General features: G+C 64.0%; 99 protein-coding genes, 1 other RNA gene and 1 pseudogene (1 of these 101 running past the window's edge). 67 read left to right on the top strand and 34 right to left on the bottom strand.

All coding sequences use genetic code 11. The features are described 5' to 3' along the window. Positions 1-306, bottom strand: the beginning of a protein-coding gene (locus tag QQK18_RS04060) for a glycoside hydrolase family 16 protein (protein ID WP_284339006.1). 531 nt of this gene lie to the left of the window's left edge; 306 of the gene's 837 nt are visible here — the first part of the coding sequence; the start codon lies at positions 304-306; its stop codon lies beyond the left edge, outside the window. After that, positions 299-1,357, bottom strand: coding sequence for a GNAT family N-acetyltransferase (locus QQK18_RS04055; protein ID WP_284339005.1), 1,059 nt, complete (start codon positions 1,355-1,357; stop codon positions 299-301). The genes QQK18_RS04060 and QQK18_RS04055 overlap by 8 nt, the downstream gene beginning before the upstream one ends. A gap of 259 nt (positions 1,358-1,616) precedes the next feature. Here QQK18_RS04055 and QQK18_RS04050 point away from each other — a divergent pair, with 259 nt between their 5' ends. Further along, entirely contained in the window at positions 1,617-2,663 is a 1,047-nt protein-coding gene (locus QQK18_RS04050) for a BamA/TamA family outer membrane protein (RefSeq protein WP_284339004.1), read from the top strand. Positions 2,664-2,730: 67 nt separating this feature from the next. Here QQK18_RS04050 and QQK18_RS04045 read toward each other — a convergent pair whose 3' ends face one another. Further along, positions 2,731-3,066, bottom strand: a complete 336-nt coding sequence (locus QQK18_RS04045) for a hypothetical protein (protein ID WP_284339003.1) — start codon at positions 3,064-3,066, stop codon at positions 2,731-2,733. Positions 3,067-3,565: 499 nt separating this feature from the next. Here QQK18_RS04045 and QQK18_RS04040 point away from each other — a divergent pair, with 499 nt between their 5' ends. From QQK18_RS04040 to QQK18_RS04015, 6 genes are all read left to right on the top strand, one after another. Beyond that, positions 3,566-4,390 carry a glycosyltransferase family 2 protein gene (locus QQK18_RS04040; RefSeq protein WP_284339002.1) on the top strand — a complete coding sequence of 275 codons (825 nt, stop codon included), beginning with the start codon at positions 3,566-3,568 and terminating at the stop codon, positions 4,388-4,390. A 4-nt stretch (positions 4,391-4,394) separates the two neighbouring features. Further along, a complete protein-coding gene (locus QQK18_RS04035) occupies positions 4,395-6,614 on the top strand; it encodes a glycosyltransferase (protein WP_284339001.1) in 2,220 nt (739 codons plus the stop codon). A gap of 71 nt (positions 6,615-6,685) precedes the next feature. Further along, positions 6,686-7,411: a polysaccharide deacetylase family protein gene (locus QQK18_RS04030; protein WP_284339000.1), complete on the top strand. Its 726-nt coding sequence runs from the start codon at positions 6,686-6,688 to the stop codon at positions 7,409-7,411. 87 nt (positions 7,412-7,498) lie between these two features. Continuing rightward, a complete protein-coding gene (locus QQK18_RS04025; protein WP_284338999.1) occupies positions 7,499-9,169 on the top strand; it encodes a tetratricopeptide repeat protein in 1,671 nt (556 codons plus the stop codon). Positions 9,170-9,198: 29 nt separating this feature from the next. Continuing rightward, on the top strand, positions 9,199-10,284 hold the full coding sequence (locus QQK18_RS04020) for a GNAT family N-acetyltransferase (RefSeq protein WP_284338998.1): 1,086 nt from the start codon (positions 9,199-9,201) through the stop codon (positions 10,282-10,284). Continuing rightward, positions 10,281-11,468, top strand: coding sequence for an FAD-dependent monooxygenase (locus QQK18_RS04015; protein WP_284338997.1), 1,188 nt, complete (start codon positions 10,281-10,283; stop codon positions 11,466-11,468). The genes QQK18_RS04020 and QQK18_RS04015 overlap by 4 nt, the downstream gene beginning before the upstream one ends. A gap of 279 nt (positions 11,469-11,747) precedes the next feature. On the opposite strand, the gene QQK18_RS04010 is transcribed toward QQK18_RS04015, so the two are convergent. Further along, positions 11,748-12,689 (bottom strand): nucleoside hydrolase, encoded by a 942-nt coding sequence (locus QQK18_RS04010; RefSeq protein WP_284338996.1) that lies wholly within the window; start codon positions 12,687-12,689, stop codon positions 11,748-11,750. Positions 12,690-12,938: 249 nt separating this feature from the next. Here QQK18_RS04010 and QQK18_RS04005 point away from each other — a divergent pair, with 249 nt between their 5' ends. The 9 genes from QQK18_RS04005 to QQK18_RS03965 all read left to right on the top strand — a co-directional run bounded on the left by QQK18_RS04005 (position 12,939) and on the right by QQK18_RS03965 (position 28,133). Continuing rightward, the gene (locus QQK18_RS04005; protein WP_284338995.1) at positions 12,939-14,195 is read left to right on the top strand and encodes an AI-2E family transporter; all 1,257 of its coding nucleotides are present in this window, start codon (positions 12,939-12,941) and stop codon (positions 14,193-14,195) included. 83 nt (positions 14,196-14,278) lie between these two features. Continuing rightward, positions 14,279-16,147 (top strand): monovalent cation:proton antiporter-2 (CPA2) family protein, encoded by a 1,869-nt coding sequence (locus tag QQK18_RS04000; RefSeq protein ID WP_488798412.1) that lies wholly within the window; start codon positions 14,279-14,281, stop codon positions 16,145-16,147. Positions 16,148-16,243: 96 nt separating this feature from the next. Then, complete coding sequence (locus tag QQK18_RS03995; protein ID WP_284338994.1) at positions 16,244-18,721, top strand: glycogen/starch/alpha-glucan phosphorylase; 2,478 nt, start codon at positions 16,244-16,246, stop codon at positions 18,719-18,721. 97 nt (positions 18,722-18,818) lie between these two features. Further along, positions 18,819-21,014: a 1,4-alpha-glucan branching protein GlgB gene (gene glgB / locus QQK18_RS03990; protein WP_284338993.1), complete on the top strand. Its 2,196-nt coding sequence runs from the start codon at positions 18,819-18,821 to the stop codon at positions 21,012-21,014. 45 nt (positions 21,015-21,059) lie between these two features. Beyond that, a complete protein-coding gene (glgC, locus tag QQK18_RS03985; RefSeq protein WP_284338992.1) occupies positions 21,060-22,331 on the top strand; it encodes a glucose-1-phosphate adenylyltransferase in 1,272 nt (423 codons plus the stop codon). Next, positions 22,331-23,791 (top strand): glycogen synthase GlgA, encoded by a 1,461-nt coding sequence (gene glgA / locus QQK18_RS03980; RefSeq protein WP_284339119.1) that lies wholly within the window; start codon positions 22,331-22,333, stop codon positions 23,789-23,791. Before glgC ends, glgA begins: the two co-directional genes overlap by 1 nt. Continuing rightward, positions 23,772-25,403 carry an alpha-D-glucose phosphate-specific phosphoglucomutase gene (locus QQK18_RS03975; RefSeq protein WP_284338991.1) on the top strand — a complete coding sequence of 544 codons (1,632 nt, stop codon included), beginning with the start codon at positions 23,772-23,774 and terminating at the stop codon, positions 25,401-25,403. The genes glgA and QQK18_RS03975 overlap by 20 nt, the downstream gene beginning before the upstream one ends. 52 nt (positions 25,404-25,455) lie before the next feature. After that, a complete protein-coding gene (glgX, locus tag QQK18_RS03970; RefSeq protein WP_284338990.1) occupies positions 25,456-27,414 on the top strand; it encodes a glycogen debranching protein GlgX in 1,959 nt (652 codons plus the stop codon). Between the two features lie 2 nt (positions 27,415-27,416). Next, positions 27,417-28,133: a metallophosphoesterase gene (locus QQK18_RS03965; RefSeq protein WP_284338989.1), complete on the top strand. Its 717-nt coding sequence runs from the start codon at positions 27,417-27,419 to the stop codon at positions 28,131-28,133. 10 nt (positions 28,134-28,143) lie between these two features. On the opposite strand, the gene ureG is transcribed toward QQK18_RS03965, so the two are convergent. The 10 genes from ureG to ureC all read right to left on the bottom strand — a co-directional run bounded on the left by ureG (position 28,144) and on the right by ureC (position 34,639). Further along, a complete protein-coding gene (ureG, locus tag QQK18_RS03960; protein WP_284338988.1) occupies positions 28,144-28,776 on the bottom strand; it encodes an urease accessory protein UreG in 633 nt (210 codons plus the stop codon). A 10-nt stretch (positions 28,777-28,786) separates the two neighbouring features. Further along, complete coding sequence (locus QQK18_RS03955; protein WP_284338987.1) at positions 28,787-29,218, bottom strand: DUF3995 domain-containing protein; 432 nt, start codon at positions 29,216-29,218, stop codon at positions 28,787-28,789. Then, entirely contained in the window at positions 29,215-29,877 is a 663-nt protein-coding gene (locus QQK18_RS03950) for an urease accessory protein UreF (RefSeq protein ID WP_284338986.1), read from the bottom strand. The genes QQK18_RS03955 and QQK18_RS03950 overlap by 4 nt, the downstream gene beginning before the upstream one ends. After that, positions 29,874-30,347, bottom strand: coding sequence for an urease accessory protein UreE (locus QQK18_RS03945; protein WP_284338985.1), 474 nt, complete (start codon positions 30,345-30,347; stop codon positions 29,874-29,876). Before QQK18_RS03945 ends, QQK18_RS03950 begins: the two co-directional genes overlap by 4 nt. Before the next feature lie 61 nt (positions 30,348-30,408). Further along, positions 30,409-30,999, bottom strand: coding sequence for a hypothetical protein (locus tag QQK18_RS03940; protein WP_284338984.1), 591 nt, complete (start codon positions 30,997-30,999; stop codon positions 30,409-30,411). 62 nt (positions 31,000-31,061) lie between these two features. Beyond that, a complete protein-coding gene (locus tag QQK18_RS03935) occupies positions 31,062-31,466 on the bottom strand; it encodes an MliC family protein (RefSeq protein WP_284338983.1) in 405 nt (134 codons plus the stop codon). Between the two features lie 126 nt (positions 31,467-31,592). Beyond that, positions 31,593-32,057, bottom strand: coding sequence for a GNAT family N-acetyltransferase (locus QQK18_RS03930; RefSeq protein WP_284338982.1), 465 nt, complete (start codon positions 32,055-32,057; stop codon positions 31,593-31,595). A 3-nt stretch (positions 32,058-32,060) separates the two neighbouring features. Next, entirely contained in the window at positions 32,061-32,357 is a 297-nt protein-coding gene (locus QQK18_RS03925; protein ID WP_284338981.1) for a putative quinol monooxygenase, read from the bottom strand. Positions 32,358-32,421: 64 nt separating this feature from the next. Further along, on the bottom strand, positions 32,422-32,883 hold the full coding sequence (locus tag QQK18_RS03920; RefSeq protein WP_284338980.1) for a DUF4126 domain-containing protein: 462 nt from the start codon (positions 32,881-32,883) through the stop codon (positions 32,422-32,424). A 46-nt stretch (positions 32,884-32,929) separates the two neighbouring features. Then, the gene (gene ureC / locus QQK18_RS03915) at positions 32,930-34,639 is read right to left on the bottom strand and encodes an urease subunit alpha (protein ID WP_284338979.1); all 1,710 of its coding nucleotides are present in this window, start codon (positions 34,637-34,639) and stop codon (positions 32,930-32,932) included. 197 nt (positions 34,640-34,836) lie between these two features. On the opposite strand from ureC, the gene QQK18_RS03910 reads away from it, so the two are divergent. Then, positions 34,837-35,523 (top strand): hypothetical protein, encoded by a 687-nt coding sequence (locus QQK18_RS03910; protein ID WP_284338978.1) that lies wholly within the window; start codon positions 34,837-34,839, stop codon positions 35,521-35,523. Between the two features lie 115 nt (positions 35,524-35,638). On the opposite strand, the gene QQK18_RS03905 is transcribed toward QQK18_RS03910, so the two are convergent. Genes QQK18_RS03905 through QQK18_RS03885 form a run of 5 tightly spaced genes read right to left on the bottom strand, consistent with a single transcriptional unit; the run spans position 35,639 to position 38,200 of the window. Then, positions 35,639-36,031, bottom strand: a complete 393-nt coding sequence (locus tag QQK18_RS03905; protein ID WP_284338977.1) for a hypothetical protein — start codon at positions 36,029-36,031, stop codon at positions 35,639-35,641. 39 nt (positions 36,032-36,070) lie between these two features. Then, positions 36,071-36,376 carry an urease subunit beta gene (locus tag QQK18_RS03900; RefSeq protein ID WP_284338976.1) on the bottom strand — a complete coding sequence of 102 codons (306 nt, stop codon included), beginning with the start codon at positions 36,374-36,376 and terminating at the stop codon, positions 36,071-36,073. 22 nt (positions 36,377-36,398) lie between these two features. Continuing rightward, positions 36,399-36,989 carry a HupE/UreJ family protein gene (locus tag QQK18_RS03895; protein WP_284338975.1) on the bottom strand — a complete coding sequence of 197 codons (591 nt, stop codon included), beginning with the start codon at positions 36,987-36,989 and terminating at the stop codon, positions 36,399-36,401. Positions 36,990-37,026: 37 nt separating this feature from the next. Further along, the gene (locus QQK18_RS03890) at positions 37,027-37,329 is read right to left on the bottom strand and encodes an urease subunit gamma (protein WP_284338974.1); all 303 of its coding nucleotides are present in this window, start codon (positions 37,327-37,329) and stop codon (positions 37,027-37,029) included. Positions 37,330-37,360: 31 nt separating this feature from the next. Beyond that, complete coding sequence (locus QQK18_RS03885) at positions 37,361-38,200, bottom strand: urease accessory protein UreD (protein ID WP_284338973.1); 840 nt, start codon at positions 38,198-38,200, stop codon at positions 37,361-37,363. 136 nt (positions 38,201-38,336) lie between these two features. Here QQK18_RS03885 and QQK18_RS03880 point away from each other — a divergent pair, with 136 nt between their 5' ends. Further along, the gene (locus QQK18_RS03880) at positions 38,337-38,672 is read left to right on the top strand and encodes a hypothetical protein (RefSeq protein ID WP_284338972.1); all 336 of its coding nucleotides are present in this window, start codon (positions 38,337-38,339) and stop codon (positions 38,670-38,672) included. Between the two features lie 136 nt (positions 38,673-38,808). Here the strand turns inward: QQK18_RS03880 and urtE are convergent, their stop codons facing one another. The 5 genes from urtE to urtA all read right to left on the bottom strand — a co-directional run bounded on the left by urtE (position 38,809) and on the right by urtA (position 44,845). Further along, a complete protein-coding gene (gene urtE / locus QQK18_RS03875) occupies positions 38,809-39,513 on the bottom strand; it encodes an urea ABC transporter ATP-binding subunit UrtE (protein ID WP_284338971.1) in 705 nt (234 codons plus the stop codon). A 226-nt stretch (positions 39,514-39,739) separates the two neighbouring features. After that, positions 39,740-40,489, bottom strand: coding sequence for an urea ABC transporter ATP-binding protein UrtD (urtD, locus tag QQK18_RS03870; protein ID WP_284338970.1), 750 nt, complete (start codon positions 40,487-40,489; stop codon positions 39,740-39,742). Between the two features lie 3 nt (positions 40,490-40,492). Then, positions 40,493-41,698 (bottom strand): urea ABC transporter permease subunit UrtC, encoded by a 1,206-nt coding sequence (gene urtC, locus QQK18_RS03865; RefSeq protein WP_284338969.1) that lies wholly within the window; start codon positions 41,696-41,698, stop codon positions 40,493-40,495. A gap of 169 nt (positions 41,699-41,867) precedes the next feature. Beyond that, complete coding sequence (gene urtB / locus QQK18_RS03860) at positions 41,868-43,478, bottom strand: urea ABC transporter permease subunit UrtB (RefSeq protein WP_284338968.1); 1,611 nt, start codon at positions 43,476-43,478, stop codon at positions 41,868-41,870. A 68-nt stretch (positions 43,479-43,546) separates the two neighbouring features. Continuing rightward, a complete protein-coding gene (gene urtA, locus QQK18_RS03855) occupies positions 43,547-44,845 on the bottom strand; it encodes an urea ABC transporter substrate-binding protein (protein WP_284338967.1) in 1,299 nt (432 codons plus the stop codon). Between the two features lie 244 nt (positions 44,846-45,089). Between urtA and QQK18_RS03850 the strand changes: the two genes are divergently transcribed. Both QQK18_RS03850 and QQK18_RS03845 read left to right on the top strand, forming a co-directional pair. Then, positions 45,090-48,476 carry a hybrid sensor histidine kinase/response regulator gene (locus tag QQK18_RS03850; protein ID WP_284338966.1) on the top strand — a complete coding sequence of 1,129 codons (3,387 nt, stop codon included), beginning with the start codon at positions 45,090-45,092 and terminating at the stop codon, positions 48,474-48,476. Further along, a complete protein-coding gene (locus QQK18_RS03845; RefSeq protein ID WP_284339118.1) occupies positions 48,469-49,398 on the top strand; it encodes a response regulator transcription factor in 930 nt (309 codons plus the stop codon). The genes QQK18_RS03850 and QQK18_RS03845 overlap by 8 nt, the downstream gene beginning before the upstream one ends. Positions 49,399-50,075: 677 nt before the next feature. Here QQK18_RS03845 and ald read toward each other — a convergent pair. Further along, entirely contained in the window at positions 50,076-51,194 is a 1,119-nt protein-coding gene (gene ald / locus QQK18_RS03840; protein WP_284338965.1) for an alanine dehydrogenase, read from the bottom strand. Positions 51,195-51,314: 120 nt separating this feature from the next. Between ald and QQK18_RS03835 the strand changes: the two genes are divergently transcribed. After that, the gene (locus QQK18_RS03835) at positions 51,315-51,779 is read left to right on the top strand and encodes an Lrp/AsnC family transcriptional regulator (protein ID WP_284338964.1); all 465 of its coding nucleotides are present in this window, start codon (positions 51,315-51,317) and stop codon (positions 51,777-51,779) included. 59 nt (positions 51,780-51,838) lie between these two features. Here QQK18_RS03835 and QQK18_RS03830 read toward each other — a convergent pair whose 3' ends face one another. Then, complete coding sequence (locus QQK18_RS03830; protein ID WP_284338963.1) at positions 51,839-52,303, bottom strand: SRPBCC family protein; 465 nt, start codon at positions 52,301-52,303, stop codon at positions 51,839-51,841. Then, on the bottom strand, positions 52,300-52,626 hold the full coding sequence (locus QQK18_RS03825) for an ArsR/SmtB family transcription factor (protein ID WP_284338962.1): 327 nt from the start codon (positions 52,624-52,626) through the stop codon (positions 52,300-52,302). The genes QQK18_RS03830 and QQK18_RS03825 overlap by 4 nt, the downstream gene beginning before the upstream one ends. 109 nt (positions 52,627-52,735) lie before the next feature. Here QQK18_RS03825 and QQK18_RS03820 point away from each other — a divergent pair, with 109 nt between their 5' ends. The 5 genes from QQK18_RS03820 to QQK18_RS03800 all read left to right on the top strand — a co-directional run bounded on the left by QQK18_RS03820 (position 52,736) and on the right by QQK18_RS03800 (position 58,081). Next, on the top strand, positions 52,736-53,305 hold the full coding sequence (locus QQK18_RS03820; protein WP_284338961.1) for a pyridoxamine 5'-phosphate oxidase family protein: 570 nt from the start codon (positions 52,736-52,738) through the stop codon (positions 53,303-53,305). Positions 53,306-53,385: 80 nt separating this feature from the next. Continuing rightward, entirely contained in the window at positions 53,386-55,548 is a 2,163-nt protein-coding gene (locus QQK18_RS03815; RefSeq protein ID WP_284338960.1) for an FdhF/YdeP family oxidoreductase, read from the top strand. Positions 55,549-55,556: 8 nt separating this feature from the next. After that, entirely contained in the window at positions 55,557-56,240 is a 684-nt protein-coding gene (locus QQK18_RS03810; protein ID WP_284338959.1) for a DUF2461 domain-containing protein, read from the top strand. A 128-nt stretch (positions 56,241-56,368) separates the two neighbouring features. After that, positions 56,369-56,755, top strand: coding sequence for an ester cyclase (locus QQK18_RS03805; protein WP_284338958.1), 387 nt, complete (start codon positions 56,369-56,371; stop codon positions 56,753-56,755). 231 nt (positions 56,756-56,986) lie between these two features. After that, positions 56,987-58,081, top strand: coding sequence for a methyl-accepting chemotaxis protein (locus QQK18_RS03800; RefSeq protein ID WP_284338957.1), 1,095 nt, complete (start codon positions 56,987-56,989; stop codon positions 58,079-58,081). 9 nt (positions 58,082-58,090) lie between these two features. Here QQK18_RS03800 and QQK18_RS03795 read toward each other — a convergent pair whose 3' ends face one another. Beyond that, positions 58,091-59,722, bottom strand: a complete 1,632-nt coding sequence (locus QQK18_RS03795) for an alpha-amylase family protein (protein ID WP_284338956.1) — start codon at positions 59,720-59,722, stop codon at positions 58,091-58,093. 158 nt (positions 59,723-59,880) lie between these two features. Here QQK18_RS03795 and ettA point away from each other — a divergent pair, with 158 nt between their 5' ends. Both ettA and QQK18_RS03785 read left to right on the top strand, forming a co-directional pair. Next, positions 59,881-61,536, top strand: a complete 1,656-nt coding sequence (gene ettA / locus QQK18_RS03790; RefSeq protein WP_284338955.1) for an energy-dependent translational throttle protein EttA — start codon at positions 59,881-59,883, stop codon at positions 61,534-61,536. 131 nt (positions 61,537-61,667) lie between these two features. After that, on the top strand, positions 61,668-62,495 hold the full coding sequence (locus QQK18_RS03785) for an alpha/beta fold hydrolase (RefSeq protein WP_284338954.1): 828 nt from the start codon (positions 61,668-61,670) through the stop codon (positions 62,493-62,495). A 264-nt stretch (positions 62,496-62,759) separates the two neighbouring features. Here QQK18_RS03785 and QQK18_RS03780 read toward each other — a convergent pair whose 3' ends face one another. Further along, on the bottom strand, positions 62,760-63,209 hold the full coding sequence (locus QQK18_RS03780; RefSeq protein ID WP_284338953.1) for a host attachment protein: 450 nt from the start codon (positions 63,207-63,209) through the stop codon (positions 62,760-62,762). A gap of 279 nt (positions 63,210-63,488) precedes the next feature. Here QQK18_RS03780 and rarD point away from each other — a divergent pair, with 279 nt between their 5' ends. The 24 genes from rarD to ftsA all read left to right on the top strand — a co-directional run bounded on the left by rarD (position 63,489) and on the right by ftsA (position 89,739). Continuing rightward, positions 63,489-64,445, top strand: coding sequence for an EamA family transporter RarD (gene rarD, locus QQK18_RS03775; protein ID WP_284338952.1), 957 nt, complete (start codon positions 63,489-63,491; stop codon positions 64,443-64,445). Between the two features lie 190 nt (positions 64,446-64,635). Then, positions 64,636-65,766 (top strand): DUF2336 domain-containing protein, encoded by a 1,131-nt coding sequence (locus QQK18_RS03770; RefSeq protein WP_284338951.1) that lies wholly within the window; start codon positions 64,636-64,638, stop codon positions 65,764-65,766. Positions 65,767-65,972: 206 nt separating this feature from the next. After that, a complete protein-coding gene (locus QQK18_RS03765) occupies positions 65,973-66,944 on the top strand; it encodes a metalloregulator ArsR/SmtB family transcription factor (RefSeq protein WP_284338950.1) in 972 nt (323 codons plus the stop codon). Positions 66,945-66,949: 5 nt separating this feature from the next. Next, on the top strand, positions 66,950-67,852 hold the full coding sequence (metF, locus tag QQK18_RS03760) for a methylenetetrahydrofolate reductase [NAD(P)H] (RefSeq protein ID WP_284338949.1): 903 nt from the start codon (positions 66,950-66,952) through the stop codon (positions 67,850-67,852). A gap of 4 nt (positions 67,853-67,856) precedes the next feature. Then, positions 67,857-68,051: a GFA family protein gene (locus tag QQK18_RS03755; RefSeq protein WP_284338948.1), complete on the top strand. Its 195-nt coding sequence runs from the start codon at positions 67,857-67,859 to the stop codon at positions 68,049-68,051. A 385-nt stretch (positions 68,052-68,436) separates the two neighbouring features. Continuing rightward, positions 68,437-69,303, top strand: coding sequence for a hypothetical protein (locus QQK18_RS03750; protein ID WP_284338947.1), 867 nt, complete (start codon positions 68,437-68,439; stop codon positions 69,301-69,303). 223 nt (positions 69,304-69,526) lie between these two features. Next, the gene (locus QQK18_RS03745) at positions 69,527-70,276 is read left to right on the top strand and encodes a J domain-containing protein (protein ID WP_284338946.1); all 750 of its coding nucleotides are present in this window, start codon (positions 69,527-69,529) and stop codon (positions 70,274-70,276) included. A gap of 43 nt (positions 70,277-70,319) precedes the next feature. After that, positions 70,320-70,762: RNase P RNA component class A (gene rnpB / locus QQK18_RS03740), an RNA gene on the top strand. Positions 70,763-70,837: 75 nt separating this feature from the next. Beyond that, entirely contained in the window at positions 70,838-72,205 is a 1,368-nt protein-coding gene (locus QQK18_RS03735) for a cytochrome P450 (protein WP_284338945.1), read from the top strand. A gap of 149 nt (positions 72,206-72,354) precedes the next feature. Then, a complete protein-coding gene (locus QQK18_RS03730; protein ID WP_284338944.1) occupies positions 72,355-74,028 on the top strand; it encodes a Na/Pi cotransporter family protein in 1,674 nt (557 codons plus the stop codon). Then, positions 74,025-74,240 (top strand): SlyX family protein, encoded by a 216-nt coding sequence (locus QQK18_RS03725; RefSeq protein ID WP_284338943.1) that lies wholly within the window; start codon positions 74,025-74,027, stop codon positions 74,238-74,240. The genes QQK18_RS03730 and QQK18_RS03725 overlap by 4 nt, the downstream gene beginning before the upstream one ends. A 195-nt stretch (positions 74,241-74,435) precedes the next feature. Further along, entirely contained in the window at positions 74,436-75,437 is a 1,002-nt protein-coding gene (gene rsmH / locus QQK18_RS03720) for a 16S rRNA (cytosine(1402)-N(4))-methyltransferase RsmH (RefSeq protein ID WP_284338942.1), read from the top strand. After that, positions 75,434-75,811, top strand: a complete 378-nt coding sequence (gene ftsL / locus QQK18_RS03715; protein WP_284338941.1) for a cell division protein FtsL — start codon at positions 75,434-75,436, stop codon at positions 75,809-75,811. The genes rsmH and ftsL overlap by 4 nt, the downstream gene beginning before the upstream one ends. Continuing rightward, positions 75,811-77,523, top strand: coding sequence for a peptidoglycan D,D-transpeptidase FtsI family protein (locus QQK18_RS03710; RefSeq protein WP_284338940.1), 1,713 nt, complete (start codon positions 75,811-75,813; stop codon positions 77,521-77,523). The genes ftsL and QQK18_RS03710 overlap by 1 nt, the downstream gene beginning before the upstream one ends. 24 nt (positions 77,524-77,547) lie before the next feature. Continuing rightward, positions 77,548-78,990: a UDP-N-acetylmuramoyl-L-alanyl-D-glutamate--2,6-diaminopimelate ligase gene (locus QQK18_RS03705; protein ID WP_284338939.1), complete on the top strand. Its 1,443-nt coding sequence runs from the start codon at positions 77,548-77,550 to the stop codon at positions 78,988-78,990. A gap of 2 nt (positions 78,991-78,992) precedes the next feature. Beyond that, the gene (locus tag QQK18_RS03700; RefSeq protein WP_284338938.1) at positions 78,993-80,390 is read left to right on the top strand and encodes a UDP-N-acetylmuramoyl-tripeptide--D-alanyl-D-alanine ligase; all 1,398 of its coding nucleotides are present in this window, start codon (positions 78,993-78,995) and stop codon (positions 80,388-80,390) included. Positions 80,391-80,418: 28 nt separating this feature from the next. Next, positions 80,419-81,504, top strand: a complete 1,086-nt coding sequence (mraY, locus tag QQK18_RS03695) for a phospho-N-acetylmuramoyl-pentapeptide-transferase (RefSeq protein ID WP_284338937.1) — start codon at positions 80,419-80,421, stop codon at positions 81,502-81,504. 287 nt (positions 81,505-81,791) lie between these two features. Beyond that, positions 81,792-82,952 carry an FtsW/RodA/SpoVE family cell cycle protein gene (locus tag QQK18_RS03690; protein WP_284338936.1) on the top strand — a complete coding sequence of 387 codons (1,161 nt, stop codon included), beginning with the start codon at positions 81,792-81,794 and terminating at the stop codon, positions 82,950-82,952. After that, positions 82,949-84,043 (top strand): undecaprenyldiphospho-muramoylpentapeptide beta-N-acetylglucosaminyltransferase, encoded by a 1,095-nt coding sequence (gene murG, locus QQK18_RS03685; RefSeq protein ID WP_284338935.1) that lies wholly within the window; start codon positions 82,949-82,951, stop codon positions 84,041-84,043. Before QQK18_RS03690 ends, murG begins: the two co-directional genes overlap by 4 nt. Before the next feature lie 16 nt (positions 84,044-84,059). Further along, positions 84,060-85,478: a UDP-N-acetylmuramate--L-alanine ligase gene (gene murC, locus QQK18_RS03680; RefSeq protein ID WP_284338934.1), complete on the top strand. Its 1,419-nt coding sequence runs from the start codon at positions 84,060-84,062 to the stop codon at positions 85,476-85,478. Then, positions 85,475-86,452 (top strand): UDP-N-acetylmuramate dehydrogenase, encoded by a 978-nt coding sequence (gene murB, locus QQK18_RS03675; RefSeq protein WP_284338933.1) that lies wholly within the window; start codon positions 85,475-85,477, stop codon positions 86,450-86,452. Before murC ends, murB begins: the two co-directional genes overlap by 4 nt. Before the next feature lie 187 nt (positions 86,453-86,639). Beyond that, complete coding sequence (locus tag QQK18_RS03670) at positions 86,640-87,560, top strand: D-alanine--D-alanine ligase (RefSeq protein ID WP_284338932.1); 921 nt, start codon at positions 86,640-86,642, stop codon at positions 87,558-87,560. Continuing rightward, the gene (locus QQK18_RS03665; protein ID WP_284338931.1) at positions 87,548-88,429 is read left to right on the top strand and encodes a cell division protein FtsQ/DivIB; all 882 of its coding nucleotides are present in this window, start codon (positions 87,548-87,550) and stop codon (positions 88,427-88,429) included. The genes QQK18_RS03670 and QQK18_RS03665 overlap by 13 nt, the downstream gene beginning before the upstream one ends. Continuing rightward, complete coding sequence (gene ftsA / locus QQK18_RS03660) at positions 88,426-89,739, top strand: cell division protein FtsA (RefSeq protein WP_284338930.1); 1,314 nt, start codon at positions 88,426-88,428, stop codon at positions 89,737-89,739. Before QQK18_RS03665 ends, ftsA begins: the two co-directional genes overlap by 4 nt. Here ftsA and QQK18_RS03655 read toward each other — a convergent pair whose 3' ends face one another. Continuing rightward, positions 89,740-90,375, bottom strand: coding sequence for a LysE family translocator (locus QQK18_RS03655; RefSeq protein WP_284338929.1), 636 nt, complete (start codon positions 90,373-90,375; stop codon positions 89,740-89,742). It lies immediately after the preceding gene. A gap of 204 nt (positions 90,376-90,579) precedes the next feature. Here QQK18_RS03655 and QQK18_RS03650 point away from each other — a divergent pair, with 204 nt between their 5' ends. Then, positions 90,580-91,377: a phytanoyl-CoA dioxygenase family protein gene (locus QQK18_RS03650; RefSeq protein WP_284338928.1), complete on the top strand. Its 798-nt coding sequence runs from the start codon at positions 90,580-90,582 to the stop codon at positions 91,375-91,377. Positions 91,378-91,432: 55 nt separating this feature from the next. Here QQK18_RS03650 and QQK18_RS03645 read toward each other — a convergent pair whose 3' ends face one another. After that, the gene (locus QQK18_RS03645; protein WP_284338927.1) at positions 91,433-91,906 is read right to left on the bottom strand and encodes a VOC family protein; all 474 of its coding nucleotides are present in this window, start codon (positions 91,904-91,906) and stop codon (positions 91,433-91,435) included. A 252-nt stretch (positions 91,907-92,158) separates the two neighbouring features. On the opposite strand from QQK18_RS03645, the gene ftsZ reads away from it, so the two are divergent. The 8 genes from ftsZ to QQK18_RS03605 all read left to right on the top strand — a co-directional run bounded on the left by ftsZ (position 92,159) and on the right by QQK18_RS03605 (position 102,325). Beyond that, on the top strand, positions 92,159-93,808 hold the full coding sequence (ftsZ, locus tag QQK18_RS03640; RefSeq protein ID WP_284338926.1) for a cell division protein FtsZ: 1,650 nt from the start codon (positions 92,159-92,161) through the stop codon (positions 93,806-93,808). Between the two features lie 107 nt (positions 93,809-93,915). After that, the gene (gene lpxC, locus QQK18_RS03635) at positions 93,916-94,872 is read left to right on the top strand and encodes a UDP-3-O-acyl-N-acetylglucosamine deacetylase (RefSeq protein ID WP_284338925.1); all 957 of its coding nucleotides are present in this window, start codon (positions 93,916-93,918) and stop codon (positions 94,870-94,872) included. Positions 94,873-95,014: 142 nt separating this feature from the next. Further along, positions 95,015-95,863 (top strand): outer membrane protein assembly factor BamD, encoded by an 849-nt coding sequence (locus tag QQK18_RS03630; RefSeq protein ID WP_284338924.1) that lies wholly within the window; start codon positions 95,015-95,017, stop codon positions 95,861-95,863. 120 nt (positions 95,864-95,983) lie between these two features. After that, the gene (gene recN, locus QQK18_RS03625) at positions 95,984-97,654 is read left to right on the top strand and encodes a DNA repair protein RecN (protein WP_284338923.1); all 1,671 of its coding nucleotides are present in this window, start codon (positions 95,984-95,986) and stop codon (positions 97,652-97,654) included. Between the two features lie 130 nt (positions 97,655-97,784). Next, positions 97,785-99,992, top strand: coding sequence for an NAD-dependent DNA ligase LigA (ligA, locus tag QQK18_RS03620; RefSeq protein WP_284338922.1), 2,208 nt, complete (start codon positions 97,785-97,787; stop codon positions 99,990-99,992). A gap of 14 nt (positions 99,993-100,006) precedes the next feature. Beyond that, the gene (locus QQK18_RS03615) at positions 100,007-101,284 is read left to right on the top strand and encodes a hypothetical protein (protein WP_284338921.1); all 1,278 of its coding nucleotides are present in this window, start codon (positions 100,007-100,009) and stop codon (positions 101,282-101,284) included. A gap of 12 nt (positions 101,285-101,296) precedes the next feature. Next, on the top strand, positions 101,297-101,737 hold the full coding sequence (locus QQK18_RS03610) for a hypothetical protein (RefSeq protein WP_284338920.1): 441 nt from the start codon (positions 101,297-101,299) through the stop codon (positions 101,735-101,737). A gap of 96 nt (positions 101,738-101,833) precedes the next feature. Beyond that, positions 101,834-102,325, top strand: a complete 492-nt coding sequence (locus tag QQK18_RS03605; protein WP_284338919.1) for a YqhG/Tai3 family protein — start codon at positions 101,834-101,836, stop codon at positions 102,323-102,325. Between the two features lie 33 nt (positions 102,326-102,358). Here the strand turns inward: QQK18_RS03605 and QQK18_RS03600 are convergent, their stop codons facing one another. Beyond that, complete coding sequence (locus QQK18_RS03600) at positions 102,359-104,179, bottom strand: aminopeptidase P family protein (protein ID WP_284338918.1); 1,821 nt, start codon at positions 104,177-104,179, stop codon at positions 102,359-102,361. Positions 104,180-104,366: 187 nt separating this feature from the next. Between QQK18_RS03600 and QQK18_RS03595 the strand changes: the two genes are divergently transcribed. Further along, a complete protein-coding gene (locus QQK18_RS03595; protein ID WP_284338917.1) occupies positions 104,367-104,504 on the top strand; it encodes a hypothetical protein in 138 nt (45 codons plus the stop codon). A gap of 119 nt (positions 104,505-104,623) precedes the next feature. Beyond that, a complete protein-coding gene (locus tag QQK18_RS03590) occupies positions 104,624-104,755 on the top strand; it encodes a hypothetical protein (protein WP_284338916.1) in 132 nt (43 codons plus the stop codon). An 81-nt stretch (positions 104,756-104,836) separates the two neighbouring features. Here the strand turns inward: QQK18_RS03590 and QQK18_RS03585 are convergent, their stop codons facing one another. Then, positions 104,837-105,706 carry a 50S ribosomal protein L11 methyltransferase gene (locus QQK18_RS03585; protein ID WP_284338915.1) on the bottom strand — a complete coding sequence of 290 codons (870 nt, stop codon included), beginning with the start codon at positions 105,704-105,706 and terminating at the stop codon, positions 104,837-104,839. Positions 105,707-105,822: 116 nt separating this feature from the next. On the opposite strand from QQK18_RS03585, the pseudogene QQK18_RS03580 reads away from it, so the two are divergent. Both QQK18_RS03580 and QQK18_RS03575 read left to right on the top strand, forming a co-directional pair. Continuing rightward, positions 105,823-106,284: pseudogene (locus QQK18_RS03580) on the top strand (DUF5680 domain-containing protein). Positions 106,285-106,304: 20 nt separating this feature from the next. Next, positions 106,305-106,601 carry a putative quinol monooxygenase gene (locus tag QQK18_RS03575; protein ID WP_284338914.1) on the top strand — a complete coding sequence of 99 codons (297 nt, stop codon included), beginning with the start codon at positions 106,305-106,307 and terminating at the stop codon, positions 106,599-106,601. A 67-nt stretch (positions 106,602-106,668) separates the two neighbouring features. Here QQK18_RS03575 and QQK18_RS03570 read toward each other — a convergent pair whose 3' ends face one another. After that, on the bottom strand, positions 106,669-109,005 hold the full coding sequence (locus QQK18_RS03570; protein ID WP_284338913.1) for an ATP-dependent helicase: 2,337 nt from the start codon (positions 109,003-109,005) through the stop codon (positions 106,669-106,671). A 218-nt stretch (positions 109,006-109,223) separates the two neighbouring features. Between QQK18_RS03570 and QQK18_RS03565 the strand changes: the two genes are divergently transcribed. Then, complete coding sequence (locus QQK18_RS03565) at positions 109,224-111,413, top strand: esterase-like activity of phytase family protein (protein ID WP_284338912.1); 2,190 nt, start codon at positions 109,224-109,226, stop codon at positions 111,411-111,413. A 186-nt stretch (positions 111,414-111,599) separates the two neighbouring features. Then, on the top strand, positions 111,600-115,286 hold the full coding sequence (locus QQK18_RS03560) for an AsmA family protein (protein ID WP_284338911.1): 3,687 nt from the start codon (positions 111,600-111,602) through the stop codon (positions 115,284-115,286). Positions 115,287-115,343: the final 57 nt, after the last annotated feature.

Here is a 115,343-nt window from a genome sequence, read left to right as displayed (position 1 = left end):
AAGGCCGTCGTGACCGATCACATCCGCAGGCTTGGCAGTCAGCTGCAATTGCCCGCCTGCTATCGCGACATTTTCCGGTACGTACCACTGCAGTTCGCTGTTCCCGAGATTGGTGCAGCCACTCTCGCCCCACCAATAGCAGGTGACCCATTTCGTCCGATCCAGCGCCTCCGAGTCGAACTCGTCGGTAAAAACTCGGGTCCACCGGCCCCCCTGCCTCAGGGGCCCATCGCTGCTGGCGTACACATCGGAAAGAGCGGTGCCGCCGAGTACAATGGCAATGGCGAGCAAGGGCCTTTCAAGCATCCCGAAACCCGATCATTCGCTTCACAGTCGTCCGCGCGCGATCCTTCAGCCAGTACAGCGGGAGTCTTTCGAACGCATACTCGGCATAAGGCGTCGCCACCGCCCCGAACTGTTCCTTGAATCGGGCCAGCGTCCCCCCTGCCGTAGTTTCTCCCATGTGGTAAGTGGCGCACCCGGCGTTGCAAGCGGCCTCGATCGCCAGCCTATGCAGCAAATAGTTCGCCGAAGTGGGCGCGGCCAGCCTCTCATCCATGGCGCCCCTCGTGTAGTGGGCGTTCCGTTCCTGAAGCACCAGGATGGCCGCCGCCGGTTCGCCGTTATGGTATGCAACCCGGAACTGGCATGCCGGTCCCAGCGCCTTGGCAATGGTGTTGAACTTGTCGATCGGGTCGCGTCCCCTCGCTCGCCACCGCGCCAGGGCGAGCGGCTCGTGCTGTCGCCGAGCCCAACGATCGACCGAACGCATCAGCAGGCCGTGGAACGCCTCGACCAGAGATGGTTCGCAACCGCTCTTCACGTCCAGCCCGGCGCGTTCCGCCTTTCGGATTTGACCCCTTGTGCTCGACCGGAATCCCGCCCAGATCTTATCAAAGCCGGGCCGAAGGTCGAGGACGTGAGCAAGGCGCGGCACCGCAATCCAGCGCCCCCCTGCTGCAGCCTTCCACAGGCCCGCCTCTAGTGGATTGGGGCGGACATGGACCCTGAATGTCGTGTTGTCAATGACGTCGTCGAGGATGGCCGAGAGGTGGGCAACGCCCAACGGGTCCGATGCAATGAGCCCGCCAAAGCCCCACGCACTAGGCGGCGACAAGCGGGATCGAAGTTTCCTTGGCCCCCCCGCGCCTTCGAACAGCGGCAGAATGGCGCGGCGGCCATCTGCGAACGCATAGAGACGGCTTACGTCGTAATAGCCGCCCGACGCGGTAATTGCGCGCGCCCAACGCGGCGACTGGGTAGGCAAGGCGTGTGAATCTAACCGATAGACCAGGTCCCAGACCTCTGCCGGCACCGAAGTGGAGACATCGACAGGCACAGCAGCTGGCGCATTCATCAAGGCCGTTCCCCAAGGAAGGCTATTGTCCATGCGCAGAACTGACAGGGACAACCCTCATTTGTAGTATGGTATTCTCGGTCCCGTATTTTTGTAAGTCATGACAGCACCCGCCAAAGAGATAGTCCAATCACAACGGGTCGAGCCGGCCGACCCCGCAATGGACGGCGGCTCGTGTTCGCTTCACTCAAGTGTTCGTACCCGGTCGAATTGCTTGAAGTTCCTAAGGAGCGTCGGCAGACGAGAATGCGGGGTGGCGTTGGCCGTTGCGGCGCGATCGCTGATCTTGTGTCTCCTGATCGTTCTCGCAGTGCCCGCCAGTGCCGAAGACCTCCTCGTCACCGTTGAGCCCACCGGGCATGAGGAGCTCGATCGGGCACTCCTCGGGGGCCTCAACCTCCCGGCTTTGTATGCTGCCGGGGAAATGGGTGAACCTGGGTCGGATCAATGGAATGCTGCCGTCGAGATCGAGCGGGAGCGCCTGAGCGAATTGGTTCGCACGTTCGGACATTTGGCGGGACGGGTAGAGCTGACGGACGAGGCAGGTGCCGCGCAAGGAACGCCGGCGCGTGCGAGTGTCGTAGGGCTGGTACCCGTGCCTGGCCCTGTTTTCCGGATTGGCGCCATACAGTTTGCAGGACTCAACGGCCCCGGTCTCGATCGGCTGGCGGCGGAAATAAATCAACAGGCCGGGCAAAGCGTCGGCGCCGTAGCCGGAGAGCTGCAAGTCTCCTCGATAACCGGGCGAATTCTGCGCACGGTCCGCAGCGGATCCTACCCGCACGCGCGGCTTGCCGACTGGACCCTCACCCCGGATCCGGAATCGAGGACCGCCTCCCTGCGCCTGACCATCGACACCGGACCAATGCTGCGACTGGGCCCCATCATCATCAGGGGCACGGACCCGACAAGATTGGAGAGCCTGAAGGCGTTAGCGCCGTTTTCCTCCGGCGATCCCTATGATCCGGCAATCATCGAGGCATACAGGAGTGCTCTGGGCGAGGCGCCGGACTTACGCAGGGCGAGGGTGGAAATCGATGATCGGCTCGATGCGGGATTGGCCCGAGTCATCGTGAGCGTGGTGGAACAACCGGATCCCGCTCGCCTCGCCTATTTGAAAGTGCCAGGAACGGCTGCACTGGGACTCGTGTTGGCGGCGCTGGCCTCGCGCCAGATTATCATTGCTGCTGCGCCGCGTCACCAAGCGTCAGTGCTCCAGGGCTTCGACATCACTGTGCTGGTGCTGCTGATCTACGCGATGGCGCTGGTTCTCAAGCGCCTAATCGCACTTGCGTTCTCGGTGTGAGCCCTATGGCGTTGAATTGGCGCGAATTCAAGCCACAACAATGGTCATGACCTTCGCTGCAAACGCCTTATCGCTTCGAGGGCGTCTTTTGCGCCGGCTCGGTTTCATCACCCGGCGCGCCGGTTTCCAGTCTGGCAATAATGAACTCATCGGAATCGACATCGCGTGTCGACTTCTGCTGCTTGATCAGTGAGTCGATGCTGGCCTTTATCTCGATCAGCCGGTCGCGAGCCGCGGCAGTCCGCGCCATCAACGTCATACGTTTCTCTCCGACCAGCTCCGGGGCCAGGGACGCCTGCCGCAGCGCGTCGTAGTCTGCGCTAGCTGCCTCCCATTCAGCCATGAGCCGCTGCCATTCGGCGACGGCGCTCCAGTCCAAGGTTTTTCTCAACGCATCCCCCATGTCGAGACACATCTCGACGAGGCCGCAGCGGGGTCAAACGCACGCTCGTTACATCGAAGCGCTCTAAGCGCTGCCGCCTGCTAGCAGGCGGCGTTCCCGTCGGCACCGACATCATACGAGTAAGGTGATTTGCCCATTGTCGCAAGCAGCGGCAGTAGGAGGTTGAGGCAGTCGGTGGGCGCGTCTGCCGGCATGGAAGGCGGCCGCGGAACGACTGGAACGCTTCACGTTCTGCCGGAATCAGAGCGTGAGTTCTAAGTTATTGAATTGGCGCGGTTTCCAACCGCAAAGTGACGACCGCTTTGCTGAAAACGTTTTAGTGATTGCAATTAAGTCGAAAAAAGGTGTCTTTACTCCCTACTAAAACGTGGTTATCGTTTTGTTAATTAGAGTACGCGCCTCGGTTGGCCCCAACGCGCGCCATAGAAACTATCAAGTATTCAACAAGATGCGGCGGCTGCTAACGGACAGAGATCAACTCTGCCGGGGGAGTTTCGCGATGAGCATTTCACGACTGAATCCCGAGGCAGGCCGAATAGACCGGTCGGCCCGATCCGCCTACGTCGACTTAGCCGCACCCGGGCAGGTTCCCAGCGTTAGCGTGGTCATCCCCGCTATGAATGAGGAACGAAACCTATCTTACGTGCTGGGGCGCATCCCAAAATGGGTTGGCGAAATAGTCCTCGTCGACGGCAATTCCACAGACGCCACCGTCAGTGTCGCGCGGCAGTGCATTCCCGACATCGTCATTGTGTCACAGGACCGCCCCGGAAAGGGTGCCGCGCTACGCTGCGGCTTCGCGGCCTCGACCGGGGAGATCATTGTCGCCCTCGACGCAGATGGCTCGACTGATCCCGCCGAAATCCCTGCCTTCGTAGGAGCTCTGCTGTCCGGCGCTGATTTCGTCAAAGGCTCTCGTTTCCTGCAGGGTGGAGGAACCGATGACATGGAGTGGTATCGGTTCCTTGGGAACTGGGGCTTCGTCCAACTGGTCAAGTGGCGTTTCGGCGGAAAATTCACCGACCTCTGTTATGGCTACAATGCATTCTGGCGCGACGTCCTGCCGCGCATGCGCTTGGACCGGGATGACGGTTTCGAGATCGAGACCAGCATGAATATCCAAGCACTGCGGGCAAAACTCACCATCAAGGAGGTGCCCAGCAAGGAGTATCGCCGCATCCATGGCACGAGCAACTTGCGCACCATCCCTGACGGGTGGAGGGTTCTCTCGACCATCATCAGGATGGGAGTGAGCAAGCAACCCACCACCCTGGGACCACCGCTTCCGAGCAGCGCCACCACCAAGATAGGCGAAGGGCGGTGACCTCATGTCGGGACGAAGCGCGGTCTCCGTCGTCATCTGCGCGCATTCGGCGCAGCGCCGGGAGCAGCTAAAGGCGGCATTGAACTCCCTTGGTGGTCAAAGTATCCAGCCCCGCGAGATCATCGCGGTCATAGATCACAATGTCGAATTGCTGGCGATGGTCGCCGAGCAGTTCCCGACCGTCCGCGCTGCTGCCAGCACGCGGCGTCCCGGTCTGTCAGGCGCTCGCAACGTCGGCATTGAGCAGGCGCGCGGGGAGATCGTCGCATTCATGGATGATGATGCGCTAGCGCCAACCGACTGGTTGGAACGCATGATCGGTCATTATGACGATCCGCGGGTATTGGCGGTCGGGGGAGCGGTCGCCGCCGCCTGGCCGGACGGGCGTCCGTCGTGGTTTCCAGCCGAGTTCGACTGGGTCGTGGGGTGTAGCTACAAAGGGCAGCCCGAAGAGGTGGCGACGGTCAGGAACCTGCTCGGCTGTAACATGTCGTTCAGGCGCGCCGTATTCGAGCGTGCAGGGGGCTTCTCGGAACAGTTGGGCCGTGGCGGTAACGACGCGGCGGGCTGCGAGGAGAGTGAGTTATGCATTCGGGCCACGCGGCATTTTCCCGGAGCGCGCATCGTCTACGACCCAGGGTTGGTCGTTTCCCATCAGATTTCCCCCGAGCGCGTCACCAGGGCCTATTTCCGCACGCGCTGCAAGGCCGAAGGGCGTTCGAAGGCCTTGATGGTCGGTTCCACCGGAACAAGCAGTGGCCTCTCGAGCGAACGCAGTTATGTCCTGCGCACGCTGCCGGCCGGCTTTGCGCGTGGGATTGGCAATGCGTTTCGTGGAGCCGACTGGTCGGGTATTGCCCGCGCCTCTGCTATCGCCGTGGGTCTTGCATACGTATCGGCATCATATCTGGGGGGACGGCTTGCCGGAAACGGACGCCGCGCGCCGAGGCATGTAGTCTCCACGTTCGCTCCGCTTCGCGTAGCAGATGTGGACCTGGCCCGACCGCGGGATCGTGTGGATCCGGTCGACGGCAAGACTGGCCGGCAGTTCGGTGGGGCGTTCTGCCTTGTCCGCGACGGCGGACGACCGATCGGCGTGGTCGAGGTTCCGCTGTTCGGCCGAAAGGTTGAGGCGCGTCAATTGAGGAAGGCGCTCGCAGCAACGCCTGCGTCAGCGCTACCCCGCCGCATCGAGGATGATGAAGCTCAGTTTGCGCGCGTTGTCGTTGCCACCCGCGATCGTCCGGAAGCACTGGCGAGGTGCCTTGATTCCTTGTTGCAACAGGACTACGGACCATTCGAAGTGGTCGTGGTGGACAATGCGCCATCATCATCCGAAACCGCAGATATGATCGCCGGTCGCTACGGCGCCACCGGTCGCATCCGCTATCGGCGCGAAGATACGCCCGGGCTCGGACACGCCCACAACGCAGGGATTGCCGATGCAATAGCGCCGTTCATTGCGTTTACCGACGATGACGTCATCGTTGATCCGCAATGGTTGCGGGTGATGGCCTCGAATTTTACTGCATCGCCCGAGGTGGGATGCGTCACCGGGCTCATCCTCCCGGTCGAGCTGGAAACCAGAGCTCAGTACTGGACCGAGCGGCAGGGGGGCTTCGGTAAGGGGTTCGATCGACGAGTCTTCGACCTCGCGGAAAACCGACCGTCCGATCCACTCTTCCCTTTTGCCGCCGGTTCGTTCGGATCGGGCGCCAACATGGCATTCCGCACCAGCGTGCTGCAGGCGCAGGGCGGCTTTGATTCCGCGCTTGGGGCCGGTACGCTCGCGCGCGGCGGCGATGATCTGGCTGCCTTCGTCAGTGTGATCCGCGCCGGCCATCAGCTTGTCTACGATCCGGGAGCGCTGGTCTGGCACCATCACCGGCGGAGCGAGGAAGGTATCGAACGTCAGGCATACGGCTACGGAGTTGGCCTTGGCGCATATCTTTCGAAAACCCTGGTCGACGACCCGGCGGCGCTACTCCAATTCCTCAGGGCCGCCCCCTGGGCCATCGCTCATTTGTTAAACCCCGGGTCTTCCAAGAATGCCCGGCTGCCGGAAGACTATCCGGCAGCTCTGCAATGGCGCGAGCGTCTGGGGATCGCGGCTGGCTTCCCTGCATACATCAGAAGTCGGTCGGCGCTCCGTCGCCGCTTGCGGGAGACGCGGGAAGGATCCGAATATATGGAAGCCGACGGGGGGGCGCTCGGCAAGCCATGATGGCACGTCCGGTTCCAATCCTTCTCTACCACAGCGTCGATACCGCGTGTGCTGCCGCCTACCGACCCTGGATGGTCTCGCCCAAGCGCTTTGCGCGCCAGATGGCTTACCTCGCCAAGAATGGCTACCGGCCGGTGAGCGCTTCAACCCTGGCTGCCTGCCGTGCAGCCGGAACTCCCCCGAGGCCGGGAACGGTACTCATCACCTTCGATGATGGCCTGCGCGATTTCGTTACTGGCGCGCTTCCTATCCTCAAGCGCTTCGGCTTTCCCGCAACCCTCTTCGTTGTCAGTGGCCATGTGGGGGGAACAAGTCGGTGGTTAAGCAATATCGGCGAAGGTGAGCGTCCGATGCTCAATTGGACGGAACTGCGCGAACTGGGCGAACAGGGCGTCCAATGCGGTGCACACACCAGCAGCCATCCGCAACTGGACCTGCTTTCACCTGCCGCCGCCGCCGATGAGATTGTCCGCAGCAAATCGGCGCTCGAGGACGGGCTCGGCAAACCGATCGATGCGTTCGCCTACCCGCACGGATACGCGACGGCGGCGATCCGGCGGTTTGTGAAGGACATAGGCTTTACCTCCGCGTTCCGCGTAGCCAACGCCCTCAGCTCACCGGAGGAGGATCGTTTCGCTTTATCCAGGATCACGATGCGGGAGGACATGGACGACAACGAGATGGCGCGGCTGCTGTCAGGCCGCACGCTCCGCGTCGCGCCGCCGCCCGATCGTCTGGTTGCCCTCGGCTGGCGCCTTGTACGTCGGCTCCATCACGGTCTTGGTATGCGAGCGTAGCGCCGTCCACGGAGGCTTATCTCGATGCACATCTCCAGGATTTCGCTTTTGGCCGTTCTCCTGCTTGCGACGGTGTCGGGGGGCGCGATGACAGCTGAAGCCCGCGCACCGCAGGGATCCGAGGAACACGCGCGGCCACCGGGAGGTGCCGCAGGCATCGAGGCCGAGGGCCCGTTGACATTGTTCGACGCGGTCGGCGATGCCCTCATCGACCTCGGCGACATGTTCCGGGATGGCCAAGTCGCCCCCGAGGACGGGCGCCGGGCATTCGATTTCTACATAGATCTCGCGGAGTCGGGTGATCCATCGGCCATAACGGTAGTCCTGCCTCCTGGTGCATTCGGGAACACCGCAGCGCCGGTCGCCGTCGACGGCTACAATGCGGCAAAGGCGTACCAAACCGCATTGTCGGTTGGCCAGGTGGAGGGCCTGCTCCGGCTGGGTGATCTCTATCGCGAAGGTGAGGTCGTCCCGCTGAATCTCACGGCGGCCTTTGCGTATTTCAGTCAAGCCGCCGCCGCCGGCAGCCAGACAGGCAAGCTGACCACGGGCGAAATGTTGGCACTCGGGCAAGGCGTTTCACAGGATGTCGAGGCAGGCATAGCCCAGGTGCGCGGGGTTGCGAGCATGGGCAGCGCTTCGGGCCTGGTTCTGTTAGGTGACCTGCTGAGTGGCCGCATCGAAGCCGCTATGGACGTCGAGGAGGCCATCGCCGCCTATGAAAAGGCGGCCTCCATGGGACGTATGGATGCGCTCGTCCGCCTGGGCGATCTATTCAGGAACGGTGCCGCCGTCGACGCCGACCACTCGCGGGCATTCCGTTACTACCGGGAGGCGATGGAGGGTGGAAGTGAGTTGGGGAGGCTGCGTGTGGCGGAACTGCTCGTACGCGGGCAGGGGGTCAAACAGGATGCGGCGGCCGGCCTTGCCTTGATCGAAGCTGCCGCCGAGGCGAGCAATACCGACGCACTCAACCTGCTCGGCGACCTCTTCAGCGAGGGGGTGCGCGGCGCTGTGTCGGTGAATCTGCCGAAGGCTTTGCATTATTTCAATCTGGCTGCGGAGGCGGGAAGTACGACCGGCAAGCTGCGGCTGGGTGAAATGTTGGCTCGTGGAGAAGGTGCTGCGCCGGACCCCGAAAGGGGACTGACTCTCATCCGGGAGATATCAGACACCGGCAGTGCTCGCGCGGCACTTTTGCTGGGTGACCTGCTGACAGATGCGGCAGTGGGCCCGATCGACGCCGTGGCCGCAATTCGTGCTTACGAGCAGGCGGCAGCGCAGGAGGATCCGGTGGCACTGCTGCGCCTCGGCGACCTGCTCAGTGACGGTCGCCTGGTGACGGCGGAAGTGGAGCGCGCCTTCGGCTACTATCGACGCGCCATGACCGCCGGCAGCGAGACCGGCAAACTACGGGTAGGGGAGATGCTGGTCCGTGGCCAGGGCGTCAACAAGGACTATGCTGCGGGTCTGGAACTCGTCGCGGAGGTCGCAGCGTCGGGGCGGAGCAGGGCATACCTGTTGCTGGGCGATCTGTTGGTCGACCCGGACGCGCCAGCGCCGAACGGTGCTGCGGGCGTTGCGGCCTATGAGCGCGCTGCCGCGCTTGGCGAGACATCAGCTTGGCTTCGGCTGGGAGATCTCTTCCGCGATGGGATCGCGGTACCCGCCGACGGCCCGCGCGCCGCCGAATACTATCGCAGGGCTGCGGTGGTCAGGCCCGAGCCTGCCGCCGAAGCGAGCGAACAAAGCCCCTGACTCGGCGAAGGGTTGCATGGGAGAAGACAATGGTGCGCGATGGCTGTTCCGATTGTCAGGCGGTTCTTCCCGTGCCGCGCGAAATCTGGAGGTCGGTGATCGCCGCCGATCCCGACGCCATGCCTTCGCAAAGCCCCGAATGGATCGACGCGGTCTGTGCAGGCGGGCTCTGGCAGGACGTCAGCCGACTTTACGTGAGCGAAACCGGCCGCCGCATCGTGCTGCCGTTGGTGCGCATCGGGCCGGGCCCGTTGGCCAGACTCGCCTCGCCGCGGCGAGGCTGGGGCTATGGCGGGTTGATTGCGGAGGGCGGGGTGTCGGCCGAAGACGTGGTCTTGGTATCGCGCGATCTCGAGATGTGCCGAAAGCTCAGCCTGTGGCTGCGCCCCAACCCGCTGCACGCGCGACTGTGGGATTATTTCTCAAGGACGGCGACGCGAGTTCCTGCGATATCCCATATTGTCGACTTGAACGGCGGGCCGGACGCAGTGCGTTCTCGATTCCATGCGAGCGCCAAAAAGGGCATCAGAACGGCCGAGAAGGCGGGTGTTCGCGTCGAGACGGGCTATGCCGGGGACCTCCTGCCGGTGTTCTACGAGCTCGCGATCAAGGCGCGCGCGCGGTGGGCCAGATGCCAGCATGAACCGGTGTGGCTGGCTCAGCTTCGCGGCCGTGCCCGCGACTCGTTGCACAAGTGGCGGACTATAGCCCGGCATCTCGGCCCAGGGCTGCAGATCACAGTAGCGTCGCACCACGGCAAGCCGGTCGCGGCGGGGATTGTATTGCAGAGCAGCAAGGTGGGACACGGCACCCTCGCGGCGATGGATCCCGAGATGCGTCAGCTCGGCGCCAGCCACCTGCTGAACTGGGTCGTTCTGCAGAACGCCTGCACGGCAGGCGCTCGGTCTTTCCATATGGGCGAGAGCGCGACCCTGGGCGCGGCCGCCTTCAAGGAGAGCTTTGGTGCCCGTCGCTACGTCTTTGAAGAACTTCGCCTCGAGCGCCTTCCGTTCTCTGCGGCGGAGGCCTCACTGCGCAGCGCGGTCAAGGCCATCGTCGGATTTCGTGGCGACGGGCCACCCGAGCGGGCCAATAACGGAGGCGGACCGCCATGAGGATCGCCTGCGTCGGCGGAGGCCCAGCGGGGCTCTACTTTGCCATCCTGATGAAGCGCCGGGACGCGACATCCGAGGTTACGGTCTACGAGCGCAATCCGCCGAAACGGACGCAGGGTTGGGGAGTCGTCTACTGGAACGATCTGGTCGAAAGCCTGCAGGCGGCGGATTCCACCAGCGCTGCGGCGATCTGCGCCAACTCGGTGAAGTGGACAGACCAAGGGTTGCATCTCCGCGGCCGCTGGACCCTGCACAGCGGGCGAGGCGGCTACGGCATTGGTCGCCATAGACTGCTCGAACTGCTCACGGCGCGGGCCATCGAACTCGGCGTGCGGGTGGTCTATGACACAGATATATGCGACGTCAGACAGGTGTGCCACGCGGATCTAGTTGTCGCGGCGGACGGCTCGGGCAGCGCCCTTCGCCGCAACGCCGCCGACCGGTTCAGCACCAGCATTAGCACCGGCCGCAACAAATACATCTGGCTCGGTAGCACCAAGGTGCTCGATACCTTCACCTTTGCGCTGGTCCGGACACCCGCCGGATGGATCTGGTTCCACGGCTATGCCCACGATGGCGAGACCAGCACCTGCGTAGTCGAGTGCCCGCCCGAGACCTGGAGCGGTCTCGGCTTCGACCGCTGCGACGCTCGGCAGGCGGTCGACATGCTCGAGCCGCTGTTCGCTGACGTGCTCGAGGATCACCCGCTGCTGCTGGGCGAATCCTCCTGGCTGAACTTCCGGACCGTGCGGAACGAGCATTGGCATGACGGCAATCTGGTGCTGATGGGAGACGCCGCTCATACCACCCACTTCACTATCGGCTCGGGCACCAAGCTGGCCCTGCAGGACGCAATTGCCCTCTCGGAGAGCCTCGGGGAGCACCACGACCTCGAGACCGCGTTGTCGGCCTACGGTCAGGGTCGTCGCGAAGCACTCCGCCAGCCGCAGAGCGAAGCGCGGTGCAGCGCCGCGTGGTTTGAGAACATCGAACGTTATGTGGGTCTCGGCGACATCCAGCTGTTCCTGCTGCTGCGGGAACGCCGGTCACCGCTCCTGGCCCGCATTCCGCCGCTGCTCTACTACCGCCTGCACATGCTGGCCGAGAAAGTCCCGGCCCTGCGGCGGCTACGGCGTTGGATCGGCCCGCCTGCCCGCGCAGTCTATAGCCGTTGGCGTTACTGACCGGTCCCCAGCGGGGTCCACAGGTTCCCACCCGAGACGAGAACGAAGAGCCAATGCTACGAACCCCTTCTCATTCTCCTATTTTAGTCATGAGCGCGTAGCACGTCGTCGACGTCAAGGGGACCGTTTGCGCCTCAACGGAGGTTTCTGGTGACGACGGAAATGGAGCGCGGCCACCATCGATGCGCATGGCGGCGCCAGGCTGCAGGTCTCTAGCCGAGCCCCCTCGTCTCAATCTCACGAAAGGGCGGGCCGCCGACCCGCCGAGGAGCATGATATCTAGGGCAGCCGCGCCAGCCTTTCGGTGAGGAGGCGATAAAAGCCGTCGGCATCGGCCGCGCGCAGGAAATTGACGTTGCGCGGCCGGTCGGTGATCAGCCAGTAGTCGGCCACGGTCATGCCCATGGTCAGTTCGCTCGCCGTCTCGATGGTCACGTTGCACTGGCGGCCGGAAAAGAGCTCGGGCTCGAGCAGCCAGGCGATAACGGTCGGGTCGTGAAGTGGGGCGCCCTTGGCGTCGTATTTGGCGAGGTCGAAGCGCTCGGAGAACTCGAGCATCTGGGCAACCGAAATTCCAGTATGGTTGCCGAGGCCGGCGATAGCCGCCAGCCGCTCGCTCGTGGTCAGTACCTGGTGGGTGACGTCGAGCGGCAACATGGTGAGCGGCGCGTCGCAACGCATGACGATGTCGGCGGCTTCGGGATCGACGTAGATATTGAATTCGGCCGTCGGCGTGATGTTGCCGACCTCGAAATAGGCGCCACCCATCATGACGATCTCGGCAATGCGCGAGGCGATGTGCGGCTCCTTGACGAGGGCCATGGCGATGTTGGTGAGGGGCCCGAGCGTGCAGAGGGTGATGGTGCCGGGCTCTGCGGCCATCAGCGTGTCGATGATGAAGTCGACGCCATGCTGCGGCTGGAGGGCGATCTGCGGCTCGGGGAGCGTGGGGCCGTCGAGCCCGGTGACGCCATGGACGTGCTCGGCGGTGACCAGCTTGCGGCGCATCGGACGCGAGCAGCCGGCATAGACGGGGATATCGGTGCGCCCGGAGAGTTCGACGACCTTGAGCGCATTGTTGGCATTGCGCTCGAGCCCGACATTGCCGGCGACCGCCACGATACCAAGGATGTCCAGCTCAGCGGGCGAGGCGAGGGCGAGGAGGATGGCGACAGCATCGTCCTGGCCAGGATCGGTGTCGATGATGATCTTGCGGGGCATGGCGGGTCCTGCGATTCGTATCCGGCAGAGACTAGAGTGCGATACGATTTGATGGAATCAAATCGCGCGCCCTAACGTTCTGGTCTCGCGGGATTCTTCGCAATGACAGATCCCTGTCGTGAGTCAACGACGGGACAAGCTCCTTTCGCTCCCGCATCTGGAGGAGTTCTCGAGCCGGGAACGTGGGGGGAACGAACCCCCCAATCGCCGCGTTGATGGGCACTCGATTTCAACTACGGGGCCACCAGCATGGCGCGACGCGTTGGGGGCGTTGCCACACCAATGTCGGAAAATCAGTTCGAGCGCTTGCTGGCCAACACGGCTCGCCTTGCGATCGTTGCGACAGGTCTCGTGGTCGTTCTCGTTGCCCTGCAGGCGGGGCAGATGTTCCTGGCGCCAGTGACGGTCGCGGTGGTCACGGGCCTGATGTTCGGGCCACTCGCCGACTGGCTGGAGGCGCGGGGGGTACCCTCGGCGCTCTCGGCGGGCATCGTCGTCCTCACCCTCATCGCACTGATTCTGACCGGTGCAGCACTCTTTTCGGTGCCACTGGCTGAATGGGTGGAGCGAGCCCCCGCCATCTGGGAGAAGCTGCAACGCGAGCTTGCCAACTGGCAGGGGGCATTCGAATCCCTGGGCTCCGTTCAGGAGGAGCTGAGTGGCGTTTTCGGGCAAAGCACGCGAATGGAGGTAAGGGTCGAAGACGAAAACGCGGTAACGACGGTAGCGCTTCTGGCGCCCGCGATCCTCGCGCAGTTCGCCATCTTCCTCGCGAGCCTTTATTTCTTCGTCGCCACGCGCGATCATATCCGCATCTCGGTGCTGGCGCTGTGCGTCAGCCGCCGGATGCGCTGGCGCACCGCGCATATGTTCCGTGACGTCGAGGCCAAGGTGTCGCGGTATCTCATCTCGATCACCATCATCAATGTCAGTGTCGGCGTTGTCGTCTCCATCCTCATGTGGGCCATCGGCATGCCCTCGCCGCTGCTCTGGGGCGCGTTAGCGGCGGTGCTCAACTACATTCCCTATGTGGGCATGGCGGTGATGTGGGTCATTCTGCTGGCGGTCGGGCTTGGTACGCGCACAGGGGTCGAGCAGATCCTCCTGCCGGTCGGCTGCTACATGGTGATCAACTTCCTCGAAGGTCAGCTGATCACGCCGCATTTCATCGGACGGGCGATGACCCTCAACCCGTTCGTCATCTTCCTTTCCATCACCTTCTGGCTCTGGGCCTGGGGACCGGTCGGCGGCGTGATCGCGGTTCCGGCCCTGCTCATCGGGCAGTCGGTGCTGGCACATGTGCTCCCGAGCCGGCCGGTCAAGCCCTTGCGCCCTGTGCGGCGCACGCGCGACATGAGTCGCCGCGAGGAAGTGCTCGCCAACGCCGCGCAGGCCATCCGCGAGCGGAAGGCCGAGAAGGCCGAAAAGGACGAGGAGCGTCTTCCCGAGCGATTGGTGCCATCAGGCGGCACTGCGCCCAGCGGCGTCGAGCCGGGGCACAGTTGACGACTTGACTGTGCCGGGGGCTGGCCCCAACACTTCGGCAAAGACCGCCATCGGGCGGTCGACAGCCTCCGGAGCCCTCCTCAGTGGACCCAGAAACCCTTTCGCACGCGGTCGAAGCCGCTACCCATGCCGCCGATGCCTCGCATGGCGAGGTCGACCTCGTCCCCATCGTCGTGCTGCTGGCCGCAGCCGTGTTTGCCGTGCCGGTGTTCAAGCGGCTCGGCCTCGGCACGGTCCTTGGCTATCTCGCCGCCGGACTCCTGCTCGGGCCGTCGGGCGTCGGCCTCATCAGTGATCCGCAGAGCGTCCTTCATGCCGCCGAGCTCGGCGTTGTCATGTTCCTCTTTATCATCGGGCTCGAGATGGAGCCGAACCGGCTCTGGTCGCTGCGCAGACAGATCTTCGGGCTCGGGGTCATTCAGGTCGCGGTTTGCGGAGCGCTGTTGACGGGCATCGGCATCCTGATCGGCTTTGCGCCGGCTGTCGCCTTCGTCTTCGGCATGGGATTCGTTCTGACCTCAACGGCGATCGTCATGCAGATCCTGGGCGAAGCCAACCAGCTTTCCACCGACAGCGGGCAGAAGATCGTCTCGGTGCTGCTGTTTGAGGACCTCGCCATCGTGCCCCTGCTGGCGGTTATCGCCATCCTTGCGCCTTCGACAGGCGAAGTCAGCATGGTTACGCGCCTGACCGGCATCGGCCTGGCGCTGGGTGCCGTCGCGGTCATCATTTTCCTCGGACAGCGGATCATGAACCCGCTGTTTTCGCTGCTCGCCAACGCCAAGATCCGTGAGGTGATGACGGCGGCAGCCCTGCTCGTGGTGCTGGGCGCAGCGCTGCTGATGCAGGTGGTGGGCCTGTCGATGGCAATGGGCGCCTTCCTCGCCGGTGTGCTGCTTTCGACCTCGACGTTCCGCAATCAGCTCGAGGCGGATGTCGAACCCTTTCGCGGCATCCTCTTAGGTCTCTTCTTTCTCGCCGTCGGCATGTCGCTCGACCTCTCGGTCGTTGCGGTCAACTGGCAGATCATCGCCCTCAGCGTTATCGTCTACATGCTGGTCAAGGCGCTGGCGATCTACCTCATTGCGCGTCTGCTGCGGTCAAGTCACGTGGAGGCGTTGAAGCGGGCGGTGCTGATGAGCCAGGGCGGCGAGTTCGCCTTCGTCCTCTATACGACGGCCGCCTCGAGCGGGCTGATCGATGGACCGACCAACGCCATCTTCACCGCCACCGTCATCGTCTCGATGGTGCTTACCCCGTTCGCGCTCATCGGCCTGCGTTATGCAATACCCAAGCCGGTGCAGTCGCTCGACGGCGTCGAGGTCGCCGAGGACCTGAGCGAGCGCATCCTGCTCATCGGCTTCGGCCGTTTCGGACAAATCGCCAGCCAGTCTCTGCTGGGGCAGGGACACTCGATCTCGATCATCGACAACGATGTCGAGATGATCGAGGCGGCGGCAACTTTCGGCTTCAAGGTCTATTACGGGGACGGCACCCGGCTCGACATCCTGAGAGCTGCGGGTGCGCCCAATGCCGATCTCGTCCTGATCTGCACGGACAACAAGGAGGCCACCAGCCGGATCGCCGAGCTGATGCGCAGCGAGTTCCCGCTGGTCAAGGTGATGGCGCGCTCGTTCGACCGTGTGCACGCGATGGAACTGCGCCGAATCGGCGTCGAGTACGAGCTGCGCGAGGTGTTCGAGTCGGCGATCACCTTCGGGGCCCAAGCGATACGCGAGCTCGGCGCGAGCGAAGACGAGATCAGGGACGTGGTCGCCGGGGTGCGTAGCCGCGACAGGCAGCGCTTCGAGGCGCAGCTCCTGGGGGCGGCCGATGCGGAGCTTGGCCTCTTGCTTTCCAACGCGGTCGAGCAAGCGCGAGAGGGCGGGGTGGAGCCGCAGACGGTCCGTCCGGCAGTGCCCGACAGGGCCGCGCCGACGCAGTCGGCGTAATCGCGGTGGCGGCGAAAGGGGCTTCCGCCTGCACAAATTAAGTGCAAGAGTGGCAGCACTAGAGGGGAACATCGTCATGATACCGGAATTGCGACAATGCCGCAAAAACCTATCGTCTACGACGCTCCCACGCCCGAACCGCGTGCGGTCACGGTAGAGGCTCTTCAGGCTGAAATTCTCGAAAAGCTGACTTATTCCATCGGCAAGGATCCGATCGTCGCGCGGCGCCACGACTGGCTCGCGGCTACGATCTATGCCGTGCGCGACCGCATCATGGACCGCTGGATGGAGTCTTCGCGCGACACCTGGCGTACGTCCAACAAGCGCGTCTACTATTTGAGCCTCGAATTCCTCATCGGCCGGCTGATGCGCGATGCCATGAGCAATGTCGGGCTGATGGACACGGTGCGCGAGGCCCTCAACAACCTCAATGTCGAGCTCGACGACCTCATCGATCTCGAGCCGGACGCGGCGCTCGGTAATGGGGGGCTCGGGCGGCTGGCGGCATGTTTCATGGAATCGATGTCGACGCTGCAGATCCCGGCCTATGGCTACGGCATCCGCTACGCCCATGGGCTCTTCCGCCAGGAGATGAGCGAGGGCTGGCAGGTGGAGTTGCCCGAGGACTGGCTGGCGCACGGCAATCCCTGGGAGTTCGAGCGGCGCGAGAGCGCCTACGAGATCGGCTTCGGCGGACATGTGGAGCCGGTGACGGACCCCGACGGCACGCTGCGCCAGGAATGGAGGCCGAACGATCACCTGCTCGCGGTCGCCTACGATACGCCGATCGTCGGCTGGCGTGGAGCGCGGGTCAACACGCTGCGGCTGTGGAGCGCGCAGCCGATCGACCCTATCCTTCTCGACAAGTTCAACTCGGGCGACCATATCGGTGCGCTCGAGGAAAGCTCCCGGGCCGAGGCCATCACCCGCGTTCTCTATCCCGCGGACGCGACGGTGGCCGGCCAGGAACTGCGACTGCGACAAGAGTTCTTCTTTTCGTCGGCTTCGCTGCAGGACATCGTGCGGCGGCATCTCCAGCAATATGGGGACCTGGGCTCGCTGCCCGACAAGGTCGCGGTCCAGCTCAACGACACGCATCCGGCCATCGCGATCGCCGAGATGATGCGCATCCTTGTCGACCTCAACGGCATGCGCTGGGCCGAGGCCTGGAAGCTGACGAGGGGCGTGTTCTCCTATACAAACCACACGCTGCTGCCCGAGGCGCTGGAGAGCTGGCCGGTGGCGCTGCTCGAGCGATTGCTGCCGCGCCACATGCAGATCATCTACGCCATCAACGCGGACGTGCTGACCGAAGCGCGCCAGCGCGCCAAGTTCGATGACCAGCAGATCGCCAATGTCTCGCTCATCGACGAGCACGGCGGCCGGCGGGTGCGTATGGGGCAACTGGCGTTCGTCGGTTCCCATTCGATCAACGGCGTCTCGGCGCTTCATACCGAACTGATGAAGCAGACGGTCTTTGCGGACCTGCACAAGCTCTACCCGGAACGCATCAACAACAAGACCAACGGCATCACGCCGCGGCGCTGGCTGATGCAATGCAATCCGGGGCTGACGCGGCTCATCACCGAGCGGATCGGACCCGACTTCCTCGACGATATCGACAAGCTCAGGGGTCTCGACGCGCATGCGGACGATCCGACGTTCCAGGAGCAGTTCGCCAGGGTCAAGACAGTCAAAAAGGCGCGGCTGGCCAAGCTGATAAAGGATCGGCTGGGGGTTACGGTTTCCGAGGGGGCGCTGTTCGATGTGCAGATCAAGCGCATCCACGAATACAAGCGCCAGCTCCTCAACATCATCCAGGCCGTCGCCGCCTATGACGAGATCCGAGCTCATCCGGAAAAGGATTGGGTGCCGCGGGTCAAGGTGTTCGCCGGCAAGGCGGCGCCCAGCTACTGGAATGCCAAGCTTATCATCAAGCTGATCAACGATGTGGGCAAGGTCATCAACAACGATCCGGCCGTGCGTGGGCTTTTGAAGGTGGTGTTCCTGCCCAACTACAACGTTTCCGTGGCCGAGATCATCGTGCCGGCAGCCGACCTTTCCGAGCAGATCTCGACGGCGGGCATGGAGGCCTCTGGCACCGGCAACATGAAGTTCATGGCCAACGGCGCCATCACCATCGGTACGATGGACGGGGCGAACGTCGAGATGCACAAGGAGGTCGGGGCCGACAACATCGTCATCTTCGGCCTCTCGACCGAGCAGGTGGCCGAAAAGCGCGCCAAGAGCGAGGTGCCGAGGGCGGCGATCGACAGGTCGCCGCGCCTCAAGGAGGCCCTCGATTCCATCGCCTCGGGCGTGTTCTCGCCCGACGATCCCAACCGCTACCGCGACCTTATCGGCGGGCTCTACGACCACGACTGGTTCATGGTTGCGCGCGATTTCGACTCCTACTCGGCCGCGCAGCGCCAGGTCGACGCGCTTTGGCTCGACAGGGCGAGGTGGAACCGGATGGCAATCCACAACACTGCCCGTGTCGGTTTCTTCTCGTCGGACCGCACCATCCGCCAGTATGCCGAGGATATCTGGGGGTTAGCCATCGCAAACCAGTAGCCGACATCCGCGTGCGTACCGGCCGAGGGCGGACGCATGAGGGGCCAAGCCCGCTGCCCTGACAGGCGGGCGAACACCACGAGCGGGGGAAGTGTTCGTGAGCAACGAGAACTGGCAAGCCGATACGCGCGAGATCGAAGCCGTCGTCAGCGGCACGCATGGCGATGCGTTCGCCTTCCTGGGGCTGCACGAAGTCGACGGTGCACGGGTGCTGAGGGCATTCGTGCCGCATGCGGAAACGCTGACCGCCTTTACGCTCGACGGCACGCGGCTAGGTCCCCTGATTCCGCGTCATCCCGGTGGGTTTTTCGAGGGCAAGGTCGAGATCGAGAACCGGCAGCCGGTCCGCTATCGGGCCGCCAACGCGGGCGGTGAGTGGGACGTCTACGACCCCTATAGCTTCGGTCCGGTGCTGGGACCGATGGACGACTACTATATCGGCGAGGGCAGTCACCTGCGGCTCTTCGACAGGCTTGGCGCCCACGAGATGGAGTTCGAAGGCATCCACGGCACGCACTTCGCCGTCTGGGCGCCCAATGCCCGGCGCGTCTCGGTGGTGGGGCCCTTCAATGACTGGGACGGACGGCGGCATCCCATGCGCAAACGCCGCGATACCGGCATCTGGGAAGTGTTCATTCCCATCCTCGGCACCGGCACGATCTACAAGTACGAAATCGTGGGCGCGGACGGAACGACGTTGCCCCTGAAGGCGGATCCCTTTGCCCGCCAATCGGAACTGCGGCCCCGCACAGCCTCGGTCGTCCCCGACCCGACCGAGTTCACCTGGACGGACGCGGCCTATCTCGAGGAGCGCGCGCGCCGGGACTGGCGGCGCAGCCCCATGTCCATCTACGAGGTGCACCTGGGGTCCTGGCGGCGGCGGCCGGACGGAACGTTCCTCGACTACGGCCAGCTTGCCGACCAGCTCGTCCCTTATGCGGCCGACATGGGTTACACACATATCGAGCTTCTGCCGATTTCCGAGCACCCCTACGATCCCAGCTGGGGTTACCAGCCGACCGGCCTATACGCCCCGACGGCCCGGTTCGGCGATCCGGCGGGGTTCGCCTGGTTCGTGGACACCGCGCACAATGCCGGGCTCGGCGTCATTCTCGACTGGGTCCCGGCGCATTTTCCGACCGACGAGCATGGGCTCAGCCATTTCGACGGCACCGCGCTTTACGAACACGCCGATCCGCGGCAGGGCTACCATCCCGACTGGAACACGGCGATCTATAATTTCGGGCGGCGGGAGGTTGAATCCTACCTTCTCAACAACGCGTTGTTTTGGCTGGAGAAATTCCACATCGACGGGCTGCGCGTCGATGCGGTGGCCTCTATGCTCTATCTCGACTATTCGCGTCAGCATGGGCAGTGGGTGCCAAACAAGTTCGGAGGCAACGAGAACGTCGAGGCGGTCGAGTTCCTCAAGAGGGTCAATAGCGAGACCTACCGGCAGCACCCGGGCACGTTCATGATCGCCGAGGAATCGACCGCGTGGCCCGGGGTCTCGGCGCCGGTTCACAATGGCGGGCTCGGCTTCGGTTTCAAGTGGAACATGGGGTTCATGAACGACACGTTGCGCTACATGAGCCGCGAAACCATCCACCGGCGCTATCACCACAACGACATGACTTTCGGGACGATCTATGCGTTCTCGGAGAACTTCGTCCTGCCAATCAGCCACGACGAGGTGGTGCACGGCAAAGGTTCGATGCTCACCAAGATGCCCGGTGACGACTGGCAGCAGTTCGCCAACCTTCGTGCCTATTACGGCTTCATGTGGGGGCATCCGGGCAAGAAGCTCCTGTTCATGGGCCAGGAATTCGCCCAGCGCGAGGAGTGGAACGAGGGCAAGGCGCTCGACTGGTTCCTGCTCGATGCCGGCATGCACGAGGGGGTGCGGCGGCTGATCACCGATCTCAATGGGGCCTATCGCGAGCTGCCGGCGCTCCATGCGCGCGACTGCGAGCCGGAAGGGTTCGAGTGGATCATCGGCAACGACCATCAGAATTCCGTCTTCGCCTGGGTCCGGCGGTCGGAGAACGCCGAACCGGTGGTCGTCGTTTGCAACTTCACGCCGGTCCCGCGTGACGATTACGTGGTGCCGATGCCTCTGGTGGGCAAATGGGTCGAAAGGATCAACACGGACGCCGGCTGGTATGGCGGGTCCAACAGCGGCAATCAGGGGGCGGTGGTCGCATCTGCCGTTGAGGGAGGGCACATGCCCGCGGAAGCGACGCTTTATCTGCCGCCGCTGTCGACGCTCATTCTGAAATACGAGAACGAATAGGCGCCATACGTTCCGGAACAATCCGGGCATCCGAGGAGGGTTTAAATGGCAGATTATCGTACACCGTCGCCGCTAGCCCGTGAGGCCATGGCGTATGTCCTGGCCGGCGGCCGGGGCACGCGCCTGCTGGAGCTGACTGACCGGCGCGCCAAGCCCGCAGTCTATTTCGGCGGCAAATCCCGCATCATAGATTTCGCGCTTTCGAATGCCATCAATTCGGGCATCCGCCGCATCTCGGTCGCCACCCAATATCAGGCGCATAGCCTCATCCGCCATCTGCAACGCGGCTGGAACTTCCTGCGGCCCGAACGAAACGAAAGCTTCGACATCCTGCCAGCCAGCCAGCGGGTCAAGGAGGACATGTGGTACGCCGGCACGGCCGACGCGGTCTACCAGAACATGGACATCATCGAGGACTACGGCGCGCGCTACATCGTGATCCTGGCCGGCGACCACATCTACAAGATGGATTATGAGATCATGCTGCGCCAGCACGTCGATACCGGTGCGGACGTGACCATCGGGTGCCTCGAGGTGCCGCGCATGGAAGCCACGGCCTTCGGCGTGATGCATGTCGACGGACGCGACCGGGTCGTCGATTTCATCGAGAAACCCAAGGATCCGCCGGGCATCCCTGACAAGCCCGATCACGCGCTGGCCTCCATGGGCATCTACGTGTTCGAGACACGGTTCCTCATGGAGCAACTGCGCCGCGATGCGGCAACGGAAGGCTCGAACCGGGATTTCGGCAAGGACCTGATTCCTTATATCGTCAAGAACGGCACGGCCTGGGCGCATCGCTTCCCGCGCTCGTGCGTTCGCTCGACAAACGAGGAGGTCTCCTACTGGCGGGACGTGGGTACGGTCGATGCCTACTGGAAGGCCAATATCGACCTCACCGACATCACGCCTCAGCTCGATCTCTACGACCGCGACTGGCCGATCTGGACCTACGCCGAAATCACGCCACCCGCCAAATTCGTCCACGACTACGACGGGCGTCGCGGATCGGCGGTGAATTCGCTGGTCTCGGGCGATTGCATCGTCTCGGGCGGCCATCTCAACCGGACGCTCCTTTCGACCGGCTCGCGCGTGCACTCCTATTCCGAGCTGAACGAGGCGGTGGTGCTGCCCTATTGCGACATCGGGCGCGGTGCGCGGTTGAGCAAGGTTGTGGTCGATCGCGGCGTCAACATCCCTGAAGGCCTGGTGATCGGCGAGGACCCGGAGTTCGACGGGGAATGGTTCCGCCGCACCGAGGACGGCGTCACCCTCATTACCCAGTCCATGATCGACAAGTACCTGGCCAATCGATGATCGAAGTCCTCTCGGTCGCCTCGGAGGTCTACCCGCTGATCAAGACCGGCGGGCTGGCCGATGTGGCCGGTGCGCTGCCGGCCGCGCTCGCTGAGCGAGGCATTTCCGTGCGCACACTTATTCCCGGCTATCCGGCGGTCACCGGCGGGATTTCCGGCGGGCGGGTCGTCGCCGAGTTCGGCGCCCTCTTCGGCGGCGAGGCACGCGTGATCGCGGCGCGGGCCGGGGGACTCGACCTCATCGTCCTCGATGCGCCCTACCTCTTCGACCGTCCCGGTAACCCCTATATGAGTCCCGACGGGTGGGACTGGCCCGACAACTGGCGGCGGTTTGCGGCGCTCTCGTGGGTTGCGCACGAACTGGCCGTCGGGCTCGTGGAGGGCTACCGGCCGCAGGTGCTGCACGCGCACGACTGGACGGCGGGCCTGGTGCCGGCCTATGTCAAATATGGGCCGTCGGACCGGATCAAGACGGTGATGACCATCCACAACCTGGCGTTCCAGGGCACGTTTGGCGCCGACATCTTCACCCAGTTGCGCCTGCCGTCGCATGCCTTCTCGATGGAGGGGGTCGAATACTACGGAGGCGTTGGCTATCTGAAGTCCGGCCTCGAGTGCGCCGATATCGTCACCACGGTCAGCCCGACCTACGCGGCCGAAATCCGTACGCCCGCCTTCGGCATGGGTCTCGACGGGCTGTTGGAAAACCGCTCCGAGACCGTGTTCGGTGTGCTCAACGGCATCGATGTCACGGCCTGGGATCCGGCGACGGACGCATCGCTGGCGCAGACGTATACGGCCAGTACAACACACAAGCGCATCGCCAACAAAATGGCACTGCAGGAGGCGTTCGGGCTAGAGGTCGCCAACGCGCCGCTCTTTGGTGTCGTTAGCCGCCTGACCTGGCAGAAGGGCATCGACCTGCTTGTTGCGTGCGTCGACGCTCTGGTGGCGCAAGGCGCGCAGCTGGCAGTGCTTGGCTCGGGCGAGACCGAGCTCGAGAATGGCTTGCGCGCGGCGGCCATGCGCCATCCGGGCAAGGTCGGCATCGTCACGCGCTACGATGAAAGGCTCAGCCACCTGGTACAGGGCGGAGCGGACGTGGTGATGGTGCCTTCGCGCTTCGAGCCGTGCGGACTGACGCAGCTCTATGCGCTGCGCTATGGCGCCATTCCGCTGGTCAGCCGCGTGGGCGGGCTCAACGATACGGTGATCGATGCCAACGTCGCGGCGCTCTATGCCGGGGTTGCGACCGGCATCCAGTTCGCCCCGCCGGACGAACACGCGCTGGCCGATGCCATACGACGCGCGCTCGACCTCTACCGGCAACCGGAGAGCTGGAAGAAGATGCAGCGCCGGGGCATGAAATCCGACGTCTCCTGGGAGACGAGCGCGGCCCGCTATGCCGATATCTACGCGAACCTCTTGGGACTGAAGGACTATGACGATCAGAACGGTTGAGACCACGCCCTATGCCGACCAGAAACCCGGGACCTCGGGGCTGCGGAAACGGGTCACGGTCTACCAGCAGCCCAACTATGTCGAGAACTACATCCAGGCGATCTTCGACAGTCTCGAGGGCTTCGAAGGCCAGACGCTGGTGATCGGCGGGGACGGGCGCTATTACAACGACGTCGCCATCCAGACGGCGATCAAGATCGCCGCCGCCAACGGTTTCGGACGGGTGCTGGTGGGGCAGGGCGGGTTGCTGTCGACGCCGGCGGCCAGCCACGTCATCCGTCATCACGGGGCATTCGGCGGGCTGGTGCTCTCGGCCAGCCACAATCCCGGTGGGCCGGACGGGGATTTCGGCATCAAGTACAACGTCTCCAACGGCGGACCGGCGCCCGAGAAGATCACGGATGAAGTGTTCGAGCGCACCAAGGTCATCACCAGCTACAGGATTGCCGAGGCGAGCGATGTGGATCTCTCGACGCTTGGCACCCAGAGTGTCGGTGAGATGGCGGTCGAGGTGATCGATCCGGTCGCCGACTATGCCGAGCTGATGGAGACCCTCTTCGACTTCGGTGCGATCCGCGACCTCTTCGCCTCGGGCTTTCGAATGAAGTTCGACGCGCTCCACGCCATCACCGGTCCCTATGCCAAGACGATCCTCGAGGGCAAGCTCGGCGCGCCGGCGGGGACGGTGGTCAATGGCGTGCCCTCGCCCGATTTCGGCGGTGGGCACCCGGACCCCAATCTCGTCTACTGCAAGGACCTCTACGATGAGCTGATGGCACCCGACGGCCTCGATTTCGGCGCGGCTTCGGACGGGGACGGCGACCGCAACCTCATCATCGGCAAGGGCCGGTTCGTGACGCCCTCGGATTCGCTGGCGCTGCTGGCGGCCAATGCGCATCTGGCGCCGGGCTACAAGGCGGGCATAGCCGGCATCGCCCGATCCATGCCGACCAGTGCGGCGGCCGACCGGGTCGCGCAAAAACTGGGCGTCGAGATGCACGAGACGCCGACCGGCTGGAAGTTCTTCGGCAATTTGCTGGACGCCGGGCGCGTGACCATCTGCGGCGAGGAGAGTGCGGGCACGGGCTCCAATCACGTACGCGAGAAGGACGGTCTCTGGGCTGTGCTCCTCTGGCTCAACATCCTTGCGGTCAGGAAGCAGAGCGTCGACGAGATTGTTACCGAGCACTGGGCGACTTATGGGCGCAACTACTATACGCGGCACGACTATGAGGAAGTCGACGCAACCGTCGCCAACCAGCTCATGGACGACCTGCGCAGCAAGCTGCCGGGCCTCAGGGGTCAGAGCTTCGACGATCTCCAGATCGTCTATGCCGACGATTTCGCCTATGCCGATCCGGTCGACGGATCGGTGGCGCGGAAGCAAGGCGTTCGCATCGGCTTCGAGGACGGCTCGCGCATCGTCGCGCGTCTCTCGGGCACGGGCACCGTCGGAGCGACGCTGCGGGTTTACCTCGAGCGCTACGAAGCCGTTAGCGGGCGCCACGATCTCGAAACGCAGACGGCGCTGGCATCGCTCGTCCAGACCGCCGAGGTGCTGACGCAAATCAAGCAGAGAACAGGACGTAGTGAGCCAAGCGTTATTACCTGAGACGAGCCCCTCCACCAAACCCAGGCTTGTGCCCGGCGGCGGAGACACAAGAGTGCTCGGCGCGACCGCGTTGGCGCAGGGCGTCAACTTCGCCGTCTACTCCGAGACCGCTTCGGCGCTCTGGGTCTCGATCTACGATGAGCTCGACCGGGAGACCGACCGGTTCGAGATGGATGTGCACGCCGACAACGTGCACGCCGTGCTGGTTGCCGGCCTCGGGCCCGGCACGCGCTACGGCTTTCGTGCCGACGGCGAATACAATCCGGCCCAAGGCTATTTCTTCGATCCCAGCAAGCTGCTGGTCGACCCCTATGCGCGCCGGCTCGACAGGGTGTTCGTGCGCTCGCCACGCCTGCGCCTGCCGCGCGAGGATGCGGTCGATACTGCTCCGCTCATCCCAAAGGCGATCGTGGTGGGTGAGCGCAATCCGCTTGCGATCCCGCGGCGCAAGGCGCCGCAGCTCTTTTACGAGCTCAATGTGCGCGGCTTCACCATGAAGCATCCGGGCGTGCAGGGGCCGCTGCGCGGCACCGTCGCCGGGCTCACCACCAAACGGGTGATCGACCATTTCAAATATCTGGGTGTCGATGCGGTCGAGCTGATGCCAACGGCCGCCTGGATCGACGACGGGCACCTGCCAGCGCTGGGGTTGACCAATGCCTGGGGCTACAACCCGGTCAGCTACTTTGCCGTCGATCCGCGGCTTGCGCCGCGCGGCCCGCAGGAATTGCGAGTGATGACCGACCTTTATCGCAAGAACGGCATCTCGGTGATCCTCGACGTCGTCTACAACCATACCGGGGAAGGGGACGCCAATGGCCCGATCCTCAGCCTCAAAGGGCTCGACGGGCGAACTTACTACCGCCATGTAGAGGTGGACGGGGAGCAGCACCTCGTCAACGATGCGGGCACGGGCAACACCTTGCGTTGCGATCATCCGGCCGTGCAGCGGCTCGTCATCGAGAGCCTGAGGTACTGGGTCGAGGAAATGGGCGTTTCCGGCTTCCGCTTCGACCTTGCCACGATCCTCGGGCGCGAACCGGGCTTCAATGCGCGGGCCCAGATGCTGGAGAAAATCAAGGCTGATCCGATCCTTTCCAAGTCCATACTCGTTGCCGAGCCGTGGGACCCGGGGCCGAGCGGTTACCAGTTGGGGCAATTCGGTCCGCAGTTCCGCGAATGGAACGACACTTATCGCGACGAGGTGAGGAGCTTTTGGCGCGGCGACGACGGGCGTATCGGAGCGTTGGCGGCAAAGGTCGCAGGATCGTCGGAAATTTTCGATTTCGACGGCCGAAAGCCGAGTCATGGCATCAATTTTCTCGCCGTCCACGATGGCTTCACGCTGCGCGATCTCGTCAGCTACCACGACAAGCACAACGAGGCGAACGGCGAGGAGAACCGGGACGGGCACAACCACAACTCCTCGTGGAATTGCGGCGTCGAAGGTGAGACGGACGACGAAACGGTGAACGCGGCGCGCAAGCGCGACGTCAGGGCACTCCTTGCGACGCTCCTGGTCTCGCGCGGCTCGCCTCTGATCCAGCAGGGCGACGAGATGTACCGCACGCAACGCGGCAACAACAACGCCTATGCGCAGGACAACGACATCACCTGGGTCGACTGGGAGAACGTGGACGGTGAGCTGGTCGATTTCGTTTCGGCGCTGCATGCCTTCCGCAAGAAGCACCCGGCGCTGACCGACGATCACTTTCTGAACGGGCAGGAGCGACACGGAGTGCGTGACGTCGCGTGGCTCCATCCGGACGGGCGCGAGATGAACGGGACGGACTGGACCGAGCACGGGGCTTCAGTGCTCGGCATGCACCTGACCATCAAGAAGGACGTCGTGCTGGTCTGGTTCAACCGGCGAACCGAGCCGGTCGTTGCGCGGTTGCCGGAGGGCGAATGGACTGCTGGTTTCCAATCCGACCCGGCGGAAGTAACCTTCGCGGGCGGATCGGCGACGTTGCCGCCACGTTCGGTGGTGGTACTGGTGCCAGGGGATTAGTCATGATCATTGCGCAGCTCAGCGACATCCATATCAAGGACGATGCCTCGCTAGCCCGGCTCGACCAGGTTCTCGACTGGCTCTCGACCCTGCGCCCAGACGCGATCGCGGTCAGCGGCGATCTCGCCAATCTGTCGCACCAGTCCAACTACGAAATGCTCAGGGCCCGACTGGAGACCTTCGGCGTCCCGGTCCTGGTGGTTCCAGGCAATGTCGACAACCGCGAGGCCATGCGCACGGTGTTTGGCGGTCCGCAGACGGGCCCGCTCAACAGGGTCGTGGCGGTTGCCGACAGCCTGCGGCTCGTCGGCCTCGACGTCACTATTCCCGGCGCGGTGCACGGCGATGCGGCGCCCGTCCGTGATTGGCTGGAGCACGAGCTCAATTCAGGTGGTCCGCCGGCGCTGGTCTTCCTTCACCAGCACCCCTTCAATTGCGGCATGGATGAATACGAGACCATCGACTGTCGCAATCAGGAGGCGTTGTCGGCGGTAATCGGACGCGCCCGTGATAGCGTGCTCGGTATCTTTTGCGGGCATCTGCACCGACCCATGTTCGCCCGCTTTGCCGAATTACCCGCCGCAATCGCCCCGTCCGTCGCGCCAGCCGGTAAACTGGTCGCCGATGGCCACGAGACGACGACAACAGATCCGCCGGGCCTGCTCGTCCATCACGTCAAGGACGGGATGCTGGTGAGCCACATGATTTCGATTGGATAGCAGGCGGTGACTATTCCGCCGCATTCGCGGCCGTGAGACCTCCGGCCTTCTCGATAAAGGCGATGATCTCGTTCACGCCTTCACGGCGCAGGAGGTCGGCAAACACATGGGGACGCCCCGCGCGCACCTTCTGCGTATCGGCTTCCATGATCTCGAGGCTGGCGCCCACATAGGGTGCCAGATCGGTATGGGTGATAATCAGCAGGTCCGAGCGCGAGATGGCGGGGCCGCCCTTGCGCGGCACCTTCTCACCCTGGGCAACGGAGATGACGTAGAGGGTCAAGTCCGCCAGGTCCGGCGAGAAGGTCGCGGCCAGGTTGTCGCCGCCCGACTCTATGAGGATGACGTCGAGGTCCGGGAACTTGCGGTTCAACTCGTCGATGGCGGCAAGGTTGAGGGAGGCGTCCTCGCGGATGGCCGTGTGCGGGCAACCGCCCGTCTCGACACCGATAATTCGCTCCTCGGAGATTGCCTGGGCGCGGGCGAGAATCAGCGCATCTTCCCTAGTGTAGATGTCGTTGGTGACGACCGCCATGGAATAGCGCTCGCGCATGGCTTTCAGCAGCATTTCGCAGAGGGTGGTCTTGCCGGAGCCGACGGGGCCGCCGATGCCGATGCGCAGGGGACCGTTGATCGATTTCATGGCGTATTCCTCAGATGAGCCGCGGAGCGATAAGGGCGATGAAGCCAATCCCGAGCGCGATGCAAAGCGGAGAATAGACGCGCGCGTCGTTGAGGCGGAAGTTCGGCTCGGGCGTGCGCTCCGCCCACCAGCGCGTATAGCCGAGAACGCCGCGGGTGAGAAAAAGGCTGGCGGGTACGATGCCGGCAAGGGTCAGCCACAAGCCGCCAGCCGCCTCATCGGCCAGCGCAAGGGCGAGGATACCGGCGGCGAGCATTGCGATAGAGACCGCCAAGGAGGCGATCCTCGGGGGCATGTGCTCGATGTCTTTAAGCCCGACGACAGTCTGGGCGAGGAGCTTCTCGTTGCGGATCGGCCAGGTGCGGCCGGTCGCCCACAGGAAATGGGCAAAGCTGACTGCCAGCAGGGCGACGAACATCAGCGAAGCAACGAGCATGCTCATGACTTGAATATCCTGGTGGGCAGCGTCTCGTGGCGCATCTGCGCGATGTCACTGGCGTAGGCGATGCCTCCGATGTCTGCAAGTGCGGCATGTTGCGCGGCCTGCGCTTCGGCTGCGATCACCGGCTCGAGCGCCGCCTGGATGGCGAGGCCTTCGTTCTGCCCGATCGGCACGAGGCGCACGGCGACCGAGACTTGCGCGTGCACCGCGGAGGTGAGGAAGGCGAGGAGCGTCTGGTTCAGCGGTATCTGGTGGGCCGCTGCCGCCGCGCCGACGGCGACCGGGTAGGGGCTGGGTGTCGGCAGGCTCGTGTAGTGCGGCGAAGGCCAGGTCCTGGCGGCGGCGACAAAGGCGTCTCCCATGGCGAGGGTCTCCTGCCGCCGCTCGCGCGCGGGCGTCAGCGCCAGGCAGAGATCGGCGAGCTCACGCAGGATCGCGGCGTCGGTGAAGCCGCGATGGGCGTGGGCGAGCAGGATCGCGTCGGTGCGGGTCGCGCCGTGGCGCAGGTTGGCCTCGATCCATTCATGTGCCTTGCCCGCGGTCTGGACCGGTCCTTCAACGATAGCGGTCTCGAGCCCGGCCGACCAGGCGAAGCCGCCGACGGGAAAGGCGGGCGACAGCCAGGTCAGGAGCCGTTGGAGCGCGGCGCTATCGCTCATTGGCGGTAGAGGAGGGCATGGCCGGTATCGGCGTGCCCATGCGCGTGGTAGGCGCCATGTTCGGGCGTAAACGGTTCAGTGACGTCAGCGACCGTCGCGCCGAGGCCTTCGAGCATGGCTTTAAGGACGTGGTCGCGCGCGATGAGGATGCGGCTCTCCTCGAGCTGCGCGGGGGTGTGACGGTTGCCGATATGCCAGGCAAGGCGCAGGAGGTGCTCACCACTACGGCCGCGCACTTCGAGGAGCTGTTCCTCGGCCGCGATGACCTCCACAAGCCGGCCGTCCTCGAGCACCAGGGCGCCGCGGTCCTCGAGCGTTATCGTCTGCGGGAAATCCACCAGCACTTCGTCGCCATGTACGAGGGTCAGGAGCTTGCGGCGCAAGCGCCGTTCGTCATGGGCGAGGGTGACGAGATCGAAGGGAATGCCGTCACTGTGGCCGGCGGGCAGGTGCGAAATCGCGCGGAGCATGGTCTTCCTGTTTTGATCGCCCGTACCGAGGCTTCCCGACCTCGGCAAGGACCATAGCGGGTCAGGTTAAGGTATAGAAGAGCCTGACGATCCAGGACGCCTGATAAAGGAGGTGGACGATCACCAGGGCGAGATGGAAGCGGCGGTCGCCATTCCAGATAGCGGCGACGCTGAATCCGACGCCGATAGGGGTCTGCACATAGTATTCCAAGCCGAAGCGGGCGAAGTGCTCCTCGCCCTTGGTCAGCGTGTCGATGAGATCGAAAACGAAGGTGGCGCCGAACAGAGCGAAGAACCAACGCCGGCGCTTGAGGAAGAAATCCTCGTACCCCTCGTATTCGGCGAGACTGTCGGGAAAGAGGAGCGCTGCCAGCAGGAAGAGCACCACAGCGTAGCCGACGACGAAAAGAAAGAGCCCGAAATTCCAGTCGTGGATGGCAAAGAGCTCGAACTGCCACCACCAGAAGAAGATGAGCTCGACGAGGATCGAAACCGCCCACAGAAGATGAATCAGCGAGACCCTGGCGCGGTTCGGGTGCTGGATGAGGCTGGCGGCCCCCATCAGAATGCGCGTGATCCCAAGGCCGACGACCATGCCCATGACGATGCGGATGTGGGGGAAGAGCTGGTCGGCGAGGGGAGGTGGTTCCATGCGTCCAGTCTTGTCGTCGCAGCGCTAGTTACCCAGGTCCATTGCCGTTTCCGCGTGCCGCCTCAAGGCCCTTCGGTGAACTCGAGACAAGCGGCGACTGGTTCGGCATCCGGGCCGAGGGTGAGGTCATGCAGGCTCGCCTCGGGTCCGGACGTCCACCATTCCCAGTGGGCGGCGGCGTAGCGGGCGCCGGAGGCCGACAGTACGGCCGAAAAGATCAACGTCTCGCCTTCGACCGGCACGAGGGCGAGGAAGTTGGGTGCGGCGTTAATGTACTCGACCGCGAAGGGTTCGAGGCCTTCACACTCGTAGCGCACGAGGCGTTTTTCGGCGTCGCCATCGGTGCCGAGGGTGAGGACGACGGTTGATTGGACGCCCAGTGCCGGTTGGGCGTGGGTGGATATGGTCAACGCAAGTAAGGCGGCGAGGGTGGAGAGGCCGGATCTGGCGAGTGTACGGATCGTCATGCTGGGTCCTTCCGGGTCAGAGCGCGTGATTTGATGGAATCAAATCACGCGCTCTACTTAGTTGTCGCGGGACTTTCCGCGAAAAACCGGTTCCCACTTTTTCGCGTTCCGCTCTAGGCGGCAGGGTCACCGGGCGAAGGCGATATGGTGTTGCGGCTCGAATCCGAGGCTCGCGAAGAACTGTGACGCTCGTGTGTTGAAGGCCCAGTAGTCCACGCCGACCTCGTCGATCCCGGCGTCCGCCAGGCGGGAGCGGGTGGCCTCGACGAGCGCGCGGCCGAAGCCCTGGCGCCGAACTGACGCGGACACACCGATATGGTGAATGTAACCGGCGCGTCGGGGGTGATGGTAGAAGTTGGCCGGGCGATCGAAAATCTCGAACCATATGTAGCCGACGGGTTGTCCGGCATCCTCGGCAACCAGAACGGTATGGCCCTGCTTGCCCAGGGTCTCGCGGAACATGCCTTTTGCGGCGTCGGCATCCAAATCACTTCGGAATATGTCCGGAAGCGCCTTCGCATGGATGGCCTGCACGTCGCTCAGCAGGGCAATCAGCGCATCGAGGTCGCGCTCCTCGGCGTCCCGGACCATGGCCTACATGACCTCGACGCGATCGGGGTGAACGATCTCGACCTGCGCCTCGATCACATAAGGTTTGATGGCCTCGCGAAAGGCGACGACATGAGGGGCATTGAGATGGTCGGCAAGCGCCTCGCGGCTCTCCCATTTCTGAACGAAGACAAGGGTTTCGGGGTCGGTGGTGCTGGCATCGAGGTCGTAGAGCAGGCAACCGGCCTCACGGCGGGTCGCGGCGATGCAAGGCTGGGCGAGGGTCGCATAGGCTTCGAGCGCGTCGGGCCGAATGCGGATGGTGGCGATGACATAGATCAAGCGCGTTCTCCTTGGTTCAAGGCTAACGCAGGGGCGCAGGGGAGGCCAGCGCGGATTTTGGCCGTCAGGCGACTGCCATGACGATGAGAATCGCCCCGACAACGGCAACGACGTCTTCGATCAGAGCAGCGGGTAGGTCCCGCCGGAATGCGCGGGCCAGCCGGGCGCGGGCTTCGGCACCGCCATAGGTGCCGATGATCGCACCGATGGCGCCCGCAACCAGGCCGCCGACCCATTCGCTTGCCGCAAGGCCGAGCACAGCACCGCTGAATGCGCCGCTGAGGAGGCGGCCGGTGAACGGCGTCGGCAATTTGCGGCTAGGCGTTGTGGGCAGCTTGTCGCCAACCAATTCGGCAAAAGCGGGAAGGGTGAGAATCCAGGGCGTCATGGTCGCGCCCATGAAGGCTGCCCAGGTGCCGGAGAGGTCGATCCAGCCTATGGCTGCCGCCCAGCTCACTGCTGCCGACGCGGTCATGGTGCGCAGGCCAGCGGCGGCGCCGAGGAGAAGCGCGAAGGCATATATCATACTCATTGCCCCAAAAAACGCGGCGCCCGTGCCGTGGTCAAAGGTCTTAGAACAGGAAATAGCGCTGCGCCATGGGCAGTACGCTTGCCGGCTCGCAGGTGAGCAACTCGCCGTCGGCGCGGACCTCGTAGGTTTCCGGATCGACCTCGATATGAGGCGTTGCCGAGTTGTGGATCATGGCGGCCTTGCCGATGCCGCCACGGGTGTTCTCGACCGGCACAAGTGCCTTGGCGACGCCGAGGCGATCCTTGAGGCCCGCATCCGCGGCGGCCCTCGACACGAAGGTCACCGAGGAGTTGGTCCGCAGCCTGCCGTAGGCGGCGAACATGGGGCGATAATGCATGGGCTGCGGCGTCGGAATCGACGCGTTGGGGTCGCCCATGGGCGCGGCGGCGATGGAGCCGCCGAGAAGCACCATCTCGGGTTTGACGCCGAAGAAGGCCGGGTTCCACAGCACGAGATCGGCGCGCTTGCCGACCTCGATCGAGCCGATGTGCCGGCTCAGGCCCTGGGCGATGGCTGGGTTGATGGTGTATTTGGCAAGGTAGCGCCTGACCCGGAAGTTATCGTTGTCGCCCGTTTCCTCGGGCAGCCGCCCACGCTGGCGCTTCATCTTGTCGGCGGTCTGCCAGGTGCGGATCAGCACTTCGCCGATACGCCCCATGGCCTGGCTGTCCGACGAGATGATGGAGAAGGCCCCGATATCGTGGAGAATGTCTTCGGCGGCGATGGTTTCCTTGCGGATGCGGCTCTCGGCAAAGGCGACGTCCTCGGGAATCGAGGGCGAGAGGTGATGACAGACCATGAGCATGTCGAGGTGCTCGGCGATGGTGTTGCCGGTATAGGGCCGGGTCGGATTGGTGGAGGAGGGGATGACGTTGGCAAGGCCTGCGACCTTGATGATGTCGGGTGCGTGGCCGCCGCCGGCGCCCTCGGTATGGAAGGCGTGGATGGTGCGGCCTTTGAAGGCGGCGACGGTATCCTCGACGAAGCCGCTTTCGTTGAGCGTATCGGTGTGGATCATCACCTGCACGTCGTAGGCGTCGGCGACCGATAGGCAGTTGTCGATGGCCGCCGGGGTCGTGCCCCAGTCCTCGTGGAGCTTCAAGGCCGCGGCGCCGGCGAGGATCATCTCTTCGAGCGGCGCGGGGAGGGAGGCGTTGCCCTTTCCGGCGAGCGCCAGGTTCATGGGAAAGGCATCAAAGCTTTCGATCATGCGCTCGATGTGCCACGCGCCAGTGCAGGTGGTGGCGAGCGTGCCATGAGCGGGACCGGTGCCGCCGCCGAGCATGGTGGTCACGCCGCTCATCAGCGCTTCTTCGATCTGCTGGGGACAGATGAAGTGGATGTGGGCATCGAAGCCGCCGGCAGTCAAAATCCTGCCTTCGCCGGCGATAGCTTCGGTCGAGGGGCCGATGACGATGTCGACGCCGGGCTGGGTATCGGGATTGCCCGCCTTGCCGATGCCGACGATGCGACCCTCCTTCAGGCCGATATCGGCCTTGTAGATGCCGGTGACGTCGACGACGAGTGCGTTGGTGATGACGGTATCGACGGCCCCTTGCGCGCGGGTGCGCTGGGACTGGCCCATGCCATCGCGGATCACCTTGCCGCCGCCGAACTTCACCTCCTCGCCATAAAAAGTAAAATCCTTCTCGACCTCGATGAAGAGCTCGGTATCAGCCAGACGCACCCTGTCGCCGGTGGTCGGACCGTACATGTCGGCATAGGTCGCACGGGAGATGCGGGCAGGCATAGCAGGCTCCGTCTTCAGGTTGTCAGGGTGTTGCCGATGGGCCGCACGGAGATGGTTTTCCGGCGGTCCACTGTAGTTTTAGCGTTTGTTCTCAGGGGGTTGCGGTTGTGCCTGGCCCGAGTGGCGCAACCATACCGGCGGAAGCGCATTGGACGAAGCACGCGGGAGGCAATACCTGGAATAAGAAAGGATAAGCCATGCGTAGCAATACGATCGCTCTCACTCTGGCCGCCGCCCTCCTGGCTTCCACAGCCGTCGCACCCTTTGCGCAGGACGCCGGCGTCGGCGTCGATGCGGGGGGCGACGTCGGGGTGGACGTCGAGGCCGGCGATACCGGGGTAGATGCCGGCGTTGATGCCGAGGTCGATACCAGCGTCGATGCCGGTGCAGACACGGACACCGATACCGGGGGCGACGCGGGCGTTGATGCCGGGGTCGATACCAGTGCCGGCGCAGACATGGGAGGCAGCAAGACGCTGGACGATCTTTCGTCTGCACTCACGGCCGGCGCTTCGGCCGAACTCGACCTCAGCGCCGTGACGGACGAGTCCAAGGTGACCATCGTTCGGCTGTCCGAACTTGCGGTCGATGCGCAGGGATCGGCGGAAGCAGAGGCAGATGCCGCGGTCGATGCGGAAGGCAGCGAGGAAATGACGGACACCGATACGACGGCGGAAGGTACTGCCGGCACGACCGCTGAAAGCGACATCGATGCGCTGCTCGAGGCCAATGCCGGCAGCATGACTTCGCTGCATTCGCAGCTTGAAGCCAACGCGGCGATTACCGCCAAGCTGCAGGCCGAAGGGTTCGAGGCCGCAGATGTCGTCGCGCTCGACGTCGAAACCGATGGCTCTGCAACCGTCTATGTCGACGACCGCGCCTGACCCGAATTGAGACAGTGACAGGTGGCGGGACGCACCTGCGTCCCGCCACTTCCTCGCCAGGCGGTCCAAAGTCCCGCAATCCGCACCGATCGCCGGAAGCCCGTTCATCCGCGTCTCAGACGCCTTTCTTTCGAGAGCGCCTATAGAAGACGATAGTCCGGTCGATCAGTTCGTCGAGCAACTGGCCGCCTTGTTTGATCTCGGGTGAGGTATAGGTCGGGGCAATGAGCGACATCGCCAGAGCCTGGACGGCATAGGCCTGCTTGATGCGGCCTTCCTGAACGTGGGTATTGCCACCCTCGCGAAAGCTTTCGAGCAACGTGTTGTAGTCGGCGCGGCTCATGCGCTTCTTGGCCTGGCTCCAGTTGGACGCCTTGATCTGACCGGAGAGGTCCGAGGCGAGGCGCCCGAGCAGCAGCATGGCTTCGGCGTCCTTGGTGCCGGCCTTGTGGAGATCGTCAACAACGGCTGCAAGACCCGTCTTAAAGTCGTCTTCCTTGATAGTCATCAAATCCCTTTGAGGTAGGTGGGGCGGCGGTAGTGCCGGTCAGAGCGGCCCCATGGTCCTTTGCTGAAATCCGTAGACGGTGCGCCCGCCCGATAGGGGCACCAGCGTCACTTCCCGGGTCTGCCCCGGCTCGAAGCGGACGGCGGTGCCGGCGGCAATATCGAGCCGCATGCCGCGGGTCCGCTCCCGGTCGAAGCGCAGGCCCGTATTGGTCTCGTAGAAATGGTAGTGCGAACCGACCTGGATCGGTCGATCGCCGGTATTGGAGACCTCGATGGTCAGCGTCTCGGCGCCTGCGTTGAGCTCGATGTCGCCCGGCTTGGGCAGGACTTCCCCCGGTATCATGGCTTCACCTCCTAACCGGCCTTCACGCGCCGACGGCGAGCCAGACGCCGCCAAGCGCCGTCAGGCCGCCGAGAATTTGGATCGCCATGCGGCTGCGGCCGGTGTCGAGGATGCGCGCGAAGCCGAGGCCGAGCGCGATGCCGACGAGGTGCAGCGCGGCGGTGGCGACGATAAAGCCTAGCGCGAATTCGAGCGCGCCGGCGGCGCCGAGCTCGCCGCCGTGGGCATGGCCGTGGAAGAGGGCGAAGACTGCGACCATCGCGGCGACGGCTGGCGCCGGCACGGGCAGTGCGAGCGCCACCATGACACCGACGAAGACCACCGAAACGAGGATCACCGGCTCGACGAAGGGCAAGGACACCCCGGCGATCGCCGCGGCAAAGCCGAACGCCATGGCGCCAACGAACGCGGCCGGGACTATCCAGATGGCCCGCCTGCCAGCCACGGCGGCCCAAAGGCCGACAGCCACCATCACCAGCACGTGGTCGAGCCCGAAAAGCGGATGGGTGAAACCGGCCATTACCGGGCCGTGGGCCATGGGGTCGAGATGGGCAAAGGCGGGCGCCGTGGCGGCGCCGACGGCGAGAATGGCGATCAGAATGCGCTTGAGCATCGATGTTCCTCCTGGTGATCTCGTGGCGGTTGATGGATCAGCGGATCGGCTGGTGAACGGTGACGAGCTTCGTGCCGTCAGGGAAGGTGGCTTCCACCTGAACGTCATGGATCATCTCGGCAATGCCTTCCATGACCTGATCGCGGGCAACGACATGGGCGCCCGCCTCCATCAGGTCGGCTACGGAGCGGCCATCGCGGGCCCCCTCGACGACGAAATCGGTGATGAGCGCGATTGCCTCCGGGTGGTTGAGCTTGACGCCGCGCTCGAGGCGCTTGCGCGCCACCACGGCAGCCATGGAGATCAAGAGCTTGTCTCTTTCGCGCGGGGTCAGGTTCATTGGCGGTTCTCTTGGGGCGGTTCTCTCGGAGTCAGCTGTGCCACAGGCGGGGAAGGCTTCCCGCACCGGAAAGGTCGGCAACTATTGGAACGATCAATCGGCGCAAGGCAAGTCCGCTTTGCGCCATGGCTCGTATGACGAGACGCTCGCCTTCGGCGCTGGCGGCCACGCGCGGATCGTCGGCAATCCGCGGCCGGATCGCCGCCAGGTGCCGTTCTGCATCTGGGCCGATATGGACGAGGCTGGCGAAGGCGCGGGCACCGGCGAGCAGCGAGATGGCATCCCGCTCGAACCGGGGCTCGCCGGTCAGCCGCGTCGCCTCGGCGTGGATCAGGCGACCATTGCGCCGGATGCGCCAGTTGTCGGCGAAGCGGGCATAGCGCGCCTCCTCGCCCATGGCGTCGCGGCCGAGCAGCACCGCCTCGATGCCGGTAAACGTCGCGCCGTCTTCGACATCGATCTTCATGCTGCGGTCGAGATACGAATCTTCGAACAGGATCGTTTCCTGCGGCAGCCAATCGATATGGGCGCCGGGACCGGCGCAAAGGTGCGTCTCGACGCGGGCGGCAGGGCCTGTCGTGCGGTAGATGCGCTCGCAGGCCTGGGTGGTGAGGACGAGCCTGGCACCGGCCGCCGCCTCCGCCTGCCAGCGCAGATTGTCACCGCCGGTGAGCCCTCCGGCGGTGTTGATGAGGACGGCTTCGATGGCCGGCGAATGGGTATTGGGCAGGCGGATCTTGCTGCATCCCTCCTGGTAGAGGGTGCGCAGCATCGTTCGGCCCTCACGGTCGGCGACGACGATGCGGCCGACGCCCTGCGCACGTTGCAGGCGCGCTGGTGGGTTTGTCGGCTCGGCCGTCATCGAAAACATGAACCGGTTCTTCTTGAGGCAGGAAAATAAACGTGATCGGCGGGATATCCGCGTGGGACGCAACAATTATTTGACAGCAGCGTTACACCAACCGAGCACCTGCTCGCCAAGAAAGTTAAATCGAGAGGAAATAGAGATGCAATTGAAACCACTTGCGTCAACGATTGCCCTCGCCGCTGCGCTGGCCTTTTCCGGACCGGTGTATGCTCAGTCGATGATCAATGGCATGACCATTCCCGAGGACGAGCTTCCGCTCGTCCAGCAGCAATGCGACGAACTCAAGACCGCTGCCGGTACCGAATCGGAGTCCACAGACGAGTCGGCAGGCGACGCGGAGCTCGAGGACTCGGGCGACGATGCAGTCGAGGACGAAGTCGAAGCCAGCGGCATGGCCCAGGCTGAAACCCCCACGATCGATCTCGAGACGATCGATCTGCAGGCCTGCATCGATGCGGGTCTGGTGATGGAATAGGATAGCGTCCCTCCCCTGGATGCTTGCGCCCGGCCCAGTGCCGGGCGTTTTCGTTGGAGCGCGATGTGGTTTGATCGAGTCCAATCACGCGCGTCTCATTTTTTTCACGAAGAGCCGGTTGCTTTCACATCGCGCTTTAGACGACGAGGTGCCGGCGCACCTCGGGCAGGTCGAGGTCGCTCGCCGGCCCCGAATGGCGGACTTCGCCCCGGTCCATGACATAGATGTCGTCGGCGATCTCTCGACAGAAATCGAGAAATTGCTCGACGAGGAGAATGGTCATCTCCTTTTCGTCGCGCAGGAACTGTAGCGCCCGGCCGATGTCCTTGATGATCGAGGGCTGGATGCCTTCCGTGGGCTCGTCGAGGACCAGCACCCGAGGACGCGCGACCAATGCCCGCCCGATCGCCAATTGCTGTTGCTGACCGCCGGAGAGGTCGCCGCCCCGGCGGGCGAGCATCGACTTCAAGACCGGGAATAGCTCGAAGATATAGCCGGGAATGTTGCGGTCGCGGCGCGGCAAGCCGGCATAGCCGGTTTCGAGGTTTTCTCGGACGGTCAGGAGCGGAAAGATTTCGCGGCCCTGCGGCACATAGCCGAGGCCCATGCGGGCCCGGCGGTAGGGCGGCAGTTTCCGCAGCGTCTGCTCGCCGAAGACGATGGAGCCGGCCGATATTTGGTTGATGCCGGTGATCGCGCGCAGCGTCGAGGATTTGCCGACGCCGTTGCGGCCCAGCACGGCGGTGATGCGGCCGGGCTGGCAGTCGATGGAAACTGCCTTGAGCGCCTGGGCGGCACCGTAATGGAGGTCGATGGCGTTGACGGAAAGGGCGGTGGTCATGAGATCCCTCCAAGGGCACGACACCGTCTCCCTCCCCCTTGTGGGGAGGGTAGCGCAGCTTGGGGCCGTATGGCTCCTAGCGAAGCTGGGTGGGGGTACGCCGCCGTAGACTCGATGCTGCAGCTCCTGCCGCGAGATACCCCCACCCGACCCGCTTCGCGGGCCACCCTCCCCACAAGGGGGAGGGAGATGCCGGCTGAGCCTTCCGTGCTGAATCGCGACATACTCACCTCCCGAGATACCGTTCGATCACGATGGGATTAGCGCTGACCTGCTCGAGCGACCCTTCAGCGAGCACCGAGCCTTCGGCGAGACAGACGACGCGGGTGGCGAGGTCCCGCACGAAGCTCATGTCGTGCTCGACGACGACGACCGAGCGGGTTCGTGCGATTTCGGTCAACAGCCTCGCAGTCTCGCCGGTCTCGGCATCGGTCATGCCCGCGACCGGTTCGTCGACCAGCAGGAGCTTGGGGTCCTGGGCGAGGAGCATGCCGATCTCAAGCCACTGCTTCTGGCCATGGGAAAGATCGGCAGCCAGATCCTCCTTGCGGTCGGTCAGCCGCACGGTCTCCAGGATCTCCTCGATACGGGCGATGTCCTCGTCGCCTGCCACATAGAAAAGGGTCCTCACGATGCCGCGCGGCTTCTTCAGGGCCATTTCCAAATTGTCCCAGACAGTCTGGCTTTCGAACACGGTCGGCTTCTGGAATTTGCGGCCGATGCCGAGGTTGGCGATCGCCGCCTCGTCGAGTCTCGTCAGGTCCGTGCGTCCGTCGAAATAGACCTCGCCCGCGTCGGGCCGTGTCTTGCCGGTAATAATGTCCATCATTGTCGTCTTGCCGGCGCCGTTCGGGCCGATGATGGCCAACATCTCGGCCGGGCGCACGATGATCGAGAGATTGTTGAGGGCCTTGAAGCCGTCAAAGGCGACCGACACCCCGTCGAGGTAGAGCATGGTGTCCTGGGCGTTGATCATCGCCTACTCCGCGGGCTTGGGCTGGGGGTCGCCGATCAGCGTCGTCGGATCCTCGCCGCGCTCTTCGGCGTCGGACGCCTGGGCTTCGCCGGCGGCGGGCCGTGCAGGCTCGTGTCGGCGGCTCACGGCGCGCCACTGGCCGAGGAGGCCGACGATCCCTTTGGGCAGAAAGAGGGTGACGAAGACGAAGAGGGCGCCTAGCGCATAGAGCCAGAACTCGGGCAAGGCGCCGGTGAAGTAGGACTTGCCCATGTTGACGACGACGGCGCCGATGATCGGCCCGACGATGGTGCCGCGCCCGCCGACGGCGGTCCAGATGACAATTTCGATGGAATTGGCCGGCTCGAACTCGCCCGGATTGATGATGCCGACCTGAGGGACGTAAAGCGCACCGGCAACGCCCGCCATGACGGCGGAAACGGTGAAAGCGAAGAGCTTCACATACTCCACCCGATAGCCGAGGAAGCGGGTACGGCTCTCGGCGTCGCGCACCGCGATCATCACCTTGCCAAGCTTGCTGTTGACGATCATCGAGCAGACGAAGACGGAAAGGGCAAGCGCCACGGCGGTCGCTGCAAAGAGCGCGCCGCGGGTGGTCGCCGCCTGTACCGGCTGGCCGAGGATGTCCTTGAAGTCAGTCAGACCGTTGTTGCCGCCAAAGCCCATGTCGTTGCGAAAGAAGGCGAGCAGCAGGGCGAAGGTCATCGCCTGGGTGATGATCGAGAGATAGACGCCGGTGACACGGCTGCGGAAGGCGAAGAAGCCGAAGACGAAGGCGAGGAGGCCGGGCACCAGGACGATCATAAGGGCGGCGAACCAGAACTGGTCGAAGCCCATCCAGTACCAGGGCAACTCCTTCCAGTTGAGGAACACCATGAAGTCGGGGAGGACCGGGTTCGCATAGACGCCGCGGTCGCCGATCTGGCGCATCAGATACATGCCCATGGCGTAGCCACCGAGAGCGAAGAATGCGCCGTGCCCGAGCGAGAGGATGCCGCAATATCCCCAGACGAGGTCGAGGGCGAGCGCCAGCATGGCGTAGGTCAGGTACTTGCCGAACAAGGTGACGACATAGATCGGCACATGACCCGGCTGGCCCGGGGGGATCATGAGGTTGGCCGCGGGCACAGCGATGGCGAGCGCGACAAGGATTGCAACCAGCCAGAGGGCCTTTTTGTCGAGGGCGCGTAGGAGCGCTTGGGTGATCATGCTCGCACGCCTTCGGATGTGAGGGTGTCAAAGTAGAAGCCCCTCACCCTAACCCTCTCCCCGGAGGGGCGAGGGGATTGGCTCCGCGCTTGGACGAGCATGATGCTCACCTCGCCCATTTGGGGAGAGGTCGGCGCGCAGCGCCGGGTGAGGGGTTTCTTCACCGAACTCATGACTCCACCGCCCTTCCTTTCAGCGCGAACAACCCCCGCGGGCGCCGCTGGATGAAGAGGATGATGAGGACGAGGATGAGGATCTTGCCCAGCACCGCGCCGGCATAGGGCTCGAGGAACTTGTTGGCGACGCCGAGAGTCAGCGCACCAACCAGCGTGCCCCAGAGATTGCCGACGCCGCCGAAGACGACGACCATGAAGCTGTCGATGATGTAGCCCTGGCCGAGATTGGGCGAGACGTTGTCGATCTGGCTCAGCGCCACGCCTGCAAGCCCGGCAATGCCCGAGCCGAGACCGAAGGTCATGGCGTCGACGAAGGGGGTGCGGATGCCCATGGCCGAGGCCATGCGGCGGTTCTGCGTCACCGCGCGCATCTGCAGGCCCAGTGCCGTGCGGTTGAGGACGACGAGAAGCGCCGTAAAGACGGCAATGGCGAAGATGACGATCCAGAAGCGGTTCCAGGTGAGGGAAAGGCCGTAGAACTCGAACGAGCCCGACATCCAGCTCGGATTGCCGACCTGGCGATTGGTTGGCCCAAAGATCGAGCGCACGGTCTGCTGGAGGATCAGCGACAGGCCCCAGGTCGCCAGCAGCGTTTCGAGCGCGCGGCCATAGAGCCAGCGAATGATGCCGCGCTCGATGGCGATGCCGACGAGGGCGGTGATGAGAAAGGCCAATGGCAGAGCGATCGCCAGCGAATAGTCGAAAAGCTCGGGCGCATTGCGGCGGATGACGTCCTGCACGACGAAGGTGGTGTAGGCGCCCAGCATCACCATCTCGCCATGGGCCATGTTGATGACGCCCATGACCCCGAAAGTGATGGCAAGGCCGATGGCAGCCAGCAGCAGCACGGAGCCCAATGAGACGCCGAACCAGACATTCTGCAGGGCGGCCCAGATGGCGCGCTCCTGCTCGAGACCGGCAATTGCCGAGCGGATGTCGGTTGCGAGTTCCTCGGGAGCCGAGCCGAGAGCGGCGTTGAGAATGGTGATGGCTTCGCGCCCGGCATTGCGGGCAACCACCGGGACGGCCGCGCGCTTTTCTTCGAGGCTGGTGTCGTCGAGTGCAAGGATGGTGACGGCTCGGGCGGTTTCCATGGCGCCGCGAACCGAAGGGTTGGTTTCGGCGGCAAGTGCCTCGTCGAGGAGAATGAGGTTCTCCTCGGTCGGATTGGCGCGCATCGAGCGGGCGGCCGAGAGGCGCACGGTCGGATCGTCGCTCATCAATGTCAGAGACCCGAGAGCTGCAGCGACGTCGCGGCGCAGGCTGTTGTTGATGCGGATGCGCGAGAGATCGGCATCGCCCGCTGGGCCGATCTCGGTTTGCGTCACCGGATCGTACATGCGGTTGCGGGTGACGATGACGACGCGACCGTCCGCTTCATCGACGTAGAGGTCGCCGTCGGCTAGTGCTTCGAGGGCGGGGGCAACGGTGCTGTCGCCGGTTGCCGCGAGTTCCTCGACGATGCCGCCGAGCTCGCGCAGGTTCGCCTCGCCCATGGCCTCAATGAGGCCCGGCACGTCCTGTGCACGGGCGACGCCTGCAAGAAGCGTAAGCGACAGGCCGACCAGGGCGAAGAGCAGGCGGAGCGAACGGATAGGGCGCATCGGTTCTGACTGTCCGGAAGGGGAGATCGGGGGCGGGCTACCGCCCCCGGGGTGTCGTCGGGGCCGGCTCAGTTGGCCGCAGCCACCGTCGAGCCGCCGCAGGTCTGCGACTGCGTATTGTAGTTGCCGCAGTTGATCGGAGCGGTCCAATCGGCTTCGAGCATGGCAGACTCCGGCAGAAAGTCGGACCAGGCGTCGCCAGGAACGAGATCCTCGGTTTCCCACACCACGAAGAACTGGCCATCGTCCTGGATCTCGCCGATGAGGACGGGCTTGGTGACATGGTGGTTGGGGAGCATCTTGGCGATGCCGCCGGTGAGGTTCGGCGTCTCGAGGCCGACAATCGAATCGATCACGGCGTCCGCATCGGTGGCGCCGGCGGCTTCCACGGCCTTCACCCAGAGATTGAAGCCGATGTAGTGAGCCTCCATCGGGTCGTTGGTCACGCGGTCCTCGTTGCCGATGAATTCGTGCCAGGCCGTGATGAACTCCTCATTCTCGGGAGTTTCGACCGACATGAAGTAGTTCCAGGCAGCCAGGTGACCGACGAGCGGGCTGGTATCGAAGCCGGAGAGCTCCTCCTCGCCGACCGAGAAGGCGACGACGGGGATGTGCTCGGCAGCGATGCCTTGGTTCGCGAGCTCACGGTAGAAGGGGACGTTCGCGTCGCCATTGATGGTCGAGACAACCGCGGTCTTCTTGCCTTCCGACCCGAAGACTTTGATCTCGGCGACGATGGTCTGCCAGTCGGAGTGCCCGAAGGGTGTGTAGTTGATCATGATGTCTTCGGGCGCGACACCATGGTCGAGCAGGTATTGCTCTAGGATCTTGTTGGTGGTCTGCGGATACACGTAGTCGGTGCCGGCGAGCACCCAGCGCTCGACACCCTCTTCTTCCGCCAGATAGTCGACGGCGGGGATGGCCTGCTGGTTGGGAGAGGCGCCGGTATAGAAGACGTTGCGCTGGCTTTCCTCGCCCTCGTATTGCACGGGATAGAACAGCAGGCCGTTCAGTTCCTCGAAAACCGGCAGAACCGATTTACGGCAGACCGACGTCCAGCAACCGAAGACCGCGTCGACTTCGTTGACGGTCAGCAACTCGCGGGCCTTTTCGGCGGCGAGCGGCCAATCGGAGGCGATGTCGACCACGACTGGCTCGATCTGGCGGCCAAGCAGGCCCCCCTTGGCGTTCTGCTGCTCGATGAGGAACAGCATGGTGTCCTTGAGCGTGGTTTCGGAAATGGCCATCGTGCCCGAGAGCGAATGCAGGATGCCGACCTTGATGGGCTCGTCCTGTGCCTGTGCCGGCGCCATCGACAGGATCATCGTGCCTGCCAAAGCCGCGCCGAAGGCGAATCTCATATTCATCTGTTTGTCCCTCAACTGTTCCGTTGCACCGGCAATTTCGGGGGAGCCGGCAACGGATCGGGACTTTGTGACGATTGCTAACAAACCCCCTATACGTCGATTGACGTAGCCGGCGCCCATCCGCTCCTGCCGCTGGGCAATAAAGCGCGTGAACGCAATGGATTGTGTGCTAGAGAGGGTGCGGCACTTTTTTGGGCATTGGGGCGCTCTGGCGCGGATTTAGGCGAAGATTTCGACAGGGGCGATGGCGCGGCAACGGATCATTCCCATCAGGCGCGAATACAACCGGTGGGTGGCCAACCAGACCCTGGAAGACTACGCGCTGCGTTTTACCGCCAAATCGGCGCGGCGTTTTTCCAGCAACCGCATTTCGCAGACGGCGATCGGGGCGATTTCGTTCCTGGCGCTCGAGGCGATCGGCGGGGCGATCACGCTGTCCTACGGCACCACCAACGCCATCGTCGCCATCATCGTCGCCTCGATCGTCATCCTCGTCATCGGCCTGCCCATCTCGCGCTATGCCACGCGCCACGGCGTCGACATTGACCTTCTGACGCGCGGAGCGAGCTTTGGCTATATCGGCTCGACCATCACCTCGCTCATCTATGCGAGCTTCACCTTCATTCTCTTCGCCATCGAAGCCTCGATCATGTCGAGCGCCTTGCAGCTCGCATTCGGCGTGCCGCTCTGGCTCGGCTATATCGTTTCGGCCGTGGCGGTCATTCCGCTGGTGACGCACGGGGTCAGGCTCATCAGCCGTTTTCAGTTGATGACGCAGCCGGTGTGGATCGTCCTCAATATCGCGCCCTTCCTGTTCATCGCCTTCCTCGACTGGGGGCAGTTCGACGTATGGCGGGCCTTCGCGGGGCTCAACCAGCCGGCCGCGCCGCTCGGTGGCGTGTCGCCGTTCGATGTTGCCCAATTCGGTGCGGCCTCCGCGGTGATCCTGGCGCTGATGACGCAGATCGGCGAGCAGGTGGACTTCCTGCGGTTCCTGCCAGCAGAGGAGCAGGCCAAGCGCAAGCGCCACAAGCTCGCGATCTTCCTTGCCGGTGCTGGCTGGGTGGTGATGGGTGCCCCCAAGCTCCTCGCCGGGTCGTTCCTTGCAGTACTGGCGCTTTCGGCGGGTGTTCCGGCAGAGCACGCGGCAGAGCCCGCGCAGATGTATGCGGTCGCCTTCGGCTACATGATCCCCAACCAGACGCTGGCGCTCGTTCTGATGGCAGTGTTCGTGGTGGTCAGCCAGTTGAAGATCAACGTGATGAACGCCTATGCCGGCTCGCTCGCCTGGTCGAACTTCTTCTCGCGCCTGACGCACAGCCACCCGGGGCGGGTGGTGTGGCTCCTCTTCAACGTCGCCATCGCGCTGCTGCTGATGGAACTCGGTATCTACCGGCTATTGGAGGAGACGCTCGGCATCTTTTCGATCGTGGCCATGGCGTGGCTCTGCTCGATTTCGGCAGACCTCTTCGTCAACAAGCCGCTCGGGCTGGCGCCACCAGGCATCGAGTTCAAGCGCGCACACCTATATGACATCAACCCGGTCGGGCTCGGCGCGATGACTCTGGCGACGGCCGTGGCGCTCGCTGCCCATCTCGGCGCTTTCGGGACGATGGCCGGAGCGCTCGCTCCTTACATCGCCCTCGCCGTCGCCTTCGTTGCCTCACCCGCCATCGCCTGGGCGACCAGGGGCAAGTACTACCTGGCACGCAAACCGCGCAAGCAATGGCAGAGCAGGACCACCATCACCTGCTCGATCTGCGAGCACGCTTTCGAGCCCGAAGACATGGCCTGGTGCCCCGCCTACGCTGCGCCGATCTGCTCGCTCTGCTGCTCGCTCGATGCGCGCTGCCACGACATGTGCAAGCCGCATGCGCATCTGCGGGCGCAGGCGCACACGGTGGCTGCGAGCATCCTGCCCGAATGGGCGATCGCCAAGCTGCAGACGCGGCTCGGACGCTACGGCATCGCCTCGGGTGTCGCGGTGGGGCTGATCGGGGCGATCCTCGGTCTCATCTACTATTTCGCGACCCGCGCCGCGCCGCAGACGGCCGAGGTGGTCGGCGGCACCATCGCCGTGGTGTTCTTCGTCTTCGTGGTGGTGGCGGGCATCGTCACCTGGTTCCTGGTCCTGGCGCAAGACAGCCGGCTGGTCGCCGAGGAGGAAAGCTCGCGGCAGAACACGCTGCTTTTAAAGGAGATCGCCGCGCACAGCCGCACGGACGCCGCCCTGCAGAAGGCCAAGGAAACGGCTGAAGCCGCCAACCAGGCCAAGAGCCGGTACGTCGTGGGCCTCAGCCACGAACTGCGTACGCCACTCAACGCCGTTCTCGGCTATGCGCAGATCCTCGAGCGCGACGAAACCATGCCGGCCCCGCGCCGTTCCTCGATCAAGGTCATCCGGCGCAGCGCCGAGCACCTTTCCGGGCTCATTGACGGACTTCTCGACATCTCGCGCATCGAGGCGGGGCGGCTGCAGGTATATTCCAATGAGATCAATATCCACGACTTCCTCGACCAGATCGTCGACATGTTCCGACTTCAGGCCGAGGCCAAGGGGCTGGAGTTCCGCCACCAGCGAGCGAGAAACCTGCCGCAATATGTGCGCACCGACGAGAAGCGCCTGCGACAGATCCTGGTCAACCTGCTTTCGAACGCCATCAAGTTCACCGACCGCGGACATGTGACGTTCGAAGTCGCCTATCGCTCGCAGGTGGCAACGTTCAAGGTGGCCGACAGCGGGAACGGCATCGCCCCCGACGAGATCGGGCGCATCTTCGAGCCCTTCGTTCGCGGCGAAGCGGAGCGCAACCGGCTGTCGCCCGGCATTGGCCTTGGCCTCACCATCACCAAGCTCCTGACCGAGACGCTGGGCGGTGCCGTCAGGGTCGAGAGCGAGCCGGGGCAGGGGGCGACTTTCGACGTGCGTCTGATGCTCTCCAAGGTCGACCGGCCGGTGATGCGCGCCTCGGAGGACCGGCGGATCAAAACGTATCGAGGGGCGCGCCGCATCATCATGGTGGTCGACGACAACGGCGAGCACCGCGAGATGATGCGCGAGATGCTCCAGCCACTGGACTTTACCGTTCTCACCGCCGTCGACGGGCCCAATTGCCTCACCCTTCTCGAAGGGGTTCAGCCACACCTCTTCTTCGTCGACATCCTGATGCCGGGCATGACCGGCTGGGAGTTGGTCGAACGGCTGCGGGCGGCGGGGCAGACGGCCCCAATCGTCATGCTTTCGGCCAACGTCGGGGACGGAGCCAACAAGCCGGAGGGCGATCCGGGCCACAACGACGCCATCGCCAAGCCGTTCAGCCTGCGCCAGCTCATTGAAAAGCTCGGAACGCATCTCGAGCTCGAATGGGAGGAAGAGGCGGCCGGTTCGCCTGCGGCCGCGCCACCCCGTCGCAACGGCTCCGGCAGTCTGCGCTCGCCTGGAGCAGACCATGTCCGTGAGCTCATCAGCCTCGGGCAGATCGGACATGTGCGCGGGATCGATGCCAAGCTCACCGAACTTTCCCTCGCGCCGGAGAACGGACCGCTGGTCGACGTGCTGCGGGCGCGTATGGAAGCTTACGACTTTGCCGGCTATACCCAGATCCTCGAAGGCATGAATGAGCATGAGTGAGCTGGTTGGCGGGCAGGACGTGGTGCTCGTCGTCGATGATTCACCCGAAGCACTGGGTTTCCTCACCAGCGCGATGGAAGCTGCGGGTGTAACGGTGCTGGTGGCACGAAGCGGGGAAGCCGCACTCGGTATCGCCGGGCGGGTGGCCCCCGACATCATCCTGATGGATGCCGTCATGCCCGGGCTCGACGGATTCGAAACATGCAGGCGCCTGAAGGCCATGCCGAGCGTCTCGCACGTGCCGGTCATCTTCATGACCGGCCTTACCGAGACCGAGCACGTGGTGCATGCGCTCGAAAGCGGCGGGGTCGATTATCTCACCAAGCCGATCAACATTGACGAACTGAGGGCACGCATCCGCGTGCACCTGGCCAATGCCCGTTCGGCGCAGAGTGCGCGGGTGGCGCTCGATGCGGCCGGAAGGCACCTGCTGGCGGTGTCGAACGGCGGCGAAGTCCAATGGACGACGCCGCAGGCGAGCCGGCTGCTGGGATCGGCGGCCGGGCCGAGGGCGAGCGCCAGGGTCGGCGCGCGCGTGCGGGCGTGGCTTGCCGAGCGTGGCGGCAGCGCCGCGATCGCCGGAGAGAGCTTCCCGCTCGACCCGACCAATCCGGCGAGCCTGCAACTGGTGTGCCTCGGCAGCATGGGCGCCGACGAACACCTCTTCCGTCTGGTGGCTGTCGGGAGCGAGAACCAGGACGAGATCCTCAGGCAGAATTTCGGGCTGACGCAGCGCGAAAGCGAAGTGCTGCTGTGGATCGCGCGCGGCAAATCCAATCGCGACATCGGCGACATCCTGGGTTTGAGCCCGCGCACGGTGAACAAGCACCTGGAGCAGGTTTACGCCAAGCTCGGCGTCGAGAATCGCGCGTCGGCCGCGATCAAGGCGACCCACGTGCTGCAGTCGCCCTCGGACATGTAGCGTCGGCGGCAACGCCGCGCTGGGCTGTCGGGGAAAGCCGTAGGTCCCCGGCAGAAGATGTTTGCACCGGTCGATACGAAGCAAGCGACGTGCCAGCGAAGGTGCAAACCTCTGACAGTGCCACATTTCAGGCGTTGGGGAAAACGCAGGTGAAGGCAGCCGCATCGGTCGGACCCGCCCGCGGTTCACCTCTGCCTAATTTATAATCGGACTGCGCAAAATCCTGGCTCAAAAGCATGCGACAGACGTGACCTGCTGTCATGAATGCGTTATATTTCAGCCACCGTAGGTTCATCCTTCGGCAGAGGTTGTTTGCACCGACACCTCGGCCCCGTGCCATCGCACCAATGGCGCGGGGCTTAGTGTTTGATGAACCGGCGTTCGAACTCGACCAGGGGCCTATCCCCGCCCCGCTGCCAAAGTGGCGGTTGCTGCGATATGCGCCAGATGGGGGCGCTTACCTATGAGAAGATCGGCGGCGCCGGCACCCTTTGGGTGCGCTCTGGGGGTGAGTGCGGAACTCTTGCCGGATGTGCCCGTTACTTCGATACGTGCAGCTCCCAGTCCGGCGCAGACAATATCGGCAGTTGCAAGAGTTCGGGTGAGCGTTGCAAGGGCTGACGCTCCCTTGCAGCACCCCCGAGGGGCGCGGGACATGTTCCCGCGTCCTTTCTGTCTCAGGCCGCGAGCGCCGCGTCCGGCGACATGAATTCGTAATTCTGCACCTGCGCGACTGGTGCGCAGGTCACGTGTCCGCGCCAGACGTTCAGACCGGCCCGCAGGTGATGGTCGGCGAGGAGCGCATTCCGCCAGCCGAGGTTCGCGAGCTTGACGACGTGCGGCAGGGTGGCGTTGTTGAGCGCGTAGGTCGAGGTCCGCGCCACAGCGCCTGGCATGTTGGCGACACAATAGTGCACGATGCCGTCGACCACATAGGTCGGCTCGGCATGTGTCGTTGGGCGCGAAGTCTCGAAGCACCCGCCCTGGTCGATGGCGACGTCCACCAGGACCGCGCCCTGTTTCATGGTCTTGAGCATCTCACGGGTGACGAGCCTGGGTGCGGAGGCGCCGGGGATCAGCACCGCGCCGATGACGAGATCGGCACTGGCGACGGCTTCGGCGATCGAGGCCTTGTTGGAATAGATGACGCGCGCACGGGCGCCGAAATGGTTGGAAAGTCGCTCGAGCGCGGCAGGGCTCTTGTCGAGGATGGTCACGTCGGCGGAAAGACCGACGGCGTTGTCGGCGGCATGGAAGCCCACGACCCCGCCACCCAGCACAACCACTTTGGCCGGCTGCACCCCTGGCACGCCGCCAAGCAGCACGCCGCGCCCGCCATGGGCCTTCTCGAGGGCAGTGGCGCCGGCCTGGATCGACATGCGGCCGGCGACCTGGCTCATCGGCTTTAAGAGCGGCAGACCGCCACTGGCGTCGGTCACGGTCTCGTAGGCGATGGCGATGGCGCCGGACCTGACGAGGTCGCGGGTCTGGTCGGGGTCGGGAGCAAGGTGGAGGTAGGTGAAGAGGATCTGCCCGGGGCGGAGCATGGCACGTTCGGCGGCCTGCGGCTCCTTGACCTTGACGATCATATCGGCCGCGGCAAAGACGCTGGCGGCATCCGGCATGATGGCAGCGCCGGCGGCGCGGTATTCGGCATCGTCGTCGCCGATACCGGCGCCGGCGTGCTTCTCGACCAGCACCTCATGGCCTTGATGGGTCAGCTCTGCAACGCTCTCCGGCGTCAGGCCGACCCGATATTCATGGTTTTTGATTTCTTTCGGAACACCGATGCGCATGACGTCTCCCTCCATCTGCATTCTATCAGCAAAGCAGGAAGTCGCCGCAAAGTGCTTGCAAATTACGGCGGAAAGACGGAGTGTTTCGAATGAAACGCCGTATAATTGACCCCATGCGCAATGGCTTTGCACATTGATGATATAGACCGCAAAATTCTGCGCGTTGTGCAGGCCGACAGCCGCAGAGGTATGCAGGAACTCGGCGAGGCGGTGGGCCTGTCGCCGTCGGCCTGCCACCGGCGGGTGCGCGCGCTCGAAGAGCGGGGGTTGATCGAGGGCTACAGGGCCGTGCTGAGCAGCGAGCGGCTCGGCTTTTCCATGCAATTCTTCATCGAGGTCGGGCTTATCAGCCAGAGCGAAGCTGCGCTCGACGCCTTCGAGGCCGCGGTCAGGGATATTCCCGAAGTGCTCGAGTGCCACCTGATGGCCGGTCAGTCCGACTACATCCTCAGGGTCATCTGCCGCGATCACGAGGATTTCGAGCGGCTGCACCGCCGGCTGTCGGCACGCCTGCCCGGGGTGGCGCGCATCCATTCCAACATGAGCATCAGAACCGTCAAGGCGCGGACCGGATTGCCGCTTTGACCAACTGAGCGGAGGGGCGGGCAGGGGGTATGGCCTCCTGTCCCGCCCGATTGCGAGGGTCAGCTAAGAGATCCGGCATATGCCTCCAGCAGTCCCATCCATCCGCCGGGTCCATCGAAGAGCTCGCGCATCTGCTCGGCGGCAGCGCCGTAGGCGTCGAGGCGGTGCTCCAGTTCCACCCGGGTCTTTCCTCCTTCGTCGAGGAACCGCACATCGAGTTCGGTGAGGATCTCCTCGTCATATGTCCATTGCGGCGTGATCTGCCAGGCGAGAACCACCCGGTTCGGCGGGTCCCAGGTGAGCACCTTACCCCACTGGCATTCACTGCCGTTCTCGCCGCGCTCGAACCAGCGTCCGCCCGCCCTCGGCTCGACAACGACGTCCTTCTGGGGTGACTTGCCGATGGTATAGCCCTTGTTCCACCATCTCGACATGCTCTGCGTGAAGAAGCGGAAAGCGTGTTCCGGCGTAGCCGCGACGGTGATCGTCTTCCTGACCGGCGCGATGGTGACGGTTCTGTTCATGGGTCGCTCCTCTTCTGCTTTTGGTTCTCTTCCTCGATCTGGCGCTGGAATTCGGCGAGCGCCTGGTCCCAGAACTGGTCGAGCCAGGTCCTGAGCGCCGCCAGCCCTCTGGGATCCACGTAATAGACCCGCCGCGTTCCCTCGGCCTTGTCGTCCACCATGCCGGCCTCCTTGAGCACCTTGAGGTGCTGCGATACGGCGGGCCGGCTGACCGGCAAGCCGGCGGCGATGGCGCCAACCGACTTGGGTCCTTTCTGCAAGGCCTCGAGAACCTGTCGGCGGGTCGGGTCCGCCAGCGCTCTGAATGCTTGTTCGTAAGTCATTGCTTACCGTAAGCATTCGCTTACTCATTGTCAAGTGGTATCAACGCGTTGCCGACAGGTTCCTTCCGACCCACGGCCTGAGTAAGGTGCCGCCGGACAGGAGACGACCATGGCCAAACGATACGACCAGCTGAACACGCACCAGCGCGAGTTCATTGCGCGCCAACGCATGTTCTTCACCGCGACGGCAGCGCCGAGCGGGCACGTGAACGTCTCGCCGCGCGGAACCGACCAGTTCCGGGTAATGACCGACAACGCCGTTGTCTATCTCGACCGCACCGGCAGTGGAAACGAAACGGCGGCGCATCTACGCCAGCTCGACCGCATGACCATCATGTTCTGCGCGGTCGAGGGACCGCCGCTGATCCTTCGCCTTTATGGGCGTGGCCGGATCATCGCGCGTCAGACTGCGGAATACGCAAAGCTCCTTGCGGAAACCTTCGAGGGCATCGAGCCGCTGGGGGCGCGGCAGATGGTCTGGCTCGACATCGACCTTGTGCAGACCTCGTGCGGTTATGGTGTTCCGATCTTCGATTATGTCGGAGAGCGCGACCAGATGGACCGATGGGCAGAGGCCAAAGGTCCGGAGGGGATCGAGGCCTATTGGCGCGAGAAGAACCAGGTCAGCCTTGATGGTTTTCCATCAGGAATGTTTGAAGGCGCCGAGCAGGCTGAGTGATTTGCGCTAAAATGCGCGATCTTGCTTTGCCCTCGAACCTGGGCGCGCATACTGTGCGCTGACTGTTCGGGAGGACCAAGGTGGGTGAACAAATCGTCGGTGGTGGGCCCAAGAAGGTGCTCTACACGCTCCAGACGGTCTCGCGCATCGGCATCGGCAAGGCCGCCAAGGCATTGACCGCCAAGAACGCCTGCAAGGCCTGCGCCTATGGTATGGGCGGGCAGATGGGCGGCATGACTAACGAGCTGGGAGAGTTCCCCTCGGTCTGCAACAAATCGGTGCAGGCGCAGTCGACTGACATCCAGCCGGCCATCCCCCGCGAGATCTTCGCACACACCATCGGCGAGCTTGCCGGACGGGAGATGGAACGCCTCGGACGGCTCAACACGCCGCTCTTCAAGCGCCGGGGCGGCGATCGCTTCGAACCTGTCGACTGGAGCTTCGCTATCGAGCGGGCGGCTGAGCGTTTCGCCGCCACCGATCCAAAACGGACGTTCTTCTATTCCTCGGGGCGCTCATCCAACGAGGCGGGCTTTCTCTTCCAGCTGCTGGCGCGGGCCTATGGCACCAACAACGTCAACAACTGCTCCTACTACTGCCACCAGGCGACGAGCGAAGGCCTGGCGACGACGATCGGCAAGGGCACGGCTACGATCGAGCTCGACGACCTGACCCGCGCGGACCTGATCTTCGTCATCGGGGCCAACCCATCCTCCAACCATCCCCGCTTCATCCATATGCTCAAGGCCTGCCGGGAGCGCGGCGGCCAGGTCATCGTCATCAATCCGGCGAGGGAACCCGGCCTCGTCAAGTTCGCCGTTCCCAAGTCGCCCAGCTCGATGCTCAAGGGTGGCAGCGAGATCGCCTCGGACTACCTGCAGCCGCGCATCGGCTCGGACATCGCGCTGATGAAGGGGCTGGCCAAGGCGGTGCTGGAGCTCGGGCTGTCGGATGCTGAGTTCATCTCCGGGCATACCACCGGCTTCGAGGCGTTCCGTGCCGACCTCCACGCACTCTCGTGGGAGGAGGTCACCGATGCGTGCGGTATCGAACAAGGTGAGATCGAGCGGATCGCGCGCCGCTACGGCCAAGCCAACCACGCCGTTTTCGCCTGGGGCATGGGCATGACCCACCACATCCATGGGGTCGCCAATGTCGAGGCCATCGCCAACCTGGCTCTGCTGCGCGGCATGGTCGGCAAGCGCCATGCCGGCCTCCTGCCGTTACGCGGGCACTCGAACGTCCAGGGCATCGGCACCATCGGTGTCAAGCCGGTGCTGGCAAAGGACGTGTTGGCGAAGATGGAAGCGGCTTTCGGGGTGACCTTTCCCACCGATAAGGGGTTCGACACCATGGGCTGCCTCAAGGCGGCCGACGCCGGCATGATCGATGCGGCCATCATCATGGGCGGCAATCTCTGGGGAGCGACGCCCGATACCGGTTTTGCCACCCGCGCCATGAGTGCCATAGGCTTCAAGCTCTTTTTGACCACCACGCTCAACATGGGTCATGTCCACGGGCTGGGCGAAGGCGAGGTCATCATCCTGCCGGTGACGGCGCGCGATGAGGAATGGGAACCGACCACCCAGGAGTCGATGTTCAATTTCGTCAGGCTTTCCGATGGCGGTATCCGCCGGCTCGACAATGTGCGGCCGGAGAGCCAGATCCTCTGCGCCCTGGGCGAACGGCTGCTGCCCGACGGTCCCATCGATTTTGCCGCGTTCAGCCGCCACCGCCGGGTGCGCGAGGCGATTGCCGAGGTCGTTCCGGGCATGGAGGAACTGGCCGATATCGACGTTGCCAAGAAGGAATTCCACATCAAGCGCCGCGTCCTGCATGTGCCCGATTTCAGCACAGCGGATGGGCGGGCACATTTCGTGGTGACACCCATTCCGGCGCTCGAGCGCGAGCGCCTGTCGCTGGCGACGGTGCGCAGCGAAGGCCAGTTCAACACCATCATCTACGAAGAAACCGACAGCTATCGCGGCAATGCCGGGCGGCATGCGGTATTCCTCAACCCGGAAGACATGGCAGCGTTCGGGGTTGCCGAGGGCGAAAGAGTGGCGATCGTCTCCGATACCGGTCGGATGCAGGCGGTTGCCACCGCTTTCGACCTGCCGCGCGGCAGTGCGATGGCCTATTATCCGGAGGCCAACGTCCTTGTCGGCACCGAGGTCGATCCGCGTTCCAGGACTCCGGCATTCAAGTCGATCCCGGTGAGCATCGAGGCGCTCGTGGGGTAGGGGGAGCGATGGACGATTTCGTAGGGTTTCCGAAGGAGACGGCGCAGTTCCTGGCCGGCGTCGCCGCCAACAACGACAAAGCCTGGTTTGAAAGCAACCGCCAACTCTACGAGGCCGGCTATGTCGAGGCGGGCCGGGCATTCGTTACGGCGATGGGCCCGCGGCTGAGGACACTTTCGCCGACCGTCCAGTTCGAGCCGAAAATCAACGGCTCCATCTCGCGGATCAACCGCGACATCCGCTTTTCCAAGGACAAGCGCCCGTACAAGGATCATCTGGATCTCTGGTTCTGGCATGGCGAGCGGCGCGGCTGGGACTGTCCCGGTTTCTGGTTTCGCCTGACGGCGGAGAAGGTCTATCTCGGCACGGGCATGCACGGGTTCCAGAAGGAGCGGCTCGATTCCTTCCGCCACGCGGTGGTGCTGCCGCGCTCGGGCAAGGCGCTGGTCGGGGCGGTCGAACAAGTCAAGGCTGCTGGCCCTTACGAGATCGGCGAAAAGACCCGGAAGTCGGCGCCGCGCGGTTTCGAGACCGATGCAGATCGGGCCGAGTTCCTGCTCTATGAAGGATTAACGGCGGGCACTGAGCTGCCGGCCGCGGCGGCTCGGGAAGCGGGCTTCCTCGATGCCTGCTTCAAGCACTTCTCGGCCACCTGGCCGATCGGCAAATGGCTGCTCGACGAGATCGCTTAGAGCGCGACGTGATTTGATGAAATCAATTCCAGGTCACCGGTGCCGACAACGCGGACGCTGATTTCGGAAGATTGCACCCTGTCCGACTTCCTTTGAGTCGCCTTCAGCATTCGGAGATAGGAAATTGCATGACCCGCGACGAGCTGTGTGAGATCTATCGCGGTTATATCGATTGCCTGAACAGGCAAGACTGGAGCCAGCTAGGCCTGTTCGTTGATAATGCGGTGGAATACAACGGAACCCCTCTCGGCCTGACAGGCTATCGCGGAATGCTGGAGGGCGACTTTCGGGCAATTCCCGATCTTCGCTTCCGGATCGAACTCCTGGTTTCCGATCCGCCTCGCATTGCAAGCCGTCTGCATTTCGATTGCACCCCCCGCGGGATGCTGTTTGACCTCCCCGTCAACGGCAAACGCATCAAATTCGCAGAGAACGTGTTCTATGAGTTTTCCGCTGGGAGAGTTCAGAGAGTGTGGTCGATCATCGACAAGGCAGCGATCGCGCAACAGATCTGAACCCTTCGAGCGGTAGCAAAGACTCGAAGTGGTCTCTGATGGTTTCTCGATGTTCTCGCGAAAACCGGTCCCATCGCGAATCAAGTCAGGGACGGGCATCCCTCCAGGCACGACGGCCACGAGTGGCCGCTCAGCTTAATCGTTCGGTAAGCACAACTGGCTAAAAGTTTCGCTGCTTTGCTTTTGGGGGGCAGGGCAGTTGGCTTTTAGCTTCCCCCGCGGTGCACGCCCATGAAGCTGGACAGCAAACTTCCGCCCGGAGTTGCGGCCTCTCCGCGTGCGATGCGCGTGGTCATGGACGGGATCAGTGGCGAGCTGCAGAGCTATTCAAGCTCCAACCTGCAGATCGTCAAGCAGACCAAGCTTCTTGCCATCAATGCCATCATCGAGGCGGCAAGGGCCGGCGAGGCTGGCAAGGGGTTCGCCGTCGTTGCCGACGAAGTGCAGAGGCTGGCCGACCGGGCCGCCGATATCGCCGGGCGCTTCCAGGAAGTGGTCCTTGGGCGAATCGCCATCAGTCGTTCGATGTCGGAAACGCTGGTCGACGACCTCGAGGGTGTGCGCCTCGCGGACCTCGCGCAAACGCTGGTGCAGCTCATCGTGCGCAATCTCTACGAGCGGACCGCGGACGTGCGCTGGTGGGCAACCGACGCCGCCTTCTGGAAGGCGCTCGAGGACCCCGGCGCGGATGCTGTCGCCTTTGCCGCCGACAGGCTCGCAACGATCAACAGGTTCTATTCGGTCTATATCGACCTCGTGCTCACCGACCGTCAGGGCCGGGTGGTGGGGAGTGCCAATCCGGCTTTTGCAAAGACCCTGGCCGGCGCCGATCTCTCTTCTGCGGAGTGGGTGAGAAGCGCGCGCAACCTGGCCTCGGGCGAGGACTATTTCGTGGGCGAGGTCGAGCTCAGCGCCCAGCACGCGCGGCGCGAGGTCCTCGTTTATTCGACGGCAGTGCGACGGGGCGGCTGCACCGACGGCCCCGTGCTCGGCACCCTCGGCGTCTATTTCGATTGGCAGGAACAGGGCCGCGCCATCGTCGAGACGGAGGCGGCGCTGCCGGTGCAAGTCAAGGACCGCACAGCAGTGCTGCTGCTCGATGGTCGGGATCGCGTCATCGCCACGACCGATCCGGAACTGATGTGGAAGCGGTTTGACCTGCGCCACGACGGTCGAAGCCGCGGCAGCTATCAGGATGGCGCCGGCAACATCGTCGCGTTCGCCAAGACGCTGGGCTATCAGGAATATGACGGACTCGGCTGGTCAGGCGTCGTCGTGCAGAAGACCGAGAAGGACGAGGCCCTGCGGTCCGTCCTCGGCATCTGACCACCGTTCTCAGCGCCGCTCGCCCTCGCACCGCAGCCAGCAATAGCCGAACGGGCCAAGCCCTATCGGTTGATCGGCGGCGAAAGGGTCAAGGCCTTCCGAGCTGGTCAGCAGCGGCACAAAGCGTCGCACACCATCGACCTTGAGCGGAAAGGGGACCTTGCCGTCGGTGAAGTTGTGGACCGTGATGACGCGGTTGGATCGCCACAGATAGCTGACGACGAGTAGATCGTCATTGCCGACGTCTATGAGCTGAACGTCGCCCCAGCCGATCTCCGGGGTGGACCGGCGCGTGCTGATCATCGCAGCGACGACGTGCATGAGCGAGTCCGGGCGGCGGACCTGCTCGGCAACATTGACCTCGCGATAACCGAACCGGCCGCTGGGATGCACGGGATTGACCAGCTTGTCTGCCGGCGCTGAGGAGAAACCACCGTTGCGCTCGTCGCCCCATTGCATGGGCGTGCGCACGGCGTGGCGTTCGGGCAGGGAAAGGTTCTCGCCCATGCCGATCTCGTCGCCGAACCAGATCACCGGTGTGCCGGGCATGGCGAAAAGCAGTGAAAAGGCGAGCTTGAGCCGGGCCTGGTCGCCGTCGAGCATGCCGGCGAGGCGCCGGCGCAGGCCGCGGCCATAGAGCTGCATGTCGGGCCTTGGGCCGAAGGAGGCATAGCATTCCTCGCGTTCCTGCCGTGACAGGCGGGCAAGGTCCACCTCGTCGTGATTGCGCAGGAACGTTGCCCACTGGCCCATGCCGGTCGGTAAAGGACGATCCTTGAGTGCGCGTCGCAGCGGCTCGGCGGAACGGCGGGCGAGGGCCAGGAACAGATACTGGTTGAGCACGAAGTCGAAGATCATGCTCATGCGGTCGCCGGCGTCGAAGTATTGGCCGGCGACATCATAGGCGATGTTGGCTTCGGCCAGCATCACGGCACCCGCGCGCCGCCAGGCCATGAAGTCGTGCATGTCGGACAGGAGGGCATAGGGATCCGGATTGAGCTCGCTTTCCGGGTCCTTTGGCTCGATGAGGAAGGGTACGGCATCGATGCGGAAGCCCGAGACGCCGAGGGCCAGCCAAAAGCCCATGATCTTGAGAATCTCCTCGCGCACCGCCGGGTTCTTGACGTTGAGATCGGCCTGGTGCCGGTAGAACCGGTGCAGGTACCAGGCCCGCGCCTTGCGGTCGTAAGACCAGATCGATTTCTGGACGCCGGGGAAGACGACACCGTCGCTGATATTGGCGGGCTTCTTCTTGCTCCAGACGTACCAGTCGCGATAGGGCGAGTCGGCACGGGAGCGAGCCGCCTGGAACCAGGGATGGTCGATCGAGGTATGGTTGACCACGAGGTCGATCATCACCCTCATGCCGCGATCTTCGGCTGCGTGCATGAATTCAACGAAGTCGCCGAGCGTGCCGTGGCGCGGGTCGACGTTGTAGTAGTCAGTGACGTCGTAGCCGTTGTCGCGGTTGGGCGTGGGGTAAAAGGGCGTCAGCCAGATGCAGGTGACGCCCAGTCGCTCGAGGTGGTCGAGGCGATGGGCGAGGCCGGCGAAATCACCGACCCCGTCGCCGTCGGAATCCATAAACTTTTCGACGTCCACGCAGTAGACGATGGCGTTCTTGTACCAGAGATTGGCCATTCGCTCGCGCATCCGTTGGAACAGAGTAGGCAACGGGCAAGTCGTCCCCCCTGTTCCAACGCCGGCGCCGGGCGCAGGGACGACAGGCATTGCCGTCCCCAGGCGCATCCCCTAAATACGGCCCCAAACCTCAGACCGACCCAAAGGACCGAGCCCTCATGGCGCGCCAGTTCATCTACCACATGCACGCAATGTCCAAGGCATATGCCGGCGGCAAGAAGGTGTTGGACAACATCAATCTCTCGTTCTACCCCGACGCCAAGATCGGCGTGCTCGGCCCCAACGGTTCGGGCAAATCGACGCTCCTCAAGATCATGGCCGGGATCGATACCGAATTTGCCGGCGAAGCATGGGTGGCCGAGGGGGCGACCGTCGGCTACCTGGCGCAGGAGCCGCAGCTCGATCCGGCGCTCAACGTCATCGGCAACGTGATGATGGGGGTCAAGGAGAAGAGGGACATCGTCGACCGCTACAACGAGTTGATGATGAACTATTCCGATGAGACCGCCGACGAGGCGACCAAGCTCCAGGACCTGATCGACGCGCAGAACCTTTGGGACCTCGAATCGCAGGTCGAGGTGGCCATGGAAGCGCTTGGCTGTCCACCGGCCGATGCGGACGTGACCAACCTTTCCGGCGGCGAAAAGCGCCGGGTAGCGCTTTGCCAGTTGCTCCTCTCCAAGCCGGACCTGCTGCTCCTCGACGAGCCGACCAACCATCTCGACGCCGAAACGACCGCTTGGCTCGAGCGGCACCTGCGCGAATATACCGGCTCGGTGCTGATCATCACCCACGACCGGTATTTCCTCGACAACGTCACCGGCTGGATCCTCGAGCTCGACCGTGGCCGGGGTATTCCCTACGAGGGCAACTACACGGCCTATCTCGAGGCCAAGGCCAAGCGCTATGCCCAGGAGCAGCGTGAGGACGCAGCGCGCCTCAAGGTGCTGCAGCGTGAAAGGGAGTGGATGGGCCAGTCTCCTCAGGCGCGGCAGACGAAATCCAAGGCGCGCATCAAGTCCTATGACGAGCTGGTCAAGATCAACGAGGCGCGCACCCAGTCCTCGCAGGCGCAGATCGTCATTCCGCCGGGAGAGCGGCTCGGCCAGAACGTCATCGACGTCGAGGGGCTGGCCAAAGGCTTCGGCGACCGGCTTTTGATCGACGACCTCTCATTCAAGCTGCCGCCGGGCGGGATCGTCGGCATCATCGGTCCCAATGGCGCCGGCAAGTCGACGCTCTTTAAGATGCTGACAGGCCAGGAATCTCCCGATAGCGGCACCATCACCATCGGCGAGACGGTCAGGCTCGGCTATGTCGACCAGAGCCGCGACGCCCTCGACCCCAACAAGACAGTCTGGGAGGAGATCTCGGGCGGCAACGAGGTCGTCACGCTGGGCAAACGCGAGGTCAACTCGCGCGCCTATACCTCGGCCTTCAACTTCAAGGGCGGCGACCAGCAGCAGAAGGTCGGCAACCTCTCGGGCGGCCAGCGCAACCGCGTACACCTCGCCAAAATGCTGAAATCGGGCGCCAACGTGCTCCTCCTCGACGAGCCGACCAACGATCTCGACACCGAGACGCTGGCCGCCCTCGAGGAGGCGCTCGAGGAATTTGCCGGCTGTGCCGTGATCATCAGCCACGACCGCATGTTCCTCGACCGGCTGGCCACCCACATGCTCGCCTTCGAGGGCGACAGCCATGTCGAGTGGTTCGAAGGCAACTTTGCCGACTACGAGGCCGACAAGGTGCGTCGCCTTGGGCCGGAGGCGGTCAATCCGAAGCGGGCGACGTACAAGCCGCTCACGCGGTAGCGGTGCAGGCTGGAGGTCGTGCCTGGTGGTTCGGTGCCGGTAGCCACAACGTTCCGCAGTGCCGATAACGAGTGCCAGGCTGTTCACCTTGCGGCCGAGGTGATAGCAAGCGCGACCATTCGGAGACGTGCATGCCTCTCAAGACCTTCACCGTCCAGACCGGTTCTGCCCGCCTCGTCGGCCTCGAGACGGGCAAGGGATTGCCCGTTGTCTTCCTCCATGCGGGCGTTGCCGACAAGCGCCTGTGGGCGTCCCAGATGGAAGCCGTCGCCGCAGCCGGGTTCCGGGCAGTTGCCTATGACCGCCGGGGCTTCGGGGAGAGCGAGAGCACGGACGAGCCGTTCAGTCACCTCAAGGATTTCGAGGTGGTGCTGGCGCATCTGGGCGTCCATGCGGCCGTTATTGTCGGCGCGTCGATGGGTGGGGCGCTGGCCATCGACTTCACGCTCGAGCATCCCGAGCGTGTGGTCGGTCTGGTGCTGGTCGGAACGGCCTTGAGCGGAGCGCCGGAGCCGGAGCTGCCCGACGAGATCCTGCCGCTTATCGAGGCAATGGAGATTGCCGAGGATCGCGGCGACATCGACATGCTCAACAAGGTCGAGGCGCACGCCTGGCTTGATGGGCCGATGAGCCGGAACGGGCGCGTATCCGGGCCGGTGCGGGACCTGTTTTTTGCGATGAACGGAACGGCGCTGGCCAAACCGCAGCTGACGCAGGAGGAGCCGCCCGACGCTGCGCTCGACTATCTTGCCGGCATCACCGCACCGGTGCTTCTTGCCGTCGGCAGCCTCGATTTCCCGCATGTCATCGCCCGGCATGACGAACTTTCCGATGAATTCGACAACGCCTTCGCTATCGTCATAGAGGGCACCGCGCATCTGCCCTCGCTCGAGCGGCCGGACCTCTTCAACTCATTGCTCCTCGAGTTCCTCGCCGCCATCACCGGGGCAGAAGCGTAGGTACGGCAATGAATTCCCGGAAAGGCTGCCGGCGCGAGTACCGGACCTCAAGATTTGAATCAGCGCCTTAGAGCTTTTCCCGTCCCGATTGAATCGGAACGGGAGCTCTAAGTCTTTGAACTGGCGCGTTTTCGGACCGCAAAAGTGGTGTCCACTTTTGCTGAAATCGCTCTAGCGCGCCGATTCAACCAGTTGCCAAAGTGATTCAGGCGCTTGGCAGATTGATTCCGGCAGGCCTGTCATCCCCTTGGTCTGACAGGCGTTTCAGACAGCAATGATGCCGTCGAGGTGCTTTTCGAGGGCGTTGGTCGGTGTGTTGGTCAGGTCCTTGTCGAGTTCGGCCATCACCGACTTCTTGACCTGCGGCGAGAGCGCCTTCCGGATGTTACCGAGTGCAATGGGCGCGGCGGCGATCACCAGACGGTCGAACGCGCCCTTCTGCAGGCTCTTGTCGAGCATCTCGGCCATCGACCGGCAGAATTCGGCCTCTCGGTGCGTGACCGGGTCGGTCTTGGGCTCCATGGCGCTTCGGCCGGGGCCGACCGAGGAGAATGCCCGCCCGGGCCTATCGGCGTTGATGTCTTTGCCCTGCAGGGCAGGAATGGAAAAGTCGAGACCGCGCACCTGCTTCAATCCCTTGCCGGGACCGGTGTTCTCGAGAACGCGGGCCTGGCTGCCGTCGGCGATCAAAACCCAGGTGATGGTCTTCTTCATGGTCGTTCTCCGTGATCTGCATCCAGGCCCGGCGGGGGCCGCCTTCCGGCAAACGCTGCCAAACGCAAAAAGGTTGGGCCGGCAATTGGATAAGATGATGGCGGCCCGATCTGTCGCAAGGCTCTCATTGTCGCGTCCTCGAGCGAACATGTGAAGAGGTGCAGTTGCGGGTGGTGCCATCAGCCGGCGACCGCTGGGCATCACAAACTCTGATTGGCAGAGGCGGCACCGGACTGGTAGGAGGGGCCAGCGTCCCCATCAGGGCGCGGAGAGAATTTCATGTCCTTGCCCGAAACCGCGCCCGAAGTCGCCGTCGCGACACAGGGGGACGGCTCGCCAAACCCCAAGCGGACAAGCGTCAACGACGGCATCTGGGCCGCGCTCGGTGCTTATGGCCTCTGGGGTTTCCTGCCCATTCTTTTCCGCCTGCTCGAAGGCGTGCCATCGATGTTGATCGTGGCCGAGCGCACCGTCTGGTCGCTGGTTCTGCTCGGCATCATTCTCTATTTCAGCAGGCGCCTGAACGAGGTGCGCGCGGTTTTCGCCGACGGGAAAAAGTTGCGGCGGCTGGCACTTTGCGCCGTGGTGCTGGCCGGCAACTGGCTGCTTTATGTGTGGGCCGTGGAAACCGAGCAGGTCCTGGAAGCCAGCTTCGGCTATTTCATCAATCCGCTCGTCAACGTGGCCATCGGCATGGCGCTGCTCGGCGAACGGCAGAACCGGCTGCAGATGGTCGCCATCCTCATCGCGTGTGTGGCCATCGCGGTGCAGGCGGCAGGCATCGGCAGCGTTCCGTTCGTCGCGCTCGGCCTTGCATTCAGCTTCGGCTTCTATGGCTTCCTGCGCAAAACCGCATCGGTCGGATCGGGCACGGGCCTTTTCGTCGAGACGCTGATCCTGGCGCCGATCGGGCTCCTCTATATCTTCTATTCCATCGCCACTGAGGGGCCGGGCCCACACGCCGACCCGGGAATGTTGTTCCTGCTGGTGATGACCGGGCCGGCGACGGCGGTGCCGCTGATGCTCTTTGCCTATGGCATTCAGCGCCTGCGGCTGACGACCATCGGCATGCTGCAGTACCTGGCACCCACCCTGCAATTCCTCGTCGCCATCTTCCTTTTCGGCGAGCCGATCAACGCGACCCGCCTCTTCAGCTTCGCGCTGATCTGGCTCTCGATTGCCGTCTTCACCGCCGATGGCTTGCGGCAGCGGCGGAGCCTGCGCACTCCCGCTTAGCGAGAGCGCGATGCCGCTGGCATCGTTCCTGAAGGCACGCCGTATAGAGGCCCGGGCGGACCGACTGGGCCTTCCGCCATGTGCATTCGATAAGACTTGAATCAAATCCGGCTCGCTTCCTAAAGCGGGTGGGAGAGTTCGTTTGACAGTCTCGTTCAAACCAATGGCGGCAGGATGCCGGGAGGGTGCCATGAGCGAACTCAACGAAGGTCAACGTGCGTTCTCGACCTTTAGAGCCCTGAACGAAGACGTGCACTCGGGGGAGCGCGAGCAGCTCTTCCGCAATATGGCACAGCTCTTCGCTTATGTTTCGGACCGTTGCGACGACGAGCAGGTGGCCCAGTACGACGAGGTGCTCTGCCAGTTGGCAGAACTCGTCGAAGTCGAGGCGCGGGCGCATGTGGCCAAGCTCCTGGCGCCGTTGGCGCGCGCACCGGGCACGGTCGTCGTCAAGCTCGCCAACGATGATATCGAGGTGGCAAAGCCACTGCTCGAGTTTTCCAACGTTCTCAGCGACGACGACCTCATCGAGATCATCGCCAATCATGGCGAGGAGCATCGCACGGCCATTGCATCGCGCCGGCACGTGTCCGAGCGGGTCGGAGAAGCGATCGCCGAGCATGGCGGCACCGGTTCGGTAATCCAGCTCGTACGCAACCCCAATGCCGAGCTCGGTCAGGCGGCGCTCGACAGGCTGGTCGAACGCGCCAGCAAGGACCCGCAGATCGCCGACGATCTGCGCGGGCGTGCCGAGATCGACTGGAAGTCGCTACGTGGCGAAATCGACTCGGTCGCCGGCAGGGTGCTCGAGTCACTGGGACAGGCGCACAGTCCCATCGACCCGGTAGCAGCCGACAAGGTCAATGCGGTGGTCTATACGCGACTGCGCAATCGGGCCGGGTTCAATGCCAATGAATGGAAGGTCGCCTACAACCAGGTCAAGGCGCTATCGGACCGCAAGCAGCTCAACGACCGCGCGCTCGCCCGCTTCGCCCGCTTCGGCTACGGCCACCATGCGGCCGCCGCGCTTTCGGTGATGCTCAAGATTGCGCCCGAGGTGCTGGTCAAATGGCTGGCAATGCAGGACTACGCGGCAATCTCCGTGGCGTTGAAGACGCTCGGGATCAACGCCGACCTCTTTTCGGGTGTGATCGCCACGCTGCCGTGGCGTGACCTGCCGTCGGAGGCCGACAAGAAGAACATCCTCACCCGCTACAACGCGTTGACGCATGAGGAAGCCCGGGGCATCTTCGATCTCTGGCGCAACCACGCCTTTCGCAAACGCAATGCAGGCGAATCGCATTTGTCGGTTATCGCCTGAGACACTTGAGCGAGGCGCCTTGACGGAATCAAGTCGCGCACTCTAACGCTTTGTTGTCGCAGCGCTTTAGCCGGATTCCACTTTTCACATCCCGCTCCAGACCGGCACCCGCCCGGCGCCGACGGCATCCCGCAGCAATCGATCGCTTACCTCTGGACCCTTGCCTCAAAGGGATATAAAGATATCTTTATATCTCAAGGTAACATATGGCCGATCTCGATTCACTGGTGGGCGTGCTCAGGGCTGCGGGCGAGGATACGCGCCTGCGCCTGCTCACGCTGCTGGCCGAAGGCGACCATACGGTTAAGGATCTCACCGAGATCCTCCGGCAAAGTCAGCCGCGTGTGTCGCGGCACTTGAAGCTCCTCGCCGATGCGGGGCTCATCGAGCGTAACGCCGAGGGTGCCTGGGCCTATTACGGACTGGCCCAGCACGGTCCCGGCAGCGAACTTGCCCGCTGGCTCATCAAGCGGGTCGATCGCAGCGATCCCGAACTGCAGCGCGATCGGGAGCGGCAGATCGCGGTACGCGAAACCCAACAGGCCCAGGCCGGCGAATACTTCGCCAAGGTCGCCGGAAGCTGGGATCTCCTGCGCTCGCTGCACGTACCGGAATCGGCGGTTGAGGCGGCCATCACGGCCGAACTCACCGGCCGCGACATCGACCTGATGGTCGATCTCGGCACCGGCACCGGCCGTATGCTCGAAGTGCTGGCGCGGACTTACAGGCGAGGCCTCGGCATAGATTCGAGCCGGGAAATGCTGGCGGTGGCGCGCGCCAAGCTCGCCTCGGCCGGTATCGCCCATGCCCAGGTGCGTCTCGGCGATATCACCGATCTCGATACCGCCGCCGGGCAGGCCGATGTCGTCGTGCTGCACCAGGTCCTGCACTATTTCGACGATCCGGGTCGCACGCTGGCCGAGGCGCGCCGGCTGTTGAAGCCAGGTGGGGAGATGCTCGTCATCGACTTCGCGCCGCACGAATTCGAGTTCCTGCGCGCCGAACATGCACACCGCCGCCTCGGCCTGTCTTCGGCGCAGATGCAGGGTTGGGCCGAGGCCGTGGGGCTGAAGGTCGCTTCCTACAGGGAATTTCCCAGCGATAGCGTTGAGACAGGCCTGACGGTCTGCCTCTGGCGATTGGCCGACGCCGGCATGGACAAGGCAATCAAGGAATAAAAGATATGTTCTCACCCTTCGATCTCGATCGCCCGAGCCGGCAGGTGGCCGACAAGCGGCCCGCGCTGCAGATCTCTTTCGAGTTCTTCCCGCCCAAGACCGATGCGATGGAGGAGCGATTCTGGGAGTCGATCAGCAAGCTGGCGCCTTTGAAGCCCCGCTTCGTCTCAGTGACCTATGGTGCGGGCGGCTCGACGCGTGAGCGCACCCTGCGCATGGTCTCGAAGATCAAGGCGCAGAGCGGGGTGGATGCGGCGGCGCATCTGACCTGCGTCGGGGCGAGCCGGGCAGAGGTCGACGCGGTAGTCGAGGAGTACGAGGCGGCTGGCATCAACCGGATCGTGGCCCTACGCGGCGATCCGCCGGAGGGTGTGGGCCAGCCGTTCGTGCCGCATCCCGAGGGTTACCGAAGCGCTGCCGAGCTCGTTGCCGGCATTCGCCGGATCGCCGATTTCGATATTTCGGTTGCCGCCTATCCGGAAAAGCATCCACAGAGTTCGGACTGGGATACCGACATCGATAACCTGAAGCGCAAGCTCGACGCCGGCGCCACCCGCGCCATCACCCAGATGTTCTTCAACAACGCGGACTACCTGCGTTATGTCGAGCGGGCGCAAAGGGCGGGAGTGACGGCGCCCATCGTACCGGGCATCCAGCCCATCCATTCGTTCAAGCAGATTTCCGGTTTTGCCGCCCGCTGCGGCGCTTCGATCCCGACATGGATAGCCGAGCGGTTTGCGGGCCTCGAAGAGGATCCCGACACCCACTCGCTGGTGGCAGCCGCGGTGGCAGCCGAACAGGTGACGGAACTGCTCGACGAGGGCGTCACGGAGTTCCACTTCTATACTCTCAACCGCTCCAACCTCGTCCTCGCGCTCGCCCGGCTGCTCGGGCGGCGTCCGGAGTAGCGTGGTGCCTGTCGAAGCATCCTGCCATTGTGGTCCGGTGCGCCTCATCGTCCAGGCGGCACCTTCCGAGATCACCGAGTGCAATTGCTCGATCTGCCGGCGCTATGGCGTGCTCTGGGCCTACTATCCAAAAAGCGCCGTCACCTTCGAGCCAGCGCCGCCGGCGACCCACACTTACATTGGGATGATCGCTCGCTAGCCTTTCACAGCTGCCGCCAATGTGGGTGCGTCACCCATTGGTGGCCGGCGGCGGACTGGCGTGACGACCGAATGGGTATCAATGCGCGCCTGATGGAGGCTTCTGTCGCGGCTGGCGCGAAGCGGCGCTTCCTCGACGGCGCGATCTCCGAGCGCTATATCGACGAATAGGGTGGCGCGCCTTTCAAGCGGTCGCGTTAACCATCATTTTGTCCCAATGGCGTGGCAAAAGCCGCCCTATTCGTGAGGCTTGCCGGGGCCATGGCCATTCAGTTGCCGTTCAGTTTGATCCCGTTAGCCTTGATGCTGGAGAGCACCGACTCGGTCGGCGCAAATGGGCGTTTCTCGTTTCCCTTCAGCGGGAGACGCAAGCAGGACGAAGAACGATGCAGATCAGCCGCCGTTTGACCAATGGTCTCGCCTGGGCAGGGTTGCTTATCGTGGTGGGCGTGCCTTCCGCCGATATCTTGACCGCCCAGTTCATGGGTGAGCCGGAAACCATCGGCAGCGCGGTCGCCGGAGCACCCGTGGTGATCGACGTTGGCAACAAGCCTCGACTCGATGAAACGCGGACGGCCGGCATCGCGGCACCGCCCGCGCCGCAGGTCGCGCCGACCCCGGCGCCGACGCCTGAGCGGACACAAGTGGCCGAGACGGCCGATCCGGTCGACCAATATCTACGATCGGGCCGCCCACTGCCGTCTTATATCAGCAATGGCGGCAGCGAGACCGCCGCAGCGCCGGCCGCAAAGCCCGAGGAGCCCGCGGCGCCCGCCGAGGTTGCCGCCAAGCCTTCGCCAGTGCCTGAAAGGGCACAGCCGACCGCTACTCCGGCCGCGCCGGCAGACGTCGCCACCGATGCCAAACCGCCTGTCCTGCAAACCGAACCCGACGAGGTCGCGATCGTCGCGCCCGACACCAAGATCGCGCCCGTGCCCATGCCGCTTTCCATGCGGCCCAAGTCGGTGACCGAGCCGATCGTTATTCCGGCTTCCGTGCAGGCGACGCCGAGCTATCCAGTGGTACCGTCGCAGCCTGTGACGGGGTATGATGACGTGGTGACCGCAGAGGAACTCGAGAACTGGGAATCCGGTCCGCTTTCGGAGTTCCTGGCCGCGCGTGGGCAAGGCGGGATCGATCCCGGCTACGATTCGGATGGGTTCTTCCTCGATGAGGGGCCCAACAGCCGCGCGACCTATCGCCGTGAGGTCGTGGAGCCACCGGTCGTTTTAGTCTACCCACTCTACAACTGAATAGCGGCTATTCGTCGCCGGTCATGGACCGGTCGCTCGTGAGCCGTTATGCTGTAACTGAATCGCGCCTGGCGCGACTAAAGCCTATCCGTTCCGGTTGAATCGGAACGGAAAGTTTAAGTTGTTGGGTTGGCGCGTTTTCGAACCGCAAAAGTGGTGTCCACTTTTGGCGAAAACGCTCTGGGTGGGGTGCGCCTCACGTTTGTTGGCAATGGAGCCGGCAATGTTATTTCTCTGCAAGAGCAAGCCGGTCGAGTGCACGGACGTGTGGAGCAAGCTTTCCGATATCGTGGGCTCGTTTTCCGCACGTACCGGCATTGCCGGTTCGCTGGCGAATCTGTTCGATCCCGACAGCTGGCTGCCGGGCGGAAGAGACGCGGCATTCACCCTGGCGCTGATTGCGCTTGCGGCCAAGATGGCGGTCGCCGATGGGGCGGTCACGGTCTCCGAGGAGCGCGCATTCCGGGCGATTGTTGAAATTGCACCCGGTCACGAGGCGCAGGTGCAGCGCGTCTTCGATCTCGCCAAGCAGGATGTGGCCGGCTACGATTCGTATGCCCGCAAGGTCTCGCGGTTCTTCGCTGATAGTCCCGATACGCTGGAGCATGTGCTCGACAGCCTCTTTCACGTTGCGACCGCGGACGGGATGGTGCACGAGGCCGAGCTCGATTATCTGAAGCACGTCAGTGACATCTTCGGGTTTGATGATGTCAGATTTGAGCAGATCGCGGCCCAGCACGTGCGACTCGAAACAGGGGTCGATCCATACATGGTTCTCGGCCTTGCCCCCGGCGCCGACCGCGACGAAGTGCGGCGCGTCTATCGCCTGCTGGTGGTCGAGCACCATCCCGACCGGCTGATCGCCAAGGGCGTGCCTGAGGAACTGATCGACGTCGCCACCAAGCGGATGAGTGCGATCAACCTCGCCTACAACGCCATCATGAAACCGCCGCGCCCGAGGCTTGTCGGTTGAACCGCGCTTGACGCGCACCCATATCGGTTTCAAAAGCTCTCCGTCAGTTGACCGGGTGGCCGCTCCCTCAAGGAGAGGAAAGTCCGGGCTCCATTGAAACACGGTGCCGGGTAACGCCCGGCGAGGGCGACCTCAGGGAAAGTGCCACAGAAAGCAAACCGCCCGCCTTCGCTGCGCTGCAGCTACGGCGCGACAAGCCCGCGGGCTCGCCGCGTCGAAGCCCGAAAGGGTGGAGACGGGTAAGGGTGAAAGGGTGCGGTAAGAGCGCACCGGGCCGCTGGCAACAGGGGCCGCACGGTAAACCCCACCGGGAGCAAGACCAAATAGGGACGACGCGGGGCTTTTGCCCCAGCTGGTTTCAAGGCCATGTCGTCCGGGTTGGTTGCATCAAGTGTGCGGCAACGCGCATTGCAGATGAATGGCCATCGCGTCGAAGGTTTTTAGCCTTCGGCCCTACAGAACCCGGCTTACAGGTCAACTGACGTTTCTCTTCCGCAGGGTCACTTGCGTGGCACCTTCAAAACTCCCATCTTCGGCAGGCTGGCTTTTGGGGGCATTGCGATGACTACACAAGAGACCGCCGACGGCGGTGTCGCGCCGATCGTTCCGACCGGTCCGAAAGGCCTGCCCGTGCTCGGGCATCTTCTGGACCTGCGTAAGGATGCCATCGGTTTTTTCGAGCGCAGCGCGCGCGCCTATCCCGATGTCACCAGATTGCAGCTCGGCGCCTGGCCGACGCTGCTCATCAACAATTCCGACCTCATCGAACAGGTGATGGTCAAGCAGCACGAGAAGTTCATCAAGAACCGCTTCTTCTGGCGACAGCTCGAGGCTCTACTGGGTACCGGGCTCTTTACCGCCGAGGGACAGGCCTGGCAGCGTCAGCGCAAGCTCGCCGCCCCGGCCTTTGCGACGCTTCCACTGCAGAGCTATGCACCCGACATGGTTGCGATGGCCGAGCGTATGGTCGGTTGCTGGGAAGATGGGCAGGAGCTGGAATTGCATGCGGCGATGATGGAGCTGGCGCTGCGCATCGCCGCCAAATCGTTGCTCAACGCCGAAATCGACGACTATCTCGATGATTTCGAACAGGCGGGCACCTGGATCATCGATGAGATCGCTGCGCGCGTGGCTCGGCCGGTGCGCATCCCCGATTGGGTGCCGCTGCCGGGACATATCCGCTACCGGCGCGGCGTGTCCTATATCGAACGGCTGGTCTACGACGTGATCGAGGACCATCGCAGGAGCGGCTCCAACAGCAATGATTTCCTGTCGCTGCTGATGGCGGGGCGCGATGACGAGGGCAAACCGCTCTCGGACAAGCAGTTGCGCGACGAAGTGCACAACATGCTGCTGGCCGGTTACGAGACCTCGGCGATCAGCGTTTCCTGGGGCTTTCACCTGCTCGGACAATACCGCGACATTCAGACGGCGATCGCCGAGGAGGTGAAGGCCATCGCCATCGATCGACCGCTGACCCACGAGGACATCCCGAACCTGACGCGAGCCGAGCACGCAGTCATCGAAATCATGCGGCTTTATCCGCCCGCCTGGTCGATCGGACGGGAGGCGAAGGAAGACGCCCAGATCGGTCCCTACCACGTTCCCAAGGGCACCACGGTCTTCATGAGCCCCTGGGTCACCCATCGCGATCCGCGCTATTTCGAAGATCCGACGACCTTCCGGCCCGAGCGCTGGGCAGGCGACTTCCGTCGCAGGCTGCCGCGTTTCGCCTATTATCCCTTCGGTGGCGGGCCGCGCATCTGCATCGGCAATCGCTTCGCCATGATGGAGGCGATGCTGCTGATTGCCACCATCGCCCGGCACTTCGACGTCGAGCGGATGATGGAGAGGCCGGTCACGCCCTCGCCCTCGATCACGCTGCGTCCGGGCGGCGGCGTATGGGTGCGGCTGCACAAGCGCAAATAGGGTATCGGGAGTGCCGGTGCGCCGGAACTGCGGAACCCGCTCGGCGGGCCGCCGTTCATCATCCTGCCGGCCATCCGAAACACCTTGCTTTTCAAGGCGCAAATCGGCGATCCTTTTCAGTTAGCCCACTCAGGAGCCAATCGAGCGCAATGAACCTTTATCTCGTCCTCCTCCACCTCGCCGGTGCCGTCGTGCTGCTGCTGTGGGCCGTACGCATGGTGCGGACCGGCGTCGAGCGCAGCCAGGAGCCGGCACTGAAAAGCCTGCTGCGCGAGAGCCGGGGCGGTAGGCTGCGGGCGGCGGCGGTCGGAGCGGGGGTGGCGGTGGTTCTGCAGAGCTCGACAGCAGTGGCGCTGCTCGCCGCCGGGTTTGCGGGTAGCGGCGTGCTGACGCTGGCGACGGGCCTGACCCTCATGCTCGGGGCCGATCTCGGCTCGGCGCTGGTCGTGCAGATTCTCTCCGTCGATCTCCACTGGTTGATACCGGTCCTGCTGGTTTTCGGCGGGGCACTGTTCTTCAAAGGCGTCTCGCGGCCGTGGCGACAGGGCGGACGCATCCTCATGGGCATCGCTCTCATCCTCGTGTCACTGCAGATGATCGGGGAGGCGACGCTTCCCCTGCGCGAGGCGGAGATGCTGCCCGGCATCGTCGGCTATCTTTCCAACGACTTCGTCACCGCTTTCCTCATCGGCGCCGCCTTCACCTGGCTCGTGCATTCAAGCGTTGCGTCGATCCTGATGGTTGCGACTTTCGCCGCGCAGGGGCTGTTGCCGCTTGAGCTCGGTGTCTCGCTGATGCTCGGAGCCAATCTCGGCGGCGGGCTGATCGCGCTTGCCCTCACGCGCAACAGCGTGGTGGAGGCGCGCCGGATCGCGACGGGGAACCTGCTGTTCCGCGGCGTCGGTGCGGTGCTTCTGCTCGCCGCCTTCCATTACCTCCAGCCGCCGCTCAACATGCTCGGGCAGGGCGCGGCTCGACAGATCATCAACCTGCACCTGGTGTTCAACCTGTTGCTGCTGGTCGTCTGCCTGCCGCTGACCGGGCCCGTAGCGCGCCTGGCCACGCGCTTCATCAAGTCCTTGGCGATCGAGCCGGTGCCGCTTGTCGAGGCGGCCTCGTGTCTCGACCCGTCGGTAGTCGGCCAGCCGACCCTGGCGCTTGCCAGTGCAAAGCGCGAGCTCTTACGTATGGCCGAGATCATCGAGCGGATGCTGAAGCCGCTGATGGAGCTTTACGAGACCGGCGATCCGGAGAAGATCAAGCAGGTCAAGCGCCTCGAAGAGGCGGTGGATCAGGCGCAGCAGGACATCAAGCTTTACCTCGCCCAGATCAGCTATCCCGCGACCATGCAGGAGGAGGAGCGGCGAGCGCACGAGCTCGCCAACTTCGCCATCAATCTCGAATATGTGGGCGACGCGATCTCCAAAACGCTCGTCAAGCTGGCCGAGACGCGGCGCGACCAGAACCTCAAGTTCTCACCGGCCGGCTGGCGCGAGCTCAACGAACTGCACCACCGGGTGATGCAGAACATGCAACTCGCCCTCAACGTGCTGATGTCGGAGGATCGGGAGTCGGCCCGGTTGCTGCTCGCCGAGAAGGACGCCATGGGTCAGGCCGAGCGTGCCAGCGCCAGCGGGCACCTGCAGCGCCTGCGGCAAGGGGCGGCGCAGAGCATCGAGACAAGCAACATCCATCTCGAGACGGTGCGGGCGCTCAAGACCATCAACTCGTTGTTCGCGAGCGTTGCCTATCCGATCCTCGCCGAAAGCGGTGAGTTGCTCGACAGCAGGCTGGTCAGGGGCAACGGAGGAGGCGCTTCGTGACCGGCCCGGAGGCCGAGCGGATCGAGGCGCTGGAGGTGCGTGTCGCCTATCACGAGCAGGCGATCGAGGACCTCAATTCGGTCATCACCGAGCAGTGGAAGACGATCGAAGCGCTCCAGCGCAAGCTTGCGCGGCTGGAGGAAGAACTCGCCGAGGCCGAACTCGGCGCCCGCGCGGCGGGCACAATCGAGCGGCCGCCGCCGCACTACTGAGTGAATTTCCACAGCGACCGGGTTCCGGCGCGCAATGGGAAACAGAATCTTAAACGTCCTTGGTCAAAGTGCGAACAAATCTCCGCGCCAGATGCGGAGCCTAGTTGTGCTGCGGATCGCGGGCCTGTCGCTCACCTTCATCCGCCAGCGCCAAGCGTACCGGTCAAACGGCCGGAAGTGGAGTAGCGCCAGACGATGGGCGAGCGTTCCGAGCCCGAGATCAGCGGTCAGACGCGCGTGCATGTCCCCGTTCTCATGGACGAGGTGCTGACGGCGCTTGCACCGCTTGCCGGCAGCCGCATCGTCGACGGCACGTTCGGGGCTGGCGGATATTCGCGTGGCCTGCTGGAGGCCGGAGCAGAGGTCATCGCCATCGACCGCGATCCGTCCGTGACGCCCTTTGCCGAGCAGCTTGTGCAAGAGTTTCCGGACCGTTTCACCTTCATTGCCGGCACGTTTTCCGAGCTCGATACGCTGGCAGCCGACAGGGGCGCCGTCGACGGCGTTGTGCTTGATATCGGCGTTTCCTCAATGCAGCTCGACCAGGCGGAGCGGGGCTTTTCTTTCATGCGCGAGGGGCCGCTGGACATGCGCATGAGCGGGCGGGGGACGAGTGCGGCCGATCTCGTCAATTCACTCGATGCCGAAACCCTTGCCAACCTCCTCTACGCTTTTGGCGAGGAACGCAGGTCGCGGCGGATCGCCCAATTCATCGTCGCCGCGCGCGCCAACGCGCCGATCGCGACGACATTGGAGCTCGCTCGCGTGATCGAGAAGGCGGTTGGACGCAAACCCGGCGACGTGCATCCGGCCACGCGTGCTTTTCAGGCGCTGCGCATTGCGGTCAACGGCGAATTCGAGCAACTGGTCGAAGGCCTGTTTTCCGCCGAGCGCCTGCTTGGCGAAGGCGGCAGGCTTGCCGTCGTCACCTTCCACTCTCTCGAGGACCGCATCGCCAAGCGCTTCTTCGCACCGGAAAAAGGCGGCCCCGCGCAGTCGCGGCACCTGCCGCAGGTGATGCGGGAAGAGCCCCGCTGGGTCGGAGTCGCCAAGGCGGTCAAACCCGGCCCGGCCGAGCTCGCCCGCAATCCGCGCGCCCGCTCGTCGACCCTGCGGGCAGCGCGTCGGTCGGCCGCCCCGGCGCGGCCGGTGAGTTTCGAAGGTCTCGGCGTTCCTCGCGTGAGGGGGGCGGCATGATCCAGAAGTTCAACCTCTTCCTCCTCGTCGTCGCCACGGTCACGCTGACCAGCGTCTACGTCCTCAAGTTCTCTATCGAGCATACTGCCGGTGAGAAGCGCGCGCTGGAAGCGCGTATCGAAGAGCAGGAAGCCAAGCTCTCGCTGCTCAAGGCCGATTGGGCCGTGCTCAACCAGCCCGGCCACATCGCGCCAATCGTTCGCCGACACCAGGAGGCACTGCAGCTTGCCGAGGTGTCTCCGAAGCAGTTCGGCTCCTTCCAGGACCTGCCGATGCGTCCCGCGCAGCCTGACGCCGGAGCCATGGACGACCTCTTCGAGATGCTTGAAGCAGGTGTCGACCCCATCGGGGCCATTCTCGAGGAGATCGAATAATGGCGGTCATGACCGAAGCCAGCCTGCCGATCGCGCTCGACGGGGCGCGCAAGGTCCGTGGCAACCTGACGCAAACACGCATCCGCTGGATGATCTTTGCGATCTTCATCGGTTTCTCGCTTGTCGGCGGACGGCTCGTGCAGCTCGGCATGGTCGAAACCGATACGCGCATCGAAGGCCAGACGCGCGATGTCATCCAGGCCTCACGCCCGCCGATCCTTGACCGCAACGGGCTGGAGATGGCAGTCGACATCCGCGTGCCGTCGCTCTTTGCCGAGCCGCGCCGCATCATCGATGTCGACGAGGCGGCGGAAGCGCTGCTTACGGTCCTGCCCGATCTCGATCCGCAATGGCTGCGTCAACGCCTCTCGGGCGACAAAGGCTTCGTTTGGGTCGAGCGCGAGCTCACCCCGGCAATCCAGGAGCGGGTCATGCGGCTCGGCATTCCCGGCATCGACTTCATCACCGAGAGCAAGCGCTTCTATCCCGGCATGAACGAGGCATCGCACATCCTCGGCTCGGTCAACATCGACAACCAGGGCATCGCTGGTATCGAACGTCATATGGACGGGGAAAACGTGGCGCTCCTGCAGGAGCTGGGTCTGGCGCGCGGCAATGCGCTCGCCCCCGTCCAGCTGTCCGTCGACATGCGCGTCCAGCACGTCGTCTACAGCGAACTGCTGGATGCGCTCACCCGCTACCAGGCGATCGCGGCGGCCGGGGTCGTCATGGACGTCAATACCGGCGAGATTGTCGCCATGGCGTCGCTGCCCGACTTCGATCCCAACGAGCCGGCGACTGCGCTGGTCAAGGATTCGTTCAACCGGGTCACCTCGGGCATTTTCGAGCCCGGCTCCATCTTCAAGACCGTTACCATGGCGGCGGCCCTCGACAGCGGAGCTGTCAACATCACCGATCAGTTCGATGCACGCTTCGGCATCCGCTTCGGGCGCTACACCATCGACGACTTCCACGGCAAGCACCGTATCCTCAGCCTTCCGGAAGTCTTCAAATACTCCTCCAACATCGGTACCATCCGCGTTATGCAGGCGATGGGCAAGGAGAACTACCGCGCCTTCCTGACCCGCATGGGATTCGATCAGCGCGTGCCCTTCGAACTGCCTGAAATGCGCCTGCCCAGCGTTCCCAAGGAGTTCTCGGAAGTGGGGGCCGCCACCGCCTCGTTCGGCCACGGCCTTTCTGTATCGCCTCTCCACATGGTCACCGCCTATTCCGCCTTTGTGAACGGCGGCAATTACGTGCCGCCTACTCTCTACAAGCGCGCCATCGAGGAGGCTCAGCCGCTCTACCGACAGGTTCTCCAGCCTAGGGTATCCGAGTACATTCGCTATCTCCTGCGCCTCAACGCCATCGATTCCGGCGGCTCGGGTTCGCGTATGAACAAACTTGCGCTCGGGTTCCGAGTCGGTGGCAAGACCGGCACGGCCGAAAAGGTGGTGGATGGGCGCTATTCATCAAGCAAGGTCACCAACTTCTTCGGGTCGGCCTTCCCGCTAGACAACCCACGCTATGCCATGATCATCATGGTGGACGAGCCCAAGCGGGAGAATCCGCAATCGGGCACTACCGCCGGCTGGAACGCTGGCGAGGTCACCGGCCGCATCATCAAGCGCATTGCACCCATGCTCGGCATACAGCCGGATTTCCGTCCGGAGGTTGATGCGGCACTGGTGCCGCCTGTATTGAGATAGATATCCAGAAGGATCCTCACCCCCGTGTCTTTGAGCGTAACTCAACTCCTGGAAGGTTCCGGCGCACGCCCCAAGAAGGGGCTGGCGCCGGTCTTCGGCATCAATTCAGACAGCCGCGCGATCGAGCCGGGCGATGTGTTCTTCGCATTGCCAGGCGTCAATACTCACGGCATCGAGCACATCGAGGAAGCGCTCAAACGCGGAGCACTGGCGGTGGTTTCGGACCGCGATCCCGTAGGCGATCCGGGCGTTCCGGTGATCAAGGTCGGCGATGTCCGCGCCGCCTATGCGCGGGCGGCTGCGCGCGTCTTCGATCCGCAGCCCGAGATCGTCGTGGCCGTTACCGGCACCAACGGCAAGACCTCGGTCGCCTCGTTCACACGGCAGATCTGGGAATTCGCGGGCATCCCGGCTGGCAGCATCGGCACGCTCGGCGTCGAAACGCGCAGGGGCCCGCGCGAAGGAAGCCTGACCACTCCGGACTCGCGCACGCTCCACCAGAACCTCAGGGCGCTCAAGGCGCAGGGCGTCAACCATGTGGTGCTCGAAGCCTCGAGTCATGGGCTCGAACAGCGCCGGCTCGATGGCTGCTATTTCGAGGCCGTGGCCTTCACCAACCTCAACCGCGACCATCTCGACTATCACGGCGACATGGATGCCTATCGCGACGCAAAGCTGCGGCTGTTTACCGACCTTCTGGTCGACAACGGTCCGGCGGTCGTCAATGTCGACGATCCGGAACACGAACCGTTCATGTTCGCGGCCCTTTCGCGCGGCTCGACGCTTTTGACCGTCGGGCGGGAAGGGGCCTATATCGAAATCCTCTCGATCGAGCCGGAAGGCTACGGGCAGCGGGTCGAGGTGCGCCATGTCGGTGAGAAGCTGAGCTTTCACCTGCCGCTGACGGGCGAATTCCAGGTCTCCAACGCGTTGATCGCTGCCGCCCTTGCCATGTCGACGGGCGTTGACAAGCGACAGGCCTTTCCCGCGCTCGAGGAGCTGAGCGGCGCCAGGGGGCGGCTCGAGCTGGTTGGCGAGCGCAACGGGGCGGCTATCTTCGTCGACTATTCGCACAAACCCGCCGCGCTCGAACATGCGCTCGCAGCGCTCCGCCCTTATGCCAAGGGTAAGCTCCGGGTTGTCTTCGGTGCCGGCGGCGACCGCGACAAGGGCAAGCGGCCGATGATGGGGGAAGTCGCCAAACGGCTGGCCGATGACGTGATCGTCACCGACGACAATCCACGAACCGAGGATGCGGCAGTCATCCGCCGCGAGATCCTGGCGGCAGCCAACGGCGCCCGCGAGATTGGCGACAGGCGGCTGGCCATTACCACCGCGGTCAAGGAGCTGGGCTCGGGCGACGTACTGCTGGTTGCCGGCAAAGGGCACGAGGACTACCAGATCGTGGGTACCGAAAAGTTCCATTTCTCCGACCATGAGGTCGTAGCCGAGGCGCTGGAAGGATAGCGATGGCACCGCTCTTTACCCGCGACGAGCTCGCCGACGCGACCGGCGGCACTGCTCGCGGCCTGAGCGAGGAGGGCATTTCCTCGATCTCGATCGACTCGCGCGACATCGCTCTGGGTGGTGCCCTGTTCGTTGCCATCAAGGGCGAGAGGTTCGACGGACACGACTTCGTCGACCAGGCGCTGGAGAATGGTGCGGCCGCCGCCATGGTTTCGCAGGAAAAGGCTGGCGGGCTTTCTGGGCCCATACTGGTGGTGCCGGACGCCCTCGAAGGCTTGGAGGCGCTGGCCCGAGCGGCGAGGGCGCGCTCGCGGGCGCAGATCGTGGCCGTTACCGGAAGCGTCGGCAAGACGACCACAAAGGAGGCGTTGCGCCTTGTCTTTTCGGCGGCGGGCAACACTCACGCTTCGATCAAGAGCTTCAACAACCACTGGGGGGTGCCGCTCACCCTGGCGCGCCTGCCGCGCGATGTTGATTTCGGTGTCTTCGAGATCGGCATGAACCATGCCGGCGAGATCACGCCGCTCGTCAAGCTCGTGCGGCCGCACATTGCGGTCATCACCAGCATCGCGCCCGCGCATCTCGACGCGTTCGGCTCGCTTGAAGGCATTGCGCGGGCCAAGGCGGAGATCTTTTCGGGGCTCGAGCCGGGCGGAACCGCGCTCATCGGAGCCGATCACGACCAGCTCGGCCTGCTGCGACAGGAGGCCGAGCGCGCGGGTGTCGGAACGGTCGTGACCTATGGTCTAGCGCCGGACAGCGATTGGCAGGTTACGGACTATCAGGTGCTGGGAGATGCAGCCAGCGCCGAGATTCGTCACGGGGACGAGCACTATCGACTGACCATCGCGGCGCCCGGTCGGCACATGGTTGCCAACGCGGCTGGCGCTCTGGCCACGGCGGTGCTGTCGGGGATCGACCCATCCGTGGCGCTCGGGGCGCTCGCGGCGTTCGGTGCGCAGGCGGGCAGGGGGCAGAAGTCGCTTTTGGGCGAGGCGGACGTCCCCCTGGTTCTGACCGACGAAAGCTACAACGCCAATACCGCCTCCATGCGCGCCGCGCTCGAGGTCTTTGCCAGCCAGGAGGCACCGGGCGGTCGCAAGATCGTGGTTCTGGGTGACATGCTCGAGCTCGGCAAGGACAGCGCGGCCCTGCATGCGAGCCTTGCCGACGCCGTCGGCGCCAGCGGTGCCGACCGGGTTTATCTTGTGGGCGAGCACATGTGGGCCCTGGCCGAGGCGCTGGAGGCCGGTCGCGTAACGCTGCACGCCAAGAGCGCCGAAGAGCTGGCAGAGCCGCTCCTCGACAGCCTTGCCTATGGCGACGCAGTTATGGTCAAAGGGTCCAACGGCATGCGGCTCGCGGGGCTCGTCCAGAAGATTCGCGACAAGTTCCAATAACCGCCGCCCTGCGAGGACGTTCGACGATATGCTCTATTTTCTTGGCCAGCTGGGCGACACGCTCTCGGTCTTCAACGTCTTCCGCTACATCACCTTCCGTACCGCCGGCGCCGTGATCACCGCGCTCTTCTTCATCTTCCTCTTCGGCCCGGGCATGATCAAGGCACTGCGTCTGCGTCAGGGCCACGGGCAGCCGATCCGCGAAGACGGGCCGCAGGGGCATCTGCTGACCAAGAAGGGCACGCCCACCATGGGCGGGCTGATGATCCTTTCAGGTGTGGTCATCTCGACGCTGCTCTGGGCCAACCTTGCCAACGGCTATGTCTGGGTGGTGCTGCTGGTGACGGTGGGGTTCGGTGCCATCGGCTTTTACGACGATTTCCTCAAGGTCAAGCGGATGAGCCACAAAGGCTTCGGCGGCAGGCAGCGGCTGGCCCTCGAGGCGGTCATTGCCGGTATCGCCTGCTTTGCTATCTCGCAGCTCGGAGAAGATCCTTTCTCCACTTCGCTGCTCTTCCCGTTCGTCAAAGGTCTTGCCCTCGAGCTCGGGTGGTTCTTTGTCGTCTTCGGTGCCTTCGTCGTGGTGGCGGCGGGCAATTCGGTCAACCTTACTGACGGGCTCGACGGGCTCGCCATCGTGCCGGTGATGGTGGCCTCGGCCTGTTTCGGGCTCATTGCCTATCTCGTCGGCTCGGTCACCTTTTCGGACTATCTGCTCATCAACTACGTGCCGGGTACGGCCGAGCTCTCGGTCGTGTGCGGCGCGCTTATCGGGGCCGGGCTTGGCTTCCTCTGGTTCAACGCGCCCCCAGCCCAGATCTTCATGGGCGATACCGGCTCCCTGGCGCTCGGAGGGGCGCTTGGCTCCATTGCGGTCGCCGTCAAGCACGAGATCGTGCTCGCCATTGTCGGGGGCCTCTTCGTCCTGGAGACGGTGTCAGTGATCGTGCAGGTCGTCTCTTTCCGCCTGACGGGCAAGCGCGTCTTCCGCATGGCTCCCATCCACCACCATTTCGAGCACCTGGGTTGGACCGAGAGCCAGGTGGTGATCCGCTTCTGGATCATCTCGTTCGTCCTCGCGCTGATCGGACTGAGCTCGCTGAAGCTGCGCTAGGGGCGTTGAGATTCAGGTGATGCCGGTCTGCCAACGGCCATATTCGCTTGCGCGGCCCTTCGGGTCTGCGCTTCCGTTGCTCACGTACCCGAAGGTACGCTGCGCTTCGGTTCTCGAAAAGGGCCATTTTCGCCTCGGCCTGACCTGAATCCCAACACCCCTCGGTTCGGCCCATCCACCGTCCCTTTCGCAAATCGCAAGCCCGGTTGGAAATCAGTAACCACCGCTGCGCTAAGGTTCGCGTCATATTTTATTCAAAAGGGACCGGGTAGCCGGTCGGCGTCGACATGTTTTCACGCGCCCAGAAAACGCCTCTTGCCGAATGGTGGTGGAGTATCGACCGCGGCTTGCTTGCCGCGCTCCTGCTGCTGCTGGCGGCGGGGATGGTGCTGAGCTTTCCTGCCAGCCCGCCGGTCGCCGAGCGGCTGGGCCTCAGTCCCTGGCACTTCGTCGTCCGCCACGCCGGGTTCATGGTGCCGACGATCGCGGTGCTGGTCGGCACCTCCCTTCTCACCCACCGGCAGGCGCGCGTCGCGGCGCTGCTGACACTCGCCATCAGTCTCGTGCTGCTCTGGGCGACCCTGCGCTTCGGCACCGAGGTCAAGGGCGCGCGGCGGTGGATTTCCTTTGCCGGACAGAGCCTGCAGCCTTCCGAATTCGTCAAGCCGGCCTTCGCGGTCATTGCCGCGTGGCTCTTTTCGGAAAGCATGATCGTCAAGAACGTGCCGGGCCGCCTGATCGCCACCGCCATCATGCTATCGATCCTGACGGCGCTCCTTCTGCAGCCCGATATCGGCCAGACCGCGCTGGTCTTCGCCACCTGGGCAACACTGCTGTTCCTTTCGGGGATTTCCTGGTGGATCATCGTCGGGCTCGCCGGCGCGGCCGGCGCGATGCTCTTCGGCGCCTACACGTTTTTCCCGCATTTTGCCCGCCGCATCGACACCTTTCTCAATCCGGAAGGGGGCGGCAACACTTACCAGATCGACCGGGCGCTCGAATCCCTGCTCGAGGGCGGCTGGTTCGGCCGGGGGCCGGGCGAATCCATAGCCAAGAAGATGATCCCTGACGCCCATGCCGATTATGTGTTCTCGGCGGCGGCGGGTGAGTTCGGCATTCTCTTCTGCCTGGTGCTCGTGGGTCTCTTCGCCTTTATAGTCATCCGCGCCATGATCGGTGCGCAGCGCCAGTCGAACCTCTTTGCGCGGCTTGCCGCCTCGACGCTCGCCATCCAGCTTGCCATGCAGGCGGGCATTAACCTGGCGGTCAACCTCAACCTCATCCCGCCCAAGGGCATGACGCTGCCGTTCGTGTCCTATGGTGGCACGTCGATGATTGCGGTCGCCTTCGGAATGGGGCTAATGCTGGCCCTGACCCGCACCAAACCCGAGGAACGCTTGTCGACCGGCCTTCCCATCTATCGCACTGCGTTGGCGCCCGCCGAATGAAAACCTTCGTCCTCATGGCCGGCGGTACGGGAGGGCATCTCTTCCCGGCCATGGCGCTGGCGCAGGAGCTGCGCCGCCGCGGCCACGTCGTCGACCTGATGACCGACCACCGCGTGGCGAGCTATGGGCAGGACTTCCCGGCGCGCAAGACCTATGTCGTGCCGGCGGCGACCCCCTCGATCCGCAATCCCTTCAAGTTCATCGGTGCGGGATTTACGATCCTCTACGGCATAGCTGTCTGCGCATCACAGTTGCGGTCGATCAAGCCTGACGCCGTCGTCGGCTTTGGCGGCTATCCAACGTTTCCACCGATGGTTGCCGCGCGCTTGGTGGGCATTCCCGGTATTCTGCACGAGGCTAATGCGGTGCTGGGCCGCGCCAACAAGGCACTGATCCGGTTTGCCCAGGTTCTGGCCACGGGTTTTCCCTCCGTCAAATTCACCGAGGATCTGACGATCGAGCGTGTGGTGACCGGAAATCCCGTTCGGGATCGGGTGCGGGCTCTGGCCGGCACTCCCTATCCATCGCTTTCGCCCAACGAACCGGTTCGCATCCTGATTTACGGCGGCAGCCAGGGCGCGCGCATCTTTGCGGATCTGGTTCCGCCTGCCATCGCCGGTTTGCCGGAGTCGCTGCGCCACCGCCTGGTCATCACGCAGCAGTGCCGCCCGGAGGACCTCGACCGGGTGGCCGAGGCCTATCGGCGATCAAGAGTAAATGTGGAGCTGACACCGTTCATAGCGGACCTGCCCGAAAGGCTGGCTGGGGCGCACCTCGTGATATCGCGTGCTGGCGCCTTGACGATAGCCGATCTGGCGGTCGTCGGCCGCCCGGCGATCCTCGTGCCGTTGCCCGGTTCGCTCGATGCCGACCAGAAGACCAACGCCACGGTCGTCGAAGCTGCCGGCGGCGGCTGGATCGCCGAGCAGGCCACGCTTTCACCGCAATCGCTTGGCACTCGCCTGGCAACGCTGTTATCGGACCCCCAAACGCTTGCCCGCGCTGCGGCCGCCTCGCTTTCGCTCGGCCAGCCGCTGGCCGTCGAAAAGCTCGCCGACCTCGCCGAGCGGCTCGCCGGGCAGGGGAAATAGGAATGGACTCTTTCACATGAAAATGCCGCGCAATATCGGACCGGTGCACTTCATTGGCATCGGCGGCATCGGCATGAGCGGGATCGCCGAGATCCTCTTCAACCAGGGCTATAAGGTGCAGGGATCGGACACGGTCGCGAGCGCCAATGTCCAGCGCCTCAGGGACCTCGGCATCAAGGTCGCTATCGGCCAGTCACCCGACAATCTCGGTGAAGCGGCGGTGGTCGTCGTTTCCTCGGCCATCAAACGCGACGACCCAGAGCTTGTTGCGGCGCGGGCACGGTTCCTGCCGGTCGTGCGGCGCGCCGAGATGCTGGCCGAGATCATGCGGTTCAAGAACGCCATCGCCATCGGCGGCACCCATGGCAAAACGACCACGACGACTCTGGTGGCGACCCTTCTCGATGCCGCCAACATGGACCCGACGGTCATCAACGGCGGAATCATCAACGCCTATGGAACCAATGCCCGGCTTGGGGGCGGAGAGTGGATGGTGGTGGAGGCCGACGAGAGCGACGGCACCTTCATTAAATTGCCGGCGGACGTTGCCGTCGTCACCAATATCGATCCCGAGCACCTCGACCACTACCGGGATTTCGCCGGCGTCAAGAAAGCCTTCCACACTTTCGTCGAGAACGTGCCCTTCTACGGCTTTGCCGTGATGTGCCTCGACCATCCCGATGTGCAGGCGCTGGTGGGCGAGGTGCGGGACCGGCGCGTCATCACTTATGGCCGCAACCCGCAGGCGGACGTGCGGCTCGTCGATCTCGTCAACGAGAACGGCATCAGCCGGTTTTCGGTCGAAATCCGTGACCGCATGCGCATGACGCACCTGCGCATCGACGGGCTGGAGCTGCCGATGCCCGGCGAGCACAATGCGCTCAATGCCACAGCCGCCATCGCCGTCGCCGACCAGCTCCATGTGCCGGCAGAGGCCATCCGCAAGGGGCTGAAGACGTTCTCCGGCGTCAAGCGGCGCTTCACCCGCGTCGGGGTGGTCGGGGGCGTTACCGTCATCGACGACTATGGGCATCACCCGGTCGAGATCGCCTCGGTGCTGCGCGCGGCGCGCCAGTCGGCCAAGCGTGACGTCGTCGCGATCGTCCAGCCACACCGCTATTCGCGTCTGCATGACCTGTTCGACGATTTCGCCGCTTGCTTCAACGATGCCGACACGGTCCTGGTCGCGCCGGTCTATGCGGCGGGCGAGCAGCCGATCGCCGGCGTCACCCACGACGAGCTCGTCGCCCGCATCCGCGCCCGTGGCCACCGCGACGTGCGCGCCATCCCGGGTCCGGAAGTGCTTGCGCCGATGTTGGCCGAGCGGGTCGAAGAGGGGGACTACGTCGTCTGTCTCGGGGCGGGCAACATCACCCAGTGGGCGACGGCCCTGCCGGGTGAGCTGGGCAAGATGATCGGCAAGGCGCCGGCATGACCTATCCCGACCTCATCCCGGCCTTAAAGCCGTGGATCGACGAGGTCCGCGGTAAGCTGGTGCCCAACCAGCCGCTCTCGGAAGTCACCTGGTTCCGCGTCGGTGGGCCGGCGCAGCTCTTCTTCACGCCGGATGATGAGGAGGACCTGGCGTTCTTCCTCAAGAACCTGCCGGTCGAGTTCAAAGTTACGACCATCGGCCTCGGCTCCAACCTCCTCATCCGCGACGGCGGGCTCGACGGAGTCGTCATCCGGCTTGCCGGCAAGGCGTTCGGCCAGATCGAGATACTCGATGATCACCGGCTGAGGGTCGGGGTGGCACTGCCGGATGTGAAGGTGGCAACCGCCGCGGCGGAAGCAGGCATCGACGGGTTGAGCTTTTATCGCGGCATTCCAGGTGGCATCGGCGGGGCGCTCTATATGAACGCGGGTTGTTACGGCACCGAAACGCGCGAGCGCGTCGTCGAATTGCGCGCCGTAACGCGGCAGGGCGAGGTCGTCACGCTCTCGAACGCCGACATGGGCTACCGCTATCGCAAGTCGAACGGACCGCGCGGCGCGATCTTCACCTCAGCGGTCTACCAAGGCATCCCGGGCGACAAAGACGATATCCTCAAGCGCATGCGCGAGATCACCGAGACGCGTGAGTCGAGCCAGCCGACCCGCGCCAGGACGGGCGGCTCGACGTTCAAGAATCCGGAAGGCTATTCGAGCTGGAAGCTGATCGACGAGGCGGGTTGCCGGGGCCTTCGGATCGGCGATGCGCAAATGAGCGAGATGCACGCCAACTTCCTCCTGAACCTCGGCAACGCCGACGCCCATGACATCGAGACGCTAGGCGAGACGGTGCGCCACCGCGTGCGGGCCACGCACGGTATCGACCTGCAATGGGAGATTCGCCGCATGGGCCACTTCGTTCCCGGCCGCGAGGTGCGCGAGTTCCTCGACGGCGACGTCTTCACGGGGGCGGTATGATGGTGTTGAGCGCGCTGAGCGCGACCCCCCTCCCATCCTCCCCCACAAGGGGGGAGGTGCCGCATTGGGGTTGTGGCACCATTGTTCCAAAAACACTGACCTTCACCTCCCCCCTTGTGGGGGAGGCCGGGAGGGGGGTGTCCAGTGACTTGCCGCAGCGCGCAGTCCATCATAACCGGAGCCATCCATGAGCAAGCATGTCGCCGTCCTCATGGGCGGATGGTCCAACGAGCGGCCGGTTTCGCTGAGTTCGGGCACAGAGTGTGCGCAGGCGCTGCTGCGGGCGGGTTATCGAGTCACCGAGGTGGATGTAGAGCGCGATATCGCTCACCGGCTCGAGGAACTGAAGCCGGATGTCGCGTTCAATGCGCTGCATGGCGCGTTCGGGGAAAGCGGCATGATGCAGGGGCTGCTTGAACTTATGCAGATCCCCTACACCCACTCGGGCGTGCTTGCCTCGGCGCTGGCCATGGACAAGCACCAGTCCAAGATCATGTTCAAGGCGGTCGGCATTCCGGTGACCGATCACGTGATCGTGTCGCGGGCGGAGGCCGCGCGTGATCACGTCATGGCACCGCCCTATGTCATCAAACCCATCGCCGACGGGTCGAGCCTCGGCATCTTCATCGTAAAGGCCGAGCAGAGCCATCCGCCGCAGGAATTGTTGCGCGAAGACTGGAAGTCGGGGGAGGAGGTGATGGTCGAGCGCTACATCCCCGGGCGGGAACTGACATGCGCCGTAATGGGGGATGTGGCGCTGGGCGTCACCGAGATCGTGACCGATCTCGCGTTCTACAATTACGAGGCCAAATACACCGAAGGCGGATCGCACCACATCGTTCCGGCGCCGATTTCACCGAATATTTACGACAAAGTGCAGAAGATGAGCCTCAAGGCCCACGCTGCACTGGGCTGCCGGGGCGTGACGCGGACCGACTTCCGCTACAACGAAGCGGCAGGCGAAGATGGTCAACTGGTCTGCCTCGAGCTCAACACGCAGCCGGGAATGACCCCGACCTCCCTCGTTCCGGAGCAGGCGCTTGCCGCAGGGCATTCGTTCGAAGAGCTTGTCTCCTGGATGGTGGAGGACGCGAGTTGCAACAGGTAGGCACAAAGGCTTTTCTCGCCGACGCCCGTCCTGTCGATCCCCGTTCCCTGCCTGTGGTCAAACGGCCGCCTGTGCGGCGCGCGCGGATCGGGTTCGAGCGTATCTGGGTTCTGCACAGCCGGCTGATCATGCGGGCAGGCGCGATCTGCCTCGCCTGCCTTGTCCTACTCGCCGTCTGGCAGGCGCGCGAGCCGATCGGGACGGGGCTTTCGACAACTGCAGGCCTGCTCAACGGTGAATTCGCCGACGCCGGCTTCGCGGTCGGCGAGATTTCCATTACCGGTCAGGTGCTGACGCGTGAGAGCGAGATTCTCGCCGCGCTCGGCATCGCCCCGCGCACGTCGACGCTTGATTTCGATGCCGAGGCGGCCCGCACGCGCGTCGCCGAGTTGCCCGCCGTCGAGACCGTCACCATCCGCAAGATCTACCCTGCCGACGTCGTCGTGACCGTCATGGAGAAAGAACCCGTGGCGCGCTGGCGGGTCGATGGGGTGACCTTCCTCGTCGATGCGCATGGCGAGCAGATCGGCGAGGACCACGGCGCCTGGGGCGATCTGCCGCTCGTTATCGGCGATGGGGCGGCGGACGACGCCATGGTGATGATCCGTTCCCTCGACCAATTCCCCGATCTCTCCGCCGATGTCGTCGCGCTCTCGCGCATCGCCGACCGGCGCTGGGATCTGGTCTATGACACGGGGCTGCGGGTGCAGCTTCCCGAGTTCGGCGTTGCTCAAGCGCTGCGCCAGCTCGAAACCTATCAGCGCGACTACGCCCTCCTCGACCGGGACGTGACCATCATCGACCTGCGCAACCCCGGCATGGTGGCGCTCAGACCCGCCCAACGCGAAGAAAACGACGAAAAAGAATGATCACCGACTCCCTGACTGCCCGTCTCCGCCCGCTGCAGCCGGGCCGCACGAGCCTGGTGGCGGTGCTCGACATCGGCTCGGTCAAAATGTGCTGTGTCATTGCCCGGCTGGTGCCGCGGCCGGAAGGCAAGGCGCTCAAAGGTCGCACGCACAAGGCCGAGGTCATCGGCTTCGGCTACGGCCCCTCGGCCGGGGTCAAGAGCGGGGTGGTGACTGACATCGACAAGGCCGAGCACGCCATCCGGTCGGTGGTCGGCATGGCCGAGCGGGCGGCGGGGCTGACAGTCGAGACGGTCATCGTCAACGTCACCGCCGGGCGGCTCGGATCGGAGACCTTCTCGGCGACCGTCTCGCTCGACGGCGAGGAGGTCGAGAAGACCGACATCGTCAAGGTGTTGCGAGCCGTCAACGAGCGCTCGGTAAGGCCTGAGCGGTCGATCATCCATGCGCTGCCTATCGGCTTCTCGCTCGACGGCCACAGGGGCGTCGCCGATCCCAAGGGCATGGTTGGGGAAAGGCTTGGCGTCGACGTCGCGGTGGTCAGCGCCGAGACGCTCGCCATGCGTAACCTCGAGCTGGTGCTGCACCGTTGCCACCTGCAGATCGAGGCGCTCGTCGCCACGCCTTACGCTTCGGGGCTCGCGACGCTTGTCGATGACGAGGCCAAGCTCGGTGTCGCCTGCATCGATTTCGGCGGCGCGACGACGACGGTCTCGGTGTTCAACGAGGGCCGCCTCGTCTATGCCGATGCCATCGCCATCGGCGGACATCACCTGACGCTCGATCTTGCCCGGCAGCTTTCGGTCTCGATCGCCGACGCCGAGCGCCTGAAGACCTTCTATGGCTCGGTGCTGCCCGGCCAGGCCGACGAGCGCGACATGATCCCGATCCAGCCCGTGGGGGCGACGCACGACGAGGCGCCGGGACAGGTGGCCCGTTCGGTCCTCACCCGGATCATGCGTCCGCGCATCGAGGAGGTTCTGACCGCTATCCGCGACCGCATGCAGGCGACCGGCATGATGGATGTCTGCGGGCGACGGTTCGTGTTGACGGGTGGCGCCAGCGAACTGACCGGCCTGCCGGAGCTGGCGCGGCGCGTGCTTGCCCGCAACGTGCGCAACGGTCGTCCGATGGGTATCGCGGGCCTGCCCGAGCTCGCCAAAGGCGCCGCTTTCGCTGCAGTCACCGGCATGCTGGTCTATCCGCAGGTCTGCGCCAACGAATATACCGAGCCGCGGCCGGTCCGGAAGCTTACGGGTACCGACGGGTATCTGTCGCGCGTCGGCAGCTGGCTGCGGTCGAGCTTCTGATTACGGCCGAAAATCCCTGGCGCCCGAGAAGAAGAGCATTGTGCCCAAGGCGCCGAATGCGACCCCGAACATCGCCTCAATGATCCGCCAGAAGCGCTGGAAGACGCGCGTGGCGACCCCGGTCGAGAACAACAGGGCATAGGTGCCGTAGATGGCAACTCCGGAGGCGACCGCAAGCGGACCGAAGGCCAGTACTTCAGCGTTGGAAAGCTCCATTCCAAATAGAAAGGTCGCGACCGCCGACCACATCAGTGCCGCCTTTGGATTGGTCATGATAACAAGGAAACCACGGCGCCAGGCAGCGATGTCTGAAAGTCTGCTCTTGGCTGCGCGTACCGTCGACCCCCCAGGCGTGATCGCGGCCTTGAGGCCTTTGTAGGCCAGGTAGATCAGATAGGCGGCGCCGAGGAACTTGAGCGCTGTCAGCAGCACGGGCAGTTCTTCAAAAAGTGCACCGAGGCCGATGGCGACACCCGTCGCCCAAACCAACATGCCGGTATTGATCCCGGCAACTACCATCAGCGCCGTCCGCCGGCCTTGTCCCAAGGCGGCTTCGGCCACCGCAAACATATTGGGTCCCGGCGACGCCTGGGCAGCGATGACGCCCAGCCAGGCAATGAAGAAGGCCTGCAGCATAGTAGCTCCAGCGGGTAGGGTTGAAATCGGGGAGAGCGTAGCCTAGCTTGCCCTCGTCATGAAGAGCATCCAGTTCAATATCGCTTCGGCGTTCTTCCAAGTCGCCTGAACCCAAGGCGCCCCAAGAGGTGCGTGGTGCGGTGCCGCAACGGTGCCGCGAGTTCTGTTGCCGGGCGCTGCTTCCGGCCGACTGGAGACTTCTTCATGCCTTCCCAATTCAATCGCGTGCTCACCGGCGCGCAGATCGATCAATTCATCGCCGACGGTTTCGTGCGGCTCGACAACGCCTTTCCCGCTGAGGCGGCGGCTGAGGCGCGCGCAATTCTCTGGCGGGATAGGGGCTGCGATCCTGACGATCCCTCGACCTGGACCAGGCCCGTTGTCCGTTTAGGACAATACAGTCAACCGCCTTTCATCGCGGCAGCAAATACGCCACGCCTGAGGGGTGCGTTCGACGAACTCGTCGGGCCGGGGCGATGGCAACCCCGGGCAAGCCTTGGCACGTTTCCGGTGCGTTTCCCCTCGCCGGAGGACCCGGGCGACGCCGGCTGGCACATCGACGTGAGCTTCGGCACCGATACCCCGAACTTCCTCGAGTGGCGGGCGAACGTGACCTCCAGGGGCAGGGCGCTTCTGATGCTGTTCCTGTTCTCGGACGTCGGGGAGGCGGATGCACCGACCCGTATCCGTGTTGGCTCGCATCACGATATCGCCCGACAGCTGGCCCCGGCGGGGGATGAGGGGCTGACGCTCGGGCAGCTGGCGGCGAATGGCTTTGCCGAAACCGCGCACCTGCCCGAGATGCTCGCCACGGGTCCGGCCGGCACGGTTTATCTCTGCCATCCGTTCCTCGTGCATGCGGCCCAGCCGCATCGCGGCACGCGACCACGGTTCATGGCCCAGCCACCGCTCATGCCGCGCGAGCCGCTGATGCTGGAGCGGACCGACGGCGCCTATTCGCCTGTTGAAACGGCGATCCGGGTGGCGCTGGGGAAGGCCTGAACTAATGGAGCCGGGCCGGCGACCCGGCTCCATTCTTGCACGTCCTGGCGGGTTCTTAGCCGCGATAGGCGTTCTCGAGTTCGGCGACGACAAGCTTCTTCATCTTGAACATCGCCTCCGTTGCGCGCTTGGCGCCCTCCGCGTCCTTGCCGGTGACGGTCCCGTAGAGTGCCCGGGGGACGATCTGCCAGGACAGGCCGAACTTGTCCGTCAGCCATCCGCACTGGACTTCCTTGCCGCCGTTGGCGGTAAGCTTGTCCCAGTAGTAGTCGACTTCGGCTTGGTCCTCGCAGTCGACGATGAACGAGATGGCTTCGCTGAACTTGAAGTCCGGGCCGCCGTTGATGGCGTTGAACCGCTGGCCGGCGATCTCGAAGTCGCCGGTCATCACCGAGCCGGGCTTGCCCGGTCCGGCTTCGCCATAGCGCGTTACGCTGTGGATCTTGGCATCGGGGAACACCGACACATAGAAATCCATCGCTTCTTCCAGATTGTTGTCGAACCAGAGGCTGGGGGTGATCTTGCTCATTGTGGTCTCCTTCCTATAATCTATAACCAAAGTATTATATGACAATTTGGTTATATGCAAGCGCATTTGCGCTCGGACTCAGCGATCGTCGAACGGTCGGATCGACAGGGACAGGGTTAATGAGAGGTGAGCACCGGCGCCGGCGAGCCTCGCAATTTGCGCATTCGTTAACGTGGTAGGTGCAATTGTTAGGGTCCGGTTAACGAATGGCGGAGTAAATCTAGTTCCAACCACGCCATTATGGGGCCATTCATGACCATCAACCTCACCATCCCCGACATCCAGGAACTCAAGCCCCGCATCACGGTTTTCGGAGTCGGCGGCGCGGGCGGCAATGCGGTCAACAACATGATCGAATCCGGCCTCGACGGGGTCGATTTCGTCGTGGCCAATACCGATGCGCAAGCCCTGGCGCTCTCCAAGGCCCAACGCATCATCCAGCTCGGTGTCGGCGTCACCGAAGGCCTGGGTGCCGGTTCGCATCCCGAAGTCGGCCGGGCGGCGGCGGAGGAAAGTTTCGACGAGATCAACGATCACCTCTCGGGCTCGCACATGGTGTTCATTACCGCGGGCATGGGCGGTGGCACCGGCACCGGCGCGGCGCCTGTCGTTGCACGCGCGGCGCGCGAGCAGGGAATCCTTACCGTCGGGGTGGTCACCAAGCCGTTCCAGTTCGAAGGCAACCGCCGTGCGCGGCTGGCCGAAGACGGCATCGACGAGCTGCACCGGCATGTCGATACCCTCATTGTCATCCCCAACCAGAACCTCTTCCGCGTCGCCAACGAAAAGACCACGTTCGCCGACGCCTTTTCCATGGCCGACCAAGTGCTGTTCTCGGGCGTAGCCTGCATCACGGACCTGATGGTCAAGGAGGGGCTCATCAACCTCGACTTTGCCGACGTACGCGCGGTCATGCGCGGCATGGGCAAGGCGATGATGGGCACGGGTGAGGCTTCGGGCGAGGATCGCGCCCGCCACGCGGCCGAGGCGGCGATCGCCAATCCGCTGCTCGACGACGTCTCAATGCATGGCGCGCGCGGGCTGCTCATCTCCATCACCGGTGGTCCGGATCTTACCCTCTATGAGGTCGACGAGGCAGCGAGCCGCATCCGCGAGGAAGTGGATTCGGACGCCAACATCATTCTCGGCGCCACGTTCGATCCCAATCTCAACGGAACCATCCGCGTGTCGGTCGTTGCCACGGGCACGGACGCCGCCATGGTTCAGGCGCTCGAGCCTGCCCGGCCGCATGCTGGTCGCGCGCCGCTCTCGGTCAAGCGCCAGGCGCCGCCCGAGCCGTCGCATGTCGTCCCGGCGACGATTGCGGCCGCCGAGGAGGAGATCGGCCATCAGGTCGAAGCGGCCGTGGCCGAGGCCATCGGCAGGGAGACCGCGCCGCCCGCCGCCACCGCCGCGCAGGACGACGATGGCGTCTTCGTCGAGCCCTATATCCCGGCCGCTGCCAGCCATGATTCGTTCGAGGATCAGCTGCCGCGTGATGAGGAGCCGGTTCCCAGTGTCTATGTGCCCTCGAACGCTGCCCGGCCCGAAGGCCAACGCCGCATGCCCCGCACCGAGGAGCTGCCGATTGTTGCGCGGCGGTCACAGGAGGCGCAGGAACGTCACGAGGCCGAGCCGCGCAATGCGCGGGCGCTGTTCAAGCGCCTGGCCTCCAACGTGGGCATCAACCTCAAACCGACCGCCGAGGAAGAACCCATTCCTTCGCAGGCTGACGACAACGCCGCCCGTAGTGCGATTGAGTCAGGTCCCACAAGGGTTTCGTCCCATGTTCCGGCGGCCGAGGGTGCACGCGGTACTCTCGATTTGCATGGCCGACCGGCCGCTCCCGGGCCGACCAAGGACCACTTGGAAATCCCCGCGTTCCTGCGTAAACACGGGTAAGTCGGCGCGCGCGCCGTCAAGACATCAGCCCCGGCGCGGCTTCCGCGCCGGATTTTTTTTGAGTAGACCTTCGTCTGTTTGCGGGCTTGGTATTGGAGCTTTTGAGTATGCATAAACTTACGACACGCCAGCGTACCCTGGCGTCTGAGCTCTCCTTTGGCGGCTATGGCGTCCATAGCGGCCAGCCTGTTACTCTTTCAATCGCGCCCGCACCGCCCAACAGCGGCTATCTCATCAGTCGCGACCTGACAGACGGGCGCAAGACCCTTCCAGTCCAGATCCATTTTTCGCGCGTCACCCGGACCACGCTCTGCACCACACTCGATCTCGGCGACAGCGTCAGCGTGGCTACGGTCGAACACGTGGTTTCGGCTCTTTCGGGCATGGGTGTCGACAATGCGCTCATCACGCTGGATGGTGGCGAGTGCCCCATTCTCGACGGCAGTGCGCGGCCGTTCGCCGAGGCTATTCTCGGGGCGGGCCTCGAAATCCAGCCGGCGGTGCGCCGCTTCATCAAGATCGTGCGGGCTGTCACCGTCAGGAACAACGACGCCTTCGCCGCCCTCGAGCCCTACAATGGGCGTGCGCTTGATCTTGAGATCGACTTCGACAGCAAGGTCATCGGCCGTCAGCGCATGATTTTCGACTGGTCGCCCCGCAAGTATTACGAGGACGTCTCGCGCGCACGCACATTCGGCTTTGTGCGTGACGCCAAGATCCTGCGCCAGGCAGGCTACGCGCTCGGCTCATCGCTCGATAATTCCATCACCGTCCACGAAGACCGCATCCTCAACCCGGGCGGACTGCGCTACGAGGACGAGTTCGTGCGTCACAAGCTCCTCGATGCCATCGGCGATCTTTCGCTTGGCGGCATGCCGATCTATGGGCGCTTCCGCTCGTACAAGGGCGGGCATGCGCTCAACGCGCACGTGCTCTCGAGTCTCTTTGCCAGCGACGCCAACTATGAGATCGTTTCGGGCGAGGATCTGCCACTCGATTTCGACGCCCTCGATGACCTGCCCGAGGGGCTGTCGGTGCATTCCTATCTGCGCTCTGTCGTTTGAACGGAACATCCCCCTCCGGCGGGTCATCACCCGCACACCCTTGTGTTCGGCGCGATGAGGGCTTACCCCTTGCCGCCACAGTTTTGATTGAATTGATGACTAGGGCGCAGGGCTTATGCGCTTGGCGAGAGGAACGGGGCAGTTGTTGAATTCCATGACGTTTGGTGAGCTTTCCGGTCGCATCTCCCGCGTGGTGGCCTGCGGCCTCATGGCGCTGGCGCTGGCCGGGTGCTCGGGCTTCAACCTCTTCGGTCCGCCAAAGCTCCGCGAGGAAGCGATCGTTCCCGAGGCCTCGCTCTACCAGCAGGCGCTCAACAACATGGACGATCAGCGCTACCTGACCGCCATCGATCTCCTCGAACGGCTCGAGCGGCAGCATCCGCGCGGGCAACTCTCCGAGGAAACCAAGCTGATGCTGGTCTATGCCAACTATCGTATCGGCAAGTTCGACGAGGCGATCGCGGCGGCGGACCGGTATCTCGCTATCTACCCCAACGGCAAGGACGCCGCCTACGTCTACTGGTTGAAGGGTACCTCCTATTTTGCGCAGATCAAGGATATCACGCGCGACCAGAAGATCTCGCAGGATGCCATCGAGACTTATACGCAACTGATCCGCGCCCATCCGCAGTCCGAATATGCCAAGGATGCGCAGGATAAGCTGAAGGTCGCCTACGACAATATCGCCGGCAAGGAGATGTCCGTCGGCCGTTACTATCAGGGCAACGGCCAGTATTCGGCCGGCATCAACCGTTTCCGTGTCGTCGTCGAGCAATACCAGACCTCGACCCATATCGAGGAAGCGCTGTATCGCCTGACCGAGAGCTATCTGGCGCTCGGGCTGGTGAGCGAAGCGCGTACGGCCGCCGCCGTCCTCGGCCACAACTACCCCTCGAGCGAATGGTACCAGCGCGCCTTCGACCTCCTGGCGCGCCAGGGGCTCAGCCCTCAGGTCAACGAAGGTTCGTGGCTCGCTGCCCAGCGGACTTAGTCGCTAATATAATGTTGCCTCTTTGTTCCGGGGTGCGCTAGTTTGCTGGCGCGCCCCGTTTTGCGTTATTAAGCGGTCTGCGGGGATTTTGACTCGCGAGTCCGAGGGGCCCTCACCGGAATGCTCAACGCACTTTCCGTCCGTAACATTGTCCTGATCGACCAGCTGGACCTGGCTCTCGATACCGGCATGACGGTGCTGACCGGCGAGACTGGCGCCGGCAAGTCCATCCTGCTCGATGCGCTGACCCTGGCGCTCGGGGGCAGGGGCGATGCATCGCTGGTGCGAAAAGGCGCCGAGAGCGGGCAGGTGATCGCCGTGCTGCAACTGGCCGTCGACCACCCGGCGCGCGCGGTGCTGCGCGAGAACGCCATTCCTGACGATGAGGACATCATCCTGCGGCGCGTGCAGTTCGCCGACGGGCGCACCCGCGCGTTCATCAACGATCAGCCGGTTTCGGCGAGCCTCCTGCAGAAAGTCGGCTCGCAGGTGGTCGAAATCCACGGCCAGCACGATGATCGCGCGCTTGTCGACGTCGCAACCCACCGCGCGGCGCTCGATACCTTCGGCGGTCTCGAGCGCGAAGTCGCCACCGTGCGCGACGCCTGGTCGAGATTGACCGAGGCCGAGGCGGGGGTCGCCGGGCAGAAGGCGCTCGTTGCCGAGGCGCTCGCGCAGGAGGACTATGCCCGCCACACGGTCGAGGAGCTGTCGGCGCTGGCGCCTACCGTGGGTGAGGAGGAAGAACTGGCCGAGCGGCGCCAGCACCTCATGCAGATCGAGAAATCCGCCACCGACGTCAACGAAACCGACGAAATCCTCAATGGTCCGGCCGCGCCGGGTCCAACGCTCTCGAGCCTCATGCGTCGCCTCGCGCGCAAGGCCGACGGCGGGGCCGATCTCTTCCAGCCGCTGGTCGAGGAGCTCGACGCAACCCTTGTCGCCCTTGACCGGGTTTCGGAGGCGCTGGAAGCGCTCAAGCGCGAAATGGCTTACGACCCGACCGAACTCGAGCGGGTCGAGGAGCGCCTCTTCGCCCTGCGCGCGGTCGCCCGTAAGCACCAGGTCCTCTGTGACCAGTTGCCGGAGGTGTTGGCGCGCTACCAGGGGGAGCTGGCGACGCTGCAGAACGGCGAGGCACGGCTCAGGGCTTTGGAGGCGGAGGCTGCTGCAGCGCGCAGCGCCTATATCGAGGGTGCCGCGGTCCTCAGCAAGGCGCGGGTCAAGGCCGCCGCAGCCTTGAGCAATGCGGTGGACAAGGAGCTGCCGGACCTCAGGCTTGGCGCCGCGAGATTCATCGTCGATCACCAGCGCGACGACGCCCGCGTCTCGACCCACGGCTTTGATCAGATTGCCTTCCACGTGCAGACCAATCCGGGCACAGCCGCGGGGCCGTTGCTCAAGGTCGCTTCCGGTGGCGAGCTGAGCCGGTTCCTGCTGGCCCTGAAGGTCGTGCTTGCCGATCGCGGCTCGGCGCCTGTCCTCATCTTCGACGAGATCGATACCGGAGTCGGGGGCGCCGTTGCAGACGCCATTGGGCGGCGGCTCGGGCGGCTCGCCGACCGGGTGCAGGTGCTGTCCGTCACGCACGCGCCGCAGGTTGCTGCGCGTGCACACCGGCATCTGCTCATTGAAAAGCAGGCGGTCGAGGAGGGGGCGTTCGTGCGCACCCATGTCAAGCCGCTCGATTCGCGCGAGCGCCGCGAGGAGGTCGCCCGGATGCTCGCAGGCGCCACCATCACCGAAGAGGCGCGGGCGGCGGCGTCGAAACTGCTGAGTGAGGTCGGCTGAGCGCCGGCCCGAGTTAGTTGCGTTCCCGTCGCGCATACCGCCGGCGGGATTTGCATGTTTGGAGACGCATCGTGGTCTTTCGAACCGGTTCGCAAGTGCGAGAGAGCGGTCAGTCGAGCGGGTGGAGCAGATGAGCAGCGTCGAAATCGAGAATCTTTCGGAGCCCGAGGCCAAGGCTGAGCTCGACCGGCTGCACGAGATCCTGAACAAGGCCGATGCTGCCTATTTCCAGGCTGACGCGCCGGAGATGAGCGATGCAGAATACGATGCGCTGAAGCGCCAGTACCTGGCCATCGAGTCCGCGTTCCCCGAACTCGTGCGGACCGACAGCCTGTCGGGCAAGGTCGGTGCGCCGCCCGCGGAAGGTTTTGCCAAGGTGCGGCACGCCGTGCCCATGCTCAGCCTCGCCAAGGCCTATACCGATCAGGACGTCGTCGATTTCATCGAACGCGGCCGCCGCTTCTTTGAGCGCGACAAGGATCTCGAGCTCGCCTTCACGGCTGAACCGAAGATCGACGGACTGTCGGCTTCGCTGCGCTACGAGAACGGCGTGTTCGTCCAGGGCGCGACCCGCGGGGACGGTGCCGTCGGCGAAGACATCACCGTCAATCTCAGGACCATCAAGGACATCCCGCAAAAACTGCAGGGGTCGGGCTGGCCGGAAGTGATCGAGATCCGCGGCGAAGTCTACATGACCTACGCCGAGTTCGAGGCGCTGAGGGAGCGCTCGGCGGCGGCGGGCGGACAGGAATACGTCAATCCGCGCAACACTGCCGCCGGCTCGCTGCGCCAGAAGGATCCCTCGGTCACCGCAAGCCGCAACCTGAAGTTCTTTGCCTATGCCTGGGGATTTTCAACGGAAGAGCCGGCGCCCAGCCAATACGATGCCGTGCAGCGGTTCGCCGAGTGGGGCTTCAAGGTCAACCCGCTGATGGTGCGTGCCAAGACCGTCGAGGACTTGATCACGCACTACCAGGCGATCGAGGCGCAGCGCTCCTCGCTCGGCTACGATATCGACGGCGTGGTCTACAAGGTGGACCGGCTCGACTTGCAGCGCCGCTGGGGGTTCGTTACCGGAGAGCCGCGCTGGGCCATTGCCCACAAGTTCCCCGCCGAGCAGGCGACGACGACGGTCAGGAAGATCGACATCCAAGTCGGCCGCACCGGTACGCTCGCGCCCGTCGCGCGCTTGGCGCCGGTCAGTGTCGGAGGCGTCGTGGTCGAGAACGTCACCCTTCACAACGAAGACTATATCAAAGGCATAGACAGCAACGGACTGCCGATCCGCGGTGACGAACCGATCGACGTGCGCATCGGCGATACCGTGGTGATCCAGCGTGCGGGCGACGTCATTCCGCAGATCGTACGCGTGGTGCTCGAAAAACGTCCGGCCGAGGCGGTGCCCTACGAATTCCCGCACACATGCCCGGTGTGCGGTTCGCCGGCAGTGCGCGAGTTCAACGAGAAGACCGGCAGGGAGGAATCCCGCCGCCGCTGCACCGGCGAACTGATTTGCCCAGCGCAGGCCGTCGAGCGGCTGCGGCACTTCGTTTCGCGCGGTGCTTTGGATATCGAGGGGCTCGGCGCCGAGAACATCGAGCTTTTCTTCGGCACGGGCCTCGTCAAGACCGCGGCCGACATCTTCACCCTCAAGGATCGCCGCTCTGCCGTCCAGCGGGCCCTCTTCGAAAAACGCGAAGCGCAGGCGCGCCAGCGCGAGGCGACAAAGGGCACAGTGCGCAAGAAGGTGCTCTCGGCGGAAGAGCGCACCTACGAAGGTCTGGACAAGCTCTTCGCCGCCATCGATGCGCGCCGCGAGCCCGAGCTCGATCGCTTCATCTTTGCGTTGGGTATCCCCCACATCGGCGAGACCACGGCCGCGCTCCTCGCGCGCACCTTCGGCACGATCGAGGCCCTGCGCGAGACCGCCCAGAAAGCGGCCCAAGCGAGCGACATGCACGAGGTGTTCCCGTCGATCAACGGCATTGGCGATACCGTCTTCGGCTCGCTCGTCTCCTTCTTCGGCAACGAGCAGAACGTGGCAGCGCTGAACGATCTGCTGGAGCAGGTAAGGCCCAGGCCCTATATCGTCACCATCTCGGCCGACAGCCAGGTGGCGGGCAAGACCGTGGTCTTCACCGGAAGCCTCGAGCGCATGTCGCGTTCGGAAGCCAAGGCCATGGCCGAGCGACACGGAGCAAAGGTCGCTGGGTCCGTGTCGGCCAATACCGATATCCTCGTCGCGGGCCCTGGGGCAGGCTCCAAGCTCAAGAAGGCCGAGGAGCTGGGGGTCGAGGTCATTTCCGAGGACGAGTGGTTCGAGCGCGTCGGGGAATAGGAGACATCAAGGCGATGATGAAACATCTGGCGGCCCTGGCCGCGGTTCTTGCCGGCACATTCGGTGTCGCTGCGGGCGAGGGCGGCGACATCCTCGCCTCGACGCTGGCCAACGGCGATCACGCGGCGGGACTCGAAAGCCTGCAGCCGCTCATCGCGGCAGACGACAGCGAGGCGAGCTTCGCCGCCGGCGCGCTGACCGTCGTCGACGGTATCGAGGCATTCGTCCAGGCCATGTACCGTCACGGTTTGACCACCGCGCCCGATATCGGCATGGCGGGCGCTATCCTTGGTGTGCCCATGACGCGGTCGGTGATTGCCAATCCTGATCCCGAGCCTCTCGACTACGAGGGTCTCCGCGCTATCCTCACGGACCTCGTCACAGCCATGGACGGTGGCCGCGACCTGCTGGCGGCTGCCGGCAAGAGCGGCGACTATGTCGTGCCGGTCGATATCCTGACTATCCGTATCGACGCCAATGGCGACGGCGTGGCAGACGACAGCGAAACCATCGGCGCGGCGCTCGCCCTGCAGTTGGGCATCAACCCGTCCGACTTGCTCGGTCCCGGCAAGTCGAAGAGCAAGAACGGCGAATCCACGGCTCAAGGCTTCATCATAGGTTTTGATCGAGCCGATGCCTTCTGGCTCGCGGGTTACACACAGGTCGTGGCCGCGCAAGCCGATTTACTCCTCGCGCATGACTTCGAGGAGATGTTCAATTCGAGCTTTCACCGCATCTTTCCCCAAGCGGGCCTGCCCATGCAGGAGTATTCGCGAGGCGGTACGCTGATGATGGACCCGGAAAGCGACGCGGCCATCGCCGATGCCGTCGCCTTCATCCATACCTTCAATTTCGAGGTGGTAGACGTTGACCGTCTTCATGACGTGCGGGCGCGGCTGAAGTCTGTTGTCGCCTTCTCCCGGCAGAACTGGGAGGCGATCCTCGCCGAGACGGATGACGAACGTGAGTTGGTGCCGTCGCCCGCGCAGACCTCGATCATTCCCGACGTCGCGGTGACGCAGGAGGTGGTGGATGCCTGGATGGAAACGCTCGATAGCGTCGAAGCGATCATCGAGGGTGAGCTCCTCATCCCGCATTGGCGCTTCCGTCAAGGCTTCGACCTCAGGGCCTATTTCGAGACTGCAACACGCACCGACGCGGTGATGATCTTTACCGGCTACGGCGCACTTCCGTTCCTTAAGGACGGGCCTATTGCTGACGCGCAAGCGTTTCGGCAGGGGCTCGCCGTCTTTGGAGAAAACTTCCCGGGCTTTGCCCTCTGGTTCAACTGAAAGGCCGTGACGATGCTTCGCCTCCTTGCTGCGCCCGCTGCGGCGCTCGCTTTCCTCGCTGCCACCTTTGTTCCGGCGCACGCCTTCGACACGCCGGAGGCACTGATAGAAGCGTTTTACGGGCCCTTCCTCGTTGATGAGGTTCCGGACGATGAGCTGAGTTTCTTCAGCAAGGACACCCGCACCGCCTGGGAGTTGCTGATGGAACAGGACGACTATGGACTCGGCTTCGATCCCGTCGTTGATGGACAGGATTTCAACATCGCTGGATTTGCGGTATCGGAACCCGAGCCGGCAGGCAAGGGCGTCGAAGTCACCGTCGAGTTCGAAAATTTCGGCGAGCCGCGCGTCATGATCTATACGCTCATCGAGGAGGACGAGGGCTGGCTGGTTCACGACATCGAGGCGGTGCATGGCGAGGGATGGCGGCTGCGAGAGCTTCTCGGCGAGTAGCGGAACCTGACCAAAACTTAATGCTCTCAGGCGGATTCGCGCCGCAATTGCGCCGCCATGCCCACCTACCGGGCAGGGGTAATCCGGAGGTTCGCAATGCGCAGACTGGTGGCCGTCTTCATCCTGCTTATCGGGGCCATTCCCGCCCAGGCAACCGAGACGTTCGATGATCCCGAGGCGTTGGTCGAGGCGATCTACGACAGCTATAAGCCCGGAGCAAAGCCCGAGATTCCCGAGAGCTATTATTCGAGCCGCCTGCTTGTTCTGATGGCCGACCAGCGCGAAACCGCGCAGGCCGCGCTCTTCGCTCCGGTCTCTGATGAAGCCGCACTGGCCGGCGAACCCGTCGATCCGTTTGTCAGCGACCGGAACGTGCTCATCGCCAACCTTGCCATCGGCGAGCCCGTGATCCTCGGGGATCGGGCTATGGTCTCGGTCAGCTACCATAATTTCGATCAACCCCGGCTCCTGGCGGTCGCACTCATTCGCGAGGGCGCCGGCTGGGTGGTCGACGACGTCGCCTCCATGGGCGCCGACGAGCACTGGCTGCTCTCCTGGGCGCTGACGTACGACGTGTTCTCGATGTGACGAGGGGGATTTCTGTCCCTCACCCTACACGAGCTACACCGACGCCGTTGCGGCCTTCAGCCACTCCTTGACCTTGCCCCTGACCAGTGTCCCGATCTCCTTCCACACGCGGGCGTGGTAGGCGTTGAGCCAGTCGCGCTCGATCGGCGTCAATAGGGAGACGTCGATCAGCCGCGTGTCGATGGGAGTCAGCGTCAGCGTCTCGAAATCGAGATAGCCCTCGGTCACCTCGCTCTCCCTGACGCGGATGAGGTTCTCGATGCGGATGCCGTATTCGCCAACCTTGTAATATCCGGGCTCGTTGGAAAGGACCATGCCGGGCTCGATCGGCATGCTGTAGCGGGGCGAAATGCCGACCGGGCCCTCATGGACGCCGAGATAGGCGCCGACACCGTGGCCGGTGCCGTGGTTGTAGGTGATGCCTGCCTGCCAGAGGAACTGGCGTGCCAGCACGTCGATCTGGGCGCCCGACGTGCCCTTGGGGAAGCGTGCCGTCGAGATGGCGATCATGCCTTTGAGGACGCGGGTGAAGCGGTCCTTCTGTTCTGCGGTCGGCGTGCCGGTGGCCATGGTGCGGGTGATGTCGGTGGTACCGGAGAGATATTGGGCGCCGGAGTCGACGAGCATCAGCTCGCCGGGCTTCAGGTTCCGGTCGGTCTTGATCGTCACCCGGTAATGGACGATGGCTCCGTTCGGTCCGGCGCCGGCGATGGTGTCGAAGCTGGCATCGATGCAGGTTTCCTCCTCGCGGCGGAACGCCTCGAGAGCTGTGACAATGCCGATCTCGGTAAGCCCCCCCTTCGGCGCCTCCTCGTCGAACCAGGACAGGAATTTAGCGAGCGCGACGGCGTCGAGCCGCTGCGCCTCGCGCATGCCGGCGAGTTCCGCCTCGTTCTTTCTTGCCTTGGGCAGCAATACCGGATCGCGCTTTTCGATCAGCCTGGCGCCCGCTTCCTTCAGGGTCTCGGCGATGGCTGAGGGAGCCGTCGCCGGGTCGATCTGCACTGCCTTTCTGGCCTTGCCCAGCCGGGTGAGCGCACTCGGCAGCGTCCTCGCATCAGCGATGCGGGCGACGCCCTCGAGTGCCGTTTTGATCTCGGGCGTGATTTTGGACTTGGCGAGGTAAAGCGTCGGCAGGCCGCGTCTCGGCACTATGGCAAAGCCCAACACGAACGGCGTGTTGGGCACGTCCCGCCCGCGCATGTTGAAGAGCCAGCAGATGGATTCGGGGAGCGTGAGCACAGTTGCATCGGCGCCTTCGCCGGCAAGCACCCCGCGCAATTCCTCGAGCTTATCGGCGCTCTCGCGCCCGGCACGGTTGTGTCCGAGGAACTCGACGGGCGTGACTGGCGGACCAGGCCTGTCGTCCCAGATGCGGTCGACAAGGTTGTCGCTGGAAACGAGATCGGCCTTGCCGTTGAGCTTTTGGGCAAGATCTGCGATCTCGCCGGGGGTGTGCAGCCAGGGATCGTATCCGATGCGACCGCCCTTCTTCACATAGTTGCCGATCTCGGCGGACAGCCCACCGCTGTTGATCTCATGCACCTTTACCTTCCTGGTGTCGGTCTGCGCGGGCGCCTGCAGGGTATAGCGGCTGTCGACGAAGAGCCCGGCCTTGGTCCTGCCGACGATGGCGATACCTGCAGAACCGGTGAAGCCCGTGACGTAGGCAAGCCGCGCCTCGCCCGCCGGCACCGATTCGCCGCGATGGGCATCGGCGCGCGGGATGAGGAAGGCGTCGAGTCCGGTCTTCTCGAGCTCCACGCGCAGCGCCGCCAGGCGCGGGGCGACGTCCTTGGGATCGGACTTTTCCTCGAATGACTGGAATACGGCGGGCGGAAACTCTTTCGTCATGATCGGGTATCCCGGGGCTGGAGCGGCGCCGGAGTGCGCCGGTACTTTCGGTGTCGCGGGACAATACGCAAAAAACCGGTTCCCACTTTTTGCGTCCCGCTCTCTGGGCATAGCTGGAATGACGGTAGGGACCTAACGCCCTGCCGTGAAAGGTTTATCTTACTTCCATTAGCACAGGAGAACGACGATGAGCGAACGCAAGTCGCTTTTCAGCAAGGCTTTCGATGCAATCGTTGAAGCGCGCAGCCGCGAGGCGGAGCGCTATGTTGAGCAGTACCGGCGCGCCCATGCCGCGTTCGACGCCAAACGGGTAACGGGCCGTTAATCGGCCCTGCGAAACCGGCATGGCTGGTCTGTCAACGAAGCTCTAACGGCAAGGGTGAACCACGCGTATATGGACCGTGTCGGGATTGAGAAAATACCGGCAGGTGCATGGAGACCAAGATGACCGAGAGCAAGAACGATTACCGCAAGGCCTTGGGCGCCGTCATTGATGCGCGCGGCCGCGAGTCGAGCCGCCAGGTCAGCTATCGGATGCAGTACCAGCTGATCGGCGCCTTCACCAAGCGCCCGTAACCGGCGCTGTCAGAGGCTGACGTTCCAACCGTCCCCGGACTCAAAGTCCGGGGATTTTGCATTTCGGGGCAGTTGATGCGCCTACCGCCTCTCCAGGATCAGCGTTGTCCAGTCCTTGCGCTGCAGGCGCTGGCGCAGGACCATGCCCTGGCGGCCGTAGGCGTTGATGACCCGCACCGCCTGGTGTTCCAGGATGCCCGAGAGGATCACCGCTGCGCCGGTTACCGCAATGCGGCTCATTGCAGGGGCCAGCGTCGTCAGGGGACCGGCGAGGATATTAGCGACGATGAGGTCGTAGGGCGCATTGTCGGCAATGGTCCGGTGGTCGAGGCCGGTTGCTTCGACCGGATAGACCAGCCTGCCGACATCGTTGGCCAAGGCATTCTCGCGTGCGGTCTTGACCGCGACAGGATCGATGTCCGTGGCGATCACCGGGGTCCTGAGGCGCTTGGCAAGCGCGATGGCAAGGACGCCCGTGCCGGTGCCGACGTCTAGCAGGAAGCGCGGACGCTTGCGCTTCAATACCATGTCGATGGCCTCGAGACACCCGGTCGTCGTCTCATGGTGCCCGGTACCGAAGGCCTGCGCCGCATCGATACGCATGGCCGTAAGCCCTACCGGCACCCGCCGCGTCTCGTGGCTGCCATAGACATAGAAGCCGCCGGCGATGACCGGTGCCAGCCCTTCGAGCGATTTTGCCACCCAGTTGACCTCGGGGTCGATCGGCTCGACCGAGAAATCGATGGCGCCGCCGAGCACTCGCCGGGCAAGCTCAGAAAATGATTCAAGGTCCGGCGGATGATCGCAGGTCGCCTCGAAATACCAGTCGCCGGTCTTCTCGTCCTCGTGAGCCGAGGCGGTCAGCGCCAGATCGTCGCGTTCCATGACGGCATCGACCAGAGCGTAGGCCTGTTCCTTGCTGAGCGGCGCAGTGAGTTGATCGACGGACATGGGCAAACCTTCAGGAGACGCGCCTTGTTGAGGCAAACTCGGATGCAGAGTCAACGCCTCCCGAACGCCTTGACGCGCCAGCTATCTTTGTTCACGATTTGTTCGAGAGGGTGAACATGGACATTTCCGAACTCACGCGCGTGATCGTTGCGGCCAAGTGGGCGACCTATGTGGGCGATGGGCGCAAAGCCGAGCCGTCCCGCGTCGGTTCGCATGACCTCACCTGGCAGGATGACGACTGGTCCTATCGCGACAGCTATTTCGGCGGGACCGATTTTCTGGGGCAGGAGGCGGTCTGGTTTCGTGGAGATCCGGTCTGGGCGGTGAATTAATACGGCTATGTCCTGCGGCCCGACCTCATCGACGCTCAGCGCGCCGGCGAGACCATCAAGGCGGCGCTTTCGGCCATGTATGCGCAGGGCCGGTTCCTCGGCGGCTTCGAGTGGACGGGGCCGCACGGGCGCTATGTCGATCGGTCGGAGGGCGAGGTCGACCATTTCCGTGGGCGCGAAGCTATCCTCGTCGATGGCGTCGAGGGTTATGCTCTCGATTATTTCGGCGGGCTGATCCGGCCCTGAGTTTCAATGGAGATTTCCTGATGTATGGATTGATCGGCAAGATGCTGGCAGTGCCCGGCAAGCGGGAGGAGTTGCTCTCCATCCTGATGGAGAGCAACGGCGACATGCCGGGGTGCCTCAACTATGTTGTCGCACGTGACCCGGCCGATGAGAACGGCATCTGGGTCAGTGAGGTCTGGACCGACAAGGACAGTCACGGCGCCTCGCTGCAACTGCCGCAGGTGCAGGCGGCCATCGCCAGGGCGCGGCCGATCATCGCCGGATTCGTCGAGCAGTTCGAGACCGAGCCGGTCGGAGGCGTGGGGTTGCCCACATGACAGGTTCGGACTTCAGAGCTGCCTGACTGATTTGCGGAGCTCGTCGAGCGGGCGGCTCATGATATCGTCAGGCCTTACGGATGAAGCTGTCGAGCACTTTCTTCCGCCCCGTCTCGAAGTCGATGGTCAGCTTGTTGCCCTCGACACCGGTTACGGTGCCATGACCGAACTTCAGGTGCAGCACGGTCTCGCCGAGCTTGAAGGCTGAGCTCGTGCCCGGGTCGTTGACCGAGCGGGCAACGAGATCGCCCTCGATGGTCATGGGACCGGCGCTCTTGCGGCTCGCTTGCTGGCGCTGGGCGCGTTGCCAGCCGGGGGTCTCGTAGAGGCTGTCGAACGGGTCCATCTTGTTGAACCGGCTCGCGGCGCCCCCGCCATAGCCGTAGCCGCCATAGGAGGAGCCGGTATCCTTGACCTCGACCACGTCGGCCGGCAATTCATCGAGGAAGCGTGAGGGCAGGGCCGATTGCCAGAGGCCATGGATGCGTCGGTTCTGCGAAACGCTGATCCGGGCGCGCTTCCTGGCGCGGGTGATGCCGACATAGGCGAGGCGTCGCTCCTCTTCGAGGCCGGCGCGGCCGAGCTCGTCCATGGTGCGCTGCGAGGGGAATAGCCCTTCCTCCCAGCCGGGAAGGAACACGGTGTCGAACTCCAGGCCTTTGGCCGAGTGCAGCGTCATGATCGAGACGGCGTCCTCCGCATCGACCGTGTCGCGGTCCATCACCAGCGAGATATGCTCGAGGAAGCCACCGAGCGTCTCGAACTCTTCCATGGAGCGCACGAGCTCCTTGAGGTTCTCGAGTCGGCCGGGGCTGTCTGGGGATTTGTCGGCCTGCCACATGGCAGTATAGCCCGACTCGTCGAGGATCTGCTCGGCGAGCTCGGCATGGGGAACCGCGCGCGCGCGCTCGGACCAGCTGTCGAACTGGCCAAGAAGCTCGCGTAGGGTCGTGCGTTGCTTGGGCTTCAGTTCCTCGGTCTCGATAAGCATGCGGGTCGCGACCGTCAGCGGCGCGTTCTGCAGGCGCGCGGTCTCCATCAGCATGCGGATGGTGGTGTCGCCAAGCCCCCTCTTGGGCACGTTGACAATGCGCTCGAAGGAGAGGCTGTCGGACGGGTTGGCGACAACGCGCAGATATGCGATCGCGTCGCGGATTTCACGGCGCTCATAGAAGCGCGGGCCGCCGATGACTCGGTAGTTGAGGCCGAGCGTGATGAACCGTTCCTCGAACTCGCGCATCTGGAAGGAGGCACGCACCAGGATCGCCATGGAGTTGAGCGGTTCTCCCTGGCGCTGGTATTGCTCGATTTCCTCGCCGACCTGGCGCGCTTCCTCCTCGCTGTCCCAGACGGAGGTGACGGAAACCGTCTCGCCCCGCTCGGCCACATCGGTCTGCAGGGTCTTGCCCAGCCGGCTCTCGTTGAAGGCGATGAGGTGGCTGGCGGCCGAAAGGATATTGGCCGTCGAGCGGTAATTGCGCTCGAGCTTGATGACCTTTGCGCCAGGGAAGTCTTTTTCGAAGCGCAGGATGTTGTCGACCTCGGCGCCGCGCCAGCCATAGATCGACTGGTCGTCGTCGCCCACGACGCAGAGATTGGCCTCACTCGCGGGCTTCCCTTGCGCCAGGAGCCGCAGCCAGAGATATTGGGCAACGTTCGAATCCTGGTACTCGTCGACCAGCATGTACCGGAACCGCCGGTGATACTCGGCAAGCACATCCGGATTTTCGCGAAAGAGCCGGATGCATTCGAGCAGCAGGTCGCCGAAATCGGCAGCGTTCAAGACCTTGAGGCGCGCCTGGTAGTCGGCGTAGAGCTTCCGACCCCGGCCGTTGGCGAAGAACCCGGCATCGGCCGCTGAGACGTCGCGCGGCAGGAGGCCTCGGTTCTTCCAGGTGTCGAGCATGCCGGCGAACTGGCGGGCGGGCCAGCGCTTCTCATCAATATTCTCGGCCTCGAGCAGCTGCTTGATCAGCCGGATCTGGTCGTCGGTGTCGAGGATGGTGAAGTCGGACCTGAGGTCGACGAGCTCGGCGTGACGCCGCAGGATACGTGCCGAGATCGAGTGGAAGGTGCCGAGCCACGGCATACCCTCGACCGAAGAGCCGACGAGCTTGGCGATCCGGTCCTTCATCTCGCGCGCGGCCTTGTTGGTGAACGTGACGGCGAGGATTTCCGCGCCGCGCGCCAGGCGCGTGGAAAGGATATGGGCGATGCGGGTCGTCAGCACCCGCGTCTTGCCGGTTCCGGCCCCGGCCAGCACCAGCAACGGTCCTTCCGTCGTCAGCACGGCCTCGCGCTGCTCCGGATTGAGCCCCTCGAGATAAGAGGGCCCACGCCGGCCCAGCTGGCTGGTGATCGGGCCCGCTGGAGGGCGGTCGAATGACGGGGCGGGTCCGGGCATCAGTCTCTTTCGATTCCCCCGCGGCGAGGAGGGCGGCGCCGCGAACTGGGCTTGACGAATCTCATTTTGTTCTCATCGGCCAATATAGGCGGGGACGGCGGCGATGTATAGGACGCCGGCCGTGTCATGGAACCGTCACGGCAAGTTCATCCCACCGTCTTGGCCGGTGCCTAAGCGGGGCTGCCTTTCGTTCGAAAACGAACCAACAGGGGGACCCAATGCGTCAAATGAAACGTATCACCGCGCTGAGTGCGGCGCTGCTGGCCACCACGGCCGTCGCCGGCGCCGAACAGTATTTCAACCGCATCGCCAGTTTTCCGGTGGCGCTCAATACGCCGGATGCCGAGGATGGCCAAGAGAACTCGTCCGAGATCATTACCGCTACCGAAGACGGTATGACTCTCATCTATTCCAACGCGCTTCTGGGGGGCATCGGGTTCGTTGACATCACCGATCCGTCCTCGCCGCAGCCGGGTGGTTTCGTCGCGCTCGAGGGTTCGCCGACGTCGGTCACTGTCATCGGGCCCAACGCGCTCGTTACTGTCGATACCACCGAAGATTTCACCCAGCCGGCGGGCTACATATCGGTCATCGACCTTGCCACCAAGGAGAAGCTGGTCACCTGCGATCTCGGTGGCCAGCCGGACGCCATCGCCAAGAACCGTGACGGCGAACTCATCGCCATCTCCATGGAGAACCAGCGTAACGAGGACCTCAACGACGGCGAAATCCCGCAGCTTCCGGGCGGCAACGTTACCTTCTTCGACGTCACCGAGGGTACCGTCGATTGCGCTAGCATGCGCTCGACCGACCTTGCCGGCCTTGCCGAGATCGCCAGCGAAGATGCCGAGCCCGAATACACCGACTTCAACAGCGCCGACGAGTTGGTGGTCACTCTCCAGGAGAACAATCATATTGTTGTCATTGACGGCGAGACCGGCGAGGTCACCAGCCATTTTAGCGCCGGCGCGGTCGACCTTGAAGGCATCGACACCGAGGAAGACGGGCGGCTGAGCTTCACCGGCAGCCAGATGGGCCGACTGCGCGAGCCGGATGCGGTGCAGTGGCTCGACGATGACCGGTTCGTCACCGCAAACGAGGGTGACTACGAAGGCGGCGCTCGTGGCTTTACCGTCTTCTCCAAGGATGGGACCGTCCTTTACGAGAGCGGCGCGTCATTAGAGATGATCGCTGCCCATCTTGGGCACTATCCGGAAGGCCGTTCGGACGCCAAGGGTGTCGAACCGGAGGGCATGGAGGTCGGCACCTTCGGCGAGACGACCTACATCTTCGTCAACCAGGAGCGCTCGTCGCTCGTTGCCGTCTATAGGGATACCGGCGCGGATCCCGAATATCTGCAATCGCTGCCGTCGGGCGTCGGTCCGGAAGGAGCCCTGGCGATCCCATCGCGCAACCTCTACGTCACCGCCAACGAAACCGACCTTACGCCCGACGGGCTTGCCGGTTCGCATGTGATGATTTTCGAGCTCGGCGAGCGTGATGCGCCAGCCTATCCGCAGATCATGTCCGGCCTCGACGAGGCTGGCAAGCCGATCGGCTGGGTGGCCCTCTCCGGGCTCGTCGCCGACGCCGAAGAGCCCGGCAAGCTCTACGCGGTCAACGACAGTTACCTCTCGATGATGCCGACGATCTACGAGATCGACGCCACACAGACCCCCGCGATGATCACCAAGGGGACGCTCGTGACCCGTGGCGGCGACGCGGCCCAGCTCCTCGACATCGAGGGTATCACGCTCGACGGCGAGGACGGTTTCTGGCTGGCGTCGGAAGGCCGCTCGGACCGGCTGATCCCGCACGCGCTCTACCACGTCAATGCAGAGGGCGAGATCGAGGAGGAGGTGCCGTTCCCGCCCGACCTGCTCGCCAGCGAGATCCGCTTTGGCGCCGAAGGCGTCACGGCGATCGGCGAGGGCGACGATATGATTTTGTGGATCGCCATCCAGCGCGAGTGGGGCGACGACGACAAAGGCCTGGTCAAGCTCGTCTCCTATAAGCCGGAAAGCGGCGAGTGGGGTGCGGTCCACTATCCGCTCGAAGCTCCGGCAGAGGGTGCATGGGTGGGCCTTTCGGAGGTCACCGCCCATGCCGACTATGTCTATATCGTCGAGCGCGACAACCAGATCGCCGGCAATGCAACCCTGAAGAAGCTCTATCGCGTGCCGCTCGCCCAAATGGTGGGCGTGGACCTCGAAGGTGGACTGCCGGTCGTGAGCAAGGAAGAAGTGCGCGACTTCCTGCCGGACCTCGAGGCGCAGGGCGGCTATCTGCTCGACAAGATCGAGGGCTTCGCGATCGATGCCGACGGCATCGGCTGGGTCGTCACCGACAATGACGGCGTCGACGATTCGAGCGGCGAGACGAATTTCTGGTCCATTGGCGCACTCTGATCTGCTTGAAAACCGTTGCCGACGGCCGGGCAAAGCGCCCGGCCGTTTTGTTGTTCACGGCTGACGCAAGCGTGATAGACCCGATCACGGTGAAGCCCAATTCCTGCTGTCGAGGGAGCGGGGTAGCAGGGTTGCGCAGGCAGGACGCTTGCCTACACTCTGGTTCGTGTGTGAGCGAGATCTGCCGTGTTGAACCGCATCTACATCGTCATTGGTCTTCTGGCGATCCTGGTCCTGGCCGCCGCGTTTGTCGTGCCGCGCTTTATTGCCTGGGGCGACTATCGCGACCGCATGGAGGAACTGGCCTCCGGGGTGCTCGGGGCCGAGGTCACGATCCTGGGCGACATCCAGTTCTCGCTGCTACCGCAGCCGCGGTTGGAGTTCACGGAGGTCGTCGTCGGCAATCTCGAGGAGCCCGCGGTGACGGTTGCCGCGGTCGAGGCCGAATTCTCGCTGATGGAGTTCCTGCGCGACCAGTATACGCTGACCCGCCTGGTACTCGGCCAGCCATTTGTCGACATCGCCATCGATGAGAACGGCCTCATCGCCAGCGGAATGGCCCTCGCCGAGACCGATGCGGCGGCGAATGTATCATTGCAGCAGACCCTGATCGTCGACGGTCGCCTGCGTGTCGCCGACATGCGGGCCGGGCAGACCTTTACCTTCGAGGATATCGACGGGGACGTGCGGCTTTCCGCCTTCAGCGGTCCATACCAGTTCCAGGGATCGGCTGCCCATGCTGGAGCGCGCTACTCGGTGCGCTTCAACACCTCAGCGCTCGACAGCGACGGGAACAGCCGGCTCTCGACCTTCATTCAAACACAGGAACCGGGATTCTCAGTGACGGCCGAGGGCCTGCTGACACCGGGCCTTGCGCCCCGCTTCGACGGAACGATGACCTATCGTCAAGCGCCGCCGGTGGCCGAAGCGGCCGAGGACATCAAGGGCGATCTCCTCCTCGAAAGCCGGGTGCAGGCCAATACCGACCGCGTCGTGCTCTCCGGCTATACTCTTTTGCCGGACGAGAACCGCCCCGGAACGCGGCTGACGGGCGCGGCCAGCGTGCAACTGGGAGCCCGCAACAGTTTCGATGCCGTAATTTCCGGCGGGGTCTTCGCCCTGCCGCCGCGCGATGCCACCGAAGACGCGTCGGCCCAGCCCTATGAGCTGGTACGGCTCCTCGAAGAACTGCCCGCACCGCCGTTGCCGCCGATACCTGGCCGGATCGGCGTCGACCTTGCCGAAATGGACCTCAGAGGTTTTTCGCTACGCGAGGTGCGCGCCGATGCACAGACCGACGGCCAAACCTGGACGATCGGCCAGTTCATCGCCCGCATGCCCGGCGACACCGAAATCCGTGCCGACGGCGAGGTGAGCGCGCAAGCCGGCCGGCCCGGGTTCAACGGCAATTTCTCGATCGGGGTATCGCGGCTCGACGCGCTCGCCCTGTTGTGGCGGCGACCGGAGGAGAACAATCCGCTTTTCAACATGCCCGCGGCCTATAGAGCGCGCGTCATTCTGGGCGCCGATGCCCTGGCGCTAACCGACGGGGCCTTCACGCTCGAAGGGCAGCGCCATCGGGCGGATTTGCGTATCGGCTTCGGCAGTGAGCGGCGGCTGGATGTCGTCGGGCAGTTTTCCGATCTCGACGCTACCGCCAGCAACGCGCTACTCGCCCTTGTGCCCGATTCTTCCGGCAGCAATTTCGGCAACACGTTTCCCGAGGGGAGTTTCTCGCTCGCGGCTGCGGCGGCCGACGTCGCCGGACTGGACGGCCAAGGATTGGCAGCCGAAGGCGATTGGTCCACCGGTGGCCTTGCTCTCGATCGACTTGCGGCCGGCGATCTCGGCGGCGTTGCCTTCGATGCGGCACTGAACTTGCGTGGATCGATCGCCGAACCGGTTGTCTGGGGACGCGGGAACCTTTCCGTCGACGATGCCGGTGCCGACGGCCTTGCCATGGTCTTCGACGCCATGGACGTACCCGACGGCTGGCGGACGGCGCTGGCGCCTTCGCTGCCGACGGCGATTGACTTCGATCTCGGCGAGCCGGGTGCCGAGGGCCGACAAAGGCTGGAGTTTGACGGTATCGCAGGCGCCGCCGCGGTCAATGCTGTCGTCGATCTGGGTAGCGGCTTGAAGAACATTGCCTCGGCGCCACTCGAGGCGCGAATGTTCCTCGAATCAAGCGATCTAGCCGATTTTTCCCGACAGTTGGGGTTGGGTGAAGAGGGCATATTCGAGGGACCCGGCGAGATGCTGGCCGCGGTTAATGTTTCGGGCGTACCAGCCGAGCAGCTCGATGCGCAGATCAACCTCAGTTCGGGTGCCGAAAGCATCGGCTACCGCGGCACCCTGGCCGGCGTCGACGGCGAAGTCCGCGGCACGGGTGTGATCGAGCTCGATCTTGCCGATCTCGGGGGCATCGCGCGGATCATTGGCGGACGAGATGTGCCCTTACCTCAGGTCACCGGAACGACCGAGGTCCATTTCGAAGGGCAGAGGCTGTTGAGGCTCACCGACATCGATGGGGGTTCGGGCGAGGCGGGATTTTCCGGCGAGCTCTCGATGTCGCGAACGGGGCCGACGGCGCAATTGGCCGGCACCATCGCGCTCGACGGCGCCAATGTGGAAGGTCTTGCCGTGGCCCTCTTCGGCCGCGCGGGTCTGTTGCGGTTCGATGAAGGGCCGGTGCCGGATGGACCGATCGTCATCGACGAAGCACCGTGGCAGACCCGTGGCACCATTGCCGTCACCGCGCCCGGGATTACGCGTGCAGGTGCCGCGTGGCTCGACGATGTCGCGTTCGAGATGGTTTGGGACAGCACTCGCCTGCGGGTTGCGGGCTTCGAGGCCGGACTCGGCGAAGGCCGGGTTTCGGCCGATATCACCGTGTGCTGTGCGGGGCCATTACCCGACAAGACGGTCAGCGGCCGGGCGAGCGTCGAAAGCGTCGCCATGGCGGACGTTCTGCCGCCCGCGGTGATGCGCTCGCTGTCGGGAACGGCCAGCGGTGGCGTGCGCTTCGAGGGTAGCGGGCCGGACCTGCGTGCTATTGCCGATGCGCTGTCGGGCGAGGGCAGTTTTTCCATAGCCGGCCTCACGGTCGAGCAACTCGATCCCGCCGCATATGAGACCGTCGCCGGCCTCGACAATGTGCTCGAGATGGAGCCGGATGCGTTGGGCGGCGTCATCCGTATGGCGCTGGATCTCGGGCCATTCCGCGCCGAGACGGCCGAAGGCGCTTTCACCATTGCCGGCGGAGTGGCGCGGCTAGCCAATCTCAGCTTCGAGGGAGAGGGGGCTCGCTTGGCGGGAGGCATCGATGTGTCGCTCGACACGCTCGGGCTCAATGGGGCCTTCACCATGACGCCGCGTCATTTCGTCGACGAAACGGGGATGGTGGCCACCGACACCGCGCGAATCGTCTCCCGGCTTTCCGGGACGCTCATTGCGCCCGAGCGCACGCTCGACCTCGATACCATGGTTGCCGCCGTCAAGGTGCGCGCCAACGAGATGGAAGTGGAGCGGCTCGAGGCGTTGCGGCTCGAGGACGAGGCCCGCCAGCGCGCAGCCGCCGAGGAGCGCAACCGGCTGATCGAAGAGCAGATGCGCCAGCGGGCCGCCGAGGAGGCGGCGCGACGGGCTGCGGAGGAGGAGGCGGAGCGCCAGCAGCAGCAGCAGCAGCAGCAGCAGCAACAGCAGCAGCCGCAGACGCCGCAGACGCAGACGCCGCCCAGGGAACCCGGACAGGACGTACCGACGTCGCCCACCGGGCCGCTCGTGCTGCAGCCAGGGTTTCAGCAGGACATCAATAATCCGCTGGTTCCGTCGCCGCTTCTCCGGCAACCCGTCAATGAGTTGCTCAACTAGGTCGTAGTGACAATTTAATCGACCTAGGGATTCCCCTTGGTTGGCAAATCAGATTCA

The sequence above is a fragment of the Devosia nitrariae genome (assembly GCF_030160115.1).
Lineage (GTDB): Bacteria > Pseudomonadota > Alphaproteobacteria > Rhizobiales > Devosiaceae > Devosia > Devosia nitrariae.
Note: the sequence above shows the minus strand (reverse complement) of the source record. Positions and strands in the feature narration are given on the sequence as shown.

Coding starts and splice junctions, on each gene's coding strand:
- QQK18_RS03825 (WP_284338962.1), bottom strand. CDS start 52,626: ATGACTTACGAACAAGCATTCAGAGCGCTGGCGGACCCGACCCGCCGA.
- urtE (WP_284338971.1), bottom strand. CDS start 39,513: ATGACCACCGCCCTTTCCGTCAACGCCATCGACCTCCATTACGGTGCC.
- ligA (WP_284338922.1), top strand. CDS start 97,785: ATGAGCAGCGTCGAAATCGAGAATCTTTCGGAGCCCGAGGCCAAGGCT.
- QQK18_RS04055 (WP_284339005.1), bottom strand. CDS start 1,357: ATGAATGCGCCAGCTGCTGTGCCTGTCGATGTCTCCACTTCGGTGCCG.
- QQK18_RS04005 (WP_284338995.1), top strand. CDS start 12,939: ATGGCGCGACGCGTTGGGGGCGTTGCCACACCAATGTCGGAAAATCAG.
- QQK18_RS03955 (WP_284338987.1), bottom strand. CDS start 29,218: ATGAGCATGCTCGTTGCTTCGCTGATGTTCGTCGCCCTGCTGGCAGTC.
- QQK18_RS03645 (WP_284338927.1), bottom strand. CDS start 91,906: ATGAGCAAGATCACCCCCAGCCTCTGGTTCGACAACAATCTGGAAGAA.
- QQK18_RS03895 (WP_284338975.1), bottom strand. CDS start 36,989: ATGCTCAAGCGCATTCTGATCGCCATTCTCGCCGTCGGCGCCGCCACG.
- QQK18_RS04040 (WP_284339002.1), top strand. CDS start 3,566: ATGAGCATTTCACGACTGAATCCCGAGGCAGGCCGAATAGACCGGTCG.
- QQK18_RS03590 (WP_284338916.1), top strand. CDS start 104,624: ATGACCGAGAGCAAGAACGATTACCGCAAGGCCTTGGGCGCCGTCATT.
- QQK18_RS03910 (WP_284338978.1), top strand. CDS start 34,837: ATGCGTAGCAATACGATCGCTCTCACTCTGGCCGCCGCCCTCCTGGCT.
- QQK18_RS04030 (WP_284339000.1), top strand. CDS start 6,686: ATGGTCTCGCCCAAGCGCTTTGCGCGCCAGATGGCTTACCTCGCCAAG.
- QQK18_RS03945 (WP_284338985.1), bottom strand. CDS start 30,347: ATGCTCCGCGCGATTTCGCACCTGCCCGCCGGCCACAGTGACGGCATT.
- recN (WP_284338923.1), top strand. CDS start 95,984: ATGCTCAACGCACTTTCCGTCCGTAACATTGTCCTGATCGACCAGCTG.
- QQK18_RS04045 (WP_284339003.1), bottom strand. CDS start 3,066: ATGGGGGATGCGTTGAGAAAAACCTTGGACTGGAGCGCCGTCGCCGAA.
- lpxC (WP_284338925.1), top strand. CDS start 93,916: ATGCATAAACTTACGACACGCCAGCGTACCCTGGCGTCTGAGCTCTCC.
- ftsL (WP_284338941.1), top strand. CDS start 75,434: ATGATCCAGAAGTTCAACCTCTTCCTCCTCGTCGTCGCCACGGTCACG.
- ettA (WP_284338955.1), top strand. CDS start 59,881: ATGGCGCGCCAGTTCATCTACCACATGCACGCAATGTCCAAGGCATAT.
- murC (WP_284338934.1), top strand. CDS start 84,060: ATGAAAATGCCGCGCAATATCGGACCGGTGCACTTCATTGGCATCGGC.
- QQK18_RS04025 (WP_284338999.1), top strand. CDS start 7,499: ATGACAGCTGAAGCCCGCGCACCGCAGGGATCCGAGGAACACGCGCGG.
- QQK18_RS03745 (WP_284338946.1), top strand. CDS start 69,527: ATGTTATTTCTCTGCAAGAGCAAGCCGGTCGAGTGCACGGACGTGTGG.
- ureC (WP_284338979.1), bottom strand. CDS start 34,639: ATGCCTGCCCGCATCTCCCGTGCGACCTATGCCGACATGTACGGTCCG.
- QQK18_RS03975 (WP_284338991.1), top strand. CDS start 23,772: ATGACGATCAGAACGGTTGAGACCACGCCCTATGCCGACCAGAAACCC.
- QQK18_RS03650 (WP_284338928.1), top strand. CDS start 90,580: ATGCCTTCCCAATTCAATCGCGTGCTCACCGGCGCGCAGATCGATCAA.
- QQK18_RS03940 (WP_284338984.1), bottom strand. CDS start 30,999: ATGGAACCACCTCCCCTCGCCGACCAGCTCTTCCCCCACATCCGCATC.
- QQK18_RS03850 (WP_284338966.1), top strand. CDS start 45,090: ATGGCGCGGCAACGGATCATTCCCATCAGGCGCGAATACAACCGGTGG.
- QQK18_RS03920 (WP_284338980.1), bottom strand. CDS start 32,883: ATGATATATGCCTTCGCGCTTCTCCTCGGCGCCGCCGCTGGCCTGCGC.
- urtA (WP_284338967.1), bottom strand. CDS start 44,845: ATGAATATGAGATTCGCCTTCGGCGCGGCTTTGGCAGGCACGATGATC.
- urtC (WP_284338969.1), bottom strand. CDS start 41,698: ATGATCACCCAAGCGCTCCTACGCGCCCTCGACAAAAAGGCCCTCTGG.
- QQK18_RS03820 (WP_284338961.1), top strand. CDS start 52,736: ATGGCCAAACGATACGACCAGCTGAACACGCACCAGCGCGAGTTCATT.
- QQK18_RS03905 (WP_284338977.1), bottom strand. CDS start 36,031: ATGACTATCAAGGAAGACGACTTTAAGACGGGTCTTGCAGCCGTTGTT.
- QQK18_RS03570 (WP_284338913.1), bottom strand. CDS start 109,005: ATGCCCGGACCCGCCCCGTCATTCGACCGCCCTCCAGCGGGCCCGATC.
- ald (WP_284338965.1), bottom strand. CDS start 51,194: ATGCGCATCGGTGTTCCGAAAGAAATCAAAAACCATGAATATCGGGTC.
- QQK18_RS04010 (WP_284338996.1), bottom strand. CDS start 12,689: ATGCCCCGCAAGATCATCATCGACACCGATCCTGGCCAGGACGATGCT.
- QQK18_RS03800 (WP_284338957.1), top strand. CDS start 56,987: ATGAAGCTGGACAGCAAACTTCCGCCCGGAGTTGCGGCCTCTCCGCGT.
- glgC (WP_284338992.1), top strand. CDS start 21,060: ATGGCAGATTATCGTACACCGTCGCCGCTAGCCCGTGAGGCCATGGCG.
- QQK18_RS03880 (WP_284338972.1), top strand. CDS start 38,337: ATGCAATTGAAACCACTTGCGTCAACGATTGCCCTCGCCGCTGCGCTG.
- QQK18_RS03615 (WP_284338921.1), top strand. CDS start 100,007: ATGATGAAACATCTGGCGGCCCTGGCCGCGGTTCTTGCCGGCACATTC.
- QQK18_RS04015 (WP_284338997.1), top strand. CDS start 10,281: ATGAGGATCGCCTGCGTCGGCGGAGGCCCAGCGGGGCTCTACTTTGCC.
- QQK18_RS03735 (WP_284338945.1), top strand. CDS start 70,838: ATGACTACACAAGAGACCGCCGACGGCGGTGTCGCGCCGATCGTTCCG.
- QQK18_RS03885 (WP_284338973.1), bottom strand. CDS start 38,200: ATGTTTTCGATGACGGCCGAGCCGACAAACCCACCAGCGCGCCTGCAA.
- murG (WP_284338935.1), top strand. CDS start 82,949: ATGAAAACCTTCGTCCTCATGGCCGGCGGTACGGGAGGGCATCTCTTC.
- QQK18_RS04035 (WP_284339001.1), top strand. CDS start 4,395: ATGTCGGGACGAAGCGCGGTCTCCGTCGTCATCTGCGCGCATTCGGCG.
- QQK18_RS03670 (WP_284338932.1), top strand. CDS start 86,640: ATGAGCAAGCATGTCGCCGTCCTCATGGGCGGATGGTCCAACGAGCGG.
- QQK18_RS03585 (WP_284338915.1), bottom strand. CDS start 105,706: ATGTCCGTCGATCAACTCACTGCGCCGCTCAGCAAGGAACAGGCCTAC.
- QQK18_RS03950 (WP_284338986.1), bottom strand. CDS start 29,877: ATGAGCGATAGCGCCGCGCTCCAACGGCTCCTGACCTGGCTGTCGCCC.
- QQK18_RS03805 (WP_284338958.1), top strand. CDS start 56,369: ATGACCCGCGACGAGCTGTGTGAGATCTATCGCGGTTATATCGATTGC.
- ftsA (WP_284338930.1), top strand. CDS start 88,426: ATGATCACCGACTCCCTGACTGCCCGTCTCCGCCCGCTGCAGCCGGGC.
- QQK18_RS03785 (WP_284338954.1), top strand. CDS start 61,668: ATGCCTCTCAAGACCTTCACCGTCCAGACCGGTTCTGCCCGCCTCGTC.
- QQK18_RS03770 (WP_284338951.1), top strand. CDS start 64,636: ATGAGCGAACTCAACGAAGGTCAACGTGCGTTCTCGACCTTTAGAGCC.
- QQK18_RS03655 (WP_284338929.1), bottom strand. CDS start 90,375: ATGCTGCAGGCCTTCTTCATTGCCTGGCTGGGCGTCATCGCTGCCCAG.
- QQK18_RS03575 (WP_284338914.1), top strand. CDS start 106,305: ATGTATGGATTGATCGGCAAGATGCTGGCAGTGCCCGGCAAGCGGGAG.
- QQK18_RS03845 (WP_284339118.1), top strand. CDS start 48,469: ATGAGTGAGCTGGTTGGCGGGCAGGACGTGGTGCTCGTCGTCGATGAT.
- QQK18_RS03810 (WP_284338959.1), top strand. CDS start 55,557: ATGGACGATTTCGTAGGGTTTCCGAAGGAGACGGCGCAGTTCCTGGCC.
- QQK18_RS03930 (WP_284338982.1), bottom strand. CDS start 32,057: ATGGTCCGGGACGCCGAGGAGCGCGACCTCGATGCGCTGATTGCCCTG.
- urtD (WP_284338970.1), bottom strand. CDS start 40,489: ATGATCAACGCCCAGGACACCATGCTCTACCTCGACGGGGTGTCGGTC.
- QQK18_RS03780 (WP_284338953.1), bottom strand. CDS start 63,209: ATGAAGAAGACCATCACCTGGGTTTTGATCGCCGACGGCAGCCAGGCC.
- QQK18_RS03900 (WP_284338976.1), bottom strand. CDS start 36,376: ATGATACCGGGGGAAGTCCTGCCCAAGCCGGGCGACATCGAGCTCAAC.
- QQK18_RS03765 (WP_284338950.1), top strand. CDS start 65,973: ATGGCCGATCTCGATTCACTGGTGGGCGTGCTCAGGGCTGCGGGCGAG.
- QQK18_RS03830 (WP_284338963.1), bottom strand. CDS start 52,303: ATGAACAGAACCGTCACCATCGCGCCGGTCAGGAAGACGATCACCGTC.
- QQK18_RS03565 (WP_284338912.1), top strand. CDS start 109,224: ATGCGTCAAATGAAACGTATCACCGCGCTGAGTGCGGCGCTGCTGGCC.
- QQK18_RS03730 (WP_284338944.1), top strand. CDS start 72,355: ATGAACCTTTATCTCGTCCTCCTCCACCTCGCCGGTGCCGTCGTGCTG.
- QQK18_RS03995 (WP_284338994.1), top strand. CDS start 16,244: ATGCCGCAAAAACCTATCGTCTACGACGCTCCCACGCCCGAACCGCGT.
- QQK18_RS03710 (WP_284338940.1), top strand. CDS start 75,811: ATGGCGGTCATGACCGAAGCCAGCCTGCCGATCGCGCTCGACGGGGCG.
- murB (WP_284338933.1), top strand. CDS start 85,475: ATGACCTATCCCGACCTCATCCCGGCCTTAAAGCCGTGGATCGACGAG.
- QQK18_RS03700 (WP_284338938.1), top strand. CDS start 78,993: ATGGCACCGCTCTTTACCCGCGACGAGCTCGCCGACGCGACCGGCGGC.
- rarD (WP_284338952.1), top strand. CDS start 63,489: ATGTCCTTGCCCGAAACCGCGCCCGAAGTCGCCGTCGCGACACAGGGG.
- QQK18_RS03890 (WP_284338974.1), bottom strand. CDS start 37,329: ATGAACCTGACCCCGCGCGAAAGAGACAAGCTCTTGATCTCCATGGCT.
- rsmH (WP_284338942.1), top strand. CDS start 74,436: ATGGGCGAGCGTTCCGAGCCCGAGATCAGCGGTCAGACGCGCGTGCAT.
- mraY (WP_284338937.1), top strand. CDS start 80,419: ATGCTCTATTTTCTTGGCCAGCTGGGCGACACGCTCTCGGTCTTCAAC.
- QQK18_RS03965 (WP_284338989.1), top strand. CDS start 27,417: ATGATCATTGCGCAGCTCAGCGACATCCATATCAAGGACGATGCCTCG.
- QQK18_RS03935 (WP_284338983.1), bottom strand. CDS start 31,466: ATGACGATCCGTACACTCGCCAGATCCGGCCTCTCCACCCTCGCCGCC.
- metF (WP_284338949.1), top strand. CDS start 66,950: ATGTTCTCACCCTTCGATCTCGATCGCCCGAGCCGGCAGGTGGCCGAC.
- QQK18_RS04020 (WP_284338998.1), top strand. CDS start 9,199: ATGGTGCGCGATGGCTGTTCCGATTGTCAGGCGGTTCTTCCCGTGCCG.
- ureG (WP_284338988.1), bottom strand. CDS start 28,776: ATGAAATCGATCAACGGTCCCCTGCGCATCGGCATCGGCGGCCCCGTC.
- QQK18_RS03595 (WP_284338917.1), top strand. CDS start 104,367: ATGAGCGAACGCAAGTCGCTTTTCAGCAAGGCTTTCGATGCAATCGTT.
- QQK18_RS03750 (WP_284338947.1), top strand. CDS start 68,437: ATGCAGATCAGCCGCCGTTTGACCAATGGTCTCGCCTGGGCAGGGTTG.
- urtB (WP_284338968.1), bottom strand. CDS start 43,478: ATGCGCCCTATCCGTTCGCTCCGCCTGCTCTTCGCCCTGGTCGGCCTG.
- QQK18_RS03795 (WP_284338956.1), bottom strand. CDS start 59,722: ATGGCCAATCTCTGGTACAAGAACGCCATCGTCTACTGCGTGGACGTC.
- QQK18_RS03600 (WP_284338918.1), bottom strand. CDS start 104,179: ATGACGAAAGAGTTTCCGCCCGCCGTATTCCAGTCATTCGAGGAAAAG.
- QQK18_RS03610 (WP_284338920.1), top strand. CDS start 101,297: ATGCTTCGCCTCCTTGCTGCGCCCGCTGCGGCGCTCGCTTTCCTCGCT.
- ftsZ (WP_284338926.1), top strand. CDS start 92,159: ATGACCATCAACCTCACCATCCCCGACATCCAGGAACTCAAGCCCCGC.
- QQK18_RS03605 (WP_284338919.1), top strand. CDS start 101,834: ATGCGCAGACTGGTGGCCGTCTTCATCCTGCTTATCGGGGCCATTCCC.
- QQK18_RS03835 (WP_284338964.1), top strand. CDS start 51,315: ATGGCTTTGCACATTGATGATATAGACCGCAAAATTCTGCGCGTTGTG.
- QQK18_RS03690 (WP_284338936.1), top strand. CDS start 81,792: ATGTTTTCACGCGCCCAGAAAACGCCTCTTGCCGAATGGTGGTGGAGT.